Genomic DNA, 113,163 nt, shown 5'->3' on the forward strand with positions numbered 1-113,163 from the left:
TGCTTTTGAAGAATTTTTTCTTTCTTCTCAACACCTTGCAGCGCCCGACCAGATCATCTTCTCTCCAGCGGGAGGCGCATTCTACAGCGTTACAAACCGCTGTCAACACCCTCTTTTACCGCCTTCGATCAAACCCGACCGAACCATCAACAGAACCACTCAAACCACTCTGTCGATGCCGGCGCATTCTACTCGAATTCGCCGTCCGTGCAACCTTTATTTTCGTCTAACTCATTGATCTACAAGGAGTTTTCAGATCAGGCTGCGCCGGAAGTGGTGCGCATTATAGGCCGCCATAATTTCTGGTCAACCGTTTATTTCACTTTGGCTGAACTTTCTGCCCTGCCCCGCCTATCCGCGGGATTCGGCGCATGAGCGCGGGGATACGCAGCACCAGCAGCACGGCTCCAAGCGCTGCATAGATAGCCCATTCCTGCAGATCCGCCCTGACGATCCACAACATATGCAGCAACCCCAGCGGCAGGATCAGGTAGATGAGGCGATGCAGCTTCTTCCAGGACTTGCCCAGGCGGCGCTGACTGTATCGATTGGAGGTCACGGCCAGCAGCAGCAAGCCGAACAGCGCGACCGCACCGACGATAATGTACGGGCGCTTGCGCAGCTCGACGGCCAGTTGCGACCAGTCCAGCCCCAGAATGAAAACCGCGTAAGCGGCCAGGTGCAGAACCCCATAGGCGAAACACCACAAGCCGAGCTGGCGGCGCACGGCCATCCAGCCCGACCAACCGCTGAGCTTCTGCAATGGGGTCATGCTCAGGGTGATCAGCAGGAGGATCAGCGCGCCCAGCCCCAGCCGCTCGACCAGTACCTTGCCAGGATCAGGCCCCAGCGCGAACGACCAGGCCTGATACAGCCAGTACAACGGCCACACGGCGACCAGCACGAAAACGAGAAGACGCCAGTACGGGTGCCGCATCAATAGTTCTTCCGCAGATCGAGGTTGCTATAAAGGCTGGCGACCTCATCGGCATAGCCATTGAACATCTGGGTCTCGCGTACGTTGGGGCTGAACAGCCCGCTGGGCAGACGACGCTCGCGCGCCTGGCTCCAGCGAGGATGGTCGACGGTCGGGTTCACGTTGGCATAGAAGCCGTACTCCTGGGCCGCGATGCTTTGCCAGGTGGTTTGCGGCTGCTCGCTCACCAGGCTGATGCGCACGATCGACTTGATACTCTTGAAGCCGTACTTCCAGGGCACCACCAGGCGCAGCGGCGCGCCGTTCTGGTTAGGCAGCTCGCGGCCATACATGCCTACCGCCAATATGGCCAAGGGGTTCATCGCCTCATCCAGGCGCAGCCCCTCTACATACGGCCAGTCGATCAACCCAAACCGCGAGCGTTGCCCCGGCATGCTGTCCGGATCGTTGAGGGTTTCAAAGCGAATGTACTTGGCTGCCGAGGTTGGCTCTACCTTGTTGAGCAGCGCCGAAATGGGAAAACCGATCCACGGGATCACCATGGACCAGGCTTCCACGCAGCGTAATCGGTATATACGCTCTTCCAGCTGATACGGCTTGAGGAAGTCTTCCAGCGCATAGCGGCCAGGCCTGCCGACCTCGCCATCGATCACCACGGACCAGGGCTCGGTTTTCAGGCTGCCAGCATTGGCGGCGGGATCCGACTTGTCGGCACCGAACTCATAGAAGTTGTTGTAGTGGGTGGCGTCGTGGAACGGCGTGATCGCTTCGTCCTTGACGGTGACCGCATTCCATTTGGTTGCGGCGATACGATCCGCCAACCAGGCTGGCGCCTTGCCGGGTTCGACATCGGCATAGCGTTCGCCCAGCGCCGACTGTGCCCAGGCAGGCACGCTGCTTAGCGCGGCCCCGGCTGCGGCAGCTGACATGAAGGTGCGACGGGAGAGATAGATTGACTCGGGGGTAACATCCGATTCATTGCACTCGGATGACTGACGCAGCTTGATCAGCATGATGACTCCGCAGTATCGGGACAGACCAGCCCAATAGACTACGGAGTCTGCAGGAAATTACATCACTCCACTGACTTGCGACGACGCAAACGCAGCAGATATTGAATCGGGCCGGATGCCGCGTAGGCCAGGAAGATCAGCAGCAGGATACGCGGCGGATCGCTGAACACCACGGCGAACACCAGCACCACGGCAAGAATCGCCACGAACGGCACGCGACCTTTCAGGTCGAGGTTCTTGAAGCTGTTGTACTTGATGTTGCTGACCATCAGCATGCCGGCAGCAGCCACCAGGACGGCGACCACGAACGACATGTTGGAGCCCTGGATACCGAAGTCGCTGAACGCCCACACGGTACCGGCGACCACGCCAGCAGCAGCCGGGCTGGCCAGACCGATGAAGTAGCGCTTGTCGACGCTGCCGATCTGCGTATTGAAACGCGCCAGGCGCAATGCGGCACCGGCCACATAGATGAAGGCGACCATCCAGCCGACCTTGCCCATGCTGCCCAAGGCCCACTCGAACGCCAGCAGTGCCGGCGCGACGCCAAAGGCGACCATGTCGGACAGCGAGTCGTATTCGGCGCCAAATGCGCTCTGGGTGTTGGTCAGGCGTGCGACGCGACCGTCCAGGCCGTCCAGCACCATGGCCACGAACACCGTGGCAGCCGCCACGTAGAAGTTGCCGTTCATGGCATTGATGATGGAATAGAAGCCGGCGAACAGGTTCGCGGTGGTGAACAGATTGGGCAGCAGGTAGATGCCGCGATGACGCACCTTGCGCCCCTCGTCGTCATGCCCTTCCTCAATATGCTCGTCGATGGGCAGTAAGCTGTCATCGTCCCGGGACGACTTGGGCTCTTGCGGACGCTCGCTCATGAACAACACCTTGCATCGGATTTGAATTTTCGACCGAGCCGCCGCAAAAGCGTTCGCCCTAACGGCGGCCTGGGTACAGGGCTTTATACCAGAAGCCCGGGCTCGGCTCTTTACCAAAAGCGCCTGGGCAGGCTGGTACTGCGTTAAAAATCGCTTCGGCCTGCGCATTAACAGCTCGTAAGCTCGGCGCCTTTTTTCTTTGCCCGAGCTTCGCCCGGGGACTGTTCGTACCGCGCCTGGAACGAAAAAACGCGGCCGGGGCCGCGTTCTTCGTTGATCGGTTCGACTCAGTTCTTGGCTTTGTCGACGATCTTGTTGGCCGCAATCCACGGCATCATCGAACGCAGTTGCTCACCGATCACTTCGATGCCGTGGGCAGCGTTGTTACGACGCTTGGCGGTCATCGACGGGTAGCCGGTGGCACCTTCGCTGATGAACATCTTCGCGTACTCGCCGTCCTGGATGCGCTTGAGTGCATTGCGCATGGCCTGGCGGGATTCGGCGTTGATGACTTCCGGGCCGGTCACGTACTCGCCGTACTCGGCGTTGTTGGAGATCGAGTAGTTCATGTTGGCGATACCGCCTTCGTACATGAGGTCAACGATCAGTTTCAGTTCGTGCAGGCACTCGAAGTAGGCCATTTCCGGCGCGTAGCCCGCTTCGACCAGGGTTTCGAAACCGGCCTTGACCAGCTCGACGGTGCCGCCACAGAGAACGGCTTGCTCGCCGAACAGGTCGGTTTCGGTCTCGTCCTTGAAGGTGGTTTCGATGATGCCGGTACGGCCGCCGCCAACGCCCGAGGCGTAGGACAGGGCAACGTTCTTGGCATTGCCGGAAGCGTCCTGGTAAACAGCGATCAGGTCAGGGATGCCGCCGCCTTTGACGAACTCGGTACGCACGGTGTGGCCTGGAGCCTTCGGCGCGATCATGATCACGTCGAGGTCGGCACGCGGAACGACCTGGTTGTAGTGAATCGCGAAGCCGTGGGAGAAGGCCAGAGTGGCGCCTTTCTTGATGTTCGGCTCGATCTCGTTCTTGTACAGCGCGCCCTGGAACTCGTCCGGGGTGAGGATCATCACCAGGTCAGCGGCAGCGACGGCAGACGCCACGTCGGCAACTTTCAGGCCATGGGCTTCAGCCTTGGCAACGGTAGCAGAGCCTTTACGCAGGCCGACGGTAACGTCGACGCCGGAATCCTTCAGGTTGCACGCCTGAGCGTGGCCCTGGGAGCCGTAACCGATGATGGCAACTTTCTTGCCCTGGATGATCGAGAGGTCACAGTCTTTGTCGTAATAAACTTTCATGTTCTTGGCTCTTGTATCGCGAAAGGGATGGGGTGCCGAGCACCGCTACGGGAGTTACCTTAAGTGATCCGCACCATTGCGTAAAATGATATATTCGCAACACAGCATGCCGATATATGAAACGTAAATGGACAGCCACGCCCTCAGTCTCTTTCTTTCCCTGGCCGACAACCTGCACTTCGGCAAGACCAGCCGCGAGCAGCATGTGAGCCCCTCCGCGCTCAGCCGCAGCATCAAGCAGCTCGAGGATGAAGTCGGCGCGGCGTTGTTCGTGCGCGACAACCGCTCGGTGCGCCTGACTCGCGAAGGCCAGCAGTTTCGCCAGTACGCCAGCGAGGTCATGAACGGCTGGCAGGCCATCCGCCAGACATTCAGGCAGGACCAGCTGGTGCTGCATGGCGAGCTGTCGTTGTATTGCTCGGTGACGGCGAGCTACAGCTTCCTGTACGAGATTCTCAGCAGCTTTCGCCAGGACTACCCGCGCATCGAAATGAAGCTGCACACCGGCGATCCGGCCAAGGCCGTCGAGCGCGTGCAGCAGGGCATCGAGGATCTGGCCATCGGCGCGCGCCCGGACAACCTGCCGGCCGGCGTCGAGTTCCAGTCGATCACCCGTTCGGCGCTGCGCTTCATCGGCCCGCAAGCACCGCAGCTGTTGAGCGACGAGCAACTGAAGAATCCCGGCGCCGACACCTGGCAGGACGTACCGCTGATCCTCTCCGAGGAAGGCCTGGCGCGCACCCGCACCGACCGCTGGCTCAAGCACCACAACATCAAGCCACGCATCTACGCCCAGGTCAGTGGCAACGAGGCCATCGTCAGCATGGTCAGCCTGGGTTTCGGGATCGGCGTGGTGCCGCAGATCGTGCTGGACAACAGCCCCCTGGCCGCGCGCATCCGCATTTACGATATCCAGCCGCCGTTGACGGCCTATGACATCGGCCTGTTCGCCCTGCACAAGCGCCTCAAGGATCCGCTGATCGCGGCCTTCTGGAATCGCCAGCGCTAATGCTCAAGCCATAAAAAACCCCGCACCAGGCGGGGTTCTTTATTTCAGCGCTGTGCTCAGATGCTCAGCACCTTGTCGCCACGGGCGATACCGGTGACACCGCTGCGCACGGTCTCCAGAATCAACGCCGTGCCGATGGCTTGGATGAAGCTGTCCAGCTTGTCGCTGGTACCGGCCAGCTGGATGGTATAGACGCTCGGCGTCACGTCGACGATCTGCCCACGGAAGATGTCGGTGGTGCGCTTGACCTCGGCGCGCTGGGCGCCGGTGGCCTTGACCTTGACCAGCATCAGCTCGCGCTCGATGTGGGCGTTTTCCGACAGATCCACCAGCTTGACCACTTCGATCAGCTTGTTGAGGTTCTTGGTGATCTGCTCGATCACGTCATCATGGCCGATGGTGGTCAACGTCAGGCGCGACAGGGTCGGGTCTTCGGTTGGCGCCACGGTCAGGCTTTCGATGTTGTAGTTGCGCTGGGAGAACAGGCCGACCACACGCGACAAGGCTCCCGGTTCGTTTTCCAGCAGCAGGGAAATGATATGACGCATGTCAGGTACGCTCCGTCTTGCTCAACCACATGTCACGCATCGCGCCACCCCGAATCTGCATCGGGTAGACGTGCTCGCTGGTATCCACGGCAATATCGAGGAACACCAGACGGTCCTTGATCGCGAACGCCTCTTCCATCTTCGACTTGAGATCCTTGAGATCCGTGATGCGCATGCCCACGTGCCCATAGGACTCGGCCAGCTTGACGAAATCAGGCAGCGATTCCATGTAGGAGTGCGAGTAACGGCTGCTGTACTGCATGTCCTGCCACTGGCGAACCATGCCCAGGGCGCCGTTGTTGAGGTTGATGATCTTCACCGGCAGGTCGTACTGCAGGCAGGTCGACAGTTCCTGAATGTTCATCTGGATGCTGCCTTCACCGGTCACGCAGGCGACATCGGCATCCGGGAAGTTGAGCTTGACGCCCATCGCGGCCGGAAAGCCAAAGCCCATGGTGCCCAGGCCACCGGAGTTGATCCAGCGGTTCGGCTTGTTGAAGCGGTAGTACTGGGCCGCGAACATCTGGTGCTGACCCACGTCGGAGCTGACATAGGCCTCGCCCTTGGTGACTTCGCACAGCGTCTCGATCACGGTCTGCGGCTTGATGATCGAACCGTCGCCCTCGTTGTAAGGGAACAGGCGGCCACCGCCACGCCACTCGTCGATCTGCTTCCACCAGGTGGTTTGCGCGTCTTTGTCCGGGGTCTGCTCGATCTCCCTGAGGGCGGCGACCATTTCGCTCAGCACGCTGTCCACCGGGCCCACGATCGGGATGTCGGCCTTGACGGTCTTGGAGATCGACGCCGGGTCGATGTCGATATGGATGATCTTGGCGTTCGGGCAGAACTTGGCAGCGGTCTCGCCATTGATGACGCGGTCATCGAAGCGTGCGCCAACGGCCAGGATCACGTCGGCGTGGTGCATCGCCAGGTTGGCGGTGTAGCTGCCGTGCATGCCGAGCATGCCGACGAACTGGCGGTCATCGCCCGGGTAGGCGCCGAGGCCCATCAGGGTATTGGTGACCGGTACGTTCAGGGCGCGGGCCAGCTCGGTGAGTTGCGCCGAAGCGCCACCCAGGATAACGCCACCGCCGGAGTAGATGATCGGGCGCTTGGCCGCGAGGAGCATTTCCGCCGCCTTGCGGATCTGCCCCGAGTGCCCACGGGCAGCCGGGCTGTAGGAGCGCAGCTTGACCTTCTTCGGGTAGCTGTATTCGAACTTCTGGGTCGGATCACCCATGTCCTTGGGGATATCGACGACCACCGGGCCCGGACGCCCCGATTCAGCCAGGTAGAAGGCCTTCTTGATCACTTCGGGAATTTCCGAAGGATGCTTGATGATGAAGCTGTGCTTCACGATCGGCCGGGAGATGCCGACCATGTCGACTTCCTGAAAGGCATCGGTGCCGACCACGGTGCTGGCCACCTGACCGGAGATGATCACCATCGGGATCGAATCCATGTAGGCGGTGGCGATACCGGTCACGGCGTTGGTCGCGCCCGGCCCGGAAGTCACCAGCACCACGCCGGCCTTGCCGGTGGCACGGGCGTAGCCGTCGGCCATATGGGTCGCCGCCTGCTCGTGGCGAACCAGGATGTGGGTCACTTCCGGTTCTTTGAACAAGGCATCATAGATGTGCAGGAGGGCACCACCCGGATACCCATAGATGTACTTAACGCCTTCGTCACGCAACGAGCGGACGACCATTTCAGCGCCGGATAAAAGCTCCACGTTGTTCACCTCTATTACGCCAGAAAACCGCCCTTTTGCAGGGTCGGCCCGAGTAGGTTTACTGCCAGCAGAGCATGAGCGACTGTGGTCGCCGACTACGTCAGCTACAACTGAGCAAGTATTGGGACCGCCCCTGATGTGTTGCGGGGCTTTCCCACCCAGCGCGAGGTAACGCGTTGCGGGTGTAACGAAAGGTCGGCGCGGGTAGCGCCTCATGTCTACTGAGCTGAAGCCAGCTTGCGGCTGACCCCACTACAGCGAGCAACCGATTGTTGATATTCACCACCGGCAAGTCAAGCGATGCGTGACGGAATACGCGATATCCGGCAACCATGCCTTAGCCACCGCCGAGTCGCCGGATCGCCGGATCGCCGGATCGCCGGATAGCGCCGATGTGAAACAGACCCGCCTGCGCCGAACGCCGATTGGTTATAGTGGCGACCTGCGTTGCAACTTCGCGTTGCCAGTACGTCAATCAGCCGATGCACCCTGCATAAGGACACTCCATGCGCCGCATGATTCTCACCAGCAGCCTGCTGCTCGCCCTGAGTGCGAGCGCCATGGCCGGACAGATCTACAAATGGGTCGACGCCCAGGGCGTCACCCATTTTGGCGAGCAACCGCCCCAGGGCCAGCAATCCACCACGGTCAATCCGTCGGCAGCGCCACCGCCCACCACGACGACCGAAGCGAAGCCGGCGCCGACCTTCGACAGCATCGCCGATCCCGAGCAAGCCGCTGCCGATGCCAAGGTGAAGAAGGAGGTTGCCGCCCAGGAAGCCGAGCGCAAGAAGTACTGCGAAACGCAGCGCAACAACCTGGCGCAGCTGGAGAACAACCCGCGGGTACGCGTGGAGGAGGAAGGTGGGGAAATGCGCCGCCTCGGCGAGGACGAGCGCCAGAAGCGCATCGCCGACGCCAAGCAGGCGATCAAGGAAAACTGCCAGTAACGCTGGATGCTGCGGGCCTTAGCGGCCCGCGCTGATCAGCCGGTCGAAATCGCCCAATGCCTTGAGCAGCGCCGCAGCCTCGTGACTGTCGGCACCATACACCTGCTCGGCCATGGGCAGGATGCCGGACACTGCCGGCAGGTCGGCACCCGCCTCGATGATCGCCTTCATGCGCGGCAGGAAGATCCACTGCAGCCACTGGGAAAAATCCAGGGTATCCACACAGAACGGCTGTTCGCTGGACAGCGCCTCCATGCTGGGCGCGCTGGCCTCCCACAAGCCCTGCACCCGCAGTGCCCGTTCGATCAGCAAGAGCTGATCGGCGATCAGGGCGACCGATGTGACACTCACAGGTTGACCCGGGCCCGCTCACGGGCCTGGGCTGCGCCAGCGGCGTCGCCCTGCTGCTGGCGGGCCTTGGCGATCAGATCCCACAGGCTGGCCTGCAGGGCCGGACGGCCATTGGCGTAGCTCAGGCCACGGCGAGCAAACTGCTCGGCCTGGGCGGCATCGCCCTGGGCCAGGCGTACTTCAGCCAGGCGGTAGAGCACCTGCGGCTCACGCGGAGCGATCCGCTGGGCACGTTCCAGACTGGACGCCGCACCATTGAGATCACCACCGGTCTGCTGCTGCTGGGCGCTGGTCAGCAACGCCAGCACCGGCCCGTCGAGCTGCTCGTCGGCAGCCAGGCCACCACCGGTATTACCGCTGGGGATGCCACTGGGCGTCGACGGCTGCGACGGGGCCGAGTTGCCGTAGCTCGGCGAACCCAACGGCTCGCTGCTCAGCGGCGGCTCGTCGAAGGTCAGCCCGCCACCGCTGGCAGGCGCGCCAGCCGGCGCCGCATAGGTGTCGATCGGCGCGGACGGCGCACCGCCACCCGGCACCATCACCACCACTCCGGAATCCTCGGGCATGGTTTGGGGCTGCTGCGCTTGCGCGGGGGCATTGTTGTAGCCACCGCCAGGCCGGTCGTCCTGCTCGTAGGCGGAACTACCGGAATCCACAACCGGGATGGAACCACGCGGAACGCTGGCACAACCACCCAGAACCACCGAGGCGGTCAAAACGGGAATCAACCACTTGCTCACGGCAAACCTCTCTTATTCCAACCAGCCTTTCACCCAGTCCATCACCGAGTCCACGGGGGCCTGAATACCACAACCTGCACCCGGAGCCGGCTCGCTGCCGCGAATATACGGCATCTGCACGGCCCCCGGACAATTCTGCGCCGAGCCCTGCCCGGTCGCTGCGTCCACCCAGGCCACCACCACGTTGTCGGGTACCGGCATGTCCAGCGGCAGCGGGTCGGCACGGCGCATGAAGCCCGTCCAGGCCTGCAGCGCACCGGTCGCGCCGGTGAACGGTGTCGGGCCGTTATCGTCACGGCCCATCCACACCACGGTCAGCAGATCCTGACTGAAGCCTGCAAACCAGCTATCGCGCGAATCGTTACTGGTACCGGTCTTGCCTGCCAGGGTCAGCGAGCTTGGCAGCTGGCTGTAAACAGAACGGCCGGTGCCTTCACGCATGGTGCGTTGCATGGCGTTCTGCAGCAGGTAGATGGCGCCCGCGTCGAAACGCTGTTGAATCTGATACGGATAACGCCTGAGCGGCTCGCCCTCGGCGGTCAGCACGCTGCGAATACCCCGCAGCGGGGTGTTGAAGCCGCCATTGGCGATGGTCTGGTACATGCCGGTGACTTCCATCGGCGTCAGCGCGCCAGCGCCCAGCAACATCGACGGATAAGCCGGCCACTGGCGCGACACGCCCAGGCGCTCGAGGGTTTTGAGCACATTCGGCACGCCCAGTTCCAGGCCAAGCTTGGCGGTGGACAGGTTGTAGGAGTGCGCCAGGCCCTGGTACAGGTAAATGCTACCGTGGGCCTTGCGATCGTAGTTCTGCGGCCTCCACACCTGGCCATCCTGGCCCTTCACCGAGAAGGGTTCGTCCTGGATCCGGGTGGTCAGCGTGTACTGGCTGGGGCGCTCGAGTGCGGTCAGGTAGATGGCCGGCTTGATCAGCGAGCCGATCGGGCGCACGGCGTCCAGCGCACGGTTGAAGCCGGCGAAGCGTGGCTGACGGCTGCCGATCAGCGCCTGGATCTCGCCGGTTTCCGGGTTGGTCACCACCATGCCGGCTTCGACCTCGTCGGAGCCCTTGCGGCCGGCCTGGCGCTTGAAGGTTTCCGCCAGCGCTTCCTCGGCCTTGAGCTGCAGGATAGGGTCGAAGCTGGTGAAGATGCGCAGGCCTTCTTCGGTCAAGTCCTCGTCACGGTAGTCCTGACGCAACTGGCGCTTGACCAGATCCAGGAAGGCCGGGAACGAGCCATTGGCCATGCTGCCACGCTGGGTCACGCCCAGCGGACGAGCCTTGGCGGCGGCGGCCTCTTCAGGCGACACCACGCCCTGCTCGGCGAGCAGGTCGAGAATCATGTTGCGGCGGTTCAGCGCCCGCTCCGGATTGCGGCGCGGGTTGTAGAACGTCGGGCCCTTGACCATGCCGACCAGCAAGGCCACCTGCTCGAGCTTGAGTTCGGACAGCGGCTGGCTGAAGAAGTACTGACTGGCCAGACCGAAGCCATGCACCGCGCGCTGGCCGTCCTGACCGAGGAATACCTCGTTGAGGTAGGCCTCGAGGATTTCACGCTTGTCGTAATGCAGCTCCAGCAGCACCGCCATCATCGCTTCGGTGATCTTGCGGGTCAGGCTGCGTTCGTTGGTCAGGTAGAAGTTCTTCACCAACTGCTGGGTCAGGGTACTGCCGCCCTGGCGCAACTGGCCGGCCGAGGCGTTGACCCACACGGCGCGGGCGATGCCCTTGGGCGATACACCGAAGTGCTCGAAGAAGTCGCGATCCTCGACCGCCACCAGGGTTTCCACCAGGTAGGCCGGCACCTGATCGAGCTTGATCAGCACGCGGTCTTCCTGGTGCGCCGGGTACAAACCGCCAATCAGCATCGGCTCGAGCCGCGCCACGGCCAGGTCCTTGCCGTCGGCCTTGGTCAGCGAGGCGACGTAGTCACCGGAGAACCGCACATTGACCTGCTGAGCCTGCTCGGCGCTCTCGTAGAACTGGAAGCCGCGCGAATGCAGGGACACATTGTTGCCGGAAACGGCCACGGCGCCCGGGCCATTGGCCACGCTCTCGCGGCGGTAGCCGAGGGCGTCCATTTCCTTGAGCAGGTCGTCCTTGGCCAGCTTCTGGCCGACGAACAGCTCAAGCGGCCTGGCATACACCTTGGCCGGAACGGTCCAGCGCTTGCCGGAGAATTTCTCCTGGACGATGGCATCGAGGTAAACCGCAAAGCCGGCGAACAGCACCAAGCCTACCAAGCCGAGCTTTACAGCCCAGCCCAGCAAGGGGCGCATGCCACGGGGGCGGCGTTTGGAACGGGAGCGGGAAGATCGGGTACGAGTCATGGCGCGGCATTATACGCACTTTACGAAGCGCCGGCAGCGACTGCCAGCGGTTTGCAGTGCGCCAGCGAGGGGCCATAATGCGCGCCTGTTCCCACTTTTAAATGCCAAGGATCGTCCGTGAGCCAAGCCCTGATTACCGCCTTGCAGAACCCGGCCCTTTATCCGCACCCGGTAGACGGTTTCAGGGTCATCGAGACCCATATTTCCTGGGTCGTGCTGACCGGCCCCTATGCTTACAAGATCAAGAAACCGGTCGACTTCGGCTTTCTCGACTTCACCTCGCTGCAGGCGCGCAAGCACTTCTGCGAGGAGGAGCTGCGGCTCAACCAGCGCCTGACCGAGGATTTGTATCTGCAGGTGTTGCCGATCGGTGGCAGCCCCGAGGCACCGCAAATCGGCAGCGACACCACGGTGTTCGAATACGCGCTGAAGATGCGCCAGTTCCCGCAAGAGCAGTTGCTGGCCCAGGTGCAGGCCCGCGGCGAGCTCAATGAAACCCATATCGACGCGCTGGCCAAGCAGATCGCCGAGTTCCACCGCGACACCCCCGTGGTGCCCGCCGACCACCCGCTGTGCAACGCCACCGCCATCGTCGCCCCGCTGCGGCAGAACTTCGAGCAGATTCGCCCGATGCTCAGCGACAAGGCCGACCTGCAGCAGCTCGACGCCCTGGAAGCCTGGACCGAGACCAGCCTGGAGCGTCTGTGGCCCGACCTCGAAGCGCGGGCGCGGGATGGTTTCATCCGCGAGTGCCATGGCGATATCCACCTGGGCAACGCGACTTTGCTGGACGGACGCGCCACGCTGTTCGACTGCATCGAATTCAACGAGCCCTTCCGCTTCACCGATATCGCCCTGGATACCGCCTTCCTGGTCATGGACCTGGAAGACCGCGGCCTCAAATGCCTGGCGCGCCGCCTGCTCAACGGCTGGCTGGAGCACACCGGTGATTACGCCTCGCTCAAGGTATTCAACCTCTACAAGACGCACCGCGCCCTGGTGCGCGCCAAGGTCGCGCTGTTCCGCCTCGGCCAGGAGCAGGATGCCGTGCAACGTGCGGTGATCCTGCGCCAATACCGCGCCTACGCCAGCCTCGCCGAAAGCTACAGCGCCATTCCCGCGCGCCTGCTGGCGATCACCCGCGGCGTGTCGGCGGTCGGCAAGAGCCAGGTCGCGCTGCGCCTGGTGGAGGCGCTGGGCGCGATTCGCATCCGCTCCGACGTCGAGCGCAAGCGCCTGCTGGGCCAGCAGAACACTGCCGAGGTGAATGCCGGGATCTATAGCCAGGACGCCAGCGATACCGTCTACCAGCACCTCAACACGTTGGCCGATCTGGCCTTGCACGCGGGTTACCCGGTGGTGCTGGACGCCACCTTCCTCAAGCGTCCGCAGCGCCAGGCCGCCCAGCAGGTTGCCGACGACACCGGTGTGCCCTTCCTGATCCTCGACTGCCACGCGCCGGACGCGGTGCTCGCCAGCTGGCTGCAGCAGCGCCAGTTGGAAGGCAGCGACCCGTCCGACGCGACCCTGGCGGTAATCGAGGCGCAGCGCGCCGGCCAGGATCCGCTGGAGGAAACCGAACTGCCCTACTGCAAGCGCGTGGACACCCCGGACAGCGCCAGCCTGGCCGAACTGGTCAGCGCGGTTCGCCAGCGTTTCCCCAGCCTCTGACGGCTGGCCAGCGGCGCGACAAAGCTCTTCTATACTGGCAGTAAGCCTCCCCCGGACGACTGCCACCATGAGCCAACCGCGCCAGCTGGACACCCCGCTCTACCGACTGCTGCACAATGACGACGTCGCTGCCTTCAACCAGCAGCGACCCAAGGGCGAACCCATCGACCTGAGCGGTGGGGACTTCCGCGGGCTCGACCTGCGCAGCCTCGATGCCGAGGGCATCGACTTTACCGATGCCTATTTCCGCGGCGCCGATCTGCGCGGCGTGGACTTTCGCAACGCACAGCTCGAAGGTGCCAGCATCGCCCATGCGCAGATATCGGGCGCCTACTTCCCGGTCGAACTCAGCGCCGACGAAATCCTCATGTCGATGAATTTCGGCACCCGCCTGCGCTATCGCACCCATCCCAACCACCTGTAGCAGCCTGTAACGCGAGATCGCAGCAGTGCCGCCATGCCGCGCCTACACTTTTGCGGTGGCGGCACGGGGCATCGCGGCGCAAACGCGGCAGGAGGAGATGGCGTGAACGACGAATTGCAGACCCTCAAGAACCTCGGCAAGACCTCGTCGCAGTGGCTGCACGCGGTGGGCATTCACAGCGCCAGCGACTTGCGCAGGCACGGGGCCGTCGAGGCCTATCGGGCGGTTCGCGCCCGCGGCTTCCGCGCCTCCAAGGTACTGCTCTACTCCATCGAAGGTGCACTGCTGGACATTCACTGGAGCGAGCTCTCGCCGACGCGCAAGGAGAGCCTGAACCTGCAACTGGAGGCCGCCGCCACCGGTGACTGAACCCAGGAGGCCGGACGAGCCCTGGAACAGGCGCTGGTTCACAAGCCCCAGCGAGACCGATTTACCTGGAGCGCGGCGAGTATTATCGTTTCAGGGATTTTCGTGCGCATCCAGCACGAGCAGCCCAAGGAATCACCATGTATCTACTCGGGGAACAACCGGCCTACGCCGACCAACTGATCAGCCGCTTGCAGAGCATCCCCGGAAAACTACTCGACGGGCTCAGCCCCTGCGGTGAGCCGCTGCAGGTCGAGCGCAGCGAAAACCTGGCGAGCGACCTGCCCAGCAACCAGCTGTTCATCATCGATAACGGCCTGCTGCATGCGCTGGTCGACGAGCGTCCGCTGTTCTACCTGCAGGAAGGCGACCTGGTCGGGCTGCGCCAGGGTATCGACCTGCCGAGCTGCCGCTACACCAGCGACGAGCCGCTGACACTGATCCCCTACTCGCGCAGCGAGGTGTTCAAGCACATCTATGCCGACGAACCGCGCCAGGAGCTGTTCATTCAATATCTGGTCGGGCATACCGCACTGCTCTCCGATGCCCTGGCACGCCTCAAGCAACCCGAGATTCGCCCAGCCACCGGCTTCAAGCATTTCGCCAAGGGCGATGCACTGATCAACCAGGGCGACGAAGCCGACCATGTGTTCATCATCATCGACGGCCACGCCGAGGCATTCGTCGATGGCATGAAGGTCGGCGACGTGCAGAAGGACGAAATCTTCGGCGCCATGGCCGTGTTCACCAACGAGAAGCGCAGTGCCACGGTGATTGCCAGCCAGGCCTGCACGGTGATGGTGATCCCCAAGGATCAGTTCCTCAGCCTGATGGAAAGCAACCCGCGCATCGCCCACAGCCTGGTCGAAAGCATGGCCAGGCGCATCGACCTGCTCAACAAGGAAATCACCGGCCTGCGCCAGCCAGGCTGAGAAAATCCGCCCCGCTCCCGAGAACCCGGCCACGTGCCGGGTTCTGCGTTCAGGCAGACCGCAAATCGCGATGAGGACGATCGATAAAAATAATTTCCATAGTGCAGTTGACTATGTAATGAGAATTGCTATTATTTGCATCAGCTGATCGCGAGATCGGTCGATAAGCTCAAGAGCCCCAGGTCGGACTCTTCAGGTTATCTCCTCATCAGGCTAATCACGGTTATTGACCCGGCACTTTGCCGGGTCTTTTTTTGCCTGGGCAAAAGTGCGTGCGCAACGATCTTTCATTGAGCGGCGTCATGTCATTTACATGAACACCGGCTAGACTGTTTCCACCCTCACCGGGAGACAGGTCGATGGACATCCAGATCCGTGCGTCGCAAGGCCTACGCGGCACCTGCTGGCAGGTGTGCCTGGGCCAACACCAGGTCAATTTCCGCAGCGAAGAAGAAGCGCGTCAGTTCGTGGCGACGCTGCAGGCTCGGGTACAGGCCCCGCACCCGTTGCCCGCCGAGCAGCGCCTGGCCAGCTGAGCCTCAGCCCACCGGGTGCCCAGCGCGCCGCTCCGCCCAGCGGGTGAGGCGTGAAGCGCCCACCGCCAGCACGCCGCAGCTGAAGATGACCAGCGCCATGGGTACCGCGCTGCCGTCATGCAGCACGCCGACCATGGAGGCCGCGCTCGCTGCGATGGTGAACTGCAGGCTGCCCATCAGCGCCGAGGCGCTGCCGGCGTGGCGGCCCTGCCCGGCCATCGCGCAGGCCGAGGTATTGGGCAGCAGAATGCCCAGTGAGGCGATGCAGCCGAACAACGGCAGCATCAACGGCCACAGTGCCTGTGGCCCTATCCACGCCAGCACCAGCAAAGCGATACCGCAGGCCAGGTAAAACCAGACGATGCGCCTGGCCCAGTAGGCCGGCCCGTGCCGTGACACCAGCCAGGCATTGACCTGGGCGGCAAGAATGAAGCCGGCGGCATTGGTGCCGAACAGCCAGCCATAATGCTCGGCCGGTACACCATAGAGCTCGATGAACACGAAGGGCGAGCCGGCGATGTAGGCGAACATGCCGGCGATGGCCAGGCCGCCGGTCAGCGCATGGCCGATAAAGGGCAGATCGCTGAACAGGCGCCGGTACTCCCTCAGGGCGCCACTCAACGGAGGCGGTTGCACGTGCGGGTTCAGCGTCTCCGGCAGCCACAGGCTGAGGGCCACCAGGCACGCTGCGCTGAACAGCGTCAGGCAGACGAAGATCGCTGGCCAGCCGAACAGGTTGAGCAACAAGCCACCGGCCACTGGCGCGAGGATCGGCGCCAGGCCCATAACCAGCATCAGTTGCGAAAACACCTTGGCGGAACTGATCGGGTCGCACAGGTCGCGCACCACGGCGCGGGATATCACCATACCGGCACAGCCACCCAGGGCCTGGACGAACCGGGCGGCGATCAGCCATTCCAGGCTGGGCGCCAAGGCGCATGCCAGGGAAGCCAGAGTAAACAGCGAGACCCCGACCAGCAGCGGCCCGCGCCTGCCGAAGCGATCGGCCAGGGGCCCGTAGACCAGCTGCCCGATGGCCAGCCCGGCGAAATAGGAGGCCAGCGAAAGCTGTACGTGCTCGGTATCGGTATCGAACGCCAGCGCCAGCGCCGGAAAGCTGGGCAGGTAGAAATCGATGGCCAGCGGGCCGAAAGCGCTGAGCGAACCCAGAATCAGTAACAGACGAAGCGGCATTGGCATGGTTCCCGGCGGCTGTCCCACCCTGGGCTGAAGACAAGATAAAGCGCTGTGCGCGCTTAACGAGAATGGACGCCGACAATTACATACAAGTTCGTCTGTAAAACAAACATCCGCTGCAAAAAATAATTACACTCGCAGCTTCCTGAACTGATCTGATCCTGTCGTATGCGTCGAACCAAAGAGCAAGCCGAGCAGACCCGCGCCACCATTCTGGCCTCCGCCGAGATACTGTTTCTGGAGAAGGGCGTCGCGCACACCAGCCTGGAGCACATCGCCAAGCACGCCGGCGTGACCCGCGGCGCGGTGTACTGGCACTTCCAGAACAAGGCCCACCTGTTCCACGACATGCTCAGCCAGGTGCGTCTGCCGCCAGAGCAACTGGCCAGCCGCCTGCTCGAAGACGCCCAGGGAAATGGCCTGCAGTCATTGCGCACGCTGTGCGTGGAGGGCATCGCCGGGATCGCCGAAGACCAGCAGAAACGGCGGATCTTCACCATCCTGCTGCACCGCTGCGAATTCACCGAGGAACTGCGCGAGGCCGAAGAGCGTCACGAGGCATTCATCAATCAGTTCATCGACCTGTGCGAGACGATTTTCGCCCAGCCAACCACCCGGCAACGCCTGCGCCCGGGCATGACGCCGCGCGTGGCCGCACGCACCCTGCACGCGCTGATCGTCGGCATGCTCAGCGACTGGCTGCGCGACAACAGCCTGTTCGACCCGCAGCACGACGGGCCGATCATGATCGACGGGCTGTTTCGCGGCCTGCTCAGTGACTGGTCTTAGCCGCCGGCACCGCCTCGGCCTTGTAACCCGCATTGATGATCGCCTCGAGCACCTGATCCACCGGGTGGGTGGTATGCACCCTCACCTCACCCGCGGCAAGATCAACCTGTACCTGCGCCGCCGCATCGATCGCCTGTACGGCCCCGGTGATCGCCCGTTGGCAATGCGCACACGTCATGCCATCCACCTTGAATACCTGCATCGTCATCTCCTCTGCCCATGGGCATCGATTGGGGTGCGGGTGAGTATCGGGCTTGCCAGCGGGGCAAGGTCAACATGGCGCTTGTTGAACCCGCCAACCTCAGCCAAGCTCAGATCACTCAACCTTCCTATGGTCTGACCATGACGCGCCTGCTGTTCTCACTGTTTCTCGCCCTGCCCTTGCCGGCACTCGCCCAGGTGCTGCCGTCGCACACCACCATGGGCGATGGCTACGCCGTGCTGATCATTTCCCGCGAACGCCTGGAAGTCGCCTCACCGTGCGAGTTCGGCGTGTACCTGCAGGACCAGCTCGCCGCCCGGCTTTTCCAGGGCCAGTCGGTGTCCTTCAACCTGCCGCCCGGCGACGTGTCGGTGCGCCTGGGCATGCTCGGCACCGAAAGCTGCCAGGCCGGCATCACGCCCCTCGACAGCCAGCGCCTGAGCCTGACTGCCGGCGAGATCCGCCGCTACCGCATCGGCCTGAGCCCTTCCGGGCCGTACCTGACCCCCGCGCCCTCCAGCCAGTGATCCCGAGCGGTTGCCCGGGGGCTTGACCTTGCCCATGTGGCAAGGTTGATCCTGTAGGCATCTGCCTGAATCACGGAGAGCACCATGCCCACTTTCGATCTGCCGATCAGCGGCATGACCTGCGCCAGCTGCGCCGGCCGGGTCGAGCGTGCCCTGCGCGACGTGGCGCAGGTCAGCGACGCCCGCGTCAACCTGGCCAGCGAGCGGGCGCGGGTGCAGGCGCCTGCCGAACAACTGCCGGCGCTGATAGCCGCCGTCGAGAAGGCCGGTTATGAAGTAGCCGGGCAAACCCTGGACCTGGCCATTGCCGGCATGACCTGCGCCAGCTGCGTGGGCCGCGTCGAGCGCGCCTTGGCCAAGCAGCCCGGCGTGCTCGCGGTCAGTGTCAACCTGGCGACGGAACGCGCCCGGCTGCAGGTACTGCCCGCTGCCGATACCCAGGCCCTGCTGAAGGCCGTCGAGGCGGCGGGCTACTCGGCCAGCCCGGTGGCAGCAGCTGCCGCGCAGGATGGGCGCCCTGCAAACACCGAGCGCTGGCACCTGGCGCTGGCCTTGCTGCTGGCCGCTCCGCTGGTGCTGCCCATGCTGCTGACGCCCTTTGGCGTGCACCTGATGCTGCCGGCCTGGGCACAGTTCCTGCTGGCCACACCGGTGCAGTTCGTGCTCGGCGCGCGCTTCTATCGCGCCGCCTGGCATGCGCTGCGCAGCGGTGCCGGCAACATGGACCAGCTGGTCGCCCTGGGTACCAGCGCCGGTTATGGCCTGAGCCTCTATCAATGGGCGATCACCCCGGCCGGGCAGATGCCGCACCTGTACTTCGAAGCCTCGGCGGTGATCATCGCCCTGATCCTGCTCGGCAAATACCTGGAGAGCCGTGCCAAGCGCCAGACCACCGGCGCCATACGTGCCTTGCAGGCGCTGCGCCCCGATCAGGCCACGCGCCTGCATGAGGGCGTCGAACAGCAGGTGGCGGTCAGCGCGCTGAGTATCGGCGACTCAATCGTTGTCAGGCCGGGCGAGCGCTTTGCGGTCGATGGCAAGGTGCTGGAGGGCAGCAGCCACGCCGACGAAGCGCTGATCAGCGGCGAGAGCCTGCCCCAGGCCAAGGTGCCGGGCGATCGGGTGACTGCCGGGGCGATCAATGGCGAAGGCCGCCTGCTGATCGAGACCACGGCCCTGGGCGCGGAAACCGTGCTGTCACGGATCATCCGCCTGGTCGAGGACGCCCAGGCGGCAAAGGCGCCGATCCAGAAGCTGGTGGACCGGGTCAGCCAGGTGTTCGTGCCGGTGGTATTGCTGGTCGCCCTGCTGACCCTGATCACCTGGCTAAGCCTCGGTGCCGGTATCGAGCAGGCGCTGCTCAACGCCGTGGCCGTGCTGGTGATCGCCTGCCCCTGCGCCCTCGGCCTGGCCACGCCCACGGCGATCATGGCCGGTACCGGCGTGGCCGCCCGCCACGGCATCCTGATCAAGGACGCCGAGGCCCTGGAAGTTGCCCATGGCGTCAGCGTGGTGGCCTTCGACAAGACCGGCACCCTGACCTCCGGCACCCCGCGGATCGCCCATCTGCACAGCGTCGAGATCGATGATCGCCAAGCGCTGCGCCTGGCCGGTGCCTTGCAGCAAGGCAGCGAACATCCCCTGGCCAAGGCGGTGCTACAGGGCTGCCAGGAAGCGCGGCTGGCCCTCGCGCCGCTCAGCGCCAGCCAGGCCCTGGCCGGTCGCGGCATCGCCGGGCAGGTCGAAGGGCGCGCCCTGCAGCTCGGCAATCGACGCCTGCTGCAGGAAAGCGGCGCCGCCGAGCCGGCCGAACTGGCCGCGGCCGCCCATGACTGGGAGGCCGAGGGGCGTACCCTGTCCTGGTTGATCGAACCGGGCGACACACCGCGGGTGCTCGCCCTGTTCGCCTTTGGCGACACCCTGAAGGACGGCGCCCATGCGGCGATTGGCGAGCTTGCCAGGCGACATATCACCAGCCACCTGATCAGCGGCGACAACCTGGGCAGTGCGCAGGCCGTCGCCCGCCAGTTGGGCATCGACTCGGTGCACGCCCAGGTGCTGCCGGCAGACAAGGCGCGTATCGTCAGCGAGCTGAAGGAAACCGGCGTGGTGGCCATGGTTGGCGACGGCATCAACGATGCCCCGGCCCTGGCCGCAGCGGATGTCGGCATTGCCATGGGCGGCGGCACCGACGTGGCCATGCAGGCGGCCGGTATCACCCTGATGCGCGGCGATCCGCGGCTGGTGCCCGCCGCCCTGGATATCGCCCGGCGCACCTATGCGAAGATCCGCCAGAATCTGTTCTGGGCGTTCATCTACAACCTGGTGGGCATTCCCCTGGCGGCCTTCGGGCTGCTCGACCCGATACTCGCCGGTGCGGCCATGGCACTGTCGAGCGTCAGCGTGGTGAGCAATGCCCTGTTGTTGAAAACCTGGCGCCCGCGCCCTATCGAGGAATAATGCGATGAATATCGGTCAGGCCGCCAAGCACACCGGGCTCAGCGCCAAGATGATCCGCTACTACGAAGCCATCGGCCTGCTGCCCAGCGCCGGGCGTAGCGAGAGCGGCTATCGCCAGTACGGCGAGGATGACCTGCAGCGCCTGCGCTTCATTCGCCGCGCCCGCGACCTGGGCTTCTCACTCGCCGAGTCGGGCCGGCTGTTGGCGCTGTGGCACGACCGCGAGCGCGCCAGCGCCGATGTAAAGGCCCTGGCGGTGGAGCATATCGACGCGCTCAACGGCAAGATCGCCGAGCTTGAGGCGCTGCGCGACACCTTGCAGACCCTGGTCGACCACTGCCAGGGCGACCACCGCCCCGACTGCCCGATCCTCGAGGACCTGCAGGCCGGCAGCGGCTGCTGTCAGCCCGCAGCGGCCCCCAGGGCAAGCCGCTGAAGGGCCGCACAATCGGCGACGAAATGATCGCTCAGCTCCGGCCAGGGGTTGCTGGGCAGGTTGACCAGCACCGTGGCGGTACCGGCCGAACGGCCACAGGCCAGGTCGTGGCGATGATCACCGACCATCACCATGTCCTGGGGCGCGACCTGCCAGCGGTCGGCCAGGTGCAATAGGCCACCGGGATCCGGCTTGGGTGGCGCCTCGTCGCGGCCGAGGATGTCGGCCGGCGCGAAGCAGTCATCCACGCCGATGGCTTGCAGGGTCAGCAGCGCCAGCTCGCGGGCATTGCGGGTGAGGATGCCGAGACGCAGGCCGCGGGCATGCAGGCCCCGCACCAGGGCCACGGCGCCAGCGGCCGGGCGTGAGGCGATGGCCAGCTCGCGCTCGTGCTCGAGCAACCAGGCATGCTTGGCCTTCGACACCTCGGGCGGCAGGGCGGCCAGATGATGGAGGATGTCGTCTTCGGGCGGGATCTCCAGCGCCACACGGATGGCGGCGAAATCGTGCACGGCAATGGTCAGGGTGCCGTCCATGTCGAAAACCCAATGGCTGTAGCGCTGCAGGCTCATCGCCCCTCCGGCAAGCGTGGAATCGAGGCCGCAGCATACCTGCTCAATACTGGATGATCACCGTCACGTTGTCCGTATAGGTACCGGCCGGCACATTGGCCTGTGCGGGGTTGATGACGCCCTGGAAGGGAATGCTCTGCAACAGGCCGGTGCCGACCATCGGCAGCGTCTGGCTGCTGGTCCACACCGTGCTGGTGTTGGGGAAGTACAGGTTGTAACCGAGAAAGCTGCTGGCGCTCATCATCCGCCGCCACGGCGCCTGGTAGTTCTGGCCGTTGTCGAAGCCCACCGTATAGCCCTCGGTGTTGGTGCAGGTGACGCCGACACTGCGGGTGACCGGCGCGAACTGGCTGACCAGTGCCTGGCTGCCGAAGTCCATCACCAGTTCGCTGCCGCTGATCACGCAGGCTTTGCTGACCACCAGGCTGACGGTTACCACGACGGCGCTGCCGGCGCCCCAGGTGCTTGGTTGCGAACAGTTCAGCAGCGTGCAGGTGGGCAACGAGGTGCCGGGGCTGCGACTCCACCCGGTGCAGATGCCGACCGCACTGACGCCAGTGCATACCGCGTATTGCCAGGTCAGGCTGAGGGTCGCGGTGTAGGTGCCGGCCGGCACGTTGGCGCCCGTGGCGGTACGAAAGTACAGCGGCACGCTGGCGCCGCTGCCGCCCAGGTTGAGCAGCGTGGCGTTATTGAGAATCACCGGCTGGCCGGGCTGCAAGGCATTGGTGTAGCCGGCATTGGTGAACACCTGCAGCGGGATCTGCCGGCCGTCGCGAGTCAGCACCGGCGTGCTGTTCAGGGTGACGCGGGTAAAGTTGTTGGCCAGCAGCGTCAGGCTGCCGGTGCAGGAGATGCCACCGCTGCCGGCGGCCTGTTGCGCCGTGGTGAGCAGGCTCAGGGAATTGGTGCTGCCCAGGGACACCGCGGCACCGGGCGCGGTGCAGTTCGCCACGGCCAGCCCGGGGACTAGCAGCAGCGCCAGCAGTAGCATCGTCACCCTGGCCTCGTTCAGCGACATGTCAGCGGTCCCACCAAGGCGATCTCCTCGTCAAGATTGTCCAGTTCGAAGCTGGCACGGCACTGTTCGCCATCCGGCAACGCCACCTGCAAGCCGTTGCTTTTTTCCAGGCCCTCGAAATACACCAGGCCGTCCCAGCCGACGACGGCCTGCCGCTCGCTGCCTTGCAGCCGGGCCTGGCTGCCGCGTGGCAGCACCTCGCCGCGGCTGTCGATCAGCACGATGCTGGCCGCCACCACCTGGCGCAACTGGAAATCGAGTATCGCCCCGCTGCCCTCGTGCACCGCAATGCTGCGCTCGACCTCCGGGGTGCGGATATTGGCCGGCAGGTTCAGCGTATCGATGGCGTACTGGCCCGGGTAATAGGAAGGCACCCAGGGCACCAGCAGGTGGCCACGGGCGTTGGTCTCGCCGAGGCGCTGATGTTCGAAGCTCACCGGAACTCCGGCATGGCCGTCGGTACTGACCAGCACGAAGGCATCGTCGATCCGGTTGCTGGCATACAGTCCACCGCCCATGGCCACCACCGAACCGCTGACGTCGCCCCAGTAGGTGCGCCGGCCGGCATCGTCGTAGACACCAGCCTGGTACTGGGCATGCCGGGCGCGCCAGGTCATGTCCGCCTGGGCGTAGGGGTCGCCATTGCCTGCGGCGTAAGCCAGGTTGTAGCCCACGCCGCCGTCGCTCGGTGCGCTGCGCCCGAAGTTGCTGCGCTGCCGATAGCCACCGCTGCGGTCGCGCTCCAGCGCCACGCTGAGTGTCGAGCGCAGGTCGAAAGGAATCACCCACTGCAGCAAGGCGGAGTAGCCGGGCTGGCCGATTTGCCGGTTGAGCGACACGAACAGGTTGCTGCTGCCCGGCAGGCTGCGCGACCACGACAGGTTGACCAGCCGACTGCGGGTGCCGTCCTGCATCTGGGTGGAGAAATAGCCGATACCCAGGTTGCCGATACGCCGTGGGTTGAGCGACAGGGTGACCTGGTCGGTGGTCCTGGCCAGGCTGCTGATGCCCCGGCTGCTCTGCAGGGCGCTGATCACACTGAGGTCGGCGTAGCCGTCGTCACGCTGCACGCGCTGCATGGCCAGGCCGAACAGCGAGGAGTAATAGCTGTAACCCAGACTCAGCTGCCGACCGCGCTGGCCGCCGTGCTGGCTGTAGGACACCGAGCTGCCGAGGGTTCCCCAGGTGCCCAGGGCGAAGGTGCCACCCAGGCCGCCGAGGCGCAGGTCGTCGCCGCTCTCGCCATGGCTTTCCAGGGTGAAACCGTCGCTGACGCCATAGCGAAAGGTGCCGCTGGCCGCCTGGCTGCCGTAGGAAAAACTCTCCAGGCCGTAGTCGCGGCGCAGCTTGCCGGCACTCAGCGAGTAGTCGTACAGGCCTTTCTGCAGCAGGGTGTTGGTCACGTAGAACGGCACTTCGGTGGCCACCTGGCGGCCCAGCGCGTCGGTGGTCACCACCGTGGCGTTGCCGGCCCCGCTGATGAAGGGCACGCTGCTGATGGTGAACGGCCCGGGGTTGAGCCTCTCGCTGCTGACCCGGCTGTTGTTGATCAACAGGTCCACCGAGGTGGGTACTGCCGCATCGCCGCTGAAGCTGGGCAGCGGATAGGTGATCAGATCCGGGCGCAGGCTGAAATTGCGCGACACCTGCACGCCACCGATGCGCACCGCGCGGTTCCAGGTCAGCGCGCCGGTGACCAGGTCGCCGGCGGCATAGCTGAGCATGCGCGGCTGATCGTTGTAGCGCCAGAAGGTGTCGTAGCGCAGGTAGCCATCGCCCTGGGCGGGGTTGCCCGAGAACGCGTGCCGGTAGACCCCGCTGTTGCTCAGGCGCCCCATACCGCCGAACAGCCGCTGCTCCAGCCAGCCATTGAGCAGGCGCGAGCCCTGATCGCTGTCGCTGTAATAGAAATCGTAATTGAGCAGCGCACCGAACGAGCTCTGCGCCTCCACGCCCTCGTATACCTGGGTCTGGCCCAGGGTCTGGGTGGGCAGCCACGCGCTGGGCAGGGTCAGCTTGAGCTGCTGCAGCTCCTGCTGGTATTCACTCTGCAGGCCTTCGATGCCCGCCAGGTCCTGCGGGCCGCTCAGCTCCCCGAGCGGAACGCCGACGGCACGCAGTTCATCGCTGTCGATGAAATAGTGGCCCGCCCGGTAGGTCACCGGCACGATGCGCTCGGTCGACATTTCATTGACCACCAGCTCCAGGTAGAGAACGTATTCATCCGGCATTTGCGCCCACGCCATCGGCCCTGCCAGCCACAGCAGCAGACCCAGCCAGCACGGCCGCCCCATCATTCAGCAACCACCGCCGCCCACGGTTCAGCGCCCCGTAATCGTTACCGGCTCGCTGCGCTCGTTGACCATTGCCTGCAGCGTTGCACCCTCGGCGTTCACCCCGGCCGGCAGCGGCCAGCGCATCTCGGCGCCTGGCAACACGTAGCCCAGCAGCCCTTCGGCGACCACCTGCTGCTGGCCGCCGCGGCTGAAGCGCACCGCCGACAGCCGGGCATGGGCGGCGCCGTCGTTGCGCACCAGCAGGTAACGCACAGCGCCCTGCTGCTGCACTCGATAGCTGAGCTGCGGCGCCAGGGTTTTCAGGCCATCGCCGGCCGGGCCGCGATCACCTTCGGGGGCAGCGCCAGTGCCGAACACGAACAACGGAATCGAATAGCGCATCTGGAATTTCACCCCCAGTTGCGGGTCGGCCGCGGCATCGTTGTCGAGCATTTCATCGATCAGCACCCGATAGGCCTGCTGTACACCAGGCGGCGGCGCCTGCATGGCCATCAAGCGGATCATCTGCCGCTTGCCCGGCGCGATGGTGACCACCGGCGGGCTGCCGATCACCTCGCGCTGGGCGTCGAGGCGATCCTCGAAACCCGCCTGCTGCCAGTTCATCACCCGCACCTGCAGGTTCACCGGCGCCTGGCCGCGGTTCTCCAGCCACAGCGCCACCGCCTTCTGGTCGGCCTCGATCAGCGGGTTGATCGGCCAGATCAGCACCGAACTGGCGGCACCTGCGCGACTCGCGAACAGCGCCAGCAGCATCAACATGACGAGACGGGTCCATGGGGAATCGAGGTGCTGCCTTGCTGCTCGGTGCATATGCATCTCCTTGTTCAATAACTGACGGTCACGGTGACCACATCGCTGTAGATACCCGCGCCGGGCATCGGCGTAACGTTGAACAGCCGCGCGTAGACCGGGTAGCTCTGGGTGCCGCCGGCGGCTGGAAAAGTGGTGCTGAGCGGCGCCGCGCCGTTGCTGCCGTCGCCCCAGACGGTGCTGAAGGTGGCGTCCTGGTAGAGCTGGTAACGCAGGCGTTCGCTGCCTCTGGCCAGAAAGCGGCCGCCGCTGACGCTGCCGGCATTGGCGCCGGAACCGATGCCGATGGTCAGCTGGGTGCCGGGCGTGCATTGCAGCACGATGGAGCCGCTGCCCGGTGTGCTGGTGCGGTTCACCGGGCTGCTCAGGTTGCTGACCTGCCCGAAGTTGATGTTGCCGTAGCTGCTCAGGTCGCTGGCGCCACCGCCCAGCAGGCAGCCCTGGGTGATCACGGCGCGCACCTGGAACAGGCGGTCGACGCGCAGTTCGTTGCTGCCGGTATCGGCCAGCGCCGGGGCGAGAGCCGCCATCGTCAGCAGGCAGATGCCGGGCAGGCGCCTCACCACTTCACCGTGACGGTGACCGTGTCGCGGTAGATGCCGGCCGCTGGCGAGCGCTGCGCGGGTACCCGCCCGTACACCGGCAGCCACTGATCCTGGCCGGTGCCGGTACGGCTGATACCGACGCTGTTGTCCCATACCGTCTGGTAGTTCGACGAGGTGTAGAGGTTGTAGCTGATCTGCGCGGTGGGGCCGGTCAGCCGGCGTGCATTGACGTTGCCGCTGCCACCGCCGCTGATCAGCACCTGGTAGGGCGTGTTGCTCAGGCAGTTCACCCGCAGCGCGCCGTTGCCTGGCTGGCCGCTGACGTCCAGGGCCGTGGTCAGCAGCGAACGGCTGCCGAAATCGAAGGTGCCGAACTGGCCCAGATCGTTGGCCGCGGTGCTGCCTGCACTGCACGCCGGCAACACCTCGGCGAACAGGCCGATGGTCGCGGTCTTGGTGGCAGCGGCGAGCAACCCGGGGACGAACGCCAGGAGTGCCACGAATCGAACGGGCCGAAAAACAGACATGGGAGCTTCCGAACAGAAGGCAGGTTAGCGCCGGGCAGGCGGGCAGCCCGGCAACGTTCACCAGGCGACGGTTACCTGCACGGTATCGGTGTAGGTGCCCACCGACGGCACCTGGGCGCGTGGTGGAACCTGGCCATAGACCACCAGCTCCTGGGCCGCGCCAGTACCGGTGGTGGTCAGGGTGTCGCCGCCATTGCTGCCGTCGCCCCAGGGCGTGGTGCGCCCGGCATCCTGGAACAGGTTGTAGGCGATGGAATCGGAGCCATTGGTCATGTTGCGCTGGGTGCCGGCCGCATTGGCCCCGCTGTCGAGGGTCACGCTGAAGTCGGTGCCGGTGTTGCAGGTCACGCTGAACGAGCCGCCGCCACCAGAGCCGACGGACTGCGCCTCCAGGGTCGTGCTGATGGCCGCCACGCTGCCGAAGTCGATGGTGCCGAAGGTACCGCCGGCGTTGCCGTTACCTACGGTGCAGCCGTCGGTGATGACCAGCTGGATGCCCAACTGCCCGGTCACGGTGCCGGCAGCCTGGGCGGCTGGCGTGATGGCCAGGGCCAGAAGGGATGAAACCAGTAGCGTTGAGCGACGCATATCCGTCTCCTGCAGACTCGAGGACACTCCCCTGTGTGAACCCGCGCAGCAGCGACAACCGGGCATTAAAGGGGAGACAGAACAAGCGTCGACCACGTTCAGGTAAATGCACACGCCGGAAAAACCGGCCCAGCTGCATCACCCTGCCGCACTTAAAACACAAGCAACTGATTTACAAAGATAAATTTCATCTACGTAGGAAATGACCTGAGGACGCCTGGGGCGATCTCCTACATCACGAAGCGCAAACCGACCACAAAGAACCTGCCGGAAGCTGTCCGTTCGTACAACTTCCGGCGGCGCGCCTCAGCGCCAGTCCTCGCGCAGGCGGATCAACCCTTCCTGGGCCACCGAGGCGACCAGCTGGCCCTGGCGGTTGAACACGCTGCCGCGCGAAAAGCCGCGGGCGTTGCCGGCCCAGGGGCTGTCCATGGCATACAGCAGCCAGTCGTCCATGCGCAGATTGCCGTGGAACCAGATGGAGTGATCGAGGCTGGCGACCTGCATGAACTTCTGCCACACCGACACACCGTGGGGCAGCATCGAGGTGGTCAGCAGGTTGAAATCCGAGGCGTAGCCCAGCAGGTACTTGTGGATCGCCGGGGTGTCCGGCAGCTCGCCGTCGGCGCGGAACCACACATACTTGGCCGGCTCGCTGACCTGGGGCGCGAAGGGGTTGTCGACGGTGACCGGGCGGATCTCGATGGGCTTGTCGAACAGCACCCGCTCGCGCACCCGCGGCGGCAGCGAGTCGGCCACCAGGCTGGCCAGTTCGGTTTCCGAGCGCAGGCCCTCGGGCCCCGGCACATCGGGCATCTGCACCTGATGGTGGAAGCCCTCTTCCTGATTCTGGAACGAGGCGCTGCAGGTGAAGATCGCCTTGCCCTTCTGCACGGCGGTTACCCGCCGCGTGCTGAAGCTGCCACCGTCGCGCACGCGGTCGACTTGATAGACCACCGGCAAGGCGGCGTCGCCCGGGCGCAGGAAGTAGCCGTGCAACGAATGCACATGGCGGTCGGCCTCGACCGTCTGGGTGGCCGCCGACACGCACTGGCCAAGCACCTGACCACCGAAGAGCTGACGAAAGCCCAGATCCTGGCTGACGCCGCGGAACAGGTTTTCCTCGATGGCTTCCAGGCTCAGCAATGCCACCAACTCTTGCAGGACTTGACTCATAAGGGTTCTCCACGGCCCTGACTGGGCGATGCTACGACTCGCGCGGGCTGCGCGGACGGTGAATGGTAATGCCTTTGCCGGCGCTCAGGAATCGCGCAATGGCGCGGCATGCGACAGGCTCACCCCTGCTTCGGCCATTTAGCGCGGGCGATTTCGTACAGCACGTGCCGACACAGCGGATGCTCAGGTGCCAGCGCCGGGTGCTCGAACTCGCTGCTCGGCTGCATGCCGATAGCCTGCATCACCCGCTGCGACGGGGTGTTGGCCAGGGTGGTGAACGCCACCACGCGCTCCAGCGCCAGCTGCGTGAAGGCGAACGCCAGCGAGGCCCGCGCCGCTTCCTGGGCAAGGCCCAGCCCCCAGAATGCCGGCGACAGGCGCCAGCCGATCTCCACTGCTGGCGTGAAGCTCGCCTGGAAGCCGACATGGGCCAGCCCGGTCATGCCGACGAAGCGCCCATCCTCGCGGTGCCACAGCGACCAGAAGGTAAAGCCGTGCTGGGCGAAATGCTGCTGCAGTCGGGAGAGCAGTGCTCCGCTCTGCTCACGATTCAAGGGCGCCGGAAAATAGCGCATCACCAACGGATCCGCGCACAGCGTGGCCAGCTCGTCCAGATCCTCGTCAGCCCAGGCGCGCAGGTACAGGCGCGGCGTCTGCAGCTCGATCCCATCCATTTCGCTTCTCATGCATACTGCTCAGGGTTCACCGGATACCGCCATTGTATGCCCCTGCCGCTGATCTACCACGACGACTACAGCCCGCCGTTTCCCGACGGCCATCGCTTCCCGATGGAGAAATTCCGCCTGCTGCGCGACCACCTGGTGGCCAGCGGGCTGGTTCGGGATGAGGACTTGCTGCGCCCGGCCATCTGCCCAGCCGAGATTCTCGCCCTCTGCCATTGCCCCGCCTATATCGAGCGCTACCTGAGCGGCGAGCTGAGCCACGAAGACGGGCGCCGCCTCGGCTTGCCGTGGAGCCCGCAGCTGGCACAGCGCACCGTGCGCGCGGTGGGTGGCTCGCTACTGGCTACCGAACAGGCGTTGCAGCACGGCCTGGCCTGCCACCTGGCCGGTGGCACCCATCACGCCCATTACGACTACCCGGCAGGCTTCTGCATCTTCAACGACCTGGCGGTGATCGCCCGCTACCTGCTGGAGAGCGGCCAGGCGCGCTGCGTGTTGATCTTCGATTGCGACGTGCACCAGGGCGATGGCACCGCGCGGCTGCTCGAGCGGGTCGATAACGCCGTCACCGTCTCCCTGCACTGCGAACAGAACTACCCGGCGCGCAAGGCCAGCAGCGACTGGGACATCCCCCTGCCCCGTGGCATGGGCGATGCCGAGTACCTCAAGGTGGTCGACGACACGCTCAATTACCTGCTGCCCCTCTATCAACCCGATATCGTGCTCTACGACGCCGGCGTCGACGTGCACCAGGACGACGCCCTGGGCTACCTGAAACTCAGCGACGCGGGCGTGGCGGCCCGCGACGAGGCCGTGCTCCACCACTGCCTGGGCCGCGATATTCCAGTGGTCGGGGTGATCGGTGGCGGCTACAGCAAGGACCGCCACGCCCTGGCCCGCCGCCACGGCATTCTCCACCACAGCGCGGCGCGGGTATGGCAGGGGCGAGGGCTCGGGTAAACTTCGCCCTTTGCTCAGCCGATGCCGCCATGACCGACTCCTCAACACCCACCGCTCACTCGGTCGCCATCATCGGCGCCGGCCCCACCGGTCTGATGGCCGCCGAAACCCTGGCGCTTGCCGGCGTGCGGGTCGACCTGTTTGATGCCATGCCCTCGGTGGGCCGCAAGTTTCTCCTGGCCGGCGTCGGCGGCATGAACATCACCCACTCCGAGCCCTACCCGGCCTTCGTCGCCCGCTACAACGAACGCCAAGGGCAGATCGACGCGCTGCTGCAAGGCTTCGACGCCGACGCGCTGCGTGAGTGGATTCATGGCCTGGGCATCGACACCTTCGTCGGCACCTCGGGCCGCGTATTTCCCACCGACATGAAGGCCGCGCCGCTGCTGCGCGCCTGGCTCAAACGCCTGCGCGAAGCCGGCGTGCAGCTGCACACCCGGCACCGCTGGCTGGGCTGGGACAACGACGGCAGCCTGCGCATCGACACGCCCGATGGCGAACGCCTGGTGCAGGCCGATGCCGTGCTGCTGGCCCTGGGCGGCGGCAGCTGGCCGCGCCTCGGTTCCGATGGCAGCTGGGTGGCGCATCTGCAGCAGGCCGGCGTGCCCGTGGCGCCGCTCCAGCCAAGCAACTGCGGTTTCGATGTCGAGGCCTGGAGCCCACTGCTGCGCGAAAAATTCGCCGGTGCACCGCTGAAGAACGTGGCGTTGGGTTTGCCAGATGAAACACCAAGATCGGGCGAGTTCGTGCTCACCGCCAGCGGCGTCGAAGGCAGCCTGGTGTATGCCTTGTCCGCCGGGATTCGCCAGCGCATCAATAGTGACGGCAGCTGCACGGTGCACCTCGACCTGCTGCCGCAGCGCAGCGAAGACGCCTTGATCAAGGCCCTGAGCAAACCCCGTGGCTCGCACTCCATGGCCAAGCACCTGCATCGCCAGGCCGGGCTGGACGGTGTGAAGGCGGCGCTGCTGCGCGAGCTGACGCCTGCCGAGCAGTTCGCCGAGCCGCAGCGCCTGGCCGCCGCCATCAAGGCGCTGCCGATCACGCTGCACCGACCCCGCCCGCTGGAAGAGGCGATCAGCAGCGCCGGTGGCGTGCCCTTCGAAGTTCTCGACGACAACCTGATGCTCAGCGCCCTGCCCGGCACCTTTTGCGCCGGCGAAATGCTCGACTGGGAGGCGCCCACCGGCGGCTACCTGCTCACCGCCTGCTTCGCCAGCGGCCGCGTGGCCGGCCAGGGCATCGTACGCTGGCTAGAAAACCCATCTCGATAATCCACGGAACAGGAAATCTCATGCTCACCAGCTTGCAACTCAAGACCTTTATCCCGGCCCGGGACTACCCACTCAGCCAGGCCTTCTACACCGCGCTGGGTTTCACCCCGGCCTGGCAAACGGATGAAATGAGCTATTTCAGCCACGGCGAGCATTGCGCCTTTCTGCTGCAGAATTTCTACGTCAAGGAGCAGGCCGAGAATTTCGTCATGCACCTGATGGTCGATGACGTAGAAGCCTGGTGGGCCCATGTGCAGGCGGAAAATATCGGCGAGCGCTTCGGCGTGCGCACCATAGCCCCGGAAGACCAGCCCTGGGGCATTCGCGAGTTCATCGTCTTCGACCCCAGCGGCGTGCTGTGGAAGATCGGCCAGGACATCTGAGCGCAGCGACACCCAGGCCATTTGCTTCTGGCGATATCGCGCTAGACCGTCTTGCGAAAGAACACCCGGGCGTAACCCTCTTCAACCGCCCGGCGCGTTTCCCGATAGCCCAGGCGTGGGTAGATAAGGATGTTCTCGGTCATCAGCTCGTTGGTGTAGAGCTCGATGGCCCGACAGCCCAGTTCCCGCGCCTGGCCTTCGGCGAAGTTCATCAGTTGCCTGCCAACCCCCTGGCCACGGGCCTGATCGCTGACAGCGACGTTCTGCACATGCAGCACATCGCCCTTCTGCTCCAGCACCAAGACGCCCCTTGCTGCACCCTCGACATCCACCACGAAGACCATGGCCTGCGCGATGACCCGGCGGTAATCATCGAGCATCGGCGCCGGCTGTTTGCCGATTCGCACAATGTAGGGCGCGTAGGCCTCGTGGACTATCGAGGTGATCGCCCCCGCATCGGATTCCCGGGCGCGGCGTATCGGCACTAACGCCCGCCCTTCGGCTTGCCACCGAAACTCGGCACCTTGCGGATGGCCTTGACCGGCAGCGCGGCAGGTTCGTCGCTTTCCATCCAGCGGCCCAGGCTGCCGGACTTGCCGCCACCCACCACCTTGGGCTTTTTCGGTTTCTTCGGTTTCTTCACCACCAGGCCGCCAGCCACCGTTTGCGGCACGCGGTGGTCGGGGATGAAGTCCGGCTCGTCGACGCGCTGCAGGACCTGCTGGATCAGCGCTTCGATGGCCGAGAGCAGTTGCACTTCGTCGGCGCAGACCAGCGACACCGCCTGGCCCGTGGCGCCGGCCCGGCCGGTACGACCGATGCGGTGTACGTAGTCCTCGGCGACGATGGGCAGGTCGAAGTTGACCACCAGCGGCAGGTCGTCGATATCCAGGCCACGGGCGGCCACGTCGGTTGCCACCAGCACGTCGACTTCGCCGGCCTTGAAGCGCTGCAGGGCGCGCAGGCGGGTCGGCTGTGGTTTATCGCCATGGATCGCGTCGGCCTTGATACCGGCGGCCAGCAGCTCCTGCTCCAGCTCGTCGACACCCTTGCGGGTTTTCACGAATACCAGTACCTGCGACCACTTCTTGCTGCGGTACAGGTGCAGAAACAGCTCGGCCTTGCGCTTCTTGTCGACCGGAATCAGCCACTGCTTGACCGACTTGGCGGCGGCGTTGCGCGGGCTGACTTCGATGCTCAGCGGGTCGCGCAGCATCTCGCCGGCCAGGGTGCGGATGGCCTCGGAGAAGGTCGCGGAAAACAGCAGGGTCTGGCGCTTCTTCGGCAGCGCCGCAAACAGGTCATCCAGCTCGCGGGCAAAGCCCAGGTCGAGCATGCGGTCGGCTTCGTCGAGCACCAGCACCTGCAACTGGGAAAACTTCACCGCGTTCTGGCGGTACAGGTCGAGCAAGCGGCCGGGGGTGGCGACCAGCACGTCGAGGCCCTTGCGCAGCTTCATCATCTGCGGGTTGATGCTCACCCCGCCGTACACCGCGTAACTGCGCAGGGGCAGGAATTGCGAGTAGGTCTGCACGCTCTGCTGCACCTGCTCGGCCAGCTCGCGGGTCGGCACCAGTACCAGGGCGCGCACCGAATTGCTGGCCACCACCGGGCCTTCCATCATCAGGCGCTGCAGGATCGGCAACGTGAAGGCGGCGGTCTTGCCGGTGCCGGTCTGCGCGGCGGCCATGATGTCGCGGCCCTTGATGATCGGGCCGATGGCCTGGGCCTGCACGGGCGTCGGGGTCTTGTAGTCGAGGCCGTCGAGGCAGCGCAGCAGGGGTTCGATCAGGCCGAGGGAAGCGAAGGTCATGGCGGGCAACGTGGTGGGCAATGGAGATGGCGCGCAGTTTAGCGCGTCCGGGTATCAATCGCTCAGCCGTTGCAGCACGACGGATTACGCGGCGAGCAGCGCGCGCACCTTGGCAGCCGACATGCCTTGCAGTTGGCGCAGAAAGTCGTGGTCGACAGCGCTGCGGCCGTGCTGCTCGCGCAGCACCCTGCACAGGTGCAGGGTCAGGTTGGCGGCCATTTCCGCATCGGCCAGCGCCCGGTGGGCCTTGCCGGTATCGGGCAATCGCGCCCAGCGGTTGAGGTTGCCGAGCTTGTGGCTCGGCGCACCCGGCAGCAGGCGGCGCGACAGCAGCAGCGAGCAGGCGAACTGCTGCACCCGGGTGCGGCCGATCAGGCCCAGTTCGGCGTCCCAGAACTTCTGGTCGAAGGCGGCGTTGTGCGCCAGCATCGGAATGTCGCCGACGAACTCGGCGACCTCGTGCATCACCTCGGCAGCCGGCGGCGCGCTGCGCACCATGGCATTGCTGATGCCGGTCAGTTGCTCGATGAAGGGCGGCACCCAGGCACCGCTGTTCATCAGGCTCTGGTAGCGGGCGGTGATCTGCCCGCCCTCGATGATCACCACACCGATTTCGGTGGCGCGCGCCTGCTGGGCCGGCGACATGCCGGTGGTTTCGAAGTCGATGACAGCGATGGGTTTCACGTAAAGCCTCAGTGTTTCAACAACAGATGGCCCTCGATGGGCACATAACGGCTGGCCGCGCGCACCAGTGACTGCGCGGTAAGCCCGGGAACGCCGTAGGCCACCGCCTCGACGCCATGGCGCTGGCGAATGCGTTCGAGCAACTGGTCGAAATCACCATCCCCCGAGGCCAGCACCACGCTGTCGACGTCTGCCGCAGCGTCCATCACGTCGATGGTGATGCCCACGTCCCAGTCGCCCTTGGCCGAGCCGTCGCTGCGCTGGATGTAGGGCTTGAGCTTCACGGTGAAGCCCAGGTTGCGCAGGATCTGCTGGAACTGCTGCTGCTTGGGGTCGCCGCGGTCGATGGCGTAGGCGTAGGCCGCAACGATCTCGCCGCTCGCGGCCAGCTCGTTCCACAACGCCGTGTAGTTGAAGTGGCAACCATAGGCCTGGCGCACGGTGTAGTAGAGATTCTGTACGTCGGCGAACACGGCAATTTTCTTCACCGGACATCCTCACAAGGGCTCGCGCGGGTTGCACGGCGGCCAGTATGCCAGCCCTGCCCCCTCCAGGTCGAAGGCAGCGCCGCAGCGGCGACGAATGTCATCGCTGGTGGCAGGCCGGCCACGCTCGTATCATGGCGACCTGTTTTTTCTGGCTGCGACCGTTCATGAATCCACTCAACGCCCTGGGTGACGCCTGGTTCTTCTTCCGGCAAAACCTGCTGCAGATCCTCCTGCTGTGCCTGCCCTTCCTGCTGCTCGAAGCCTTCCTGAGCCAGCAGCTCGAAAACCTGGTGGCGGCCGCCAAGGTGCCACTCTATGACGCACTGCTCGGCCTGTTCTTCTACCCGCTGTACAGCGCGGCGCTGATCCTGTTCATCGACGCCCGCAGCCGCGGCGAGCAGCCCGGCAAGGGCGCCCTGGTGGCCATGAGCCTGAGCCTGTGGCCGCGTTTCGTGCTGCTGGCGGGCATCGGCACCCTGGCGATCATGCTCGGTATCTCGCTGTTCATCCTGCCGGGGCTGTGGCTGATGGTACGGCTGGTGTTCGCCGACTACCTGCTGGTGCTGCGCGGCCTCACGCCCCTGCAAGCACTGCAGGAAAGCCTGCAGCTGACCCATGGGCATTTCTGGCCGATCTTCACCTGCGTGATGCTGGTGATGGTGCCGCCCTGGCTGGCCGGCTTCTGGGCGGCCGATATCGCCAGCGAGCCGGCCGGGCGCCTGCTGCTGGACGTGCTGTTCGGCCTCTGCCAGCTGTTCACCACCGTGGTGGTGTTCCGCCTGTATATGCTGCGCGCCGGCGACAACGCCGCGCGGCTGCCGTAACCTTCGGCTCTTTACTGCATTCCACATCGAGACCAGCCCGTGGCAAGAAAATCGCGCAGAGAGCTGGCCAAAGACCGCGGTGACCTCGGCGATCTGCCGGTTACGGTCAAGGACGTGGCGCTCAAGGCCGGGGTGTCGCCGATCACCGTGTCGCGGGCCATCCAGCGCCCCGAGCTGGTCAGCGACGCCACCCGCGAGCACGTGCTGGCCGTGGTGCGCGCCATGGGCTACGTGCCCAACCTGATGGCCGGCGCCCTGGCCACCAGCAAGAGTCGCCTGGTGGCCATCGTGTTGCCGACCATCGCCAACTCGATCTATGCCAGCGTGGTGCAGGCGATCATGGATCGTCTCGCTACGGCCGGCTACCACACCCTGGTCGGGCCCAGCGGCTACACCCCCGAACATGAAGAAGCCTTGCTGGCCGCCATTCTCGGCAGGCGCCCGGATGGCATCGTGCTGACCGGCACCTTCCATACCCAGGCCAGCCGCGAGCGGTTGGCCTCTGCCGGCATCCCGGTGGTCGAGGCCTGGGACCTGAGCGATGACGGCCTGGACATGCAGGTGGGTTTTTCCCACGAACAGGTCGGCGCCGCCGTGGCCGAGCACTTCTTTGCGCGCGGCTACAAACGCTGGGCGGTGATCGGCGTCGACGACCCCCGTGCGCTGCGCCGCTGCAATGCGCTGATCCAGCGTCTCGATACGCTCGGTGTGGATGCCGTGGCGGTGCAGACGCTGCCGCTGCCGGCCACCTGGGAGGTCGGTCGCAAGGGCCTGGCCAACCTGCTCGATGCCGGCGAGCAACCCGACCTCATCTTCTGCAGCTCGGACACCGTCGCCCTCGGCGTGCTGGCCGAAGCAGCCACCCGTGGCCTGAACGTGCCAGGCGAGCTCGCCGTGCTCGGTTTTGGCGACACCCTCAATGGCCAGTTCGCCAACCCGGCGCTGTCCACGGTCAGCGTCAATGCCACCGAGATGGGCCTGCAGGTCGCCGAAGCCCTGCTGCGCCGCTTCAACGGCCAGCCCGCCGAGCCCCGCGTGGACACCCGCTTCGCGATCATCGAACGGGCCAGCACCGTCTAAGGCAAAACCGCCTCTCGTAGCCTGCGGTTGAGCGCAGCGATCCCCAGGAGTGCAATGTCCGGGCCGCCATGCCCCGGGTGTCGCTGCGCTCGACCCGGGCTACGAACTGGGTTTACACACCGAGTCCATGCCCGCGAAGGCTTTTCAAACCGTCGGATGGGTCGGGCCGCGCAGGTGGAACCCATCACCACCCTTTGATGGGTTCCACCCATCCTACGGCTGTGGATCGTGGGAGCGGGCCATGCCCGCGAAGCCGTCGCGCGCATGGCGCGCTCCCACATGAGGTTTCAAGACTGCTGAATGCGTTGGGCCGCACCCGCAATCATCACACCTCAAATTTCCGCTTGAATGATAACGTTATCTGAATATGATGTTAACGTTATCTTTCAGCGCTGCCCGATGCGGCAGCCAGACCCACCGCAACGCCGGCAACGGCACAGGAACCACGCGATGAACAATAACAACACCCATGCAGGTACCCCGCTCATCACCGCCCTCGAGGTCATCCCGGTTGCCGGTCACGACAGCCTGTTGCTCAACCTCAGCGGCGGCCATGCGCCCTTCTTCACCCGCAACCTGCTGATCCTGCGTGACAACGCCGGGCACGTCGGCGTCGGTGAAGTACCGGGCGGCGAAGCCATCCGCCAGACCCTGGAAGACGCCCGCCAGCTGCTCGTCGGCCAGCCCATCGGCCAGTACCAGAAACTCCTCGGCCAGGTACGCCAGGCCTTCGCCGACCGCGACGCCGGCGGCCGTGGCCTGCAGACCTTCGACCTGCGCATCACCATCCACGCTGTTACCGCCGTCGAGGCCGCCCTGCTCGACCTGCTCGGCCAATACCTGGACGTGCCGGTCGCTGCCCTGCTTGGCGAAGGCCAGCAGCGTGATGCCGTGGAGATGCTCGGCTACCTGTTCTACATCGGCGACCGCAAGAAAACCGACCTGCCCTATCGCCAGGAAGCCGATGCCGACAACGCCTGGTTCCAGGTGCGTAACGAAGAAGCGCTGGACGCCCAGGGCGTGGTGCGCCTCGCCGAAGCCGCCTACGAGCGTTATGGCTTCAAGGACTTCAAACTCAAGGGCGGCGTGCTGCGCGGCGACGAGGAAATCGAAGCGGTTACCGCCCTGGCCGAACGCTTCCCGGAGGCACGCATCACCCTGGATCCCAACGGCGCCTGGTCGCTGCAGGAAGCCATCCGCCTGTGCCGCGACCAGCACCACGTGCTCGCCTACGCCGAAGACCCCTGTGGCGCCGAGAACGGCTATTCCGGCCGTGAGGTGATGGCCGAATTCCGCCGTGCCACCGGCCTGCCGACTGCGACCAATATGATCGCCACCGACTGGCGGCAGATGGGCCATGCGATCCAGCTGCAATCGGTCGACATTCCCCTGGCCGATCCGCACTTCTGGACCATGCAGGGTTCGGTACGGGTGGCGCAGATGTGCAACGACTGGGGCCTGACCTGGGGCTCGCATTCGAACAACCACTTCGACGTGTCCCTGGCCATGTTCACCCACGTGGCAGCCGCCGCACCGGGCAAGATCACCGCCATCGACACCCACTGGATCTGGCAGGACGGCCAACACCTGACCAAGGAGCCGCTGCGTATCGAAGGCGGCCTGGTACAGGTGCCGAAAAAGCCGGGCCTTGGTGTGGAGCTGGACATGGACGCCGTGGCCAAGGCCCACGAGTGCTACAAGGGCATGGGCCTGGGCGCGCGCAACGATGCCGTGGCCATGCAGTACCTGATCAGCGGCTGGACCTTCGATAACAAGAAGCCTTGTTTGGTGCGCTGAGCAGGATCGGCATGGGCCACTTGGTGGGCTAACGCGGATCGCCGCCTGGCCCACCCTACGACTGGATCCCCACCCTTGTGGGAGGGCGCCATGCGCCCGAATCGCGGGCATGGACTAGGCGCCCCCGCCCGCTCCCACAGGAATTGCGCCGGGGCCGCATGTGGCTTTGCCTTCTAATAACCGAAAGCGCCTGCCTGCTCGCCTTCCCGACTTCGAATCCATACCCTGTGGGAGGGCGCCATGCGCCCGATTCGCGGGCATGGCCCGCTCCCACAGGAGTTGGCCGGTGGCCGCATACGGCTGTGCCCCTCGCAACCGAAAGCGCCTGCAGATCCATACCACTACCCTTCCCACGACGTCGAATCCACACCCTGTGGGAGGGCGCCATGCGCCCGAATCGCGGGCATGGCCCGCTCCCACAGGAGTTGGCCGGTGGCCGCATACGGCTGTGCCCCCTCGCGCCCGAAAGCGCCTGCACGCCCGTCTTCCCGACGTCGAATCCGTACCCTGTGGGAGGGCGCCATGCGCCCGAGTCGCGGGCATGGACTAGGCGTCCCCGCCCGCTCCCACAGATATGGCGCAAGTGCTTGCTATCGGCCTTCGCCCTGGTGGCCTAACCGTGACTCAACTGCGCCTTGAGGCGGTCGCGAAAGCTCTGGATCAGCGGTTCGCGTGAGCGGCCACGGCGCAGCGCCAGGGTGAAGGGCGCCTGGTAGCCGAAGGTGGTGGGCAGCAGCACTTTCAGGCGTTTCTGATCGGCCCATTGCTGGGCGTAATGCTCGGGCAGGTAGCCGATATAGGCGCCGGACAACACCAGAATCAGTTGCGCCTCCATCGATTCCACCGTCGCCGCGCTGTGCTTGAAGCCATGGCGCGCCAGCTCGGCCTGGCTCCAGTAGCCGCGGCCGACCATGCGCTGCTGGGTGATCACCTCTGCCGGAATCTGCCGCTGGGTATACAGCGGGTGGCGGTCGCTGCAGTACAGCCAGTGCTGCTCACGGTACAGCGCCTGGTAGATCAGACCATTGGTGCGCACCGAGAAGGCGCCGATGGCCAGGTCCAGGCGGTTTTCCAGCACGCCGAGTTGCAACTCGGCCGGGCTGAGCACCGCCAGGTGCAGGTGCACGGCGGGGTGTTCCTGGCTGTAGGCACCGATCACCTCGGCCAGCGGCAGGGAGGGATCACTGACCGTCGAATCCAGCACGCCTAGGTTGAGGGTACCGCGCAACTCGCCCTTGAGCGCCGCCGAATAACGCTCGAAGCCTTCCAGCTCGGCCAGCAGCCGCAGGGCCTCCTGGTGGAACAGCTCGCCCTTGCTGGTCAGGCTGAAACCGCCGCGCCCGCGGTGGCAGAGCACGAAGCCAAGCTGCGCCTCCAGCTGGCTCATATAGGTGCTGATCGCCGAAGTGGACAGGTTCAACTCCTGCTGCGCCGCAGCAAAGCCCTGGTGGCGCACCACGCAGGCAAACAGGCGCAGCAGCTTGAGATCAGGCATCGGAAAACCGCCACAGTGAAGAAACCAGGCACATGCTAAAGCCTGCGCATTTAGTTTAGGAATTTCTGAACTGATTATTTGCCGTGCCGGATTCTTCCCGCCGCCAACCCTCACCAGAATCGGGCCACGACAACCACAAGAACTGCGAGGCCCCGTGGACAACTCTCTCCATCAGCCCCTGGGCGGCAACGAAATGCCGCGTTTCGGCGGAATCGCCACCATGCTACGCCTGCCCCATGTGCAAGCGCCCGAGGAGCTGGCCAAGCTCGACGCCGCGTTTATCGGCATCCCTCTGGACATCGGCACCTCCCTGCGCTCCGGCACCCGCTTCGGGCCACGGCAGATCCGCGCCGAATCGGTGATGATCCGCCCCTACAACATGGCCACCGGTGCGGCGCCCTTCGACTCCCTGAACGTGGCCGACATCGGTGACGTGGCGATCAACACCTTCAACCTGCTCGACGCCGTGCGCCTCATCGAGGCGCATTACGACCGCGTGCTGGAGCACGGCATCATCCCGCTGACCCTCGGCGGCGACCACACCCTGACCCTGCCGATCCTGCGCGCCATGCACAAGAAGTACGGCAAGGTCGGCCTGGTGCACATCGATGCCCACGCCGACGTCAACGACCACATGTTCGGCGAGAAGATCGCCCACGGCACCACCTTCCGCCGCGCCCAGGAGGAGGGCCTGCTCGATAGCCAGCGCGTAGTGCAGATCGGCCTGCGCGCCCAGGGTTACACCGCCGACGATTTCAACTGGAGCCGCCGCCAGGGCTTTCGCGTGGTGCAGGCCGAAGAGTGCTGGCACAAATCCCTCGCCCCGCTGATGGAAGAGGTACGCGCCAAGGTCGACGGCGGCCCGGTGTACCTGTCCTTCGACATCGACGGCATCGACCCGGCATGGGCGCCCGGCACCGGCACCCCGGAAGTCGGCGGCCTGACCACCATCCAGGCATTGGAAATCATCCGCGGCTGCCAGGGCCTGAACCTGATCGGCGGCGACCTGGTCGAGGTCTCGCCGCCCTACGACACCACCGGCAACACCTCGCTGCTCGGCGCCAACCTGCTCTACGAAATGCTCTGCGTACTGCCGGGCGTGGTACGCAAGTGAGCCCTGCGCTCGCCCGCTAGCACCACGGCGTTACCTCAGTGAACAACCCGAGCGGGCCAGCAGAAGCCCGCCGTGGCGCACTACCCGTTCGCGGGTCATGGAGCGCGCTTCGCTCCACGCGGCCCTGCCGCACTGCCCAAGCACCACTACCCGACGGCTGCCGGGGGTGAATAACAAGGTCGGCGCCATGGCGCCAGCCTGACAAGAATCGTGACAGGCGCTGGAGAAACACATGATCCTGGATATATCCGTAGTGCTGATTTACGCCGCCGGCATGCTGCTGCTCGGCTGGTATGGCATGCGCCGCGCGCGCAGCCAGGAAGATTACCTGGTGGCCGGTCGCAACCTCGGCCCGGCCTTCTACATGGGCACCATGGCCGCCACCGTGCTCGGCGGTGCCGCCACCGTCGGCACCGTGCGCCTGGGTTACGTGCATGGCATTTCCGGGTTGTGGCTGTGCGCCGCGCTGGGCGCCGGCATCATCGTGCTCAACCTGTTTCTGGCCAAGCCGCTGCTCAAGCTGCGCATCTTTACCGTCACCCAGATCCTCGAGCGGCGCTACACACCGGCAGCACGCCAGGCCAGCGCAGTGGTGATGTTCGCCTACGCGCTGATGATTTCCGTGGTGTCGGTGCTGGCCAGCGGCACCGTGCTGCAGGTGCTGTTCGACCTGCCGTTCTGGCTCGCCATCCTGCTGGCCGGCGGCGTGGTGGTGGTGTATTCGAGCATCGGCGGCATGTGGTCGCTGAGCCTCACCGACATCGTGCAGTTCGCGATCAAGACGGTCGGCCTGATGTTCGTGCTGCTGCCCATCTGCCTGTACCGCGTCGGCGGCTGGGACGCCCTGGCGGCCAAACTGCCGGATACCGCCTTCAGCCTGACCACCATCGGCTACGACACCATCCTCACCTACTTCCTGATCTACTTCTTCGGCATCCTCATCGGCCAGGACATCTGGCAACGGGTGTTCACCGCGCGCAGCGAGCGCGTGGCCCGGGTGGCCGGCAGCCTGGCTGGGGTGTACTGCGTGCTCTACGGGCTGGTCGGTGCGCTGATCGGCATGTGCGCCAAGGTGCTGCTGCCTGACCTGGCCAACGCCAACAACGCCTTCGCCTCGATCGTGCAGAGCGCCCTGCCCGATGGCATTCGCGGCCTGGTGATCGCCGCCGCCCTGGCCGCGATGATGTCCACCGCCAGCGCCGGCCTGCTCGCCGCTTCGACCACGGTGACCGAAGACCTGCTGCCCAAGCTGCGCGGCGGTCGCCCGTCGAGCCTCGGCACGGCACGCCTGTTCACCCTGCTCACCGGCCTGCTGGTGCTGGCGATCTCCCTGGTGGTCAACGACGTGATCGGCGCGCTGACCCTGGCCTACAACCTGCTGGTGGGCGGCATCCTGATCCCCATCCTGGGCGCCATCTACTGGAAGCGCGCCACCACCACCGGCGCCATTGCCAGCATGGCGCTGGGCTGCGCCACGGCCCTGGCATTCATGTTCAAGGATGGCCTGGAAGCCAATACGCCGATCTACTACAGCCTGATGGTCGGCCTGCTGGCCTTCGTCATCGGCAGCCTGCTGACCCGCCCCCAGGCGCGGGCCGCCAGCCTCGCCTGAGCCACCACCGTAAAGGTGCCGGCGCTGCTGCCGGCACCGCCAGATCCATCACCAGGGAGCCAGCATGACCACCTGCGGTGAATTTCTCGTCAAACAGTTGCAGGCCTGGGGCGTCGACACCGTGTTCGGCATTCCCGGCGTGCACACCATCGAGCTGTACCGCGGCCTGCCGGGCAGCGGCATCCGCCATGTCACCCCGCGCCACGAGCAGGGCGCCGGCTTCATGGCCGACGGCTATGCACGTGTCTCCGGCAAGCCCGGCGTGTGTTTCATCATCACCGGGCCGGGCATGACCAATATCGCCACGGCCATGGGCCAGGCCTACGCCGATTCGATTCCGATGCTGGTGATCTCCAGCGTCAACGAGCGCGAACGCCTGGGCCGCGGTAACGGCTACCTGCACGAGTTGCCGGACCAGCGCGCCCTGGTGGCCGGGGTGGCGGCCTTCAGCCATACGCTGATGAGCGTCGACGAATTGCCCGAGGTGCTGGCCCGCGCCTTCGCGGTGTTCGATGGCCAGCGGCCACGGCCGGTGCATATCGAACTGCCGCTGGACGTGATCACCGCCCCCGCCGACCACCTGCGCGTGCAACCCCGACTGATCGCCCCGCGCCCTGCCCCACAGGCCGCATTGATCCAGCAGGCGGCGCAGCGCCTGCGCCAGGCCCAGCGCCCACTGCTGCTGATCGGCGGTGGCTGCGTGGCGCAGCCCGAGGCGGTGCGCCGCCTGGCCGAGGCGCTGGATGCGCCAACCGCACTGACCATCAACGCCAAGGGCCTGCTGCCGGCCGTCCACCCGCTGCTGATTGGCAGCAACCAGTCGCTGCCGCCGGTACGCAGGCTGGCACTGGAAGCCGACCTGGTGCTGGCGATCGGCACCGAGCTGGGCGAGACCGATTACGACGTGGTGTTCGACGGCAACTTCAAGATCGGCGGCGCGCTGATCCGCATCGATATCGACGCCGAGCAGTTGCAACGCAATCACCCACCGACCTTGGCCATCCACAGCGATGCCGGCCTGGCCATCGAGGCGGTGCTGGGTGAATTGCCACGACGCGCCTGCATTGGGCAAAGCCCGGGGGCTGAACGGGCCGATGCGGTTCGCCAGCAACTGACCGAGGAGTTCGAAGGCTGGGCTCACTATCGCCGGCTGTTCGACTGCATCCTCGAAGTGCTGCCCGAGGCGCGCTTCGTCGGCGACTCGACGCAGACCGTGTACAGCGGCAACCACCTGGTCGAGCTGGACGGCCCGCGCCGCTGGTTCAATGCCTCCACCGGCTACGGCACTTTGGGCTATGGCCTGCCGGCGGCGATTGGCGCCCGGCTGGCGGAGCCGACGCGCCCGGTGATCAGCCTGATGGGCGACGGCGGCATCCAGTTCACCCTGCCGGAGCTGGCCAGCGCCGTGGAAGCGCGGGCCGGCATCATCGTGCTGCTGTGGAACAACCAGGGCTACGGCGAGATCAAGCGCTACATGCAGCGCCGCGATATCACCCCGCTGGGCGTGGACATCTATACCCCGGATTTTTTGACCATCGCCCGCGGCTTCGGCTGCCTGGCCGAACGCGCCCGTGACCACGCGCACCTGCAAACCCTGCTGCGTGAGGCACCGGGGGACCGACCGCTGCTGATCGAACTGGCCGAAGCGCCGCCGTTCGCACCGTAAAAGCACGGCGCGGGCCGCTACTTGCGCGGTTTGGCCCGCGCCGTGGGCTCGGCGATTAATGGATCGTCGGGCCAGTAGTGCTTGGGGTAACGGCCCTTCAAATCCTTCTTCACCTCGGCGTAGGTGGTGCGCCAGAAGTTGGCCAGGTCCTGGGTCACCTGCACCGGGCGCCGCGCCGGCGACAACAAGTGCAGCAGCACCTGTTGCCGGCCATTGGCGATGCGCGGCGTTTCGGCCAGGCCGAACAGTTCCTGCAGGCGCACCGCCAATACCGGCGGGTGCTCGCTGTAATCCAGGCCGATGCGCGAGCCGGACGGCACCGCGATGCTGCGCGGCGCCCATTCCTCCAGGCGCTGGGGCAGCGGCCAGGGCAACAGGGTCTGCAACATCGCGTGCAGGTCGAGATTGGCGAAGTGGCTCAGCCGGGTGACCTTGCCCAGGTAGGGCGCCAGCCAGGTTTCCAGGCTGGCCAGCAGCGCGGCATCGCAGACATCCGGCCACTCGCTGCTCGCCTGGTTGTGGAGATCCAGCCCGCGCAGCAACATCACCCGCGCCTGCCACTGGCGCAACTCCGGCGTCCACGGCAGCAGCGCCAGGCCCCTGCGCCGCACCAGCCCGAGCAGCGCGGTAGTGCGCGCCTCGGCATCCAGCCCCGGCAATGCCTCGCTGCTGAGCACCAGGTCACCGACCTTGCGCTGCCGCTCGGCGCGCAGCACGCCTTCGCGCTCATCCCATTCGAGCAGATCCAGGCTGCTTACCTGTTCGGCCAGCACCGAGTCGAACAACGCCGGCTCCAGCTCGGCGGCGAGGTAGATGCGTTCCTCACGCTGGCCCTGGCGGCTGCCCAGGTCGGCGACCACCAGCCAGGGGTACTTCATCAGCGCATCGGCTTCGCTGAACTGCGCGGCACGGCCATTGGCCAGGCGATATTCGGCGCCGCCTTCGCGGCGCTGGCGGGCGATGCGATCCGGGTAGGCGAAGGCCAGCAGTGCGCCCAGCCAGCGGCCGTGCTCGGGATCACTCACCGGCTCGCTGACCGGCACCCGGCGCAGATAACCCTGGAACTGCTTGGCCAGTTGCCGTGCGCGCTGCACGCCGCCATTGGCGCCGCGTGTCGCCCGGCTCTCGCCCGCCAGCAACGCCAGGCGACTGTGCAGATCGGCACCGCCGCCTCGTTGTATGTCGCGCTCCCCCAGCAGAGCCGCCAGGTCACAGGCCAACTCACCGAGGCCCAGGGCCTGCCCGCGCAGCAGCAGATGGGCGATACGCGGATGGGCCGGCAGCTCGGCCATGGCCTGGCCGTGAGCCGTCAGTACACCGCGCTCGTCGAGCGCGCCAAGGCGCTGCAGCAGGTCGCGGGCCTGGGCATAGGCTGCGGCAGGCGGCGGGTCGAGCCAGACCAGCTCGTCCACCTCGACGCCCCAGCGCGCCAATTGCAGTGCCAGGCCCGCCAGGTCGGCCTGGAGAATTTCCGCTGAGGAATAGGCAGGCAACTGTTCATGTTGCGCCTGGGACCATAGCCGGTAGCACGCACCCGGCTGCAGGCGCCCGGCGCGGCCGGCGCGCTGGGTGGCCGAGGCGCGGGAGATGCGCGCGGTATCCAGGCGCGTCATGCCGCTGCCTGGGTCGAAACGCGGCACCCGCGCCAGGCCGGCGTCGACCACCACGCGCACGCCGTCGATGGTCAGGCTGGTCTCGGCGATGTTGGTGGCCAGCACCACCTTGCGCAGCCCGGCCGGCGCCGGCTCGATGGCCGCGCGCTGGGCCGACAGCTCCAGCTCGCCATGCAGCGGGCAGATGCGCACGTCGCTGCGCCCGCCCAGGGCTTGCTCCAGCTGCTCGGCCACCCGGCGAATCTCCGCCTGGCCAGGCAGGAACACCAGCAGGCTGCCGGGCTCGTCGTCCAGTGCCTGCAGTACCGTCTGCAGCACCCGCGGCTCCAGCCACTCGCCGGCCTGCCAGGGGGCACCCCAACGAATATCCACCGGGAACATGCGCCCCTCGCTGCGCAGCACCGGCGCGTCGTCGAGCAGCCCGGCCAGGCGTTCGCCTTCCAGGGTTGCGGACATCAGCAACACCTTGAGCGGCGCCTCGCCACTGCCTTCACCACGAAACATCGCCCGGCCATTGAGGGTCAGCGCCAGGGCCAGGTCGGCATCCAGGCTGCGCTCGTGGAATTCGTCGAAGATCACCAACCCGACGCCGTCCAGCGCCGGGTCGTCCTGCAGGCGCCGGGCGAGAATGCCCTCGGTGACCACCTCGATGCGCGTGTTCGGCCCCACCTTGCTGTCCAGGCGGATGCGGTAGCCCACCGTCTCGCCGACCTTCTCCCCCAGCTCGCTGGCCAGCCGCTCGGCAGCGGCGCGGGCCGCCAGGCGCCGCGGTTCGAGCATGATGACGCGCTGCCCGGCCAGCCACGGCGCGTCGAGCACGGCCAACGGCACACGGGTGGTCTTGCCGGCGCCGGGCGGCGCTTCGAGCACCACTTCATCACGCTCGGCCAGGGCGCGGCGGAGGTCGGGCAGCAGGGAATCGATCGGCAGGCTGTTCATCGGGGCTCCAGTTCAGGCCGGCGATTATACGGCGAACCGCGCCCGCCTTCGCCCGGTCATATGCCGTCGAAAGCTGCCTGTTGCTGCGCCGTAGCAGCTTTGCCATGCTCGCCTTGCTATAGTGGCGTCCACTTTTCCTGGAGGTGCTCGATGCGCACGAAATCCCGCGTTATCGGCGGCGTTCTCGCCGTTACATTGGTCACTCAACTGTCCGCCTGCGGCACCATCTTCTTTCCCGATCGCCGCGGCCAGATCGAAGGCCGTATCGACCCCCTCGTCGCCGGCCTGAACGCCATCGGCATTCTCTTCTACGTGATCCCCGGCCTGATCGCCTTTGGCGTCGACTTCGCCACCGGCGCGATCTACCTGCCAGGCGGCCTCAACGCCCAGGTCGACCCGCAATCGCTCAAGGACGTGGTGGATGCCGACGGCAAGGTCGACACTGCCAAGCTCAAGGCGCTGATCGAAACCCAGACCGGCCACAGCCTGCCACTCGACGACCCGCGCCTGATCCAGCACAGCGGCAGCACCGAGCAACTGGCAGCCTATGGCCTGCGTCCTGCCGCCTGATTGACCCGCGCAGCCCGTCAGCGATGATGGGCTCACCCCTGCCGCACGCCATGGATCGCCCATGACCCTCGACCGCCAGCACGCCCGCCTGATGCGCCAGGCCACCGCCGCCGCACTCTGCGTGGCGCTGACCCTGGTGCTGTGCAAGGCCGTGGCCTGGTGGGCCAGCGGCTCGGTCAGTTTGCTGGCCGGCCTCACCGATTCACTGCTCGACAGCGCCGCCTCGCTGCTCAACCTGATCGCCGTGAACATCGCCCTGCGCCCCGCCGACGACGATCACCGTTACGGCCACGGCAAGGCCGAAGCACTGGCCGGCATGGGCCAGGCGCTGTTCATTGGCGCCAGTGCGATACTCGTCGCGGTGCAGGGCTTCGAGCGCCTGCGCCAGCCGGAACCACTGACCGCCCAGGCCCTGGGTATCGCGGTAATGCTGCTGTCCATGCTGCTGACCGTCGCCCTGCTGCTGTTCCAGCATCACGTGGTGCGCCAGACCGGCTCCACGGCGATCCGTGCCGACTCGCTGCACTACCGCTCCGACCTGCTGCTCAACGGCGGCATCCTCCTCGCCCTGCTACTCGCCTACCTGGGCTGGCAACGGGGCGACGCACTGTTCGCCATCGGCATCGCCGCCTACATCCTGTGGAGCGCAGTGAGCATCGGCCGCCAGTCGGTCAGCGTATTGATGGACCAGGAACTGGCCCCTGACGTGAGCACGCGCATGAGCGAGCTGGCTTGCGCGGTGCCCGGGGTCATCGGCATCCACGACCTGCGCACGCGCCTCTCCGGCACCCGCTGGTTCGTGCAGTTGCACGTCGATCTGCCAGGTAGCCTCAGCCTCAACCAGGCCCACGCCCTGTGCGAGCAGGTGGAGGCTGCCATCCGCGGCGAATTCGCCCAGGCCGAGGTGCTGGTGCATGCCGACCCGGTCGACGCCGCACCGTTTTGAGGCAGGCGATACGCCACCAGAAAAACACTGAACCGCCATCGCGAAAGGCCAGTCAGCTTCAGTAAGCCCAAATGATTTGGGTTGCTCGCTCCCGGCTCTCCTCACCCTCAACCAGGGCGGCACCGGGGCTCAATTCGTGATGAGAGGATTACCACATGAAGCGCGTATCCATGTTCGTCATTGCCGCCGTTCTGGCTGCACCCGCCTTCGCAGCCGATGACCTGTGCACCGTCAACCTGCAGAAACTCGACAATGCCGTGGCGACCAAGGCCACCCTGCCCGAGCCGCTCAAGCAGCAGGTTACGGAAGCCAAGAAGAAAGCCACCGACGCCCAGGCTGCCGGCGACCTGGAATCCTGCGGCACCTACGCCCAGGAAGCCCTGCAGATGCTCGACGCCCCGGGTGACGACGGCAGCGGCGCGACCCGCTAATTGCCCGTCAGGCCGGCCCCGCTGCCGGCCTGATTGCAGCCTGCAGCGTACGTCCGGGTCGACGCCACCGACCCTTTTGGCGTATACTGCAGGTCTTGCAGTTTCGGGGCCGATTAGGATTCGACGCCGGTAGCGAAGCTCGAGGTGCATGCCGACTTGGTAACAGAAGTCGTAAATCCACTGTTGCAACTTTCTATAGTTGCCAATGACGAAAACTACGAGGGCTACGCTCTCGCTGCGTAAGCGGCGCGACTAGTCCTTCTGGTAGCTTCGGCTCCAGCGATCACTAGAGGATGCCTGTAAACTCGAAGTGATTGTCATGCAGAACAGGATCGCCGCGTAGTACGTTGTGGACGAAGTGGCTAAAACTTACACAACTCGCCCAAAGCACCCTGCCCGTCGGGCGGCTGAGGGTTAACTCAATAGACACGGCTAAGCATGTAGTACCGACAGTGGAGAACTGGCGGACGGGGGTTCAAATCCCCCCGGCTCCACCAAACCAGAACCCCTGATTTCCTAGCGGAAGTCAGGGGTTTTTCTTTGCGTGTAGGAAAGTCGACAGGCTGAACATTGGATGCTACATCTGGTAATTTGCAGGGTTCCTACCGCTGGCCGTTAACACTCGAAAAAGGATTTTCCATGAGAGCGTTTCTGATAGCAGGCCTGGCTTTGGCCGTCAGTGCCTGCGGCAACATTGCCAATATCCGTGCTTACTCAACCGCCTACGTGGAACCAGCCTCAGGTGATACCGCACGGTTGCGCGTTATCACCAACGGTATGGCCCGTGGCGTACCGGGCAGTGATTGCATCGACTGGCGTGTGCCCGGCGCCGGGATAATGGCCGTGGCCCAATCCGGCTTTGCCGACCAGAACAACGGCCGCAGCCTGGGCATGCCCGCGAGTGGCCGCGAGGTGGGCGGGCAAGGGCTGGCGCGCAGCGAGCTGAAAGTGCCGGCAGGCAAGCCTTTCGCCATGAACTTCCAGAGCACTGGCTACATCTCGGGTGGCTATTCCTATAGCTGCCAGCAAAGCTTTCGCTTCACCCCGAAGGCGGGCCAGGACTATGAGCTGATCCTGTTGGATAGCGGAATGTGCGTGATCGGCCTGCAGCGCTTAGGCTCTGCTGGGAAAGCTGAGAACGAGCCTGTTGAGAAGGCAGGTCTCTGTAGCGCACTGGATGCCTTTTAGTCTGGTAAGGCGCGTTCATCATCGCGAATGACTACTTTGGCCGATTTCTGCGCTGCCCAGCCTGGTCATCGGTTTTCAGCAACCTACAAGCCGAGCTAACAGGTAGCGCTATAAAAACAAATCTTTTCCCTTTTCATCCTCGTCCCCTTTTCATGGCTAATGATCCTGGCCTCAAGCTCAGCAGAGACAGGAACTGATCACACCCTGCCGCTTTTGGTGCCACTGAGGCTAATCACCCGGTTACGCACCGAATGCGGCTTGAGCTTTTCCGCCTCAGACCATCGAGCAGCAGTGGCCAAACAGATCAACACGATAATTTCGACGTGTGGGTTGTCGCAGCCCGACCGGAGCCTGTCGCCGCTCTGCTATCGGTCATTGGTCAGTCAGGACAATTCACATTTCTGTCGAGGTTCTTTGGTCTTCCCAGTTGGCGGTGCTCACGCCGCTGATCTGGCGCTACTTGTCCCAGCGACTTGGCTCATAGGAGAAAACCGGAAGGGATAGCGACCAACGAATGGCTGCCAGGCGCAAGCTTAGGCCGGCCGTGAAAGAGACCAGAAGGTTGAGGTCTTCGGGTATACCAAGGTGACGTAGCCCCAGGTAGAGCAAGGCGACCATCAGTGAGACGCTGGCGTAGAGCTCTTCGCAGAGCACCAGAGGGGTTCGGTTGCAGAGAATGTCGCGCAGAATGCCGCCGAATATGCCCGTGGTGATCCCGGCTATGACGATCACAGGCAGGGAGTATCCGAGCTCTAGAGCGACGTTGCAGCCGATTACCGTGAAGGCGATCAGGCCCATGGCGTCGAGCAAGAGAAAAAGCCGGTGTAGCCGATGTACCAGGCGGGCGATGTAGATAGTGAGCAGGCCTGCACAGATGGTCAGGTAGATGTAGGGCGGGTGCTGCGTCCAGGTAACGGGGTAATTACCCAGCAGCAGATCCCTGACGGTTCCGCCACCAAGAGCGGTAATAAAGGCGATCAGGCTAACCCCGAACATATCCAGTTTACGACGGCCTGCGGCGAGCGCCCCGGACATGGCTTCGGCGGTGATTGCGATCAAATAGACGTAGAGAAGCACACAGAACTCCTGCGTTCGGATGCCTCTCCCTCTGTCCTGCGTACCTGAGAGTTTGAGCAGCGCCTGGCTGCTTGCCCCTTCGGTGGGCTGCGCGTGGCAGCCTCTCTCCAGTTGGCGTTTATGGATTCCGCAGTGCTGGGCCTGAGCGATTATGGGAGTTTGCGCCTTCGGCGGATGGCCATGTGACCACCTCTCTCCTGCGGAGCGGCGAGTCTAAGCGATATCACAGGCGCCTACCAACGCCTCGCGGGAGCTCAGGTGCTCGCAAGCATCTTCACTGGATATCAGAGCCGAACGGCCGCGATCGGGCTCAGGACCAGACACCATTTTGATGGCCGTGTCAGGCGTTACAGGTCTCTCAGCCTGATAACGCCTGTTGGCACAACGCAGTTCGATCACATCGTCAGGCGGTGGCCTTCTTCTGTAACGGCGCGGTCGCGCGGTTGACCCGCGTTTTGGCGCCGAAAAAGGCCACGCTGAGAAAGTGCAGCGCGCTGATCCGCTCCAGCACCAGCTTGAATGCCACCGGCATGAACAGCCCCAGCAGCATGCTGACGGTGAAGACCAGCCAGGCCTCGTGCACCTGCAGCTTGTTCAGCATGATGCGCGCACCTGCCGTGCCGAAGACGTGGAACAGGTAGATCTCGAAGGCGAAGTAGCCCAGCCAGGCCAGCGGTTTGAAGTAGAAGCGGCGAGCGACCAACAGGCTGATAGCCGCCAGGCCCAGGGCGGTGCCGACCACGGCCAGGTCGGTCTCGTCGAGATGGACCAGCGCGAATAGATAGGCCTGGTCGATGCACGTCAGGATCGCCAGCGCCACGGCCATGGTGATCACGCTGCTACGGGTGATCAGTCGCTCGCTGAAGCGGTAGAGCCCCAGACCCAGCAGGAAAAACGGGAACAGCTCTACTGCCCTGTCGAGGCTGAACAGGTTCGGAAAACTCTCCGACGCGAAGGACGCCGCCAATGCCACCGCGAACACCAGGCCATAGTTGCGCAGGCTCAGCAACAGGCCGGCTTTCTCCAGCAGGGAGATCACCACGAAGATGCAGAAGATCGACTGCAGGAACCAGAAGTGCGCGTAGCTGAACAAGTAGATGCTGAAAATATCGGTGAGCTGCGGCTTGTCGTTGGTGTTGGGTACGACCATCTGCAAGACGAAGAACAGCGTCGAGACCGTCAATAGCGGTATGCCGATGCGTTTGAACTTGCCTCTGTAGAAGCGCGAGAGATCACTGCCGGTGTGCAACGGACGCAGTGCATAGACGTAGCCGGAGATGGCGGTGAACAGCGGCATGCGGATGTAAACGAGGGAGTCGTAGAGGTAGCGCAGCACGGAGTCGTCGGGCACCTTCATGCCCAGGTCGGACGAACTGCCGATGACATGGCCCGCTACCATCAGGAACAGTGCCAGTCCGCGAATCGTCTCTATTCGCAGATCTTTTACGGGCGTGGTGTTGGTCATGCTGAGTCCTCTGTACTAGCTAAGCGAGACAGCGTTTCCACGGATATGGGGAACGGATGCTGGCGGATCAGGCCATCTGAGCCCGGTGAGCTTCGACTAGTTCATTGGCCGCCTTGCGATAGCGCCGCCAAGGGACAGCCACGGAAGAGAACAGATTTATTTTTTTAATCGCCACCTTCGTCCGTTTCAGTAAAGGTTTGCTGTGGGTGCCATTCGCGTAGCCTCCTGTTGTAACGCCAGTGCCCGGCGAGCCACTCCAGAACACTTCCACTTTCCCGAAAGTCAGCTTCAGAAACCCGGAATTTACAGCCCTCCAGCGCGCGCCCAATACTCAGCCGGCCTGCGCTGGCATGGGCTTAGCCCGCGGCGCCAAGGCCTCCAGATAAGCGCATAACAACAAGAGGCGCCCTATGAACACGCCGAGCAATGCCGGACGCGAGCTGCCCCGGCTCGAAGTTCGCTCGATCGATTACGTGCCGTGAAGAACGCCATGGAAAGATCTGGCACCAGGGGCCGTTCTGGTTCACTGGCAACTTCGTTTTCCTGACCATGATGGTCGGCTTCACCGGCCCGAGCATGGGGCTCGGCATGCTGTGGAGCATGCTCGCGGTGGCGCTCGGTGCCTGTTTCGGCACCATCTTCATGGCGCTGCATGCCAACCAGGGGCCGAAGATGGGCCTGCCGCAGATGATCCAGTCGCGGGCGCAGTTCGGCAGCCGCGGCGCCATCGTGCCGTTCGCGGCGACGGTGTTCGTGTATATCGGTTTTATCGTGTTCGGGGTGATTCTGGTCACCCAGGCCCTGCAGCTGGTGCTGCCCGGCAGCAAGGCGTTCTGGTACCCGGCGCTGGTGGTGCTGTCGATCATCGTCGCGGTGGTGGGTTATGACCTGCTGCATTTCGTGCAGCGCTGGCTCACCTATGTGCTGATCGCCACCTTCGCGGTGGTCACGGTGATGGCCGTTACCGCCCTGCCCGAGGCTTCGGCCGTGACGGTGGCCGCCACGCCGCATTGGGACACCACCGCGTTTCTGGTGCAGCTGTCCCTCGCCGCCGGCTACAACATCAGCTATTCGGTGTACGTGTCCGACTACTCGCGCTACCTGCCCGAGGATGCACCGAGCGGCAGGTTGATCTTCTGGACCTACCTGGGCGCGGCCGGCTCGGCGGTGTGGCTGATGTCGCTGGGGGCGGTGCTCGCCACCTACCTGCCGGGCGCCGATGGCATCGTCGCCCTGGTGACCACCGGCAACCATTTCTTCCCGGGTTTTGGCGTGTTCGTGGTGCTGGTCGGCGCCGCTGCGCAACTGTCGGTGACGGGCGTGAACTGCTACGGCGCGATGCTCACCGGCATCAGCGCGGTGGATGGTTTCCGCCCGGTACGCCCGACCCTTGGCCTGCGCGTGGCCGGGCTGACGCTGGTGGGCGTGACCTCGATCATCGTCTCGCTGTCGCTGCCCGAGGCGTACATGAGCAGCTTCAACGGCTTCGTGCTGCTGATGCTGTACTTCCTGATCCCGTGGACGGCGGTGAACCTGGTCGACTTCTATGGGGTGCGCAAGGGCCAGTATTCGATAGGCGAGATCTTCAACCCGCAGGGTATCTATGGCCGCTGGGCGTGGCAGGGCATCCTCTCCTACGCCGCCGCCTTCATCTGCATGATCCCGTTCTTCTCGCTGCCCTTCTATGTCGGCCCGGTCGCCGAGGCACTGGGCGGTGCGGACGTGGCGTTCATTCCCGGCCTGCTGATGGGCGGCGGCCTCTACTACCTGCTGGCCTTGACCGGCAGCAAGCGACCTTGCGCCGCGCCGAATCACCTCTAGCCCACTGCAGTCTTCCGCAAACCTACCCCTGAGGGCGGCCGGGCCGTCCTCGCTCACCCGCGTTTCAGGTGCATGCCCATGAACAACAAGACCGTCGCCCTTATCCAACAGCCCCCGGCCGTGCTCGACACCGCGCAATCGCTGGAACGCGCCGTGGCGCATATCGCCGAGGCCGCCGCCCGCGGTGCGCAGCTGGTGGTGTTTCCGGAAACCTGGCTGAGCGGTTACCCGGCCTGGGTGTTCGGCATGGCCGGCTGGGACGACGCCCACGCCAAGCACTGGTACCAGCGGCTGCTCGCCGACAGCCCGGTGCTCGGCGCCCACGACGATATGAACGACGGCCTGGCGCCGATGCGTGCCGCCGCCCGCGAGCACAAAGTGTGCATGGTGGTGGGCATCAACGAGCGGGCGCGCCCGCAGAGTGGTTCGCTGTTCAACTCGCTGGTGACCATCGGCGATGACGGTTGCCTGCTCAACGTGCACCGCAAACTCACGCCGACCCACACCGAGCGCAACGTCTGGGCCAATGGCGATGCCGCCGGCCTGCGCGTGGTCGATACCTCGGTCGGCCGCGTCGGCGGGCTGATCTGCTGGGAGCACTGGCACCCGCTGGCCCGCCAGGCGCTGCATGCCCAGGATGAGCAGATCCACGTCGCCGTATGGCCGGACATGCCGGAGATGCACCACATCGCCGCCCGCTCCTATGCCTTCGAGGGGCGCTGTTTCGTGCTCTGTGCCGGCCAGTACCTGACCACTGCCGACCTGCCCGCCGACCTGCTGGATGCCTATCGCCAGGGCGCCGGCGCCGAGCAATCGGTCGATGGCGTGCTGTTCGCCGGCGGCTCGGGCGTGGTCGGCCCGGACGGCCAATGGGTTGCGCCGCCGCTGGTGGGCGAAGCCGGCATCGTGCTGGCGACCCTCGACCTGGACTGCGTGGATGCCCAGCGCCATGACCTGGATGTGGCCGGCCACTACCTGCGCCCGGACGTGTTCGAGCTGCACGTCGACCGTCGCCCACGCAGCGGCATCGCACTGCGCGACAAGTGACCCATCAACGGCGCTGACGAGCCCGCCAGCGCCGCCCCATTGCATTTTTCGAAGACTCATCATGAACGACGTACTGCTCGCCACTGCCCTGTTGTCTCTCGCCCTTGGCGCCCTCTCCGGCTTCGCCGTGCTCACCTGCGTCGACTACCCGGAAAAGGCCCGGGCGCTGGGCGTGATCAACCCGATGCGCATTCGCCAGGCCCATATCGACTGGATCGTGATGGGTACGGTGATGGTCTCCACCGCCCTCGCCGTACCGGACATGCCGGGCTGGATTTACGCACTGGTACTGTTCGGCGGCGTGATCAACCCGCTGACCTTCGTGCCCATGGCCTTCTCGAAGACCGTGGACACGACCCAGGCGTTTCGCCTGGTGTCGCTGGCCTCCTTCACCTCCCTAAGTCTGGGCTTGGTGCTGGCGGCAGGGCACTTCATCAGCACCCATTTCTAACCTGCCGCACCGGGCCATCGGCAGCTGCCATAATCGGCAGGCGTTGAACACAGACTCAATGGGCGGACGACACCATGCTGGCCAACCTCTCGGATATCGATCTGAAAATGCTGCGCATCTTTTGCTCGATCGTCGAGGCGGGCGGCTTTACCGCTGCCCAGGTGCCGCTCAATACCAGCCTGCCGCGCCTGAGCGTGACGGTACGGGATCTGGAAACCCGCCTGGGATACACCCTGTGCCGGCGCGGCAAGGGCGGCTTCCAGCTGACCGAGCAAGGCGCCCAGGTGTACGCCGCCGCCCAGGAGCTGTACGCCGACATGGAGCGCTTCCGCCAGCGCCTGGTGCTGCTCAATACCCACCACCCCGAGACCCTGCGGGTCGGCAGCCTCGACAACCTGATCACCCTGCAACCGGCGCCCCTGCCCTATGCCCTCGGCAAGCTGCGCGAGGCGATCCCGGACACCCGCCTGGTACTGCAGGTGCTCACCGCCGAAGGGCTGGAACAGGCGGTGATCAATGGCGACCTGGACCTGGCCATCGGCGTGTTCGACCACCAGCTCTCGGGGCTGCATTACCTGGCGCTGTTCGACGAAGAGCAGAACCTCTATTGCGGTCAGGGCCACCCGATGTTCGGGCGCGCCGACAGCACGCTCAGCGATGCCGATATCTTCACCGCCCAGTATGTCGACCGCGGCCTGGTAGTGGAAAACCGCAAGCCGTTCACCTTTCCGTTCAACAGCGTGTCCAGCGCCTCGTCGACCGAGGCCGTCGCCTCGCTGGTCGCCTCCGGCCACTTCATCGGTTACCTGCCGACCCACTATGCCGAGGTGCTGGTGGCGCGTGGCGTGCTGCGGCCGATCTGGCCGGCGCGCTTCGGCTATCAGGCGACCTGCCACTGCATCACCCGCCAGGGCGCCACGAACAGCCGGTCGATGGAGGTCTTCATCAGCGCCCTGCGCGCGGCTGCCGCCCTCGCCTCGCACGCCTAGCTTCACCCGCTGCGGCGCAGTGCTATTCACTCTCCGCTAGACGATACAACATAACATTACTATATTAGCCGCCCCCCATTTTTCTCATTGGGCAGCGCGGCGACGCCCTGCCCTCGTCGAAACTCGCCAAGGACCTGCCCATGCATTCCAGGAACCGCCCTCGCCTCTCGCTGCTCGCCGGCGCCTTCGCCGCCTGGCTGACCCTGACATCCGCCCATGTCGCCGCCGAAGACCGCGTGTTCGACGTGGTCGCGCCGTCCGAGATCGGCGGGCTGGATCCGGCGATTTCCGGGTTTATCTTCCAGCGCATGCAGATCACCGAAACCCTGCTCGAAGCCGATGCCAAGGGCCAGCCACTGCCCGCCCTGGCCGAGCGCTGGAGCGTGGCGGGCGACGGCAAGCAGTGGACCCTGGCGATCCGCCAGGGCGTGAAGTTTCACGACGGCAGTGACCTCACCGCCGCCGTCGCCGCCCATGCCCTGGAGGCGGCGCGCAAGAAGCCCGGCATGCTGCGTGATGCGCCAATCACCGCAATCAGCGCGAATGGCAATGACGTGGTGATCACCCTCAGCAAACCCTTCAAGCCGCTGGCGGCGCTGCTGGCTCACTCGTCCACCAACATCCTCGCCAGCGCAGCTTACGATGCCGATGACAACGTCAAACAGATCATCGCCACCGGCCCCTACCGGCTGACCCTGCTGGAGCCGCCGCAGCGCCTTGCCGCCGAGCGCTTCGACGATTATTGGGGCGAAAAACCGAGCATCGGCAAGGCCACCTACCTGGGTGCCGGCCGCGGCGAAACCCGCTCGCTGATGGCCGAGAGCGGCGGCGCCGAACTGGTGTTCCAGCTCGACCCACCGAGCATCGCCCGCCTGCAGCGCAACCCCAAGGTGCAGGTGCTGATGGGCCCGGTGCCGCGCGTGCTGGTGCTGGCGGCGAATGCCGGTAGCGGTGCCACCGCGCCGGTGGAGGTGCGCCAGGCGCTGAGCCTGGCGATCAACCGCGAAGGCATTACCGCCGCCGTGCTGCGCGCTCCGGGCACCGGCGCGACGCAGATGTTCGCAAGCAGCGTGCCGGCCTGGCACGACGCCAGCCTGCCGCCACTGAAGTACGACCCGCAGGCGGCCCGCGAGCTGCTCGAGGCTCAGGGCTGGACGCCAGGCGCCGACGGCATTCTGGAAAAGGACGGGCAGCGCCTGCAGCTCAAGCTGCTGACCTACTCCGATCGCCCGGAACTGCCACTGATCGCCACCGCCCTGCAGGCGCAGCTGCGTGAGGTGGGCGTGGACGTGGAGGTGGCGGTGACCAACGCCAGCGCGATCCCCGCGGCCCACAACGACGGCACCCTGCAACTGGCCCTGTACGGGCGCAACTACGCCCTGGTGCCCGACCCGCTGCTGACCCTGATGGCCGACTTCGGCAACGGCGGCGCCGAGTGGGGCCCGCTGGGCTGGAACAACCCGCAGTTCGAGCAGACCCTGACCGCTCTGCTGGCCAGCGATGACCCGGCCGCGCAACAGCAACTGCGCAATAAGCTGATGGCCCTGGTGCAGAACGACCTGCCGCTGATTCCGGTCGCCTGGTACCGCCAGTCCATCGCCGTGTCCAGCCAGGTGGAAGGCGCCGCCATCGACCCGTTCGAGCGCACCTTCGGCCTGAGCAGCATGCGGTGGCGCCCATGATGCGCTTGCTTGGCTTTCGCCTGCTGCAGGCGGTGATGGTCGCGGTGCTGATCGGCGCCCTGACCTTTCTGCTGATGAGCCTGCTGCCCGGTGATGCGGCCTATCGCATCGCCGCTGGGCGCTACGGCTACGACATGGTCAACAGCGCCGCCGCCGAAGCGGTGCGTGCCGAGCTGGGCCTGGACCAGCCGGTGCTGTGGCGCTTCACCGCGTGGATCGGCGACCTGCTGAGCCTCGACCTGGGCAACTCGCTGGTCACCGGTCGGCCGGTGCTGGACATGGTCGCCCACGAGCTGGGCAGCTCCGTGCGCCTGGCGGTCGGCGCCGTGCTGCTGTCCTTGCTGATCGGCCCGCCGATCGGCATCTTCGCCGGGCTGCGCCCGGGCGGCGTGCTGGATCGCGGCCTGCTGCTGCTCAGCACGGTCACCCGGGCCATCCCGCACTTCGTGCTCGGGGTGATTCTGGTGCTGATCTTCTCGGTGTGGCTGATGGTGCTGCCGTCCGCCGGCCATGGCAGCTTCATCCATACCATTCTGCCGACGCTGACCCTGGCGCTGGGTCTGGCGGCGGTTTCTTCCCGGGTGGCACGGGACGCCACCGTGGCGGTGGCGTCATCCGCCTATTTCGCCTTCGGCCGCCTCAAGGGGCTGAGCGGCACCCAGGTATTCATGCGCCATGGCCTGCGCAATATCGGCGTGCCGGTGGTGACGTACTTGGGGGTACAGCTGGTGTACCTGATCGAGGGCGTGGTGGTGGTCGAGACGCTGTTCGCCTGGCCGGGCATCGGCCACGGCCTGGTGCACGCCATCGTCCAGCGCGACGTCCCCATGGTGCAGGGCACCGCCCTGGCCATGGGCCTGATGTTCGTGCTGCTGAACACCGCCGTGGACCTGCTCAACCACCTGATCGACCCGCGCCGGAGAACCGCATGAGCCTGGAAACCGCTATCGCCGAGGCGGCGCCCAGCGCGCGCACGCCCGTTCGTTTCATCGGCCTCGCCCTGCTCGCCGCGCTGGTCGCCTTCGCCGTCGGCGTGCCGCTGCTGTGGGGCGTGGACATCGCCAAGCAGGACTACAGCGCGATTCTCACCGGCATGAGTAGCGCCCACCCGCTGGGCACCGATCACCTGGGCCGCGACATGCTCGCCCGCCTGGCCGCCGCGGTGCGTTTGTCACTGGGCCTGGCGCTGATCAGCGTGGCCACTGCGGCCATTCCCGGCGTGCTGCTGGGCATCCTGGCGGCCTGGAAAGGCGGCTGGGTCGACAAGGCCCTTGGGCTGTTGGCCGAGATGTTCCTGGCCCTGCCCGGCCTGCTGCTGGTGCTGCTGATCGTGGCCATCTACCCCGGCTCGTTCCTTGCCCTGTATGGCGCGGTGGCGCTGGTGCTGTGGATCGAGTACTTCCGCATGACCCGCGCCCTGGCGCGCACCGTGCTGGCCTCGCCGGCGGTGGCCGCCTCGCAGCTGCTCGGCTTCGGCCCGGCGTACATCATCCGCCGCCACCTGCTGCCGGAACTGGCGCCCATGCTGATGACCATCGCCGCCTTCGGCGCCGCCGCAGCGATCATGGCCATCGCCGCCCTGGGCTTCGTCAGCGTCGGCGTCAAGCCGCCCACCGCCGAGCTGGGGCTGATGATCACCGAGCTGCTGCCGTACTTCGCCGAGGCACCCTCGGTGATCGCCCTGCCGATCACCGTGATCTTTCTCATCGTTCTGTCACTGCTGCTGATTGCCGGGGGGCGCAAGCCATGAAACCACTGCTGAGCACCCGCGCCCTGGCCATCCGCACCGCCACGGCGCAACTGGTCGAGCCGCTGTCCATCGAGCTGTGGCCCGGCAAGGTGCTGACCATCATCGGCGAAACCGGCTCGGGCAAGAGCCTGTTCGCCCAGGGCATAGTCGGTAACCTGCCAGCGGGCCTCTCGGCCCACGGCGAGATCGAGCTGGCCAGCGGCCTGCGCGAGCCGGGCCAGGCCAGCGGCCGGCGTGCCGCCTGGGGCCGCGAACTCGCCGTGTTGCCCCAGGAGCCCTGGCTGAGCCTGGACCCGACCATGCGCGCCCTCGACCAAGTGAGCGAAACCTACCGCTACGTGGTCGGCAAGAGTGCCCAGGCCTCGCGCCAGCAAAGCCGCCAGGACCTGGCAGGGCTGGGTATCGAGCAGGCCGAGGCGAAGTTTCCGTTCCAGCTCTCCGGCGGCATGGCCCAGCGCCTGGCGTTCGCCGCGACTCACGCCGGCGGCGCCAAGGTGATGATCGCCGACGAGCCCACCAAGGGCCTCGATGCCGCGCGCATCGGCGAAGTGATCAGCCTGCTGCAGGCGGGCATCGCCGATGGCGGCGCGCTGCTGATCATCACCCACGATATCGAGGTGGCGCGCCAGCTCGGTGGCGAGGTGATGATCATGCTCAAAGGCCGGATCATCGAGAGCGGCAGCGCCGCGCAGGTGCTCGATGCACCGACCCACGAGTACACCCGCCGCCTGCTGGATGCCGACCCGGCGCGCTGGCCGCGTCATGAACCGCTGGCGCTGCGCGGCGAGCCGGTGGTGCAGGTGCGCGACCTGGCGGTGGAGCGCGGTGAGCGCGTGCTGTTCGAGGGTTTGTCGTTCGACGCGCGCCCCGGCGAAGTGGTTGGCGTGACCGGCCCCTCCGGGTGCGGCAAGTCGACCCTGGGCGACGTCATCCTCGGCCTGATGCAGGCGCGCAGCGGCACGGTGAGCAAGCGCCGCGAGGCACCGCGCGTGGCCTTCCAGAAGCTCTACCAGGATCCGGTGGCGGCCTTCCCGCCGACCGTCACCCTGGGCCGCTGCCTGGCCGACCTGGTGAGCCTGCATCGCCTCGATGCCAGCCGTATCGACGGTCTGCTCGCCCGCCTGCGCCTCGACCGCGGCCTGCTCGACCGGCTGCCCGGCAACGTCTCCGGCGGCGAGCTGCAACGCTTCTCGCTGCTGCGCGTGCTGCTGCTCGACCCGGTGTTCATCTTCGCCGACGAACCCAGCTCGCGCCTCGACCTGATCACCCAGCAGGAGATGATCGAGTTGCTGGTGGAGACGGCCCGGGAACGCAGCACCGCGGTGCTGCTGGTCAGCCACGACGAGGCGCTGATCGAAGCGGTGGCCGACCAGCGCATTCGCCTGGGGCACTGAGCGGAGCGCTTGTGCCCGGCTTCAGGCCGGTGCACGACCGCCCGTGGCGAGCATCTCGCCGATCCAGCGCACCTGCTGCTCCAGCGCGTCATCCGCCAGGGTCCGCTGCGCGCGGGCCAGGCCAGCCAAGGTCTGTTGCTTGAGGCGCAGCAGGCGCTGCCATTTGGCGACGAACACCGGGCCGCGCGCCTGCAGCAGCAGCGGGCCGAAATACAGTTCCCGTTCGCTGTAGCGCGTCGGCTCACCCGGCTCGGCGACGATGATCTCGTAGAAGAAGCGGTTCTCCTGCAGCAGCTCCTCGTGGCAGATGCGGTAGCCGTTGTCCATCAGCCACCTGCGCAGCGGCTGCTCGCCGCCGTTGGGTTGCAGGATCAACCGTTGGTTGCCGCCAAGCCGCGCCTTGTCGCGCACGAGGATGTCGCGAATGGTCTCGCCGCCCATGCCGCAAAAGCTGATGGCGGTGATGCGGTCGCCGGGCTCGATGGCCGCCAAGCCGTCGGCCAGGCGCACGGCGATCCGCTCGCCCAGCCCATTCTCGCGCACGCTGCGTTCGACCGCGCGCAATGGCGTAAGCGCGACCTCGCCAGCCACCGCGGCGCTGATCAGGCCACGCTTCATCAGCGCGACGAGCAGGTAACCGTGGTCGGTGCCGATATCGGCAAGCCGCGCACCGGCCGGCACCTGGGCGGCGACGCGCTCAAGGCGTGCGGATAACTTGTGTGGGGTCAACGGCGGCCTCGTGATCAGCTCGCCCGCCAGGGCTTGGCAGAACGGCGGGCGATTCTGTCCGGCAATGGCCGCTCAGGCAACTGCCAATGGCGCCGAGTGCGGCGTGCTCAGCAGACGCGTTGGCCGCCGATCAAGACGCCCACGCTGAGCGTGCCCACCTGCACGCCTTCACAGGCGCGCGCCTCTTCCAGGCATTGCAGGCAGTACTGCGCATTGACGCCATGGGCACACAACAGGTTCGCCGCGCCCGCATCGAGCAGGATGGCGCCGGCCTTGCGCGAGCGCATTTCCGGCAGCAGCTCGCCGACCAGCGCGGCCAGGTTCAGGCTCAGCTCGCTGGCCTCGGCGGCGTGATCCGCCGCATTGCTGGAATCCAGGCCGTAATACATGGCGTCGATCGGCCCGACGCTGCTGCGGATCGAGCGGATCATCGCCCTGGCCTGCTCCGGCCGCGTCAGCTCGCCGGTAAAGGTGCGGGTGGCGATGCCTTCGCTTTCCAGCACGCAGGTCAACGCCTCGACGCAGTGCGCATGGTCGGCCACCAGCACCACGTCATAGCCCTGGTTGCCGTACTGGCGGGCGGCCAGCGCGCCGACGCTGTGCTGCGCCCCGAAGACCACCAAAGTTCGCTTCATGCCTCAACCCGCCCGTAAGTTGCGTGCACAGGCCCGGCGCTCCAGCTACGCCTCGTGGGCGGCAGCCGCCTTGCCTCAGCGGCCTGGTTGGCCGTTGCTATCGATGGTCACCCGGCAACATTGCCTGAACATTGCGCCGTGGTTTTGCCGGCTCCGCTACTATGTGCCGCTCCGATAACCCGCGCGGTAATGCACCTTGCGAATCCTCCTCGTCGAAGATGACCTGCCCATGGCCCAGGCCCTGCAAGAGGCACTGGGCCGGCACGGTTTGCTGGTGGACAGCGTGCACTCGCTGGCTGCGGCGGGGGCCACCTTACGGCTGAACGTGCACGATCTGCTGATTCTCGACCGCGGCCTGCCCGATGGCGATGGCGTGGGCTTCATCGCCACCGCCAGGCGGCTGTGCCCGGCGCTGCCCATCGTGCTGCTCACCGCCCGTGGCGAGATCGCCGAGCGGGTCGACGGCCTCGATCGCGGTGCCGACGATTACCTGGTCAAGCCGGTGGCCGTCGACGAACTGCTGGCCCGGGTGCGGGCGATTGCCCGGCGCCCGGCCATGATGATTCTGCCCACCGCGACGCTGGGCGCGCTGTCATTCGACTTCAGCGCCCGCGAGGCCATCGTCGACGGCCAGGCGCTGCCGCTGCCGCGCCGCCAGTTGCTGATCCTCGAGGCGCTGATCTACCGCCAGGGCCGCACGGTGCTGCGCGAGAACCTGCACGAGGCGGTGTACGGCCTGGCTGACGAGATCCAGTCCAATGCCCTGGATGCCCACGTATCGAGGCTGCGCCGGGCACTCAAGGATGCCGAGGCCGGTGTGGAGATCGCGGTGATTCGCGGCGTCGGCTACCTGATCAAGGAACACCGATGAGAAAAACCCACAACCCGTCGCTGATCAGCCGCCTGCTGTGGTCGCTGTGCATCATGCAGGTGGTGGTGCTGATGGCGGCGATTGCCGGCACCCTGTATCACATCATCGACGACCAGTTCACCTTCATGGACGATGCGGTGATCGAAGCCCTGGAGGACTCCATTGCCGTGCAGCCCCAGGGGCTGGTGTTCGAGTCCAGCGAGCCGTTGCGCCAGCTGCAGGCGGCCAACCCCGGCCTGTGGGTGGTGATCGCCGACGGCAACGGGCGCCGTAACGAACTGGGCAGCGTGCCGGGCGAGTACCGCGAGCTGGCCAATTACCTGGCGGTGCTCGGCATCTCGCAGATACGCGCGCTGCCGGAACACCGCCAGCTGACCATGCGCATCGAGGTCAGGGAAATCCAGGGCCAGCGCGTGCATATCATGGTCGGCGGCGTGGCCGACCTGAGCTTCACCAGCCTGATCGTCCAGGCCACCGGGCTGCTGAGCCCCTACTTCCTGACGCCGCTGCTGCTGTTCACCCTGCTGGCCACGCCCATCGTGGTGCTGCGCGCCATGCGCGGGGTGCGCCGGCTGGCCAGCCGCGCCGCGGCGCTGGACATCTCGCAGCCCGACGCGCACCTGCCCGAGGACTCGGTGCCGCGGGAGATCCGCCCGCTGGTCAGCGCCTTCAACGCGGCCATGGAGCGCTCCAGCAAGGCCTACCACGCCCGCGACCGCTTCCTGCGTGACGCCGCCCATGAGCTGCGCATGCCGATCGCCGTGCTGATGGCGCGCCTCGACGGTATGCCGGCGCACCCGCTCAAACCCATGCTGCAGATCGACCTGGCGCGCCTGGCCACCGTGGCCGAGCAGTTGCTCGACCTGCAACGGCTGCAGGCACCGAAGATGGAGTTCGCGCTGGTGGACCTGGTGGCCCTGGGCCGCGAGGTGATTTCCGACATCGCGCCCCTGGCCCTGGCCCGTTGCGACGACCTGGTACTGGAGGCGCCCGAGCAGCCGGTGTGGGTGCTGGGCCAGGCCAGTGCCCTGAGCCGGGTGGTCACCAACCTGCTGCAGAACGCCCTGGTGCATGGTGCCGGGGTCGGCACCGTCAGCCTGCGCATCGGCGCCGACGGCAGCGTGGCCGTGGCCGACCAGGGCCCTGGCGTGGCGCGGGAAGATCGCGAGCAGATCTTCCAGCCCTTCTACCGCGGCAAGACCGAGCAGCCCGGCCATGGCCTCGGCCTGCACCTGGTGCAGGAAATCGTCCGGGCCCACGGCGGGCGTATCACCGTCGAGGATGCCGCCGGTGGCGGCGCGGTGTTCCGGGTGCAGCTGCCCTTGTCGGCCTAGCGAGCACGGCGATCAGCTGCAGGGGCTGGCGGCCATGCGACGGCTGGCCAGCGGGCGCAGTACGCTGAGCAGGCCGAGCAGCGCGATAGCGGCGCCGACCCACAGCGGCGCACGCAGGCCATAGCCCGCTTCGATGGCCGCGCCGCCAGCCCAGCTGCCGAAGGCCAGCCCGGCGGTGATCACCGAGGTGTGCAGGGTGTTGACCAGCGCGCCGGGCTCGGCGGCCTTCATCACCCGCGCGACCATCGCCGGGTTGAGCGCCACGCCGGTCAGGCCGATGGCGATGAAGCAGCCCAGGTTGAGCCACAGCTGATCGCCCGCCAGGGCGAAGCCGCTCATCAGCAGCACCATCATGGCCAGGCCCAGGCCCAATGCGCCAAAGGTGTGGCTGTCGGCAAAACGCCCCACCAGCATGTTGCCGATCAGGTTGGCGATACCGTAGAGCGCCAGCATCGGTGCGACCTGGCCGGGCGCCAGGCCGACCTCTTCGATGAGGATTGGCGTGCAATAGCTGAAGGCCGCGAAGGTGGCGCCGATGATCAGCCCGCTGGTCAGGTAGGCGCCCCACAGGCGGCGGGTGCGCAGGGTTTTCAGCTGGTGGCCGAGCGTGGCTTCCCCGCCGGCTTCGGCGGCTGGCAGGCGCATGGCGGCCAGCAAGGTGCATACCAGCGCCAGGCCGACCACGGCCCAGGAGCTGGCGCGCCAGCCGTGGTGCTGTTCGATCCAGGCGGTCATCGGCACCCCGGCCACCGGTGACAGCATCAGCCCGGCGAGCACCACGGATACCGCCCGGCCGCGCTCTTCGCGAGCGACCATCGCCGCGCACAGGGTCATGCACAGGCCGATGCACGCGGCACTGGAGACGCCCATGATGATCCGCGCCACCGCCAGCACCGCGTAGCTCGGTGCCGCCGCCGCCAGCGCACCGGCCAGCACGTACACCGCCAGCAGGCCGACCAGCGCGTGCTTGCTGCTGATGCCGCGCGCCAGCAGCAGCAGGGTCACGGGCGGGCCGCCCAGGGCCATGCCGAGGGCGTAGAAGGCGATCAGGTTGCCGACCTCGCCCAGGCTTACCGAAAAGGCGGCGGCCAGGGCCGGCATCATGCCGGCGACCATGAATTCGGCAGTGACCAGGGAGAAGATCGTCGCACCCAGCAGGTAGATGGTGAACGGCAGTTTGGCACGAGCGGACATGGGCGACCTTGAGTCTGGAAAAACGGGTCGCCACCCTATGCACTCAGGCCGCAGGGGTCAAATGATCGCGATGCATACCACTCATGCCCAGCGACAATGGTGCGAGCTAGACGCCTGGCTGCCGCCTCGTCGAGCCAGCGACGCAGCGGCGCGGCTATCCCATTTCGGCACAAGTTAACTTTATTAATGATTAATTGGCTTTACGGAACGGAAATTGCCTTATTGTGGGGACAACGCATCGAAGCGCAGTAGAGGTTTCGAAAATGCACAGTTCTCCCGTTACCACGCCCGACTCGTCCCCATCGGCCCCGCCCTCGGCGATCAGCTACCGGCGCTCCCACGATGTGGAGGAACATGCCCAGTTGTCCGGCTGGCAGTTGCGCTACGACCAGCTCAGCGCCGGGCGTTTCAGCGGTGAGGTTATGGAGATGCAGCTCGACGGCATGCAGCTGATCCGCGAACGCGCCAACCAGGCCATGCTCAAGCAGGCGGCCACCTGGCCGGGAGCGATTGTCTTCGCTCTGCCGATGCGCTGCGTCAACCCGCACCTGCACTGCGGCGGCCACTCGATTCACGCGCCAAGCCTGCTGATCGGCCGCGGCGCCCAGTTGCCGGAGCTGCGCGTGCATGGCGACCTGGATGCGGTGTGCATCGCCATCGACGAGCAGTCGCTGCAGCGCACCTTGCACCAGCAGCAGCGCGAACTCGACCTGACGCGCCTGTCCCGCTGTTACCAACTGCTCGGCCACGCCGACCAGCAGCAGCTGATCAGCCTGTTCGGCAGCGTGCTCGACCAACAGGCGCCCGGCACCACACTGCTCGATCACGGCACGATCCGCGGCGCCATCCGCGATGCGGTGATAATGCACCTGCTGGAGCTGATCGACAGCGAAGACGACCACTCGCTGTCGCCCAGCGCGCGCCGGCGCATGGTCGACCGCGCCCGGGACTACGCCCTCGCCCACCCGGATCGCCCCATCAACATTCTCGAGCTGTGCAACCAGATCGGCGCCAGCCGTCGCAAGCTGCAGTACTGCTTCCAGGAAGCGCTGGGCATCAACCCGATTGCCTACCTGCGCACCATCCGCCTGAACGCGGTACACCGTCAGTTGCGCCACGCCACGGACGGCGACTCGGTGCAGGCCATCGCCGCCAACTGGGGTTTCTGGCACCTGAGCCGCTTCGCCAGCGACTACCGTCAGCTGTTCGGCTGCAAGCCATCGGAGACCTTGCGTCAGGCTCGCCAACACTGTGCTGAAAACGGATAACGGCCCGCGCTGAAGCCGCCCTAGGCTGACCTCCCACACAATAATAAAAGGGGTCTTCCATGCCAGGTCACCGCGCGTCATTCATTCCTCTATCCGCCCTCCTCGGCGCCGCCCTGCTGCTCGGCAGCCAGGCCCAGGCCACGGAAAACGGGGCACCCACCACACCCGCCGGGCTCAACGACTTCGGTGCCGGCATGACGCCGCCGCCCACGCCCTACGGCACCCTGGGCATGCGCGCGGCCTACTACTCCACCAACGTGCAGAAGGATCGCAACGGCGACAAGGTCGCCAACGCCTTCTCGCTGGACGTGCTGTCGCTTGGCGTGGCCTACATCCGCATGACCGACCAGCAGCTGTTCGGCGCCCGCTACGGCTTCGCCATCGTCCAGCCGTTCTTCCAGATGGACGCCCGCCTGAAGGTGGATACCCCCTTTGGCCCACTGCGCCTCGAGAAGGAAGTATTCCGCCAGGCCGATACGCAGATCACGCCGCTGATCCTGCAGTGGGACGTTTCCCGCAACCTGTCCGTCAACACCAGCTTGCAGATCCAGGCACCAACCGGCGACTACGACAAGAACCGGCTGATCTCCCCTGGCCTCAACCACTGGACCGTTTCGCCGATGCTCAATGCCACCTGGATCAGCGATGGCGGCTTCGAGGTGTCGTCGAGCCAGCAGCTGGACTTCAACAGTCGCAACCACGCCACCGACTACCGCAGCGGCACCGAGTACCGCCATGAGTTCGCCGTGGGCCAGCACGTCGGCCCATGGACCGTGGGCCTGGGCGGCTACTACTACCAGCAGATCAGCGATGACGACGCGCCCAACCTCGATCACGGCAACCGCGCCCGGGTCATGGCCGTCGGCCCGGCGCTGAGTTTCTTCAAGCCTGGCCTGCCGCCGGTGTGGCTGCATGCCTACAAGGAATTCGGCGCCGAGAACCGCACCGAGGGTTACAACGTCGCCCTGCGCGTCGCGTACAGTTTCTGAGGGGGCCGCCATGACGATCGAATCTTCCATGTCATCACAAGGCAGCGCACGCCAGGCCGTGACCCGCCGCGAGGGCCTGGTGCTGGTACTGGGCAGCAGCCTGACCATCATGGGCTCGGTGATGGTCGCGCCCATCCTGCCCAAGCTCGGCGCCGAATTCGGCCCCTTAGAGCCCCGCGCCGACCTGCTGGTGCCGCTGGCGATCACCGGGCCGGCCCTGGCCATCGCGCTGTTCGCGCCATTGGCCGGCTGGCTCGCCGACCGCATCGGCCGCAAGGTGCTGCTGGTCATCGCCACGCTGCTGTACGCCCTGCTCGGCGTGCTGCCGGCACTGCTCGATGACCTGACCCATATCGTCGGCGCGCGACTGCTGTTCGGCTGCACCGAAGCGGCGATCATGACCTGCTGCGCGGCGCTGATCGCCGACTACTGGCAAGGCGAGGACCGCATGCGCCTGGTCAACCTGCAGGTGGTCGGCATCGGCCTGGTCGGCGCCCTGTGCTTCGTGGCTGGCGGCGCGCTGGGCGAGCAGTCCTGGCGGCTGCCGTTCTACCTGTATCTGCTGCCGCTGCTGCTGATCCCGGCGATGCTGCGCGTGCTCTGGGAGCCGCCGCGGCGTGTGGCGAGCAGCCTGCAGGCGGACGACGAGCAGGTGTCCATCCCGCGCCTGGTGGTCGGTTACCTGCTGATTCTCGCCGGCATGGTGCTGGCCGTGGTGGTGCCGGTGCAATCGCCGCTGCTGCTGGCCGGCATGGGCGTCACCTCCAGCACGCTGATCGGCGCCTGCGCCGGGCTGGGCCTGCTGGCCAGCCTCGGCGGCTCGCTGACCTGGGCACTGCTGCGCCGCAGCCTGGGCATCCCGGCTTGCAACGCCCTGCTGCTGGGGCTGATGGCCGCCGGCCTGTGGCTGCTGATCCATGCCCAGAGCTACCAGGGCATGCTGGTGGCGGTGGTCGTCCACGGCCTCGGTGTCGGCCTGCTGGTGCCCAACGTCATGGCCCCGGTGATGAACGCCCTGAGCGCCAGCACCCGTGGCCGCGGCCTGGGCGGGTTCACCGCCTGCCTGTACATCGGCCAGTTCGCCAGCCCATTGGCGGTCGCCACCCTGATGGCGCTCGGCTACGACCTGCGCGGCGCCATCGGCTGGCTGGCCACCGCCAGCCTGGCCGGCGCGGCCATCTGGCTGGTAGCCGCCCTGGCGCGACCGCGCGACACGGCGCTCGCTCCGCACCCTTGACTGTCCATTTGCCCCGCTGGCAACCCAGCGGGTGTTAACCCATGACCGAGGTATTGCCATGCATGACATCCATAGCCTGATGGATCAACACGACGCCACCGGCCTGGCCGGGCTGGTCGACAAGGGCGAGATCAGCCCCGGTGAGCTGCTCGAAGCCAGCATCGCACGCCTGGAGCAGGTCGAGCCGCAGCTCAATGCGGTGGCCGAGAAACTCTACGACAGCGCCCGCCAGGCGAAACTCGGCCACGGTCCGTTGCGCGGCGTGCCGACGCTGATCAAGGATCTGTTCGCGCCGCTCGACGGTGCGCGCATGAGCAACGGCTCGCTGGCCCTGGGCGAAGCGCGCATGGGGCTGGACGACGCCGTGGTCAGCCGCCTGCGTGAGGCCGGCTGCCAGTTCATCGGCACCACCACGGCGCCGGAATTCGGCACCTCCTACACCACCGAGTCGACCCGCTTCGGCGCCACCCGCAACCCCTGGGACACCGCGCGTAGCGTTGGCGGCTCCAGCGGTGGCGCCGCGGCGCTGGTCGCCGCCCGCGTGGTGCCCTTCGCCCACGGTAACGACGGCGGTGGCTCGCTGCGCGTGCCGGCGTCCTGCTGCGGGGTGTTCGGCCTCAAGCCCAGCCGCGGGCGCATGCCCAGTGGGCCGCTGACCGGTGAAGGCTGGGCCGGCATGAGCACCGCCCACGCGATCACCGTATCGGTGCGTGACAGCGCCGCACTGCTGGACATCACCGCCGGTGCCGACCTTGGCGCGCCCTATGCGGCGCCCTGGCAGGCCGAGCCCTTCGTCGACAGCCTGCGCCGCCCACCACGGCCGCTGCGCATCGCCCTGGTCGAGCACCTGGCGCCCTGGACCACTGGCCCCGAGGCGCTGGCCGCGGTGCGCCACACCGCCAAGCTGTGCGAGTCCCTCGGCCACCATGTGCAGCCCGCCACGCTGCCGGTCGACGCCCTGGCCTTTCTCGACCAGGTATTCGACATCATCGGTGCCAGCACCAGCAGCTACGTCGCGCTGCTCGGCGAGATGCGCGGCGCACCGGTAAGCCTCGAGGAGCTGGAGCCGCGTACACGGATCATCCTGCGCGAGAAAGGTGACACCAGCGGCGTGCGTTACGCCGATGCGGTCACCAGCATTCATATGCTGGGCCGGCGCCTGGCCGCCTTCCTCACCGACTTCGACCTGATCCTCAGCCCGACGCTGACCCGCGAACCGCCGCTGATCGGTACGCTGGACCCATTCGACGACAGCCTCGACCTGGCGACGATGATCGACCGCTTCCACAGCTATTCGCCGTTCACCGCGCTGTTCAACGCCAGCGGCCAGCCGGCCATGTCGGTGCCGCTGTACTGGACCGCCGGCGGCCTGCCACTGGGCTCGCACTTCGCCGCGCGCTTCGGCGAGGAAGGCACCCTGCTGGCCCTCGCCGCGCAACTGGAACAGGCGCAGCCCTGGGCCGGGCGCGTGCCGCCGCTCAGCGCCAGCGGGCGCTGAACCAGGGTTGGGGTATCGGCGCCTGCCGTTACCCCAACCCCGCCCGACCAGGCAACCTGCCGAAACCGCCCCTCCCTGCCACCAAAACGCCCAATGATTGGGCGCTTGATGCCTGCCGTGCTTCATTCGGTGACACACCTGTTACGCGCGCAGCCTGGGCAAAATCCCGGCTTTTTCTGCTAACTCTCTGTTATCTCTCCCGATTCCCACCTCTGGCGAAAACTGGCCCGGCTATTGCTATATTGGCTAAACGGATAATTGGATACATTTATTCAGGATTGCCAGCATGCTTACCGCTCCGCTCTACGCCCAGCGCCAACCCGTGACCGCCGAAGAAGAGGCCTACAACTTCCTGCTCGCGGCAATCTGTGCCGGCCGTTACCGCAAGGGCGACCGCCTGGTGGCCGAGGACATCGCCGCCGAGATCGGCACCAGCCGCATGCCGGTGCGCGAAGCCTTCCGCCGCCTCGATGCCCAGGGCCTGGTCACCCTGCGCCCCAATCGCGGTGCGGTGGTCAGCGGCCTGGACATCGAGGAGATGCGCGAGGTGTTCGAGATGCGCAGCGCCCTCGAGGGCCTGGCGATCCGCGTGGCGGTGGGCAAGATCACCGAGCGCCACCTGACCCTGCTGGAGCGGCTGCTCGACGACATGGACGAATGCCGCAACGACACCGCCCAGTGGGTGGTGCGCCACCGCATCTTCCACGAATACCTGTGCAGCATCAGCGAGCGCCCGCGGCTGATGAAGCAGATCGTCGCACTCTACTCGCTGATCGAGGCGCCGATGCGCCTGTGGCTCGAACATGGCGAGAAGCCGCTCAGTGGCCGCGAGGAGCACGCGCAGATTCTCGCAGCCCTGCGCACCCGTGACGCCGACCTGGCCGAGCGGGTGCTCCGCGAACATATCGAGGGCACCCTGCCGGCCCTGACGCTGTTCCTGCAAAGCGAACAATAACAAGCGGACGACCGCCGACGGTCGCCTCCCTTCCCACTTCACTGCTGCCCTTTCGATCACAGCAAACGGAGTACCACCATGCGCCTTTCATGCTCTCTCGCCGCCGTCGTATCCCTGGGCCTGGCCGCCTCGCTGGCCTCGGCCGCACCCGCCGTGCCGGATCGCCTCAAGGACGTCAGCAAGCTGACCTATTGCTCGGGCATGGACTCGCCGCCGCTGGTGTCCTTCGACGCGGCGCAAAAGCCCACCGGCCTGGCCATCGACCTGGGCATGGAGATCGCCAAGCGCCTGGGCGACAAGCAGGTGTCCTGGCGCGTCACGCCGTTCTCCGGGCTGGTGCCGGCGCTGCTGGCCAGCCAGTGCGACCTGATCGTCGACCAACTGTTCGACAAGCCGGAGCGCCGCGAGGTGATCGACATTGTCAACTACATGTACTCCAGCCAGTCGGTGGTGGTGCCCAAGGGCAACCCGAAGAACATCCAGGCGCTCGATGACCTGTCCGGGCACAAGATCGCCGTGCTCAACGGCTCGACCATCAAGACCCTGCTCGACGCCGAGAACGACAAGCTGGCCAAGGCCGGCAAGGCGCCGATGAAGCTGGTGGTCTACAACACCGACACCGACGCCTTCCAGGCGCTGCGCATCAGCCAGGTCGACGCCTACGGCACCACCGTGGAAACCGCCGGCTACTACGCAGCGATGGCACCCGATCTGTTCCAGGAAGGCGTGCCGGCGTTCGGCCGCATCCTCACCGGCATCGGCGTGCGCAAGGATGACCAGCAGCTGTCCGCCGCCGTACAGCAGGTGATCGACGACATGCGCGCCGACGGCAGCTACGCCGCGTTGCTCGCCAAATGGCACGTCGCCAGTGACAAGCTGGACTGAGGGCCACCTAGATGAATTTCAATTGGGACATCTTCTGGCAGTACCTGCTGCAGCCCAGCGACGTGTACCTGCGTGCGCTGTGGCTGACCTGCGTGATCGCCGTGCTGTCCATGGCCCTGGGTTGCGTGCTGGGCCTGGTGGCGGCGCTGATGCGCCTGTCGAGCAACCCGCTGGTGCAGGCGCCGGTACGCTTCTACGTGTGGCTGATGCGCGGCACGCCGCTGCTGGTGCAGATCGTATTCCTGTACACCGCGCTGGCCGCCGGCGGCATCTTCCGCTTCGAGGACCTGGACCTGGGCTGGGTGGTGATACCGGGCAACCTGCAGGCGGCGATCATCGCCCTGGGCCTCAATGAAGGCGCCTACATGGCGGAGATCATGCGCGCCGGCATCGCCGCGGTGGACAAGGGCCAGTACGAGGCCGGCCGCTCCCTGGGCATGACCTTCGGCAAGCTGATGCGCCGTATCGTGCTGCCCCAGGCGTTCCGGATCATCGTGCCGCCGCTGGGCAACGAGTTCAACGTGATGCTCAAGAACACCACCCTGGTCAGCGTGATCGGTGTGCAGGAGCTGCTGCTCAGCACCCAGATGATCACCTCGGCGACCTTCCGGGTGTTCGAGCTGTACCTGGTGGTGGCCATCTACTTCCTGCTGCTGACCACTCTCTGGGGCTTCTTCCAGAGCTGGCTGGAGCGCCGCTTCGGGCAGTCCGACCGGCGCCCCGCCACGGCGTCCAGGCGCTTGTTCGGCAGCTACACGGCAAAACTGTTGAGGGGGCGTTGAGATGCACAGTACAGATCAGGATCTGGTGATCGAAGCCCTGGATATCCACAAGGCCTACGGCGAGGTGCAGATCCTCAAGGGCGTGTCGCTGCAGGTCAAACGTGGCGAGGTGGTGGTGCTGATCGGCGCCTCGGGCTCCGGCAAGACCACCTTCATCCGCTGCATCAACCTGCTCGAGGAGATCCAGGGCGGGCGCATCCGCGTCAACGGCCAGCCCATGGGCTACCGCGAGCGCCCGGATGGCTCGCTGGTGCGCGACAGCGAGCGCAACATCGCCCGCCAGCGCCGCGACATCGGCATGGTGTTCCAGCGTTTCAACCTGTTCCCGCACATGACCGCCCTGCAGAACATCATCGAGGCGCCGATCCAGGTGCTCGGCGTCAGCAAGGCGCAGGCCCTCGAGCACGCCCGCCAGTTGCTCAAGCAGGTGGGCCTGGCCGACAAGGCCGACCACTACCCGTCGATGCTTTCCGGTGGCCAGCAGCAGCGCGTGGCCATCGCCCGCGCCCTGGCGATGAAGCCGCAAGCCATGCTGTTCGACGAGCCGACCAGCGCCCTGGATCCGGAAACCGTCGGCGAAGTGCTGCAGGTGATGAAACAATTGGCCGAACAGGGCATGACCATGGTGGTGGTCACCCACGAAATGGGCTTCGCCCGGGAAGTGGCCGACCGCGTGGTAGTGCTCGACCAGGGCGAACTGATCGAACAAGGCCCGCCCGAACAGATTTTCAGCGCTCCCAGCCACCCGCGCACGCGGGCGTTCCTGAGCCGCGTTTTGCCGGAGGTAACCGCATGCTGAGTTTTTCCGCACACCGCCATCCCTATGCCTCGCAGCGCCAGAGCGTGTTCGCCCGGCGCGGCATGGTGGCTGCCTCGCAGCCGCTGGCAGCCGAAGCCGGCATCGACATCATGCGCCGCGGCGGCAACGCCATTGACGCAGCCATCGCCACCGCCGCCGCCCTGACGGTGGTCGAGCCCACCGGCTGCGGCATCGGCGGTGACGCCTTCGCCCTGGTCTGGGTCAAGGGCCAGCTGCACGGCCTGGACGCCAGCGGCCACGCCCCCGCGGCGCTGAACATCAATGCCGTGAAAGCCGCCGGGCATACCAGGATGCCGACCTACGGCTGGACACCGGTTACCGTGCCGGGCTGCCCGTCGGCCTGGGCCGAACTGTCGCGGCGCTTCGGCCGCCTGCCGTTCGCCGACCTGCTGGCGCCTGCGATCAGCCTGGCCGCCGACGGCTTTCCGCTGTCGCCGGTGGTCGCCCACCAGTGGCAGGTGGCCCTGGATGAATTTTCCGCGCACCGCGAGCCGGCCATGCAGGCCTGGTTCGACACCTTCCTGATCGACGGCCGCGCGCCGCAAGCCGGCGAGCTGTTCCGCAACCCGGCCCAGGCGCGCACCCTGCAGGCGCTGGCCGACAGCGAGTGCGAGAGTTTCTACCGCGGCGCCATCGCCGAGCGTATCGACCAGGCCTCGCGTGACGCCGGCGGCTACCTGCGCAAGACAGACCTGCAAGGCTACAAGCCGCGTTGGGTCGAGCCGATCAGCATCAACTACCGCGGTTATGACGTGTGGGAAATCCCGCCCAGCGGCCAGGGCCTGGTCGCCCTGATGACCCTGCAGATCCTCCAGGGCTTCGAGTTCGATCACCGCGACAGCCTGCAGACCTGGCACCGCCAGATCGAGGCGCTGAAGCTGGCCTACGCCGACGGCCTGCACCACATCACCGACGCCGAGCACATGCGCGTCGCCGTGGCCGACCTGCTCAGCCCCGGCTACACCGAGCGACGCCGCAAGCTGATTGGCGAACGCGCCCTCACGCCTGCAGCCGGCGACCCGCACGCCAGCGGCACGGTGTACCTGGCCACCGCCGATGCCGAAGGCAACATGGTGTCGTTCATCCAGAGCAACTACCACGGCTTCGGCTCCGGCGTGGTGGTGCCCGACAGCGGCATCGCCTTGCAGAACCGCGGCCAGGAATTCAGCCTGGAAGCCAACCACGCCAACACCCTGGTCGCCGGCAAGAAGACCTTCCACACCATCATCCCCGGCTTCCTGACCAAGGACGGCGAGGCCGTCGCGCCGTTCGGCGTGATGGGCGGCTACATGCAGCCCCAGGGCCACGTGCAGATGGTGATGAACCTGGTCGACTTCGGCCTCAACCCCCAGGCCGCCCTCGACGCACCGCGCTGGCAGTGGCTGGGCGACAAGAAGGTCGGCATCGAACAGGCCGCCTCGCGGGATCTGGCCGCGGCCCTGGCGCGCCTGGGCCACGAGGTCAGCGTGACCTGCGACTCCACCGACTACGGCCGTGGGCAGATCATCGTGCGTGACCCGCACAGCGGCGTGCTGTGTGGCGGCACCGAGCCACGCGCCGACTCGCATATCGCCGTGTGGTGAGGCCTTTTTGGCAGCCAAGTGGCGGGAGCGGTCGTAGGGTGGATGACGCTTTTTTCATCCACCATTGCGGTTGCGGAGCGGTGGACGGGTCGGGCCGCGTAGGTCGGGCCGCCTAGGTGGAGCGTCGTCTACCCTACGAACTATCCCGTGGGAACGGGCCATGCCCGTGATTTTTCGCGGGCATGGCCCGCTCCCACAGGTACTGCAACGATGGCCGCTTTTGCCTTGCAGCAGCCTCTTACGATGGCTCCCACGGTAGGGTGGATGACGTTTTTTCATCCACCATTGCGGTTGCGGAGCGGTGGACCGGTCGGGCCGCGTAGGTGAAGCGTCGTCCGCCCTACGAACTATCCGTGGGAGCGGGCCATGCCCGTGATTTCGCGGGCATGGCCCGCTCCCACAGGTACTGCATCGATGGCCGCTTTACGATGGCTCCCACGCTCCAGCGTGGTAGCTCAGGCCAAGGCGTTCTGCGCCTGCTCCGGCTGCGCGCGGCCTGCAACAGCGCACGCAGAGCGTCCTCGGCGGCATTCCCACGCGGACGGTTCGACGACTCGACGTGAGGAACGATCAATGAGGGCCGTGCGTGAAACGTCGACAGCCCCTAGTGGGCGCTTTGCCCGCGATACCCCTTGAACAACCTGAACACCACCAGCGCCAGCACGCCGATCACCACCGCCGAGGTGCTGAGCAGCACCGAGTGGGTGCTGGAGAATGCCGCCTTGGCTGCCTCGATCAGGGCACCGGCCTGTTCGGCCGGCAACTCGGCAGCCACCAGGTAACTGTCGCCGATCGAGCGCGCCGCGCGCTCGGCCAGCGGCGTCGCCAACACGCCAGGCAAGGCGATGGTGTGGCCGTACACGCTGGACATGAACACGCCAAAGAAGGTGATCCCCAACCCGGTGCCCAGCTCGTAGGCAGTGGCCTCCAGGGCGCCCGCCGCGCCGCCCTTGCTGGCCTCCACCGCGCCCATGATGGCGATCGACGAAGCCGTCAGGCCGATGCTCAGCGCCAGCCCCAGTACGGCGAGCACGGCCGGCACGCTCAGGCCCGGCGCATGCAGGTCGGCGAAGGCCACGAACCCCAGGGCGCCAGCAGAAACCAGCAGCGACAGGCTAGCCACCCAGCGCAGGCCGAAGCGGTTGGACAGGTAGCCGGCCAGGGGCCCGCCGACCGCCGCCGCGGCCATGATCGGAATCATGAAGATGCCGGCCTGCAGTGGCGACTTGTCGAGTACGTACTGCAGCTCCATCGCCAGGGTCAGCTCCACCCCGGCCAGGGCGCCGATGGCGACCACCGCCATGATCAACCCGGCCAGCAACACCGGGCGGCCGAACAGCGACAGGTCGAGCATCGGCGCGGTCGAGCGCAACTGCAGGCGGGCGAACAGGGTCAGCAAGGCCAGGCCCGCGAGCAGCACCAGCAGGGCGACCGGTAGCGACTGGGTGCCGCCGACACCGGCCTTGATGGCGTAGACCACGCTGATGATGCCGGCGATCAGGATCAGCGCTTGGCCGATGGCCCACTTGCCCGGCGTGGTGACTTCGACGCGTGGCAAGAGCAGGAAGGCGACCGGGATCACCACCGCCATCACCGGCACGTTGATCAGAAACACCGAGCCCCACCAGAAATGCTCGAGCAGCGCCCCGCCGATCAGCGGCCCCACCGCCGCGCCGGCGGCGCCCACGGTGCCCCACAGGCCGAGCGCCATGGCCCGCTCGCGCTCATCCTCGAAGGTGCGGCGGATGATACCCAGCACGCACGGCATGATCATCGCCCCCCCCAGGGCCAGTAGCACCCGGGCGCCGATCAGCAGCGCTGGCGTCGGCGCGAACGCAGCCAGCAGCGAGGCCAGCCCGAACACGCCGAGGCCACAGAGCAGGATGCGCCGGTTGCCCACCCGGTCCGCCAGGGTGCCCATGGGCACCAGCAAGCCGGCCATCAGCAGCGGGTAGATATCGATGATCCAGAGGATTTCGGTGCTGGTGGCGCCGAGCGCCTGGGTCAGCGTCGGCACCGCGATATGCAGGATGGTCATGTCGATGACGATGGGCAGGAAGGCCAGCATCACCGCGACGAGGATCAACCAGCGGGTAGGTACGGCACGCAGCATGACTAGGGTTCTCGATGATCTGGGTCGGCAGCGCTGCTGCGCGCCGCGGTGATGATAGTGCGTTCGCGCAGGCCACCGCCGAGCGCCTTGTAAAGTGCCACGCTGTTGACGACCGCTTCGCGGCGCAGTTCCAGCAATGTCTGCTGCGCTGCGTACAGCTGGCGCTGAGCATCCAGCAGTTCCAGGCGACCGTCGAGCCCGGCCCCATAGCGCAGCCCGGACAGCGCCACGCGCCGCTGGGCACTGGCCACCACGCGGATTTGCGCCTCGAGCTGGCTGTCCAGGGTGGCCATGCCGGCCAGGGCATCGGCCACTTCGCGGAAAGCGACCTGGATGGCGCGCTCGTACTGAGCCACCGCCTCGGACTTGCGCACCCTGGCCAGGCGCAGTTCGGCACGCAGTCGCCCGGCCTGGAACAACGGCTGCGAGATCTGCGGTGCGAAGCGCCACACCTGGCGGCTGGGGTCGAACAGGCTGCCCAGCGAGGTGCTGGCATACCCGAACGAGGCGGTCAGTGATACTTGCGGGAAGAACGCCGCCCGCGCTGCGCCGATATCGGCATTGGCCGCACTGAGGGCCTGTTCGGCCTGGCGAATGTCCGGGCGCAGCAGCAGCATGTCCGACTGCAGGCCGGCCGGCACAGGCGCCACCAGCGGTTGCAGCGCGAGCACCCGCGGCGCCGGCAGGTCAGCCGGCAATTGCTCACCGACCAGCAACTGCAGCGCGTTGCCAGCCTGGGCGAACGCCCGCTGACGGGCCTGCAGGTCGGCTTCGGCGCTGGCCACCTGGCCCTCGGCCTGGGCGACATCCAGGCCGCCGTTCTGCTTGGCGTCCTGCAGCAGGCGCGCGAGCTTCAGCGACTGCTGCCAGTCCTTGAGGGTGCGCTGGGCCAGCTGGCGTTGTTCGTCGGCCAGCTGGCGGGCGAAGTAGGCGTCGGCCACCGCCGCGATCAGGCTGATCTGCGCTGCATCGCGGCCCTGCTCGCTGGCCAGGTAGCGGGCCAAGGCGGCATCGGACAGCGAGCGCACACGGCCGAACAAATCCAGCTCGAAGGCGCTGGTGCCGACGTTCACCGCCACCTGGTTGCTCACCTCACGGCGCGATTCACCACCATTGCCCTGGGCCAGGGCGCGCTCGCGGGTGTGGCTGGCATCCAGCGACACCGACGGCAGGCGCGTGGACTGCTGGATATTGAACATCGAGCGCGCCGCCTCGACGTTCAACGCGGCCAGGCGCAGGTCGCGGTTGTGCGCCAGGGCCAACTCGATCAGGCGCTGCAACTGGGGGTCGGCGAACATCGTGCGCCAGCCCATTTCGCTGGCCGGCACGGCGTCGCCCTGCGCGGCAGCGGCCTCGGGGAAGCTGGCCGGCACCGGTGGCGCCGGGCGCTCCAGCCTGGGCGCCATTGAACAGGCCGACAGCAGGCCGACCAGGGCGATTACCACGAACGAGCGCATGATCATTTCTCCTCACCAAGCGGCGCCGAGCCAGGGCTGCGCCGTGCGCGCCAACCCTGGAAGCGCTCCTGCAGCCCCATCACCAACACGAAGAACGACGGCACGAAGAACACCGCCAACAGGGTGCCGCTGAGCATGCCGCCAAATACGCCGGTGCCGATGGCGTGCTGGGTTTCGGCGCTGGCACCGGAGGCGAGCATCAACGGCACCACGCCCAGGGTGAAGGCCAGGGAAGTCATCAGGATCGGCCGCAGGCGCAGGCGTGCGGCGGTCACCGCAGCGTCCACCAGTGAGCGACCTTCGGCGTGCAGCTGGCGGGCGAACTCGACGATCAGGATGGCGTTCTTCGCCGACAGGCCGATGATGGTGATCATCCCCACCTTGAAGAACACATCGTTGGGCAAGCCGCGCAGCATCACCGCAGCCACCGCACCGAGCAGGCCGAGCGGCACCACCAGCATCACCGACAGCGGGATCGACCAGCTCTCGTACAGCGCCGCCAGCACCAGGAACACCACCAGTGCCGACAGCGCCATCAGCATCGGCGCCTGGGCAGCCGACTGACGCTCCTGCAGCGATTGCCCGGTCCAGGCGACGGCGTAGCCCTGGGGCAATTCGGTGACCAGACGCTCCATCTCGGCCATCGCCGCGCCGCTGGAAACGCCAGCCGCCGCGCCACCGGAAATGCGCACCGCCGGGAAGCCCTGGAAGCGCATCATCTGCTGCGGCGACTCGCTCCACAGCGGGGTCACCACTTCGCCCAGTGGCACCATGCCGCCGCTGGCATTGCGCACCCGCAGGTTGAGTACGTCGTCGAGCTGCATGCGCGCCGGCGCATCGGCCTGCAGAATCACCTGCTGCATGCGCCCGGCATTCGGGAAGTCGTTGACGTACAGCGACCCCATGGCCGCCGACAGCGTGCTGCTCACCGCCGTGAACGACAGGCCCATGGCCTCGGCCTTGGGCCGGTTGATGTTGAGGCGAATGCTCTCACCCGGCGGCAGGCCGTCGGGATAAACGTCGCTGACGACCTTGCTCTGCCCGGCCAGTTCCAGCAGCTGCGCCTGGGCCTTGAGCAGTTCGGCTTCGCCGCGGTTGCCGCGATCCTGCAGGAACAGGGTGAAGCCCGACGAGGTACCCAGCTCGTCGATGGCCGGCGGCATCAGGCTCATCACCGTGCCTTCGACGTTGTCGGCCATGGCCGCCTGGGCCAGCGCCGCTTCCTCGGCAGCGGTGGCGCCGTTGCGCTGTTTCCAGTCCTTGAGCATGGTGAAGGCCATCGCCGCGTTGGTGCCGGAGCCCGAGAAGCTGAAGCCCTGCACCACCAGGTTGGCATCCAGCGCCGGGCGCGAGGCCACGTGGGCCTCGAAGCGCTTGACCACATCCAGGGTGCGCTCGCTGGTGGCGCCGGTCGGCAACTGAATGGAGGTCATGAAATAGCCCTGATCCTCCTCCGGCAGGAACGATGACGGCAGCTGCTGCCCGGCGATGACCAGCACGCCGCAGAGCAGCACGAATACCGCCATCATCCGCCCACTGCGCCCGACCAAGCGGGTGATGCGCCCGGTGTAGCGCTCGGTCAGGCGCTCGAAGCCGCGGTTGAAGGCGCCGAAGAATCCGCGCTTCTGATGGTGCTCAGCACTCACCGGGCGCAGCAGCGTGGCGCACAGCGCGGGCGTCAGGGTCAGCGCCAGAAAGGCCGAGAACAGGATCGACACCGCCATCGACAGGGTGAACTGCTGGTAGATCACCCCCACCGAACCGCTGGCGAAGGCCATGGGAATGAACACCGCGGTGAGCACCAGGGTGATGCCGATCACCGCACCGGTGATCTCCTTCATCGCCTGCAGGGTCGCCTCGCGCGGCGACAGGCCACGGGTGGCCATCAGCCGCTCGACGTTCTCGACCACCACGATGGCATCGTCGACGATGATGCCGATGGCCAGCACCATGCCGAACATGGTCAGCGAGTTGATCGAGAAGCCGGCCAGCAGCATCACCGCAAAGGTGCCGAGCAGCGCGATGGGCGCGACGATGGCCGGGATCAGTGTGTAGCGCATGTTCTGCAGGAACAGGAACATCACCAGGAACACCAGCACCATGGCCTCGAGCAGGGTGTAGATCACCTTCTCGATGGACACCTTGACGAACGGCGCGGTATCGAAGGGCACCGAATAATTCATGCCCGCGGGCATGCTCGACGCCAACTCGGACAGCCGGTCACGTATCGCCTGGGCCGTGCGCACGGCGTTGGCACCCGGTGACAGCTGGATCGCCGCGCTGGTCGCCGACACGCCGTTCTCGCGGTTGGAAAACCCATAGGACTGCGCGCCCAGCTCGACCCGGGCGACGTCACCGATGGTCACCCGCGAGCCATCGGCGGTCGCGCGCAACACCACGGCGGCGAACTGCTCGGGGGTTTCCAGCTGGCCTTCGACGGTCAGCGGCACGGTCAGCCGTTGCCCCGGCAATGCCGGCTCGTCACCGACCCGACCGGGGGCGATCTGCGCGTTCTGCCCCTCGATGGCCTGGGCCAGGTCGGTCATGGTCAGGCCAAAGGCGGTCAGCTTGTTGGGGTCGACCCAGATGCGCAGCGCCTGCTCGGCGCCGAACAGTTGCACGCGTCCGACCCCCTCGATGCGGCGCAGCTCCGGGACGATATTGCGCGCCAGGTAGTCGCCCAGCAGCACCTCGTCGAACTGGCCATCCGGGGAGGTCATGCCGATCATCAGCAGAAAACCCGAGGCCGCGGATTCCACCTGCAGGCCGCTCTGGCGTACCACCTGGGGCAGGCGCGGCTCGACCGCCTTGATGCGGTTCTGCACGTCCACCTGGGCCAGCTCGGGATCGGTGCCCGGTTTGAAGGTGGCGGTGATCTGCGCGGTACCGGAGGTGTCCACCGAGGACTCGAAGTACAACAGGTTCTTGACCCCGGACAGCTCGCGCTCGACCAGGCTGACCACCGAATCGTTGAGGGTCTTCGGCGTAGCGCCCGGATAGCTGGCGTACAACGTCACCGAGGGCGGCGCCACCGAGGGGTAGCGGGCAATCGGCAATTGCGGAATGGCGATGACGCCGGACAGCACGATGAACAGGGCGATGACCCAGGCGAACACCGGGCGGTTGATGAAGAACTGCGGCATTGGGGGCTCTCCTGATCAGCGCACTGGCGAGCCGGCTAGCTCGCCAGCGGGGCCGGATTTCCATGGTCGTGCGTTGACCGCAACGCCCTCTTCCAGGCGCTCGAGGCCTTCGATCACCACCCGTTGGCCAGCGCTGAGGCCGGAGGCGATGCGGTAGTGACGCGCCACCAGCTCACCCAGCGTGACCGGCACGCGATGCACCTGCTCACCTTCGCCGAGCACCCACACGCTGGCCTGGCCGCCACGGCGCAGCACCGCCTGTTGCGGCACGCTCAGGGCATCGGCGTAATGCGCCCGTGGCACCCGCGCCTGCACGTACATGCCCGGCAGTAACTGGTGGTCGGGGTTGTCGACCTGCACGCGCAGCAGCACGTTGCCGGTGCCGGCGTCGACGCTGATCCCCGAGAACAGGATCTTGCCGCTCAGCCCATAGGCCTTGCCGCTGCTGTCGAGCACCTCTACCTGCACGCCATCGGCGCCAGGGGCCAGCCTGCTGCCCAGGGCATGGCGCCAGCGCTCCAGGCTGGTGGCCGACTCGCGCACATCGATATACACCTGGTCGATCTGCTGCACGGTGGCCATCGGTGTGCTGTCGGTGGTCGCCACCAGGGCGCCTTCGGAGACCTGCGCCTGGTCGACGCGACCGGAAATCGGTGCGCTGACGGTGGCGAATTTCAGGTCCAGGCGCTTGCGCGCCAATACTGCCTCGGCCTGGGCGACGTCGGCGGCAGCCTGTTCGCGCTGCGAGGCGGCGTCGTCGTACACCTGCTGGCTGATCGCTTCGGCGCTGACCAGCGGCTGCAGGCGCTCGGTCTGGATGCGCGCACGGGCCAGCACGGCCTGGGCACGCTTGAGGGCGGCCGCCGCGGTTTGCACCTCGGCCTTGAACGGCGCGGCATCGATCTCGAACAGCGCGGTGCCAACCTTGATGTCGGCACCCTGCTCGAACAGCCGGCGCTGCACGATACCGCTGACCTGCGGGCGAATCTCGGCGGTTCTGAAGGCGGCAACACGCCCGGGCAGTTCCTCGTTGACGGCCACCGTCCGTGACGTCAGCGTCAATACCGACACCTGCACGGGCGCCTGCTGCGCCTCCTGTTGCGCCGAATCGCAACCACCCAGCAGCAGGGCGCACAGGCACAGGCCGATGACATACCGCCCTTTTCGACTTCCCATAACCTCACCAACCTCGCAGATGATTCGTTGCCCTGCGCACCGGGCGCAGCATCAGGAAGCGAGTGTCGGTGCAAACAATCGGGATTGATTCGAGCTTTTGTGGAGATAATGTGGAGGCCAGCCGAAAAGGTGAAATACATGACGTTGCCGCCCACCGCCACACCCCGCCAGGACGCCCTGATCCTGATTGCCGAGGACGAAAGCGAGATCGCCGAGATCCTCGCCGCCTACCTGCAACGTGGCGGCCTGCGCAGCGTGCACGCCCGTGATGGCCAGGAGGCACTGGCTCACCACCAGGCGCTCAAGCCCGACCTGGTGCTGCTCGACGTGCAGATGCCGCGCCTGGACGGCTGGCAGGTGCTCGCCGAAATCCGTCACCGCGGCGACACGCCGGTGATCATGCTCACCGCCCTGGATCAGGACATCGACAAGCTGATGGGCCTGCGCATCGGCGCCGACGACTATGTGGTCAAGCCCTTCAACCCGGCCGAGGTGGTGGCCCGGGTCAGCGCCGTGTTGCGCCGCGCCAAGACCGCGGGTGCGGCCGGCAGCCGCCTGCTGCGCGTCGGCCAGTTCCAAGTCGACCTGGATAACCACGAGGCCATGGTCATCTGCGATGACAGGCAACACGCCCTCGACCTGACCCTTACCGAATTCAAGATCCTGGTCACCCTGATGCGCACCCCCAAGCGGGTGTTCAGCCGCGCCGAACTGCTGGTCGGCTGCCTGCCCGAAGGCGACACCCAGGAGCGCACCGTGGACAGCCACATCAGCAAGCTGCGCCGCAAGCTGGAAAGCATCGGCATCCACGGCACACCGGTGAGCGTGCGCGGCGTTGGCTATCGCTTCGGCAGCGGCACGTGAGCGGCGCGGTGAGCCTGCGCCGGCAGATTCTGCTGTCGCTGAGCATCATGGCGGCGGGCGTTATCCTGCTGTCGATCGTCGGCAGTTACGCCTTCTACGCCGTGGCCTCGACCCTCGCGCCCGGCAGCATCTCGGAAACCTGGGTGCCTTCCGGCCTCGAGCTGCTGTGGATGGTGGTGACCCTACTGGCGGCGCTGTGCATCGCTGGCTACGTGGGCATCCGCCTGTCGCGGCGGATTCTCACCCCACTCAATTCGGTGGCCCACAGCCTGCGGGAGATCGCCCAGGGCAACCTGCAGGCCCGCGCCGCGCCGGATGACCGGGCGCTGGGCGAAACCGGCCAGCTGGTACGCGACTTCAACGCCATGGCCGAGCGCCTGCAGAGCGTGACCCGCGAACAGCAATTCTGGAACGCCGCGGTGGCCCACGAGCTGCGCACCCCGGTGACCATCCTGCGCGGGCGCCTGCAAGGCCTGGCCGAAGGCGTGTTCACCCCCAGCACGGAGACCTTCGAGGGGCTGCTGCGCCAGGTCGAAGGGCTTGGCCGGCTGATCGAGGATCTGCGCGTGCTGAGCCTCAACGACAGCGACCACCTGCAGCTGGATCTCGCCAGCAGTTGCCCCGCCGAGGGCATTGCGGCCACCGTGCAGGCCTTCGCCGGCCGCTTGCAGGCCCGCGGCTTCGAGGTGCAGTTGCAGCTGGATGAGCAAACCTGCGTGGTCTGCGACGAATTTCGCCTCCGCCAGGCGCTGGCCGCGCTGCTGGAAAACGCCCTGGCCCATGCCGACCCCGGCCTGCTGCGCGTCGACGCTGGCGTAGTGGGTGACAGCTACCAACTGAGCGTCACCGACAACGGCCCGGGCATCGACGCCGAACTGGCTGCCCAGGTGTTCGAGGCGTTCCGCCGTGGCGAGCCTTCGCGCTCACGCCACAGCGGCGGCAGCGGCCTGGGCCTGGCGGTGGTCAAGGCCATCGCCCTCGCCCATGGCGGGCAGGCACGCTGCGAGCGGGCGGCAAACGGTACGCGGTTTATCGTGCAGCTGCCGTTGACCAACTAAGCCTGTACGAAACGTCTCCGAGCGAAGGTCAGGCGAGGCAAAAATCGGTGAGGACGCGGAGTTTACGAGCTGTAAATGAGCAGTACTCGCTTCGCTCGCCCTACGGGCCGCGCTAAAGCGCGTTAGCCGCAAGCGGCTTGCCGAACCGGTTTTTAACGAAGCATCACCGAGCGCAGGTGCTTTTCGTACAGGCTTAGCGCCAGAAGTCGTCGAGATTGCTAAACCCCCACTCGGCCGGGTCCTCGCGGCTGAGGATGCGGTCATTGCTGCCCGGCCGGGAAAGATCCACCTCCTGCTGCACGATGGCCGCCCGGTTCTTCGCCGAGAAGAACACCCGCACAACGGGTGTGGTCAGCTTGCCCGGCAGCAGGTCGACCACCACGCCCAGCCGCCCGGACTCCAGGCGCACCAACGAACCCAGCGGGTAGATACCCACCGTGCGTACCAGCGCGTGGAACACCCGGGTGTCGAAATGGCCGGTCCACTGCGCCATGCGCGCCAGCGACTCGGCGGGGTTCCAGGCCTGCTTGTAGGGGCGGTTGGAGGTGATGGCGTCATACACGTCGCACACCGCGCCCATGCGCGCCAGCAGGCTGATGGCCTCGCCGGCGAGGTGGCCGGGATAACCGCTGCCGTCGTACTTTTCATGATGATGCAGGCAGACGTCCAGTGCCGACTCGGGCAGCGAGCCGGTCGCCAGCAGCATGGCGTGGCCGCGCTCGGGATGGCTGCGCATGATGGCGAACTCGGCATCGGTCAGGCTGCCGGGCTTGTTCAGCACCTCCAGCGGCATGGCCATCTTGCCGACATCGTGAAGCAGCCCGGCGAGGCCGGCTTCCCGGGCACGCTCCTCGTCCAGGCCCAGCTGCCGAGCCAACGAGAGCATCAGCGCGCACACCGCCACCGAGTGCAGGTAGGTGTATTCATCCTTGTGCTTGAGCCGCGCCAGGCCGAGCAGCGCCGAGCTGTTGCGCGCCAGCGACTCGCTGATATCGGCGACCAGCGGCATGCAGCCCTCGATGTTGATGGCGTTGCCCAGGCGCGCCTCCTGGAACAGCTCGGTGACCGCCTTCTTCGAGCGGTTGATCAGCTTGGCGGCGCGCTGCAGCTCATCACGCACGCTGCAGCCAAGCACCGGCACTGCGGCCACGACCACGGCCGGCGGTTCGCAGGCGACGGCGGGCACGGGCAGCGGCGCTGCACCTGGCGGGCCGGGCACGTCCAGCCCCTTGCTGGTATCGATCCACACACCGCTGACCCCGCTCTGCCGCACGCGGGCCAGATCCTCGGCATCGTCGATGACGAAGCGGCTTTTCCAGAACGGGTGCGACAGCCAGTTGCCATCGAAGCCCTGGATGAACATGCCGATGCGCACGGATTGGGTGGAGATTTTCTTCAGCATGGGCGCCTCGCTACGACGCAGCGGCAGGCGGATGCCTGCTTACTCTAATCTAGCCCATCCGCGGGCGCTTCATGGTGGCGCGGCGACAAATTCCGGGTTAGTTTGGCCGCCACGCTCTCCATGACGATTGTTGCCATGCTGCCACGCAAGCTTCACCGCCTGACCATTCTCGGTCTGGTGTTCTTCATTCTCGGCCTGATCGGCGTGCTCTACGCCCTGTACCAGATCTACAACGGCCCACGCCCGGCCGACCCGGACCTGACCCGCAGCCTGGTGATCGCCGCGGGCATGCAGCTGACCGGCTACGTGCTGCTCAACCGCAACCGCTGGAAGATGATGGTCGGCAAAAACCGCAAGTAAAGCACCGCGCCGGATCGCCCGGCGCGGCGTGGTCTTAGAGCCGGTTCACGATCTTTGTGTGCATGAAGCGGCAACTGCAAGGCAGAAGCGGACGTTCCCAACGTAGGGTGGACAACGCTCTTTTTGTCCACCATTGCGCTCGCAGAGCGGTGGACGGATGAAGCGTCGTCCACCCTACGAAAGGCCGCCTCCGCCACTTAGCTGCCAAAATCGACGAAGCTGGGCCTCAGCGGAACGGCGGCTCGTCGAAGCTGCGCAGTTTGCGCGAGTGCAGCGAATTGAGCTGGCCGCGCAGCAGATCCAGGGCGGTGATGCCGATGTGCAGGTGCTGGGTCACCGCCCGCTCGTAGAACGCCCCCGCCGCGCCCGGCAGCTTGATCTCGCTGTGCAGCGGTTTGTCCGACACGCACAGCAAGGTGCCGTACGGCACGCGCAGGCGATAGCCTTGTGCGGCGATAGTGCCGCTCTCCATGTCCACCGCCACCGCCCGTGACAGGTTGATCAGCGGTCGCTCCTGGGCCCAGCGCAGCTCCCAGTTGCGGTCGTCATAGGTCAGTACGGTGCCGGTGCGCAGGCGCCGCTTGAGGTCATCCCCACGCTCGCCGGTCACCTGGGCGGCGGCATCCTGCAGCGCCTGCTGCACTTCGGCCAGGGCCGGCAGCGGGATGTGCGGCGGCAGCACGCGGTCGAGAATGCCGTCGCGGCGCATGTAGGCGTGGGCCAGCACGTAGTCGCCGATGGTCTGCGACTGCCGCAGGCCGCCGCAGTGGCCGATCATCAGCCAGCAATGCGGGCGCAGCACGGCCAGGTGGTCGGTGATGTTCTTGGCGTTGGACGGGCCTACGCCGATGTTGACCAGGGTGATGCCATCGCCATCGGCGGCCTGCAGGTGATAGGCCGGCATCTGGTAACGGTGCCAGACCACGGTCTCGATGATCGCCTGCATCTCGCCTTCCGGCATGCCGCGGGCAATGACGATGTTGCCCGGCAGCACCATACGCTCGAAACGCGACTCGGCATTGAGCATGTCCAGACCGTGGCGGATGAACTGGTCGACATAGCGGTGGTAGTTGGTGAGCAGAATCCACGGCTGCACATGGCGCCAGTCGCTGCCGGTGTAATGCACCAGGCGGCGCAGGGAGAAATCCACCCGCGCGGCATCGAACAGCGCCAGGGGCAGCGGGTCGGTGTTTTCCCAGTCATACAGACCATCGGCAGTGCCATCGGTGGCCGCCGACAGGTCGGTGCTGGGGAATACCCGCGCCAGCTCGGCCGCGGTCACCCCGGAACCGGCCAGTTCGTCGCCCTGCTCCACCACGTACGGGTAAGGAATGTACTGCTGGCTGACGCCGACTTCGACGGTCAGGGTGAAGTCGGCCATCAGCGGCTGCAGCTGCTCGAGCAGGTACTTACGAAACGCCGCCGGGTGGGTGATGGTGATGCTGTAGGTGCCGGGCACCTGCACCTTGGCGTAGGCGCGCACGGTGGTCGGCACTTCGCCCTGGCAATCGTAGGTCAGGCGCAGTTCGGGGTAGCGAAACAGCTCCTGCTCCTCGGCACTGGGGCGCACGCGGTCTTTGAGGTAGCGCTTGAGCGCCTGGCTCAGGCCCTCGGTGGCACGCTTGTGCAGCGCAGCCAGACGGTCAACGGCTTCTTCGGCAGTGTTGACGACGATAAAAGCGCCGTCTGTAGAAAGGGACATGCACGGTTCCTTATCGTGAATTTCACGGATCATAGCTGACACTTATTACTGTCGGGGTGCAAGGGGCGCGCTCATAACGGCCAGGCCTCGGCGATGCGCCCCAGCGCCTGCTTGAGTTCGGCGCGGCTGCGTGCGGCAGCCAGGCTGATACGAATGGCACTGGCCTGGGCCGGGCCGACGGCGAACACCTCGGCCGGCACCACCTCTACGCCCGCCGCCCGGCAGGCCATCACCAGCGCGGCGCTGTCCGGCGGTTGCAACCACAGGTGTGGCGCCACTTCGCGGCCCGGCGGCATGCGCGGGCCCAGCACGCGGCTGGCCAGGCGCCAGCGCTGCTGCAGCTCATCACGCTGCCAGGCCAGCTTGCGCGCGGCGGTGCCGTCCTCGATCCACTCGCAGGCCAGTGCCAGGCACAGTGGCGACACCGCCCAACTGGTGGCATGCCCTTGCGGGTCGATGCGCTCGAGCAGCGCCTGGGGCCCCTGCATGAACCCCAGGCGCAGGCCCGGCGCCACGGTTTTCGACAGGCTGCTGACCAACAGGCTGCGCGCGGGCACCGCAGCAGACAGCGGCGCCTGCTCGCCCAGGGCGCCGTATACGTCGTCCTCGATCAGCCACAGCCCATGGCGCTCGATCAGTTCGGCGATACGTTGGCGGCGCTCGCCATCCATGCTGCTGCCGGTGGGGTTCTGCAGGCAGGGGGTGAGCACCAGCACCCGGGCGCCGGTGGCGCGTACCTGGCGGTCGAGATCCTGGGGAACGATGCCGCGCTCATCCATGGCCACGCCATGCAGCTGCAGCCTTAGCTGGCGCGCGGCGGCCTTGATGCCGGGCGCGGTGAAGGCTTCGGCAAGTACCGGATCACCCGCCTCGCAGAGCGCCAGCAGCGCCGCCGCTACGCCCTGCTGCGCGCCGGCGCAGAGTGCTACCTGGGACGGCGGCGTATGCACGCCACGCTGCTGCAGCCACTGGCTGACGGCCGCCCGGCCACGTTGCTCGAGCTCGGCCGGCGCATAGGCCTGCAGGGCATCGAGGCGACCATCTGCAATCAGGCGCTGCAGGGTGCGCGACAGGTCATCGCTGCCGCCATCGTGCACCGGCACGTTGGTCGACAGGTCGATGCCATCGGCCGGCAACCTTGGCTGCTTGAGGTGGAACAGGCTGGCCTCGTGGCTATCGGCCAACACGTAGGTGCCGCGCCCGACCTCGCCGGACACCAGGTGCCGGCGCGCCGCTTCGCGATACGCCTGCATCACCGTGCTCGGGTTGATGCCCAGGGTCCAGGCCAGGCGCCGCTGCGGCGGCAGCCGTTCACCAGGCTTGAGCTCGCCCTTGCCAATGGCCAGGGCAATCGCTTCGACCAACGCCAGGTAGGTGGGCAGCGTACTGCCCTGAAGGTCAGGTAACCACATTGCTTGCCATGCAATATAAAGATTTACCCATACAATGCCCGAGCCGTAGCATCGGGTCAAAGCCCCTCTGGAGCACCACCCGATGTTCGACCTCGCCGCCCTGCGCCAAGCCGTTACCCTGATTCGCCCGAGCGTTCCGGCAACGCCGCAGTTCGCCTGGCCGTTGCTGGCCGAACGCCTCGGCTGCGAGGTGTGGGTCAAACACGAGAACCACACGCCGACCGGCGCCTTCAAGGTGCGTGGCGGCCTGGTCTACGTGGATGCTCTGCTGCGCCGCGACCCGACCGTCAGTGGGCTGATCTCGGCCACCCGCGGCAACCATGGGCAGAGCATGGCGCTGGCGGCGCGCCAGGCCGGGCTGCCCATGGTCATCGTGGTGCCCCGGGGCAATGCCCGCGAGAAGAATGCCGCCATGGCCGCCCTGGGCGCCGAGCTGATCGAGCATGGCCGCGACTTCGACGAAGCCCGCGCCAGGGCCGCCGAGCTGGCCACCGAGCGCGGCCTGCATTTCGTGCCGTCGCTGCACCCGGAGCTGATCCGCGGCGTGGCCACCTACGCCCTGGAGCTGTTCGAGGCCGCGCCACCGCTCAAGCGCGTCTACGTGCCGATCGGCCTGGGCTCGGGTATCTGCGGGGTGATTCGCACCCGCGACCTGCTGGGCCTGGATACCGAGGTGATCGGTGTGGTGAGCGCCGCTGCCGATGGTTACGCACAGAGCTTCGCTGCCGGGCGGATCATCTGCACCGACAGCGCCGACACCCTCGCCGATGGCATGGCCTGCCGCATCCCGCAGCCCGAAGCGCTGGAGATCATCCGCGCAGGCGCCACGCGGATCGTGCGGGTCGACGACGAAGAAATCCGCCAAGCCATGCGCATCTACCACGAGGACACCCACAACCTGGCCGAAGGCGCTGGCGCGGCAGCCCTGGCGGCGTTGATTCAGGAGCGCGAGATCAATCGCGGCGAACGCGCCGCCGTGGTGCTCAGCGGTGCCAACGTCGACCGCGCGGCGCTGGCGGCGATCCTCGCCTGAGCCGCTGTCGGCCCAGATCGCCTAGACGCTGATCGACAGCGACGCGCCGACTGCGACCGAAATGGAAACGCCGCCACTGCTCATTCCAGTGGCGGCCTTTTCGACCTCGGCCAACTGCTTGTCGATGCCCTCGATCAGCTTCCTGCTCTCTTCATCCGGCTTGCCGCTGATCTGCGAGCGGACCATGGCCAGCAGCTGCTTGAGTTGGCCGGCGACCTTTTTCAATTCCTCGGCATCGGCGCGGCGCTGGCGCTCATTGCCCTGGTTACCGGCCTGGCTGGTGGTCGCTTGCGCCTGCTCACCGGCCTCATCCTCGCTGACAACGGGGTCGTCACCCTCCTCGGCCTCCTCGCCGGCCGCAAGCTCGGTGGTCTCGGCATTCACCTCAGGCGTTTCGGCTTCTGCCTCAGGCTCGACCGCAACCTCTTCAGTCGGCGCGGCCTCGCTCACGGCCTCGGCCATGACGGTCTCCTGCGCTGTTGCACCTTCGCGCGCGCCAGCCTTTGCGTCCGTCCCCAGTGAGGAAGCGGCACCATCGGAGGGCTCCTTGAGCACCGCGGCGACCTGCCCCAGCTCCTGGGCCAGTTGCTTGAGCTGGCGCAGCGCCCCTTTCGCCGCCGCCGGCCCAAGGGCCATGACCAGTTGCTTGAGCATCTCGATGCGTTTCTTGATGTCTTCCAGGCGCTGGCGTGCGGCGTCCTTGCGCGTCTCGGCCTGCCTGGCCTGCATGTCGCGCAACTTGCCAAAGGCATCACGCATGCTTTTCGCACGCTTCTGGGCGTATTCGCTGAGGGTGACGGTCACCGAGGGCTGCTGTTCGGGCTCGGCGGCCGCCTTCGCCGTCGAAGCACTGGCGTCGTCTGCCCGGCGCGCGGCGGGCACCTTCACCGATGCCGCGGTGCTGGTGCCGGAGGGGGTGATGGTCGACATGCTACGTCCTGTGCCTGGCGAGGTTGTTTCAGGGTATCGGCGCGGGCGCCGTGAACTTGAAATGCCGTCGCGGTACCAGAAGTCGCCCCTCTGAACGCACAAAGCCCCGGCATGGGCCGGGGCTTCGGGTAATACGTCTGGCGCTTTCACGCCAGCGGCGAGTCAGTACTTGCTGCGAAAATCGCGCAGTTCATCCTCGGCTTTTTCCTTGGTCCAGCCATAACGCTCCTGCAGTTTACCCGCCAGGTATTCGCTATGGCCTTCGGCGACATCCACGTCGTCGTTGGTCAGCTTGCCCCAGCGCGCCTTGATGTCGCCACTGAGTTGCTTCCACTTACCTTTGATGATGTCGGAATTCATGATGCGCTCTCCAAGGAAGGTAGCAGGCTACAAGAACCTGCCCTGAACCATGATCAGTCGGCAGCTTTCAGGCCGTCAGCGGAAACCGCCTGAACGCCTTTGATTTCCTTGGCCTTGGCAACAGCCAGGTCACGTTCGGCTTCGGTTTTCACGACGCCGGACAGGGCAACCACACCCTTGTTGGTCTCGACCTTGATGTCCAGAGCGCTGAGGCCGTCGTCAGCCAGGAAGGCGGATTTGACCTTGCTGGTGATCCAGGTGTCGGAAACGGCTTCTTCAGCCTTGTCCATGGTGTTGGCAGCCAGCATGGTCGGCTGGGTGCTGTTGTAGGTGTCGGCGAAAGCGGTACCCGCCACGGACAAGCTCAGGGCGGTCGCAGTGATAGCGGCAAAAGCGAACTTATTGATTGGCTGTTTCATGGGCAACACTCCTGGTTCATTCAAGTTCGCCACATCCAACTTCAGGGCTGTGGCTTCCCCTTGAATATCGCAAGCGCTGTGCCAGCTTTTTTCAAACTAAAAAACCATTCAAAATCAATAAGTTATATAAATTCAAAAAGTCATCGCGCCGTGCAAACTGCAAGTTCAAGCGTAACGGCTCAGGCAGATTGCACGAAGTGACTTAATGCCATCATCGAAACGGTGTTGCCTGCCGCCCGCAACGAAAAATGCCGGTCACGAGACCGGCATTTCGGGTGCGGCCAACGCCTACTTGACGACTTTCAGGCTGGGGCGCCCGCTTGGCCGTGGCGGCTCGTCGTCGGGCGGAGTCTGCTGCTCTTCGACTTCCTCGACCTCGTTGTGCACCGGCGGCGCCTCCTGATCGAAGACCATGCCCTGGCCGTTTTCCCGGGCGTAGATCGCCAGCACGGCGGGCGACGGCACGAACAGGCTATGGGCGACACCGCCGAAGCGCCCTTCGAAGCTGACTGCATCGTTATCGAGGGACAATTCACGCACGGCAGTGGGCGACACGTTGAGCACGATCTGCCCATCGCTGACGAACTTGCTCGGCACCTGAACGCCTGGATAGTCGGCGTTGACCAGCAGATGCGGGGTGCAATCGTTGTCGACGATCCACTGGTACAGCGCGCGGATCAGATAAGGACGACTGGAGTTCATCAAACCTCCTGAAACATGGCGCGCCGGTTGCGGTGCGCCAAAAGAAGTGAGTCAGCGCATGGCTCGTTCGGCGGACGACAGGCTCCGGCGAAAACTCTCGCGCGCGAACTGCCGGTCCATGTAATCGAGCAGCGGTTTGGCCGGCCTTGGCAATTCGATCCCCAATACTGGCAGGCGCCAGAGGATCGGTAACAGGCAACAGTCTACCAAGCTCAGTTCGTCGCTGAGAAAAAATGGTTTTTCAACAAACAACGGCGAAACCCCGGTGAGGCTCTCGCGCAATTCCTTGCGCGCCTGCACGCGAGCCGCCTCCTTGCTGCGCGTATCGAGAATCAGGTCGACCAGCGAGCACCAGTCACGCTGGATGCGGTGCATCAACAGCCGCGTGTTGCCGCGCGCCACCGGGTACACCGGCATCAGCGGCGGGTGGGGATAGCGCTCCTCCAGGTACTCCATGATCACCGTCGGCTCGTACAGCGACAGGTCACGGTCGACCAGGGTCGGCAGGGTCGCGTAGGGGTTGGCTTCCAGCAATTTGTCGGGAAAGCGGCCCTGCTCCACGTCGATGATTTCCACAACGACGCTCTTCTCGGCAAGCACGATGCGGACGCGGTGTGAGTAGTGGTCGGCAGCGTCGGAAAAACAGGCCAACCGGTTGGTCGCAGCCAAGGCGATCCTCCAGAGTCGTGAAACGTGAACGCGCCGGGAACGCTGTCGCGGACGACGGCTCCGGCAGCCCCTGAGATGATTTTTCAGGGCATAAAAAAGCCCGCGCAGTGCGCGGGCTGAGCATGATACCGGAACCGGCCCTCGCTAGCCGTTGAAAACGTAGGCGAGGCTGCCGGCGCAGGTAGTTTTTAATGGATGTCTTTCCAGTATTCGCGCTTGAGCAGGTAGGCGAAGACGAAGAAGAACGCCAGGTAGATCAGCACGTAGGTACCGATGCGCCGCATGTGCAGCTTGTTGGGGTCCGCCGAGTAGGCCAGGAAGGTCACCAGGTTGCGCACCTTGTCATCGAAGGCCTCTGGGCCGAGCTGGCCGCTGTTCGGCTCGAGCACCAGCTGGTCGCAGGCCTCATGGGTCAGGGGCGTGCCGGTCAGTGGGTCGTACTGCTTCTTGCCACCGTCGACCACCTGCACCTGCTTGCAGCCGATGTACTGGCGCCCTTGCAGCTTGCCCAGCACGTTGGGCATGCCGACGTTGGGGAACACCAGGTTGTTGGCGCCCAGGGGCCGCGCCGGGTCGTCGTAGAAGGTGCGCAGGTAGGTGTACAGCCAGTCGTTGCCGCGCACCCGGGCGACCAGGGTCAGGTCGGGCGGCGCGGCACCGAACCAGCGCTTGGCATCCTCGGGCCGCATGCCGATGGTCATGTGCTCGCCGATCTTGGCGCCGGTGAACACCAGGTTGTCGATCATCTGCTGTTCGGACACGCCGATATCGGCGGCCACTCGCTCGTAGCGTTGGAACTTGGCGCTGTGGCAGCCCATGCAGTAGTTGGCGAAGGTACGCGCGCCATCCTGTAGCGCGGCCTTGTCGGTCAGGTCGATATCGGCCTTGTCCAGGGCCACGCCGTGGCCACCGGCGGCCACGGCGAATGCAGGCAGCAAGGCGACCACACATGCAGCGAATAGCTTTCTCATCAGCCTGTCACCCTTTCAGGAACGGGTTTGGTCTTTTCCATCCTGGTGTAGAAGGGCATCAGGATGAAGTACGCGAAATACAGCGCCGTGCACAGTTGCGACAGCAGCGTACGGCCCGGTGTGGGCGGCAGGACGCCGAGCACGCCGAGGATCACGAAGGACACGCAGAACACCAGCAACCACAGCTTGCTCAGCCAGCCCTTGTAGCGCATCGAGCGCACCGGGCTGCGGTCCAGCCAGGGCAGCACGAACAGCACGGCGATGGCGGCGCCCATGGCGATCACCCCCATCAGCTTGTCGGGGATGGCGCGCAAGATCGCGTAGAACGGTGTGAAGTACCACACCGGGGCGATGTGCTCGGGGGTCTTGAACGGGTTGGCCTGCTCGAAGTTGGGCTTCTCGAGGAAGTAGCCGCCCATCTCCGGGAAGAAGAACACCACGAAGCAGAACACGAACAGGAACACCACCACGCCGACGATATCCTTCACCGTGTAGTAGGGGTGGAAGGGAATGCCGTCGAGGGGGATGCCGTTCTCGTCCTTGTACTTCTTGATGTCGATGCCGTCCGGGTTGTTCGAGCCCACCTCGTGCAACGCCAGGATATGCAGCACCACCAGGCCGAGAATGACGATCGGCAGGGCCACCACGTGCAGGGCGAAGAAGCGGTTGAGGGTGATGCCGGAAATCAGGTAATCGCCGCGGATCCATTCGGTCAGCGCATCGCCGATGTAGGGGATGGCGCCGAACAGCGAGATGATCACCTGGGCGCCCCAGTAGGACATCTGCCCCCACGGCAGCAGATAGCCCATGAAGGCCTCGGCCATCAGCATCAGGTAGATCAGCATGCCGAAGATCCACACCAGCTCGCGGGGCTTCTGGTACGAGCCGTAGAGCAGGCCGCGGAACATGTGCAGGTAGACGACTATGAAGAACGCCGAGGCACCGGTGGAGTGCATGTAGCGCAGGATCGCGCCGTGCGGTGTATCGCCGGTGCGCACGTCGCGCATCAGCCCTTCGACCGAGGCGAAGGCACCCTCGGCAGTCGGGTTGTAGCTCATGGTCAGCCACACGCCGGTGAGCAGCTGGTTGACCAGCACCAGCAGGGCCAGGGAGCCGAAGAAGTACAGGAAGTTGAAGTTTTTCGGCGCGTAGTACTTGGCGAGGTGGTCGTTCCACATCTTGGTGGCGGGGAAGCGCGCGTCCACCCAGTCCATGAATTTGCTCATCCTGCTTGCTCCTGGTCCACGCCGATGATGATCACGTCAGCCGACTCGTAGGTGTGCGGCGGTACCGGCAGGTTCAACGGCGCCGGCTGCGACTTGTAGACGCGCCCGGCGAGGTCGTAGCGCGAGCCGTGGCAGGGGCAGAAGTAGCCGCCGACCCAGTTCTCGCCGAGATCGGCCGGCGCCACTTCCGGGCGAAACGAAGGCGCGCAGCCCAGGTGCGTGCACAACCCGACCAGCAGCAGGATCTCCGGCTTGATCGAACGCGTCTTCGGGTCCACGTAACCCGGCTGTACCGAATGCTGGGAGTCGGCATCGGCCAGCTGCCCTTCGATCTTGGTGAGGTTTGCCAGGATCGCCTCGGTGCGCCGCATGATGAACACCGGCTGGCCCCGCCACTCGGCGACCATCTGCTGGCCCGGCTCGATCTTGCCGACGTTCACCTTGACCGGCGCGCCGGCAGCCTTGGCCTTGGCGCTCGGGTACCACGACCCCACAAACGGAATTGCAGCCCCCACCGCCCCGGCAGCGCCAACCACCGAAGTGGCTGCCACCAGAAAGCGACGCCGGCCCGCATTCACGCCGTCATTGCTCATTCAGTCGTCTCCCATCGGCTTTCCGGCCTGTCATGCAGGCCTCTAATAAGTAAGTGTTGGTTGCGCGCAGCAGCGGCCGGAGGGTCATCGACGCCGGCGTTCGACCACCCTTGCAGAACACGGCCCGAGGCGCACCCATTCGACGCTCATCGAGCACTTTAATCCACGACCTCAGCCGGACGGCCCGTACAGGCCAGCCTGCGGCCACGAGCATGAAGACGCTGAAAAGTCGTGCTGGTCGGGCGCTACTGCAATCCGGCGCGAGATTCGCACAGGCCCATGGGGCGACTCATGACGCGCATCAACGAAGCGGTGAGTAGGCCGAAAACGCCAGGGCTCAAGCAGAGCTGACGGGCCTGGAGGAGAAAAGAAAAAATGGCCGGGGGCCATTTTCAATGTCGCTTGCGGCGGCCCACAGGGTTACCCAGGGAATAGCCGGCCATAAAAAAACGCCCAGTTCCGTGAGGAAACTGGGCGTTTTTCGAGTACCGCAGCGAATTAACGCTTGGAGTACTGAGGACGCTTACGCGCTTTACGCAGACCGACTTTCTTACGCTCGACTTCACGAGCATCGCGGGTCACGTAGCCTGCTTTACGCAGGGCCGGACGCAGGGTCTCGTCGTAGTCCATCAGAGCGCGGGTGATACCGTGACGGATCGCCCCAGCCTGACCGCTCACACCGCCACCGATAACGGTAACGTAGATGTCGAATTTCTCGACCATCTCGGTCAGCTCCAGCGGCTGGCGAACTACCATGCGGGCAGTTTCACGACCGAAGAAGGTGTCCAGGGTGCGGTTGTTGATGGAGATCTTGCCAGTGCCCGGACGCAGGAAAACGCGTGCGGTTGCAGTCTTGCGACGGCCAGTGCCGTAATTTTGAGTCGCCGACATAATGAACTATTCCGTTAAATCTTCAGTTCTTGAGGCTGCTGAGCAGTGTGAGGGTGAGCAGCGCCCGCATACACTTTCAGCTTACGGTACATGTCGCGGCCCAGCGGGTTTTTCGGCAGCATGCCTTTAACCGCGGTCTCGATCACGCGCTCAGGGGCCTTGGCGATCAGCTTCTCGAAGTTGATCGACTTGATGCCGCCCGGGAAACCGGAGTGGGAGTAGTACATTTTGTCGCTGGTTTTAGCGCCAGTTACACGTACCTGCTCGGCATTGATGACGACGATGTAGTCGCCGGTGTCAACGTGAGGGGTGTACTCAGGCTTGTGCTTGCCACGCAGACGGCTCGCGATTTCTGTAGCCAGACGACCCAGGGTCTGACCAGCAGCGTCAACGACGAACCAGTCGCGTTTTACTGTTTCCGGTTTAGCGGTAAAAGTTTTCATTCTTTATAGCCTCAGGGGCCGCCCAGCAAAAATAGACGGCGGATCTTACTGAATAGTGCGTACTTTGACAAGTCAAAGGCAGCCGGATGCGGGCGCTATCGGGGGCTCGGGTCAGCGCGTCCGCGTACGGCAAGATTCTTCGGCAGGCGGCGCATCACTTCCACCGCAGAGAGAGGACGCGGATTATCCTGATTGCGAAAAAAATTTCAACCTGCTTGTATGCCCCTTTTGTCAGAGGAGGCTCCAATGGAATACCGCAAGCTCGGCCGAACCGATCTCAATGTCAGCGCCCTGTGCCTGGGTACCATGACCTGGGGCGAGCAGAACGATGCCGCCGAAGCCTTCGCGCAGATCGAGCGTGCCAAGGCCCATGGCATCAATTTCATCGACACCGCCGAGATGTACCCGGTGCCGCCGCGCGCCGAGACCTACAGCAAGACCGAGCAGATCATCGGCGACTACTTCAAGCAGCGCGGCGACCGTGCCGACTGGATCCTCGCCAGCAAGATCGCCGGCCCCGGCAACGGCATCACCCACATCCGCGATGGCCAGCTCAAGCACAACCGCCAGCACATCGTCGCGGCCCTGGACGCCAGCCTCAAGCGCCTGCAGACCGACTGGATCGACCTCTACCAACTGCACTGGCCGGAGCGCCCGACCAACTTCTTCGGCCAGCTCGGCTACCAGCATCAGGACAGCGACTGCACGCCGATCGAGGAAATCCTCGAGGCGCTGGAAGAGCAGGTCAAGGCCGGCAAGATCCGCCACATCGGCCTGTCCAACGAAACGCCGTGGGGCACCATGAAATTCCTGCAGCTGGCCGAAGCCCGCGGCATGTCCCGTGTGGTGTCGGTGCAGAACCCCTACAACCTGCTCAACCGCAGCTACGAAGTGGGCATGGCCGAAGTCTCGATTCGCGAGCAATGCGGTTTGCTGGCCTACTCGCCGCTGGCCTTTGGCATGCTCTCGGGCAAATACGAGAACGGCGCCCGCCCGGCCAATGCGCGCCTGAGCCTGTTCAGCCGCTTCGCCCGCTACAACGCCCCGGAAACCGTTGCCGCCTGCTCGCGCTACGTGGCCCTGGCCCGCGAACACGGCCTGGATCCGGCACAGATGGCCCTGGCATTCGTGACCAGCCGTCCGTTCGTGACCAGCAACATCATCGGCGCCACCTCGCTGCAGCAACTGGACGCCAACCTGGCGAGCAGCGAGCTGAAACTCAGTGATGCGGTGCTCGAAGGCATCGAGGCGATCCACAAGTCGCAGCCCAACCCGGCGCCGTGATCGTCCAGAGGTCGTGGGGTGGGTTATCACCCACCCCACGACGTGTTGAGCCATCAAGGCCGGGGGACCTGCTTTTGTGGAAGCGGGCCATGCCCGCGATTCGCGCGCATGGCGCGCTCCCACAGACCGTAGGATGGGTGACAACCCATCCCCCCGCACATTCGCGCAATGCTCAAGCCTGCCTACAGCAACTTCGGCCCCTTGCTATCGCGCCGCGACGCCAGCCGATCCGCCAGGCGTGTCGGTTCCGGCAGCCGATAGCCGCGATCCCAGCTCAGCACCAACTCAGCAGCCTTGTGCATGCTCACCCGGTTGCCCGGCGAGACGATCAGCGGTCGCACCTTGCGCTTGCTGCGCAGTACCCAGCCGATCTGCCGGTTCTGGCGGTCGAGCAGTTCTACCTTGTCGCCTCGTTCATCGCCCAGCTCGCAGTGATGCCCGGTGAGGATCTTCTTCGCCACGCCGATGGTCGGCCGGCCGGTCACCACGCCCAGGTGCGCGGCGATCCCCAGGCCGCGCGGATGGGCAATGCCATGGCCGTCGACGACGATCAGGTCCGGCTCCTGGGGCAGCCCCGCCAGGGCCGACAACAGCGCCGGCAGCTCGCGAAACGACAGCAGCCCCGGCACGTAGGGCATGCTGGTGGGAACGCGCGCTACGCATTCGGCGATCGGCTGCAGGGTTTCGGCATCCAGCAGGATGGCCGCGGCGCGGGTGATCTCGCCGCCCTCCTCGAAGCCGACATCCACGCCGGCCAGCAGGCGCAGCGGCGGGAAGTCATCCTCCAGGCGTACCTGTTCGGCCAGTTCTTTTTGCAGGATTCTGGCGGCGGCGGGTGTACCGTCCCATTCGGCGAACGGCGAAGCGGCCAACTCGGCAAAACTCAGCATGACAACCTTTCTCCCAGCACAGCGTTGTGAGACCGGGCTGGACTCAGCCCGGATAAAAGAAGACGATTCAGCCGGAACCTGACGGCTTTACCACCAATCACTCGAACAAGAACAACAGCCATGCCCAGCCCGTCCCCGCTCACCCGCGTGAGCATCCTTGCCACGCCCGGCGTATTCGCTTCGACCCTCATGCAGGCCAGAGATTTCTTTCATATGGCTGGCTTGCGCCACGGCAAGCAGCAAGGCCTGGGCCTGGTGCCGACCTTCGAGGTGCGCCTGGTCAGCCCGGACGGGCTGCCGGTCAACAGCTTCAGCGGCGTGCAGTTGCCGGTCGACGGCCCGCTCGACAGCGAAGCCCAGCTGATCATCCTGCCGGCCTTCTGGGACGACTACGACGCCCTGAGCAGCCGCTACCCGCAGGTGTTCGACTGGCTGCGCGCACGCCATGCCACCGGCGCCAGCCTGTGCGGCGAAGCCAACGGGGTTTACTGGATGGCCGCAGCCGGCCTGCTCGATGGCAAGGAGGCGACCACCTGCTGGCGCTTCTTCAGCGAGTTCGCCACGCGCTTCCCTGCCGTGGCGCTGAACCAGGACAAGCACCTGACCGACGCCGACAACCTCTACTGCGTGGCCGGCCCGACCTCGGCCTGCGACCTGTACATCTACCTGATCGAGCGCTTCTGCGGCACCAGCGTGGCGCAGAGCGTGGCCCGCGACATCCTCTACGAGGTGCGCCGCAGCTACACCCCGGGGCGCATCGGCTTCGGCGGCCAGAAGCAGCACCAGGACACCAAGATCCTGCAGATCCAGCAGTGGCTCGAGGAGCATTTCGCCGAGCGCTTCCGCTTCGAGGACGTGGCCCGTGACCACGGCATGAGCATCCGCAACTTCATGCGCCGCTTCCACGCGGCCACCGGCGACAAGCCGCTGTATTACCTGCAGCGCCTGCGCATCGAAACCGCCAAGGGGCTGCTGTCGTCATCACCGAAAAGCATCAAGGCGGTCAGCTACGAGATCGGCTACGACGACGCCAGCTTCTTCGCCCGCCTGTTCCGCCAGCACACCGGGCTGTCGCCCAACCACTACCGCCAGCAGTTCCAGCAGCAGGTGCAGCCAGCGGGCAGTTGAAACGAAAAAGCCGCACGCCGTGCCTCCGGTCAGGAAGCGAGCGTGCGGCCTTGGCCACTGCAATCAGCCGATCAGGGCTTGTGCGGGCGCGACAGGAACTCGTGGGACTGCATTTCCAGCAGGCGGCTGAGGGTACGCTGGAACTCGAAGCTCAGGCGCCCGCCGGTGTACAGATCCTTGAGCTCCACTTCGGCGGAGATGATCAGCTTGACGTTGCGGTCGTAGAACTCGTCGACCAGATTGATGAAGCGCCGCGCCATGTCTTCCTTGGCCACGCTCATCTGCTCGACGTTGGAGAGGATCACCGAGTGGAAGATCTTGCCCAGTTCGATGTAGTCGTTCTGGCTGCGCGGGCCATCGCACAGCTCGCGGAAATCGAACCAGCCCACGTCACCGCCGACCCGGCGCGCGACGATGGCGCGGTTCTCGATCATCAGTGACTCGTTTTCCTGCACGGTGGTTTGCTCGTGCAGCAGGCTCTTGAAGCTCTTTTCCAGGCTCTGCTCGGCCGCGTCACCAAGGGGGAAGTGGAACAGCTCGGCCTGCTCCAGGGCACGCAGGCGATAGTCGATGCCGCTGTCGACGTTGACGATCTCGGTGTGCACCTTGAGCAGCTCGATCGCCGGCAGGAAGCGCGCGCGCTGCAGGCCGTCCTTGTAGAGACCGTCGGGCACGATGTTGGAGGTGGCCACCAGGGTCACGCCGTTCTTGAACAGCTCTTCGAGCAGGGTCGCCAGGATCATCGCGTCGGTGATGTCGGAAACGAAGAACTCGTCGAAGCAGATCACCCGGAACTGCTCGGAGAAGCGCTTGCCGATCACCGTCAGCGGGTTCTTGACGTCCTTGAGGGTGCGCATTTCTTCGTGCACGCGCTTCATGAAGCGGTGGAAGTGGGTGCGCTCCTTCTCCTTGAACGGCAGGGCATCGAAGAAGGTGTCGACCAGGTAGGTCTTGCCACGGCCGACGCCGCCCCAGAAATACAGGCCCTTGACCGGGGTGACGGTCTTCTTGCCGAACAGTTTGCCGAACACCCCGGGCTTGTTGCGCTCGTCGGCGATCAGCTCGTCGTACAGGCGCTGCAGGTGGCGCACGGCCTTTTCCTGGGCGGCATCGTGAAAGAAGTCCGGACGTTTGAGGTCGGCCTGGTAGCGTTCGAGCGGCGTCATAGTGCGAAAACCGGGCAAGTAAAGCGGGGGCGACACTTTAACGACGCCCCCGGGGATTGGCAAATTGGCCCTACGGGCAGCGGGGCTAAGAACCTGTTCACGATCTCGCGAGCTAGAGCCATACAAGGCAAAAACAGTCGAGGAAGCGGAGTTTACGAGCTGTAAATGAGCATCCCGAGTCTGTTTTTAACGCAGTAGGGCCGACGCGCAGCAGATCGTGAACAGGTTCTAAGGCTTCAGACCGTAGCGCCGCCCATAGGTGTCAGGCCTGTTCCGGCGCCAGGGCGGCACGCAGACGGGCAACCGCCGCCTCGAGGGCCCCGGCATCGGCGAAGGCCGGGCTTTCGCCGACCAATTGATCGTCCAGCCATACACCGAACGCATTGCCCTGCACGCGGATGTCCAGCGGCTCGCCGCTCTGCAGGCCCTTGCTCGCCTGCCCGGCTGCCTTGCCATCGGCGAAGGATGGCGACAGCAGCAGTTGCTCGCCATCGGCATCCAGCAGGCGGAAACGGAAGCTGCCGTCCTCGTCGCGGAAGCTGACCAGGCGCGCGCGCTTGGCGGCCTTCTTCTTGCTGTCCGTGGCAACCTGCACCTGCTCGCGGAACGAGCGCAGGCCCACTGCTTCGCGCAGCTCGCCCAGGAACGGGGTGGCGATCTTGCGCGCCTTGGCGGCGCCGGCCAGCAGAATGTCTTCCAGATCCGCCGGGCGGGCGATCAGCGCGTGGTACCGCTCGCGCGCCTCGCCCAGCTCGGCCTCCAGCAGCTCGAACAGCGCCTGTTTGGCTTCGCCCCAGGCCAGCCCGCCGAGCAGCGCGGCGCGGAAATCCGCCTGCTGGGTCGGGGCAGCAAAGGCCTGGTAGATGGTGAACAGGTGCGAGTTGTCCGGGTCCTTCGCCTCGCCGGGCTGGCGGGAGTCGGTAACGATGCGCGCCACGGCGTCCTTGAGCTGCCTGGAGCTGCCGAACAGCGGGATGGTGTTGTCGTAGCTCTTCGACATCTTGCGGCCGTCGAGGCCCGGCAAGGTGGCGACGTCTTCCTCGATCACCACCTCGGGCAGCTTGAAAATGTCCTTGCCCTGGCCGAACAGGTGGTTGAAGCGCTGGCCGATATCACGGGCCATTTCCACATGCTGGATCTGGTCGCGACCGACCGGCACCTTCTGGGCGTTGAACATCAGGATGTCCGCGGCCATCAGCACCGGATAGCTGAACAGGCCCATCGACACGCCGGTATCCGGGTCTTCACCGGCTTCGACGTTCTTGTCCACCGAGGCCTTGTAGGCATGGGCACGGTTGAGCAGGCCCTTGCCGGCCACGCAGGTCAGCAGCCAGCACAGCTCGGGGATTTCCGGGATATCGGACTGGCGATAGAAGGTCGCCTTGTCGGTGTCCAGGCCCAGGGCCAGCCAGGTCGCGGCGATCTCCAGGCGCGAGCGCTGGATGCGCGCCGGGTCATCGCACTTGATCAGCGCGTGGTAGTCGGCGAGGAAATAGAAGGAATCCATGTCGGCGCGGCGGCTGGCGACGATGGCCGGACGAATCGCCCCGGCATAGTTGCCCAGGTGCGGCGTGCCGGTAGTAGTGATGCCGGTAAGGATACGCGTGGTCATGTTCAGGTTCGCTTTACGTGGACCAACTTGGGGATCCGGCGTGCCAGGCTGGCACGCGGCAGATCACAGGCGAGGCAGCAGCAGATCCTTGAGATCGGTCAGCTTGCCGTGGAAAAAGTGGCTGCATTCTGCCACTTTCAATAGTTCGTGAGCACGCCCGAGGTTGGCCGACCAATCGTACACAAGCTGCGGCTCGACCACTTCGTCGGCATCCGGCTGGATCACCACCAGTGGGCAGCGCTCGGCCGGCGGATTTTCGCCGTTCAGGCGCATCACGGCCGGCGCGATCATGAACAGCTGTGTGGGCTCGATACCCTGCTGCTCCAGGCGACCGCCCAGGGCGGCAGCCACGAAACCGCCAAAGGAAAAGCCCATCAGGGTCAGCGGCAGGTCCGGGTAGCGCTCGCGCAGCCAGTGGGCAACGGCCTCGGCATCATCGACTTCACCGCTGCCCATGTCGTGGCTGCCGGCACTGGCGCCGACGCCCCGGTAGTTGAAGCGCAGGGTGTGATAGCCGGCATCACGGGCGGTGCGTTGCAGGGTCGACACCACCTTGTTGAGCATGGTGCCGCCCTGCACCGGATTCGGGTGACAGATCAGCGCCACGCCGCGCGCCTCGGCGACCTCTAGGCAAAGGGCTTCCAACTGGCCGCTCGGGCCATCGATCATCATGGGGGTTTCGCGGATCAGCAACAGTGAACTCCGTGACCTTGATTCGGGTCGACTCGTCGAACGATGTACCCTGGCCGCACTAGGCGTTGCCGGGTAGACACCTTAAAACACCTTCGCCTACACGCACTTAGCGGTGTACAGCGCAGGTTCCAGCCGTTAACGTAAAGCAAAGCCGTTTAGAGAGGAAGGACTCGTGGAACAGACGCTCACCGCCTGGTTGCTACCGGCACTTACCCTGGTCGCTGGCATCGCCATCGGTTTCCTGATCGCCCGTCTCGCGCCCAATGCCGCCCCCAGCCGCACCCAGCGCCAGCTGGACGAGATGCAGGAACGTTTCGAGGCCTACCAGAACGAAGTGGTCACCCACTTCAACACCACTGCCAATCTGGTCAAGAAACTGACCCAGAGCTATCACGACGTTCAGGAGCACCTGTCCCACGGTGCCGATCGCCTGGCACTCGACGAAGTGACCCGCCAGCGCCTGCTCGCCACCCTGCACGCCGAGCCGAGCGCCGACAAGCGCGAACGCCTGACGCCGCCGCGCGACATGGAAATCCCCAAGGATTACGCGCCAAAGGCCGACGACGTACCGGGCATGCTCGACGAGGGCTACGGCCTGAAGAACCGTTACTAAGAGCCTTTTCAAAGTCTAGCGAGCTAGAGCAATGCAAGGCGAAAACAGGCGAGGACGCGGAGTTTACGAACTGTAAATGAGCAGTCCGAGTCTGTTTTTAACGCTGCAGTGCCGACGCGCAGCAGACTTTGAGCAGGTTCTAATACGGCTCTCGTAACACCTCGAACCCCGCCCTATGGCGGGGTTTTGTTTTACGATGCTTGCACCGAGCCCGACAAGGAAGTGATTCCATGCCAGCACGCCAATCCCCCCACCCCACCCGCCAGGCGCTGATGGATGCAGCCCGCCAGCTGCTGGACAGTGGCCGGGCCTTCGGCAGCCTGAGCCTGCGCGAAGTGGCACGCGCCGCCGGCATAGTGCCCACCGGTTTCTACCGCCACTTCAAGGACATGGACGCCCTCGGCCTGGCCCTGGTGGCCGAAGTCGGCGAGACCTTCCGCACCACCCTGCGCCAGGTTCGCCGCAACGAGTTCGAGCTGGGCGGCATCATCGATGCCTCGGTGCAGATCTTCCTGCGCGCCGTGGAGCAGCATCGCGGCCAGTTCCTGTTTCTCGCCCGTGAGCAATATGGCGGCTCGCTGCCGGTGCGCCAGGCCCTGGCGGCCTTTCGCGATGACATCGCCGCCGACCTGACCAGCGACCTGAGCCTGATGCCCAAGCTGCAGCACCTCGACGAAGCGGCGCGCAGCGTGCTGGCCGATCTGGTGGTGAAGACCGTGTTCGCCACCCTGCCCGAGCTGATCGACCCACAGACCGCCGCCCTGCCCGCCCATCGGCGGCCGGAAGCCAAGATGATCGAACAGCTGCGCTTCATCCTGATCGGCGCCAAGCGCTGGCGTGGCCTCAGCGCCGGCGACAAGGACTGAAACCGGGCGCACCGCCCTGAGCAAAAAACCACCAGCTTGCGCCAGCGCCTGCAGCTCCTGGCCTGGCCGGCGCTGCACGCACCTTATCCACAGCGTACTCCACACCTTGCGTGGACAACCTTTCCGCTCGCGCCCTTCAAGGCACTGAAATCGTTGAAGTAATGATTGACGCGGCGGTAATTTTTGGCACTCAGACGAGCTGATCAAATAACGACCAGCCCTCTCTACCCCACGTGTCCAAAGGCCTGCAGCCGTGCATGCTCACCTTATCCACAGCACTGCGCACAGCAACCGGGGAAAACTCCACAACTGCCCGCCTGCGTTGCCTAAAGCCTTGTTTGCAAAGCGCTATTGGCGCTGGTCAAAAATACCGCGATATCCCGCAGACCACGCCACCACAGCGCTACGCGGTCTTTTGCACATGATCGATACAGGCTTATCAACAGGGTCTGTGGGTAAATATGGCAAGCCGCTGATTTTCCTGCACAAAAGAAAAGGCCGCTGACAAGCAGCGGCCTTGAGACGACAGCAGGAATCAGTCGACCAGGGTCAGCGCACCCTTCATCAGCGCGGCATGGCCGGGGAAGGAGCAGAAGAACTCATAGCTGCCGGCAGCATCCAGCTTGCTGACATCGAAGGTCACCGAGTCGGACTCGCCGCCACCGATCAGCTTGGTGTGGGCGATCACCCGGGCGTCGTCGGGCTTCAGGTAATCCTTGTCGACGCCAGCTGCGATGCCGTCGGTGCTGATGCCCTGAACGTCTGCGCTCTTGGCCACCACCAGGTTGTGGCCCATCACGTGCTTGGGCAGGTTGCCGACGTGCTTGAGGTCGATGGTGAAGGTCTTGCAGCTCTTGCTGACCTTGATCTCCTTGGTATCGAAGGTCATCTGGTCGGTGGAATGCACCTCCACCGAACATTCGGCGGCCAACAGCGGCGCACTGACCAGGGCCAGCACGGAGGCGACGACAAACTTGCGAATCATGGGAGTCTCCTTGGCAGTAAATACGTTCACAGCCTGCAGGGTGCCCTATCACGCCCGCATTTCCCATGACCTGAGGCAACAGACCGCAGGCAGCCAATAGGCCATCCACAAAGACTATCGAGGTCATCCACACAAACAAGCGGCCAAACGGGCGCCCAGGCCCTACGCTGTGCCCAGGTTCAAAAAGGAGAAGACCATGACCCTCATCGATAGCCTGCAGCACTGGTTCGCCGCTTATGCACAGGGCGCGAGCGGCAGCGCCAGTTAGGTCGCGCCAGACAAGCAGCGGCCGCCGCGTTATACCCTAGTGCCCGCCCAGATAGGCGTTGCGCACTTCCTGGTTGCCGAGCAGCTCCTGACCGGTGCCGGTCATGCGGATCTCTCCGGTGACCATCACGTAGGCGCGATCGGAGAGGCGCAGCGCATGGTTGGCGTTCTGCTCGACCAGGAAGATGGTCATGCCGGTCTGCGCCAGCTCGCGCAGGGTGGCGAAGATCTGCTTGACCACGATGGGCGCCAGGCCCAGCGACGGCTCGTCGAGCAGCAGCAGCTTGGGCCGACTCATCAATGCCCGGGCGATGGCCAGCATCTGCTGCTCACCGCCGGACATGGTCATCGCCCGCTGGTTGCGCCGCTCCTTGAGGCGCGGGAACAGCTCGAACATGCGCTGCATGTCTTCATCGGCATGCCCGGTGCCGATCGGGATGGTGCCCATCAGCAGGTTCTCTTCGACGCTCATGTCCGGGAACACCCGGCGCCCTTCCGGCGACTGGGCGATGCCGTTGGACGCCACGAAGTGGGTGCTCTTGCGGGTGATGTCTTCGCCACGGTAGAGAATCTGCCCGCCGCTGGCCCGCGGCTGGCCGAAGATCGACATCAGCAGCGTGGATTTACCCGCGCCATTGGCACCGATCAGGCTCACCGTTTCGCCCGGGTCGATGTGCAGGTTGACCTTCTTCAGCGCCTGGATCTGCCCGTAATGCACGTCGACGTCCCTGAACGCCAGCAGCGGTGCCGCATTAACATCGCTCATGCCACTTCCTCCTCGTCCGCGCCGAGGTAGGCAGCGATCACTTTCGGGTCGTTCTTGATGGCGTCCGGGCCGCCCTGGGCGATCACCAGCCCATGGTCGAGGACGATGATGTGGTCGCTGATGCTCATCACCATGCCCATATCGTGCTCGATCAGCAGCACGGTCAGGCCGTGCTCGTCGCGCAGCAGGCGGATGATCTTGCTCAGCGCGTGGGTTTCCGAGGGGTTGAGGCCGGCCGCTGGTTCGTCCAGGCAGATCAGCTCCGGGCCGGTACACATGGCCCGGGCGATCTCCAGGCGGCGCTGCTGGCCATAGGAAAGCTCGCCGGCCAGGTGGTTGGCCTGCGCCACCAGATCGACCACTTCCAGCCAGTAGAAGGCGGTGTCCAACAGCTTGTTCTCGGCACGCCGGTAACCGGGCGTGTTGAGCACGCCCTTGATCAGGCTGCGCTCGGCGAGCATGTGCTGGGCCACCAGCAGGTTTTCCAGCACGGTCATTTCCTTGAACAGGCGAATGTTCTGGAAGGTGCGCGCCAGGCCCGCCCGGTTGACCAGGTGGGTGCCACCGAACATCTTGTACCAGAGCCGCGAGCCTAACTGCCGGGGCTTGATGAAATCGTCCGCGGCGAAGGGTTCGCCGAGAATCTGGATCACATCGGTCTGCCGGCCCTGGGCGTTGAGCATGATCTTGCCGCCAGTGGCCGAGTAGAAGCCGGTCAGGCAGTTGAACACCGTGGTCTTGCCGGCGCCGTTGGGGCCGATCAGCGCCGAGATGGAATTGCGCTGGATCGAGAAGTTGACGTCGCTGAGCGCCTTGATGCCGCCGAAGTGCATCATCAGGCCGTCGACCGAGAGGATCTTGTCGCTCATGGCGCGACTCCTTTACGCGGGGCGATGCCGATGCGGTTGATGCGAATCAGCCCGCGCGGTCGCCAGATCATCATCACCACCATCAGCACGCCGAACAGCAGCACGCGGTAGTCGGCGAAGCTGCGCAGCAGCTCCGGGGCGATGGTCAGCACGAAGGCGGCGATCACCACGCCCACCGTCGAGCCCATGCCGCCGAGCACCACGATGGCGAGAATCAGCGCCGACTCGAAGAAGGTGAACGAGGTCGGGTTGACGAAGCCCTGGTAGGTGGCGAAGAACACCCCGGCGATGCCCGCCGTGGAGGCGCCGAGCATGAACGCCGAGAGCTTGACCAGCACGTGGTTAAGGCCCATGGAGCGGCAGGCGATTTCGTCCTCGCGCAGCGCTTCCCAGGCGCGGCCGACCGGCATGCGGGTCAGCCGATGCTTGACGTAGAGCACCAGCAAGACCACCAGCACCAGCACCGCGTAGATGAACAGGAACTTCATGTTGGGGTTGTAGGCCACGCCAAAGTACTCGTGGTACGGCACGCCACCGTCCTTGGCGCGGCGGGCGAACTCCAGGCCGAAGAAGGTCGGCGCCGGCGCGCTCATGCCGTTGGGGCCGCCGGTGACCTCCAGCCAGTTGGTCAGCACCAGGCGGATGATCTCGCCGAAGCCCAGGGTGACGATGGCCAGGTAATCGCCGTGCATCCTCAGCACCGGGAAGCCCAATATCATCCCCGCGAAGGCCGCCATCAGCGCCGCCAGCGGCAGCAGGCTCCAGAAGCCCAGGCCCAGGTATTCGTAGCCCATGGTCAGGCCGTAGGCACCGATGGCGTAGAAGCCCACGAAGCCCAGGTCGAGCAAGCCGGCCAGGCCCACCACGATGTTCAGGCCGAGGCCGAGCAGCACGTAGATCAGGCCGAGGATGATCACCGTCAGCAGGTACTTGTTGGCGAAGAATGGAAAGATGATCGCCAGCAGGATCAGCCCCGGAATGATCCAGCGCATGCGCGACACATAGCCCGGCGGCTGCACGCCGACGCCACCACCGGAGCGCTCGAAGCCCTCCAGCACCACGCGCCCGCGGGAAGTCTGCAGGAACAGGCTGAGCAGCAGGCGGCCGACCATCACCGCACCGACCATCCAGGCCACGCGGTCGAATTGCGGGGTGAAGTCGTAGCCCTTGAGCACCACGCCCACCACCGGGCCGAACACGATCAGGGCGATCAACCCGGCCATCAGCGCATCGACCAGGCTCTTTTTCACATCGATAGAAGTCGTACTCACGGCATCACACCTTGGTTACCTGAGGACGGCCCAGCAGGCCCTGGGGACGGAAGATCAGGATCAGCACCAGCAGCGAGAAACTGAACACGTCCTTGTAGTCGGAATTCACCATCCCGGAGAACTGCGCCTCGGCCACGCCGAGAATCAGCCCGCCGAGCATCGCCCCGGGCAGCGAGCCGATGCCACCAAGCACCGCCGCGGTGAAGGCCTTGATGCCGATGATGAAGCCGGCATAGAAATCGAAGGTGCCGTAGTTGAGGGTGATCAGCACCCCGGCCAGCGCGCCCATGGAGGCGCCGATGACGAACACGTAGGAGATCACCCGGTCGGTGTTGATGCCGAGGATCTGCGCCATCTTGCGGTCCTGCTGGGTGGCGCGGCACATGCGCCCCAGGCGGGTCTTCTGGATGATGAACGTCAGCGCCAGCATGCCGATGATGGCCGCGGCGATGATGAACAGCTTGGTGTAGGTGATCATCACGTAACCGTCGCCCACATGCAGGCGCAGCGCGCCTTCGAGCATGGTCGGGATGCCCTGCTGCCGTGCGCCCTGGCTGAGCTGCACGTAGTTCTGCAGGATCAGCGACATGCCGATGGCGCTGATCAGCGGCGCCAGCCGCGTGGAGTTGCGCAGCGGTTTGTAGGCGATGCGCTCGATGGCAAAGCCGTACACACCGGTGACCACGATGGTGAACACCAGCGTGCCGAGAATCACCAGCGGGAAGGAATGCACACCGAAGAACGCCAGTACGGCGATGGCGATGGCGGCGAGGTAGGCGGAGACCATGTACACCTCGCCGTGGGCGAAGTTGATCATGCCGATGATGCCGTAAACCATGGTGTAGCCGATGGCGATCAGGCCGTAGACCGAGCCGAGGGTCAGGCCGTTGACCAGTTGCTGCAGGAAGATACCGTCCATTGAAAAATCTCTGAGTCCGTGACGG

General features: G+C 65.6%; 108 protein-coding genes, 1 other RNA gene, 1 pseudogene and 1 riboswitch. Of the genes and pseudogenes, 53 read left to right on the forward strand and 57 right to left on the reverse strand.

Annotated elements, in window-relative coordinates; genetic code table 11:
- On the forward strand, positions 1-238 hold a 238-nt coding region (locus tag QYS36_RS16745), incomplete at its 5' end, for a hypothetical protein (RefSeq protein ID WP_308840560.1).
- A gap of 81 nt (positions 239-319) precedes the next feature.
- Here the strand turns inward: QYS36_RS16745 and msrQ are convergent.
- The 4 genes from msrQ to ilvC form a co-directional block, all read right to left on the reverse strand.
- A complete protein-coding gene (msrQ, locus tag QYS36_RS16750) occupies positions 320-937 on the reverse strand; it encodes a protein-methionine-sulfoxide reductase heme-binding subunit MsrQ (RefSeq protein WP_308840561.1) in 618 nt (205 codons plus the stop codon).
- Positions 937-1,950 (reverse strand): protein-methionine-sulfoxide reductase catalytic subunit MsrP, encoded by a 1,014-nt coding sequence (msrP, locus tag QYS36_RS16755; RefSeq protein ID WP_308840562.1) that lies wholly within the window; start codon positions 1,948-1,950, stop codon positions 937-939. The genes msrQ and msrP overlap by 1 nt, the downstream gene beginning before the upstream one ends.
- Positions 1,951-2,012: 62 nt before the next feature.
- Positions 2,013-2,828, reverse strand: coding sequence for a CDP-diacylglycerol--serine O-phosphatidyltransferase (gene pssA / locus QYS36_RS16760; protein WP_308840563.1), 816 nt, complete (start codon positions 2,826-2,828; stop codon positions 2,013-2,015).
- 287 nt (positions 2,829-3,115) lie between these two features.
- Positions 3,116-4,132 (reverse strand): ketol-acid reductoisomerase, encoded by a 1,017-nt coding sequence (gene ilvC, locus QYS36_RS16765; RefSeq protein WP_073268715.1) that lies wholly within the window; start codon positions 4,130-4,132, stop codon positions 3,116-3,118.
- Positions 4,133-4,259: 127 nt separating this feature from the next.
- Here ilvC and ilvY point away from each other — a divergent pair, with 127 nt between their 5' ends.
- Positions 4,260-5,141 (forward strand): HTH-type transcriptional activator IlvY, encoded by an 882-nt coding sequence (gene ilvY / locus QYS36_RS16770; RefSeq protein ID WP_308840564.1) that lies wholly within the window; start codon positions 4,260-4,262, stop codon positions 5,139-5,141.
- 56 nt (positions 5,142-5,197) lie between these two features.
- Here ilvY and ilvN read toward each other — a convergent pair whose 3' ends face one another.
- Both ilvN and QYS36_RS16780 read right to left on the reverse strand, forming a co-directional pair.
- On the reverse strand, positions 5,198-5,689 hold the full coding sequence (gene ilvN / locus QYS36_RS16775) for an acetolactate synthase small subunit (protein WP_042553031.1): 492 nt from the start codon (positions 5,687-5,689) through the stop codon (positions 5,198-5,200).
- 1 nt (position 5,690) lies between these two features.
- Entirely contained in the window at positions 5,691-7,421 is a 1,731-nt protein-coding gene (locus QYS36_RS16780; protein ID WP_308840565.1) for an acetolactate synthase 3 large subunit, read from the reverse strand.
- A 506-nt stretch (positions 7,422-7,927) separates the two neighbouring features.
- Between QYS36_RS16780 and QYS36_RS16785 the strand changes: the two genes are divergently transcribed.
- Entirely contained in the window at positions 7,928-8,371 is a 444-nt protein-coding gene (locus QYS36_RS16785; RefSeq protein WP_308840566.1) for a DUF4124 domain-containing protein, read from the forward strand.
- Positions 8,372-8,389: 18 nt separating this feature from the next.
- Here the strand turns inward: QYS36_RS16785 and QYS36_RS16790 are convergent, their stop codons facing one another.
- Genes QYS36_RS16790 through mrcB form a run of 3 tightly spaced genes read right to left on the reverse strand, consistent with a single transcriptional unit; the run spans position 8,390 to position 11,793 of the window.
- A complete protein-coding gene (locus tag QYS36_RS16790) occupies positions 8,390-8,722 on the reverse strand; it encodes a YqcC family protein (RefSeq protein ID WP_308840567.1) in 333 nt (110 codons plus the stop codon).
- Positions 8,719-9,462, reverse strand: a complete 744-nt coding sequence (locus tag QYS36_RS16795) for a tetratricopeptide repeat protein (RefSeq protein WP_308840568.1) — start codon at positions 9,460-9,462, stop codon at positions 8,719-8,721. Before QYS36_RS16795 ends, QYS36_RS16790 begins: the two co-directional genes overlap by 4 nt.
- Before the next feature lie 12 nt (positions 9,463-9,474).
- On the reverse strand, positions 9,475-11,793 hold the full coding sequence (gene mrcB / locus QYS36_RS16800) for a penicillin-binding protein 1B (protein WP_308840569.1): 2,319 nt from the start codon (positions 11,791-11,793) through the stop codon (positions 9,475-9,477).
- 117 nt (positions 11,794-11,910) lie between these two features.
- On the opposite strand from mrcB, the gene QYS36_RS16805 reads away from it, so the two are divergent.
- The 5 genes from QYS36_RS16805 to QYS36_RS16825 all read left to right on the forward strand — a co-directional run bounded on the left by QYS36_RS16805 (position 11,911) and on the right by QYS36_RS16825 (position 15,722).
- Positions 11,911-13,464 (forward strand): AAA family ATPase, encoded by a 1,554-nt coding sequence (locus tag QYS36_RS16805; protein ID WP_308840570.1) that lies wholly within the window; start codon positions 11,911-11,913, stop codon positions 13,462-13,464.
- Positions 13,465-13,531: 67 nt separating this feature from the next.
- Positions 13,532-13,888 (forward strand): pentapeptide repeat-containing protein, encoded by a 357-nt coding sequence (locus tag QYS36_RS16810; RefSeq protein ID WP_308840571.1) that lies wholly within the window; start codon positions 13,532-13,534, stop codon positions 13,886-13,888.
- Between the two features lie 102 nt (positions 13,889-13,990).
- Positions 13,991-14,257 (forward strand): TfoX/Sxy family protein, encoded by a 267-nt coding sequence (locus QYS36_RS16815; protein ID WP_308840572.1) that lies wholly within the window; start codon positions 13,991-13,993, stop codon positions 14,255-14,257.
- 137 nt (positions 14,258-14,394) lie between these two features.
- Entirely contained in the window at positions 14,395-15,186 is a 792-nt protein-coding gene (locus tag QYS36_RS16820) for a cyclic nucleotide-binding domain-containing protein (protein ID WP_308840573.1), read from the forward strand.
- Positions 15,187-15,545: 359 nt separating this feature from the next.
- Positions 15,546-15,722, forward strand: coding sequence for a hypothetical protein (locus QYS36_RS16825; RefSeq protein WP_308840574.1), 177 nt, complete (start codon positions 15,546-15,548; stop codon positions 15,720-15,722).
- A gap of 3 nt (positions 15,723-15,725) precedes the next feature.
- Here the strand turns inward: QYS36_RS16825 and QYS36_RS16830 are convergent, their stop codons facing one another.
- Complete coding sequence (locus QYS36_RS16830; protein WP_308840575.1) at positions 15,726-16,916, reverse strand: multidrug effflux MFS transporter; 1,191 nt, start codon at positions 16,914-16,916, stop codon at positions 15,726-15,728.
- Between the two features lie 171 nt (positions 16,917-17,087).
- Between QYS36_RS16830 and QYS36_RS16835 the strand changes: the two genes are divergently transcribed.
- Positions 17,088-17,708 carry a TetR family transcriptional regulator gene (locus tag QYS36_RS16835; protein WP_308840576.1) on the forward strand — a complete coding sequence of 207 codons (621 nt, stop codon included), beginning with the start codon at positions 17,088-17,090 and terminating at the stop codon, positions 17,706-17,708.
- On the opposite strand, the gene QYS36_RS16840 is transcribed toward QYS36_RS16835, so the two are convergent.
- Complete coding sequence (locus QYS36_RS16840; RefSeq protein ID WP_308840577.1) at positions 17,692-17,910, reverse strand: cation transporter; 219 nt, start codon at positions 17,908-17,910, stop codon at positions 17,692-17,694. The two genes, QYS36_RS16835 and QYS36_RS16840, sit on opposite strands and share 17 nt — an antisense overlap.
- A 140-nt stretch (positions 17,911-18,050) precedes the next feature.
- On the opposite strand from QYS36_RS16840, the gene QYS36_RS16845 reads away from it, so the two are divergent.
- The 3 genes from QYS36_RS16845 (at position 18,051) to cueR (ending at position 21,333) form a co-directional block, all read left to right on the forward strand.
- Positions 18,051-18,437, forward strand: coding sequence for a hypothetical protein (locus tag QYS36_RS16845; protein WP_308840578.1), 387 nt, complete (start codon positions 18,051-18,053; stop codon positions 18,435-18,437).
- Between the two features lie 84 nt (positions 18,438-18,521).
- Complete coding sequence (locus QYS36_RS16850; RefSeq protein WP_308840579.1) at positions 18,522-20,897, forward strand: heavy metal translocating P-type ATPase; 2,376 nt, start codon at positions 18,522-18,524, stop codon at positions 20,895-20,897.
- A 4-nt stretch (positions 20,898-20,901) separates the two neighbouring features.
- Positions 20,902-21,333, forward strand: coding sequence for a Cu(I)-responsive transcriptional regulator (gene cueR / locus QYS36_RS16855; RefSeq protein WP_308840580.1), 432 nt, complete (start codon positions 20,902-20,904; stop codon positions 21,331-21,333).
- Here the strand turns inward: cueR and QYS36_RS16860 are convergent.
- The 9 genes from QYS36_RS16860 to QYS36_RS16900 all read right to left on the reverse strand — a co-directional run bounded on the left by QYS36_RS16860 (position 21,300) and on the right by QYS36_RS16900 (position 29,543).
- Positions 21,300-21,905 (reverse strand): HAD family hydrolase, encoded by a 606-nt coding sequence (locus QYS36_RS16860; RefSeq protein ID WP_308840581.1) that lies wholly within the window; start codon positions 21,903-21,905, stop codon positions 21,300-21,302. The genes cueR and QYS36_RS16860 overlap by 34 nt on opposite strands.
- 43 nt (positions 21,906-21,948) lie before the next feature.
- Positions 21,949-22,926, reverse strand: coding sequence for a spore coat U domain-containing protein (locus QYS36_RS16865; RefSeq protein WP_308840582.1), 978 nt, complete (start codon positions 22,924-22,926; stop codon positions 21,949-21,951).
- Positions 22,917-25,157, reverse strand: coding sequence for a fimbria/pilus outer membrane usher protein (locus tag QYS36_RS16870; RefSeq protein WP_308840583.1), 2,241 nt, complete (start codon positions 25,155-25,157; stop codon positions 22,917-22,919). The genes QYS36_RS16865 and QYS36_RS16870 overlap by 10 nt, the downstream gene beginning before the upstream one ends.
- A 90-nt stretch (positions 25,158-25,247) precedes the next feature.
- On the reverse strand, positions 25,248-25,982 hold the full coding sequence (locus tag QYS36_RS16875; RefSeq protein ID WP_308840584.1) for a molecular chaperone: 735 nt from the start codon (positions 25,980-25,982) through the stop codon (positions 25,248-25,250).
- A gap of 65 nt (positions 25,983-26,047) precedes the next feature.
- On the reverse strand, positions 26,048-26,596 hold the full coding sequence (locus QYS36_RS16880) for a spore coat U domain-containing protein (protein ID WP_308840585.1): 549 nt from the start codon (positions 26,594-26,596) through the stop codon (positions 26,048-26,050).
- Positions 26,593-27,078 (reverse strand): spore coat U domain-containing protein, encoded by a 486-nt coding sequence (locus QYS36_RS16885; RefSeq protein WP_308840586.1) that lies wholly within the window; start codon positions 27,076-27,078, stop codon positions 26,593-26,595. Before QYS36_RS16885 ends, QYS36_RS16880 begins: the two co-directional genes overlap by 4 nt.
- Positions 27,079-27,162: 84 nt before the next feature.
- Positions 27,163-27,693: a spore coat protein U domain-containing protein gene (locus QYS36_RS16890; RefSeq protein ID WP_308840587.1), complete on the reverse strand. Its 531-nt coding sequence runs from the start codon at positions 27,691-27,693 to the stop codon at positions 27,163-27,165.
- A gap of 306 nt (positions 27,694-27,999) precedes the next feature.
- Positions 28,000-28,869 (reverse strand): acyl-CoA thioesterase II, encoded by an 870-nt coding sequence (gene tesB, locus QYS36_RS16895; RefSeq protein WP_308840588.1) that lies wholly within the window; start codon positions 28,867-28,869, stop codon positions 28,000-28,002.
- 119 nt (positions 28,870-28,988) lie between these two features.
- A complete protein-coding gene (locus QYS36_RS16900) occupies positions 28,989-29,543 on the reverse strand; it encodes a GNAT family N-acetyltransferase (protein WP_308840589.1) in 555 nt (184 codons plus the stop codon).
- 48 nt (positions 29,544-29,591) lie between these two features.
- On the opposite strand from QYS36_RS16900, the gene QYS36_RS16905 reads away from it, so the two are divergent.
- From QYS36_RS16905 to QYS36_RS16915, 3 genes are read left to right on the forward strand one after another with little or no spacing between them, the layout of a single operon-like run.
- Positions 29,592-30,512, forward strand: coding sequence for a histone deacetylase (locus QYS36_RS16905; RefSeq protein ID WP_308840590.1), 921 nt, complete (start codon positions 29,592-29,594; stop codon positions 30,510-30,512).
- Positions 30,513-30,541: 29 nt separating this feature from the next.
- The gene (locus QYS36_RS16910; protein ID WP_308840591.1) at positions 30,542-31,786 is read left to right on the forward strand and encodes a TIGR03862 family flavoprotein; all 1,245 of its coding nucleotides are present in this window, start codon (positions 30,542-30,544) and stop codon (positions 31,784-31,786) included.
- Positions 31,787-31,806: 20 nt separating this feature from the next.
- Positions 31,807-32,169, forward strand: a complete 363-nt coding sequence (locus QYS36_RS16915; protein WP_308840592.1) for a VOC family protein — start codon at positions 31,807-31,809, stop codon at positions 32,167-32,169.
- 41 nt (positions 32,170-32,210) lie between these two features.
- Here QYS36_RS16915 and QYS36_RS16920 read toward each other — a convergent pair whose 3' ends face one another.
- The 4 genes from QYS36_RS16920 to QYS36_RS16935 form a co-directional block, all read right to left on the reverse strand.
- A complete protein-coding gene (locus tag QYS36_RS16920; RefSeq protein ID WP_308840593.1) occupies positions 32,211-32,654 on the reverse strand; it encodes a GNAT family N-acetyltransferase in 444 nt (147 codons plus the stop codon).
- Positions 32,654-33,982 carry a DEAD/DEAH box helicase gene (locus QYS36_RS16925; RefSeq protein WP_308840594.1) on the reverse strand — a complete coding sequence of 443 codons (1,329 nt, stop codon included), beginning with the start codon at positions 33,980-33,982 and terminating at the stop codon, positions 32,654-32,656. The genes QYS36_RS16920 and QYS36_RS16925 overlap by 1 nt, the downstream gene beginning before the upstream one ends.
- 84 nt (positions 33,983-34,066) lie before the next feature.
- Positions 34,067-34,666, reverse strand: a complete 600-nt coding sequence (locus QYS36_RS16930) for a 3'-5' exonuclease (RefSeq protein ID WP_308840595.1) — start codon at positions 34,664-34,666, stop codon at positions 34,067-34,069.
- Positions 34,667-34,674: 8 nt separating this feature from the next.
- Complete coding sequence (locus QYS36_RS16935; RefSeq protein ID WP_308840596.1) at positions 34,675-35,154, reverse strand: NYN domain-containing protein; 480 nt, start codon at positions 35,152-35,154, stop codon at positions 34,675-34,677.
- Between the two features lie 164 nt (positions 35,155-35,318).
- On the opposite strand from QYS36_RS16935, the gene QYS36_RS16940 reads away from it, so the two are divergent.
- The 3 genes from QYS36_RS16940 to gudD all read left to right on the forward strand — a co-directional run bounded on the left by QYS36_RS16940 (position 35,319) and on the right by gudD (position 38,855).
- Positions 35,319-35,978: a YciC family protein gene (locus tag QYS36_RS16940; protein WP_308840597.1), complete on the forward strand. Its 660-nt coding sequence runs from the start codon at positions 35,319-35,321 to the stop codon at positions 35,976-35,978.
- Positions 35,979-36,017: 39 nt separating this feature from the next.
- A complete protein-coding gene (locus tag QYS36_RS16945) occupies positions 36,018-37,058 on the forward strand; it encodes a LacI family DNA-binding transcriptional regulator (protein WP_308840598.1) in 1,041 nt (346 codons plus the stop codon).
- A gap of 450 nt (positions 37,059-37,508) precedes the next feature.
- Complete coding sequence (gene gudD / locus QYS36_RS16950; RefSeq protein WP_308840599.1) at positions 37,509-38,855, forward strand: glucarate dehydratase; 1,347 nt, start codon at positions 37,509-37,511, stop codon at positions 38,853-38,855.
- A gap of 613 nt (positions 38,856-39,468) precedes the next feature.
- Here gudD and QYS36_RS16955 read toward each other — a convergent pair.
- A complete protein-coding gene (locus QYS36_RS16955; RefSeq protein ID WP_308840600.1) occupies positions 39,469-40,350 on the reverse strand; it encodes a LysR family transcriptional regulator in 882 nt (293 codons plus the stop codon).
- 154 nt (positions 40,351-40,504) lie between these two features.
- On the opposite strand from QYS36_RS16955, the gene speB reads away from it, so the two are divergent.
- The 3 genes from speB to QYS36_RS16970 all read left to right on the forward strand — a co-directional run bounded on the left by speB (position 40,505) and on the right by QYS36_RS16970 (position 44,742).
- Positions 40,505-41,464, forward strand: coding sequence for an agmatinase (speB, locus tag QYS36_RS16960; protein ID WP_308840601.1), 960 nt, complete (start codon positions 40,505-40,507; stop codon positions 41,462-41,464).
- A gap of 232 nt (positions 41,465-41,696) precedes the next feature.
- Positions 41,697-43,076, forward strand: coding sequence for a sodium:solute symporter (locus QYS36_RS16965; protein WP_308840602.1), 1,380 nt, complete (start codon positions 41,697-41,699; stop codon positions 43,074-43,076).
- A 64-nt stretch (positions 43,077-43,140) separates the two neighbouring features.
- Positions 43,141-44,742 (forward strand): 5-guanidino-2-oxopentanoate decarboxylase, encoded by a 1,602-nt coding sequence (locus QYS36_RS16970; protein ID WP_308840603.1) that lies wholly within the window; start codon positions 43,141-43,143, stop codon positions 44,740-44,742.
- A 17-nt stretch (positions 44,743-44,759) separates the two neighbouring features.
- Here the strand turns inward: QYS36_RS16970 and hrpB are convergent, their stop codons facing one another.
- Entirely contained in the window at positions 44,760-47,294 is a 2,535-nt protein-coding gene (gene hrpB, locus QYS36_RS16975; RefSeq protein ID WP_308840604.1) for an ATP-dependent helicase HrpB, read from the reverse strand.
- A 150-nt stretch (positions 47,295-47,444) separates the two neighbouring features.
- Here hrpB and QYS36_RS16980 point away from each other — a divergent pair, with 150 nt between their 5' ends.
- The 5 genes from QYS36_RS16980 (at position 47,445) to QYS36_RS17000 (ending at position 50,429) form a co-directional block, all read left to right on the forward strand.
- Positions 47,445-47,864: a polyribonucleotide nucleotidyltransferase gene (locus QYS36_RS16980; RefSeq protein ID WP_308840605.1), complete on the forward strand. Its 420-nt coding sequence runs from the start codon at positions 47,445-47,447 to the stop codon at positions 47,862-47,864.
- Between the two features lie 61 nt (positions 47,865-47,925).
- Positions 47,926-48,810 carry a cation diffusion facilitator family transporter gene (locus QYS36_RS16985; RefSeq protein WP_308840606.1) on the forward strand — a complete coding sequence of 295 codons (885 nt, stop codon included), beginning with the start codon at positions 47,926-47,928 and terminating at the stop codon, positions 48,808-48,810.
- Positions 48,811-48,965: 155 nt separating this feature from the next.
- Complete coding sequence (locus QYS36_RS16990) at positions 48,966-49,241, forward strand: hypothetical protein (protein ID WP_308840607.1); 276 nt, start codon at positions 48,966-48,968, stop codon at positions 49,239-49,241.
- A 105-nt stretch (positions 49,242-49,346) separates the two neighbouring features.
- Positions 49,347-49,738: a transfer-messenger RNA gene (gene ssrA, locus QYS36_RS16995) on the forward strand.
- A 142-nt stretch (positions 49,739-49,880) separates the two neighbouring features.
- Positions 49,881-50,429 (forward strand): hypothetical protein, encoded by a 549-nt coding sequence (locus QYS36_RS17000; protein ID WP_308840608.1) that lies wholly within the window; start codon positions 49,881-49,883, stop codon positions 50,427-50,429.
- 456 nt (positions 50,430-50,885) lie between these two features.
- Here the strand turns inward: QYS36_RS17000 and QYS36_RS17005 are convergent, their stop codons facing one another.
- Positions 50,886-51,506 (reverse strand): trimeric intracellular cation channel family protein, encoded by a 621-nt coding sequence (locus QYS36_RS17005; RefSeq protein ID WP_308840609.1) that lies wholly within the window; start codon positions 51,504-51,506, stop codon positions 50,886-50,888.
- Positions 51,507-51,626: 120 nt separating this feature from the next.
- Positions 51,627-51,716: riboswitch (glycine riboswitch) on the reverse strand.
- A gap of 193 nt (positions 51,717-51,909) precedes the next feature.
- Positions 51,910-52,971 (reverse strand): acyltransferase, encoded by a 1,062-nt coding sequence (locus QYS36_RS17010; RefSeq protein WP_308840610.1) that lies wholly within the window; start codon positions 52,969-52,971, stop codon positions 51,910-51,912.
- Between the two features lie 410 nt (positions 52,972-53,381).
- Between QYS36_RS17010 and QYS36_RS17015 the strand changes: the two are divergent.
- The 8 genes and pseudogenes from QYS36_RS17015 (at position 53,382) to QYS36_RS17050 (ending at position 62,105) form a co-directional block, all read left to right on the forward strand.
- Positions 53,382-54,792, forward strand: a pseudogene (locus QYS36_RS17015) (purine-cytosine permease family protein).
- Positions 54,793-54,870: 78 nt separating this feature from the next.
- A complete protein-coding gene (locus QYS36_RS17020) occupies positions 54,871-55,839 on the forward strand; it encodes a carbon-nitrogen hydrolase family protein (protein ID WP_308840612.1) in 969 nt (322 codons plus the stop codon).
- A 61-nt stretch (positions 55,840-55,900) separates the two neighbouring features.
- The gene (locus QYS36_RS17025; protein WP_308840613.1) at positions 55,901-56,290 is read left to right on the forward strand and encodes a hypothetical protein; all 390 of its coding nucleotides are present in this window, start codon (positions 55,901-55,903) and stop codon (positions 56,288-56,290) included.
- A 74-nt stretch (positions 56,291-56,364) separates the two neighbouring features.
- Complete coding sequence (locus QYS36_RS17030) at positions 56,365-57,279, forward strand: LysR family transcriptional regulator (protein ID WP_308840614.1); 915 nt, start codon at positions 56,365-56,367, stop codon at positions 57,277-57,279.
- Between the two features lie 140 nt (positions 57,280-57,419).
- The gene (locus QYS36_RS17035) at positions 57,420-58,961 is read left to right on the forward strand and encodes an ABC transporter substrate-binding protein (protein ID WP_308840615.1); all 1,542 of its coding nucleotides are present in this window, start codon (positions 57,420-57,422) and stop codon (positions 58,959-58,961) included.
- The gene (locus tag QYS36_RS17040; RefSeq protein WP_308840616.1) at positions 58,958-59,893 is read left to right on the forward strand and encodes an ABC transporter permease; all 936 of its coding nucleotides are present in this window, start codon (positions 58,958-58,960) and stop codon (positions 59,891-59,893) included. Before QYS36_RS17035 ends, QYS36_RS17040 begins: the two co-directional genes overlap by 4 nt.
- Positions 59,890-60,711 (forward strand): ABC transporter permease, encoded by an 822-nt coding sequence (locus QYS36_RS17045; RefSeq protein ID WP_308840617.1) that lies wholly within the window; start codon positions 59,890-59,892, stop codon positions 60,709-60,711. Before QYS36_RS17040 ends, QYS36_RS17045 begins: the two co-directional genes overlap by 4 nt.
- Complete coding sequence (locus QYS36_RS17050; protein ID WP_308840618.1) at positions 60,708-62,105, forward strand: ATP-binding cassette domain-containing protein; 1,398 nt, start codon at positions 60,708-60,710, stop codon at positions 62,103-62,105. Before QYS36_RS17045 ends, QYS36_RS17050 begins: the two co-directional genes overlap by 4 nt.
- A gap of 21 nt (positions 62,106-62,126) precedes the next feature.
- On the opposite strand, the gene QYS36_RS17055 is transcribed toward QYS36_RS17050, so the two are convergent.
- Positions 62,127-62,834, reverse strand: a complete 708-nt coding sequence (locus tag QYS36_RS17055) for a tRNA (adenine(22)-N(1))-methyltransferase TrmK (protein WP_308840619.1) — start codon at positions 62,832-62,834, stop codon at positions 62,127-62,129.
- Positions 62,835-62,941: 107 nt separating this feature from the next.
- A complete protein-coding gene (locus QYS36_RS17060; RefSeq protein ID WP_308840620.1) occupies positions 62,942-63,469 on the reverse strand; it encodes an SDR family NAD(P)-dependent oxidoreductase in 528 nt (175 codons plus the stop codon).
- Positions 63,470-63,665: 196 nt separating this feature from the next.
- Here QYS36_RS17060 and QYS36_RS17065 point away from each other — a divergent pair, with 196 nt between their 5' ends.
- A complete protein-coding gene (locus QYS36_RS17065; protein ID WP_308840621.1) occupies positions 63,666-64,340 on the forward strand; it encodes a response regulator transcription factor in 675 nt (224 codons plus the stop codon).
- Positions 64,337-65,674, forward strand: coding sequence for a HAMP domain-containing sensor histidine kinase (locus QYS36_RS17070; RefSeq protein WP_308840622.1), 1,338 nt, complete (start codon positions 64,337-64,339; stop codon positions 65,672-65,674). The genes QYS36_RS17065 and QYS36_RS17070 overlap by 4 nt, the downstream gene beginning before the upstream one ends.
- Before the next feature lie 12 nt (positions 65,675-65,686).
- Here QYS36_RS17070 and QYS36_RS17075 read toward each other — a convergent pair whose 3' ends face one another.
- The gene (locus QYS36_RS17075) at positions 65,687-66,868 is read right to left on the reverse strand and encodes an MFS transporter (RefSeq protein WP_308840623.1); all 1,182 of its coding nucleotides are present in this window, start codon (positions 66,866-66,868) and stop codon (positions 65,687-65,689) included.
- Between the two features lie 263 nt (positions 66,869-67,131).
- On the opposite strand from QYS36_RS17075, the gene QYS36_RS17080 reads away from it, so the two are divergent.
- From QYS36_RS17080 to QYS36_RS17120, 9 genes are all read left to right on the forward strand, one after another.
- The gene (locus QYS36_RS17080) at positions 67,132-68,136 is read left to right on the forward strand and encodes a helix-turn-helix domain-containing protein (protein WP_308840624.1); all 1,005 of its coding nucleotides are present in this window, start codon (positions 67,132-67,134) and stop codon (positions 68,134-68,136) included.
- Between the two features lie 59 nt (positions 68,137-68,195).
- Positions 68,196-69,125 carry a transporter gene (locus QYS36_RS17085; RefSeq protein ID WP_308840625.1) on the forward strand — a complete coding sequence of 310 codons (930 nt, stop codon included), beginning with the start codon at positions 68,196-68,198 and terminating at the stop codon, positions 69,123-69,125.
- Between the two features lie 10 nt (positions 69,126-69,135).
- The gene (locus tag QYS36_RS17090; protein ID WP_308840626.1) at positions 69,136-70,362 is read left to right on the forward strand and encodes an MFS transporter; all 1,227 of its coding nucleotides are present in this window, start codon (positions 69,136-69,138) and stop codon (positions 70,360-70,362) included.
- 58 nt (positions 70,363-70,420) lie between these two features.
- Positions 70,421-71,860, forward strand: a complete 1,440-nt coding sequence (locus QYS36_RS17095; RefSeq protein ID WP_308840627.1) for an amidase family protein — start codon at positions 70,421-70,423, stop codon at positions 71,858-71,860.
- Between the two features lie 286 nt (positions 71,861-72,146).
- Complete coding sequence (locus QYS36_RS17100) at positions 72,147-72,815, forward strand: GntR family transcriptional regulator (RefSeq protein WP_308840628.1); 669 nt, start codon at positions 72,147-72,149, stop codon at positions 72,813-72,815.
- Positions 72,816-72,893: 78 nt separating this feature from the next.
- Positions 72,894-73,700 carry an ABC transporter substrate-binding protein gene (locus tag QYS36_RS17105; protein ID WP_308840629.1) on the forward strand — a complete coding sequence of 269 codons (807 nt, stop codon included), beginning with the start codon at positions 72,894-72,896 and terminating at the stop codon, positions 73,698-73,700.
- Between the two features lie 11 nt (positions 73,701-73,711).
- Positions 73,712-74,482: an amino acid ABC transporter permease gene (locus tag QYS36_RS17110; RefSeq protein ID WP_308840630.1), complete on the forward strand. Its 771-nt coding sequence runs from the start codon at positions 73,712-73,714 to the stop codon at positions 74,480-74,482.
- Between the two features lies 1 nt (position 74,483).
- Complete coding sequence (locus QYS36_RS17115; RefSeq protein ID WP_308840631.1) at positions 74,484-75,281, forward strand: amino acid ABC transporter ATP-binding protein; 798 nt, start codon at positions 74,484-74,486, stop codon at positions 75,279-75,281.
- Positions 75,275-76,885 carry a gamma-glutamyltransferase family protein gene (locus QYS36_RS17120; protein ID WP_308840632.1) on the forward strand — a complete coding sequence of 537 codons (1,611 nt, stop codon included), beginning with the start codon at positions 75,275-75,277 and terminating at the stop codon, positions 76,883-76,885. The genes QYS36_RS17115 and QYS36_RS17120 overlap by 7 nt, the downstream gene beginning before the upstream one ends.
- A 604-nt stretch (positions 76,886-77,489) precedes the next feature.
- On the opposite strand, the gene QYS36_RS17125 is transcribed toward QYS36_RS17120, so the two are convergent.
- Genes QYS36_RS17125 through QYS36_RS17140 form a run of 4 tightly spaced genes read right to left on the reverse strand, consistent with a single transcriptional unit; the run spans position 77,490 to position 84,774 of the window.
- The gene (locus QYS36_RS17125) at positions 77,490-78,998 is read right to left on the reverse strand and encodes an MFS transporter (RefSeq protein ID WP_308840633.1); all 1,509 of its coding nucleotides are present in this window, start codon (positions 78,996-78,998) and stop codon (positions 77,490-77,492) included.
- 2 nt (positions 78,999-79,000) lie between these two features.
- Positions 79,001-80,455: an efflux transporter outer membrane subunit gene (locus QYS36_RS17130; RefSeq protein WP_308840634.1), complete on the reverse strand. Its 1,455-nt coding sequence runs from the start codon at positions 80,453-80,455 to the stop codon at positions 79,001-79,003.
- 2 nt (positions 80,456-80,457) lie between these two features.
- A complete protein-coding gene (locus QYS36_RS17135; protein ID WP_308840635.1) occupies positions 80,458-83,598 on the reverse strand; it encodes a multidrug efflux RND transporter permease subunit in 3,141 nt (1,046 codons plus the stop codon).
- 15 nt (positions 83,599-83,613) lie between these two features.
- A complete protein-coding gene (locus QYS36_RS17140) occupies positions 83,614-84,774 on the reverse strand; it encodes an efflux RND transporter periplasmic adaptor subunit (protein ID WP_308840636.1) in 1,161 nt (386 codons plus the stop codon).
- Positions 84,775-84,912: 138 nt separating this feature from the next.
- Here QYS36_RS17140 and QYS36_RS17145 point away from each other — a divergent pair, with 138 nt between their 5' ends.
- Both QYS36_RS17145 and QYS36_RS17150 read left to right on the forward strand, forming a co-directional pair.
- Positions 84,913-85,638, forward strand: coding sequence for a response regulator (locus QYS36_RS17145; protein ID WP_308840637.1), 726 nt, complete (start codon positions 84,913-84,915; stop codon positions 85,636-85,638).
- Positions 85,635-86,696 (forward strand): ATP-binding protein, encoded by a 1,062-nt coding sequence (locus tag QYS36_RS17150; protein ID WP_308840638.1) that lies wholly within the window; start codon positions 85,635-85,637, stop codon positions 86,694-86,696. The genes QYS36_RS17145 and QYS36_RS17150 overlap by 4 nt, the downstream gene beginning before the upstream one ends.
- 193 nt (positions 86,697-86,889) lie before the next feature.
- Here the strand turns inward: QYS36_RS17150 and QYS36_RS17155 are convergent, their stop codons facing one another.
- Entirely contained in the window at positions 86,890-88,098 is a 1,209-nt protein-coding gene (locus tag QYS36_RS17155; protein ID WP_308840639.1) for an HD-GYP domain-containing protein, read from the reverse strand.
- Positions 88,099-88,233: 135 nt separating this feature from the next.
- Here QYS36_RS17155 and QYS36_RS17160 point away from each other — a divergent pair, with 135 nt between their 5' ends.
- Positions 88,234-88,458, forward strand: a complete 225-nt coding sequence (locus tag QYS36_RS17160; protein WP_249906470.1) for a hypothetical protein — start codon at positions 88,234-88,236, stop codon at positions 88,456-88,458.
- 226 nt (positions 88,459-88,684) lie between these two features.
- Here QYS36_RS17160 and amn read toward each other — a convergent pair whose 3' ends face one another.
- Together amn and QYS36_RS17170 are read right to left on the reverse strand one after the other, a co-directional pair.
- Complete coding sequence (gene amn, locus QYS36_RS17165; RefSeq protein WP_308840640.1) at positions 88,685-90,193, reverse strand: AMP nucleosidase; 1,509 nt, start codon at positions 90,191-90,193, stop codon at positions 88,685-88,687.
- A 38-nt stretch (positions 90,194-90,231) separates the two neighbouring features.
- The gene (locus tag QYS36_RS17170; protein WP_308840641.1) at positions 90,232-91,572 is read right to left on the reverse strand and encodes a PLP-dependent aminotransferase family protein; all 1,341 of its coding nucleotides are present in this window, start codon (positions 91,570-91,572) and stop codon (positions 90,232-90,234) included.
- An 82-nt stretch (positions 91,573-91,654) separates the two neighbouring features.
- Between QYS36_RS17170 and QYS36_RS17175 the strand changes: the two genes are divergently transcribed.
- Entirely contained in the window at positions 91,655-92,605 is a 951-nt protein-coding gene (locus QYS36_RS17175; RefSeq protein ID WP_308840642.1) for a threonine dehydratase, read from the forward strand.
- Positions 92,606-92,626: 21 nt separating this feature from the next.
- Here QYS36_RS17175 and QYS36_RS17180 read toward each other — a convergent pair whose 3' ends face one another.
- The 10 genes from QYS36_RS17180 to rplM all read right to left on the reverse strand — a co-directional run bounded on the left by QYS36_RS17180 (position 92,627) and on the right by rplM (position 99,809).
- A complete protein-coding gene (locus QYS36_RS17180; protein ID WP_308840643.1) occupies positions 92,627-93,535 on the reverse strand; it encodes a hypothetical protein in 909 nt (302 codons plus the stop codon).
- Between the two features lie 162 nt (positions 93,536-93,697).
- Positions 93,698-93,895 (reverse strand): CsbD family protein, encoded by a 198-nt coding sequence (locus tag QYS36_RS17185; protein WP_308840644.1) that lies wholly within the window; start codon positions 93,893-93,895, stop codon positions 93,698-93,700.
- Between the two features lie 53 nt (positions 93,896-93,948).
- A complete protein-coding gene (locus QYS36_RS17190; protein ID WP_075960093.1) occupies positions 93,949-94,314 on the reverse strand; it encodes a BON domain-containing protein in 366 nt (121 codons plus the stop codon).
- Between the two features lie 288 nt (positions 94,315-94,602).
- Positions 94,603-95,016, reverse strand: a complete 414-nt coding sequence (locus QYS36_RS17195; RefSeq protein WP_308840645.1) for a ClpXP protease specificity-enhancing factor — start codon at positions 95,014-95,016, stop codon at positions 94,603-94,605.
- 51 nt (positions 95,017-95,067) lie between these two features.
- Entirely contained in the window at positions 95,068-95,685 is a 618-nt protein-coding gene (locus QYS36_RS17200) for a glutathione S-transferase N-terminal domain-containing protein (RefSeq protein ID WP_308840646.1), read from the reverse strand.
- A gap of 188 nt (positions 95,686-95,873) precedes the next feature.
- The gene (locus tag QYS36_RS17205; protein WP_308840647.1) at positions 95,874-96,656 is read right to left on the reverse strand and encodes a cytochrome c1; all 783 of its coding nucleotides are present in this window, start codon (positions 96,654-96,656) and stop codon (positions 95,874-95,876) included.
- On the reverse strand, positions 96,656-97,882 hold the full coding sequence (locus tag QYS36_RS17210; RefSeq protein ID WP_013789892.1) for a cytochrome bc complex cytochrome b subunit: 1,227 nt from the start codon (positions 97,880-97,882) through the stop codon (positions 96,656-96,658). Before QYS36_RS17210 ends, QYS36_RS17205 begins: the two co-directional genes overlap by 1 nt.
- Complete coding sequence (gene petA, locus QYS36_RS17215) at positions 97,879-98,475, reverse strand: ubiquinol-cytochrome c reductase iron-sulfur subunit (RefSeq protein ID WP_308840648.1); 597 nt, start codon at positions 98,473-98,475, stop codon at positions 97,879-97,881. Before petA ends, QYS36_RS17210 begins: the two co-directional genes overlap by 4 nt.
- A gap of 498 nt (positions 98,476-98,973) precedes the next feature.
- Entirely contained in the window at positions 98,974-99,366 is a 393-nt protein-coding gene (gene rpsI / locus QYS36_RS17220; RefSeq protein WP_111463853.1) for a 30S ribosomal protein S9, read from the reverse strand.
- A 14-nt stretch (positions 99,367-99,380) separates the two neighbouring features.
- A complete protein-coding gene (gene rplM, locus QYS36_RS17225) occupies positions 99,381-99,809 on the reverse strand; it encodes a 50S ribosomal protein L13 (RefSeq protein WP_013789889.1) in 429 nt (142 codons plus the stop codon).
- 246 nt (positions 99,810-100,055) lie between these two features.
- Between rplM and QYS36_RS17230 the strand changes: the two genes are divergently transcribed.
- Entirely contained in the window at positions 100,056-101,093 is a 1,038-nt protein-coding gene (locus QYS36_RS17230) for an NADP(H)-dependent aldo-keto reductase (protein ID WP_308840649.1), read from the forward strand.
- A 182-nt stretch (positions 101,094-101,275) separates the two neighbouring features.
- On the opposite strand, the gene nfi is transcribed toward QYS36_RS17230, so the two are convergent.
- On the reverse strand, positions 101,276-101,983 hold the full coding sequence (nfi, locus tag QYS36_RS17235) for a deoxyribonuclease V (RefSeq protein ID WP_308840650.1): 708 nt from the start codon (positions 101,981-101,983) through the stop codon (positions 101,276-101,278).
- 213 nt (positions 101,984-102,196) lie between these two features.
- Here nfi and QYS36_RS17240 point away from each other — a divergent pair, with 213 nt between their 5' ends.
- On the forward strand, positions 102,197-103,111 hold the full coding sequence (locus QYS36_RS17240; RefSeq protein ID WP_308840756.1) for a GlxA family transcriptional regulator: 915 nt from the start codon (positions 102,197-102,199) through the stop codon (positions 103,109-103,111).
- 71 nt (positions 103,112-103,182) lie between these two features.
- Here the strand turns inward: QYS36_RS17240 and zapE are convergent, their stop codons facing one another.
- The 3 genes from zapE to QYS36_RS17255 all read right to left on the reverse strand — a co-directional run bounded on the left by zapE (position 103,183) and on the right by QYS36_RS17255 (position 106,582).
- Entirely contained in the window at positions 103,183-104,277 is a 1,095-nt protein-coding gene (zapE, locus tag QYS36_RS17245) for a cell division protein ZapE (protein ID WP_308840651.1), read from the reverse strand.
- Positions 104,278-104,539: 262 nt separating this feature from the next.
- On the reverse strand, positions 104,540-105,889 hold the full coding sequence (locus QYS36_RS17250; RefSeq protein ID WP_308840652.1) for a tryptophan--tRNA ligase: 1,350 nt from the start codon (positions 105,887-105,889) through the stop codon (positions 104,540-104,542).
- Positions 105,890-105,952: 63 nt separating this feature from the next.
- Positions 105,953-106,582, reverse strand: coding sequence for an alpha/beta fold hydrolase (locus QYS36_RS17255; protein WP_308840653.1), 630 nt, complete (start codon positions 106,580-106,582; stop codon positions 105,953-105,955).
- 172 nt (positions 106,583-106,754) lie between these two features.
- On the opposite strand from QYS36_RS17255, the gene QYS36_RS17260 reads away from it, so the two are divergent.
- On the forward strand, positions 106,755-107,195 hold the full coding sequence (locus QYS36_RS17260; RefSeq protein ID WP_308840654.1) for a ZapG family protein: 441 nt from the start codon (positions 106,755-106,757) through the stop codon (positions 107,193-107,195).
- Positions 107,196-107,425: 230 nt separating this feature from the next.
- Positions 107,426-108,061 carry a TetR family transcriptional regulator gene (locus QYS36_RS17265; RefSeq protein ID WP_308840655.1) on the forward strand — a complete coding sequence of 212 codons (636 nt, stop codon included), beginning with the start codon at positions 107,426-107,428 and terminating at the stop codon, positions 108,059-108,061.
- A gap of 535 nt (positions 108,062-108,596) precedes the next feature.
- Here the strand turns inward: QYS36_RS17265 and azu are convergent.
- From azu to QYS36_RS17290, 5 genes are all read right to left on the reverse strand, one after another.
- Positions 108,597-109,046: an azurin gene (gene azu / locus QYS36_RS17270; RefSeq protein ID WP_308840656.1), complete on the reverse strand. Its 450-nt coding sequence runs from the start codon at positions 109,044-109,046 to the stop codon at positions 108,597-108,599.
- Between the two features lie 304 nt (positions 109,047-109,350).
- A complete protein-coding gene (locus QYS36_RS17275; protein ID WP_308840657.1) occupies positions 109,351-110,079 on the reverse strand; it encodes an ABC transporter ATP-binding protein in 729 nt (242 codons plus the stop codon).
- The gene (locus QYS36_RS17280; RefSeq protein ID WP_308840658.1) at positions 110,076-110,948 is read right to left on the reverse strand and encodes an ATP-binding cassette domain-containing protein; all 873 of its coding nucleotides are present in this window, start codon (positions 110,946-110,948) and stop codon (positions 110,076-110,078) included. Before QYS36_RS17280 ends, QYS36_RS17275 begins: the two co-directional genes overlap by 4 nt.
- Positions 110,945-112,219, reverse strand: a complete 1,275-nt coding sequence (gene livM / locus QYS36_RS17285) for a high-affinity branched-chain amino acid ABC transporter permease LivM (RefSeq protein WP_308840659.1) — start codon at positions 112,217-112,219, stop codon at positions 110,945-110,947. The genes QYS36_RS17280 and livM overlap by 4 nt, the downstream gene beginning before the upstream one ends.
- Before the next feature lie 4 nt (positions 112,220-112,223).
- Entirely contained in the window at positions 112,224-113,138 is a 915-nt protein-coding gene (locus QYS36_RS17290) for a branched-chain amino acid ABC transporter permease LivH (RefSeq protein WP_070887221.1), read from the reverse strand.
- Between the last annotated feature and the right edge of the window lie 25 nt (positions 113,139-113,163).

Origin of the sequence: Pseudomonas sp. G34 (assembly GCF_031119625.1) — a bacterium.
GTDB lineage: Bacteria > Pseudomonadota > Gammaproteobacteria > Pseudomonadales > Pseudomonadaceae > Aquipseudomonas.

Coding starts and splice junctions, on each gene's coding strand:
- QYS36_RS17010 (WP_308840610.1), bottom strand. CDS start 52,971: ATGACCAACACCACGCCCGTAAAAGATCTGCGAATAGAGACGATTCGC.
- QYS36_RS17170 (WP_308840641.1), bottom strand. CDS start 91,572: ATGTGGTTACCTGACCTTCAGGGCAGTACGCTGCCCACCTACCTGGCG.
- QYS36_RS17070 (WP_308840622.1), top strand. CDS start 64,337: ATGAGAAAAACCCACAACCCGTCGCTGATCAGCCGCCTGCTGTGGTCG.
- QYS36_RS16820 (WP_308840573.1), top strand. CDS start 14,395: ATGTATCTACTCGGGGAACAACCGGCCTACGCCGACCAACTGATCAGC.
- msrQ (WP_308840561.1), bottom strand. CDS start 937: ATGCGGCACCCGTACTGGCGTCTTCTCGTTTTCGTGCTGGTCGCCGTG.
- msrP (WP_308840562.1), bottom strand. CDS start 1,950: ATGCTGATCAAGCTGCGTCAGTCATCCGAGTGCAATGAATCGGATGTT.
- ilvC (WP_073268715.1), bottom strand. CDS start 4,132: ATGAAAGTTTATTACGACAAAGACTGTGACCTCTCGATCATCCAGGGC.
- QYS36_RS17095 (WP_308840627.1), top strand. CDS start 70,421: ATGCATGACATCCATAGCCTGATGGATCAACACGACGCCACCGGCCTG.
- QYS36_RS17105 (WP_308840629.1), top strand. CDS start 72,894: ATGCGCCTTTCATGCTCTCTCGCCGCCGTCGTATCCCTGGGCCTGGCC.
- QYS36_RS17000 (WP_308840608.1), top strand. CDS start 49,881: ATGAGAGCGTTTCTGATAGCAGGCCTGGCTTTGGCCGTCAGTGCCTGC.
- QYS36_RS17175 (WP_308840642.1), top strand. CDS start 91,655: ATGTTCGACCTCGCCGCCCTGCGCCAAGCCGTTACCCTGATTCGCCCG.
- QYS36_RS16860 (WP_308840581.1), bottom strand. CDS start 21,905: ATGAGCCTGCAGCGCTACAGCCATTGGGTTTTCGACATGGACGGCACC.
- QYS36_RS16925 (WP_308840594.1), bottom strand. CDS start 33,982: ATGACCTTCGCTTCCCTCGGCCTGATCGAACCCCTGCTGCGCTGCCTC.
- QYS36_RS17020 (WP_308840612.1), top strand. CDS start 54,871: ATGAACAACAAGACCGTCGCCCTTATCCAACAGCCCCCGGCCGTGCTC.
- QYS36_RS16785 (WP_308840566.1), top strand. CDS start 7,928: ATGCGCCGCATGATTCTCACCAGCAGCCTGCTGCTCGCCCTGAGTGCG.
- QYS36_RS17025 (WP_308840613.1), top strand. CDS start 55,901: ATGAACGACGTACTGCTCGCCACTGCCCTGTTGTCTCTCGCCCTTGGC.
- QYS36_RS16985 (WP_308840606.1), top strand. CDS start 47,926: ATGACCCTCGACCGCCAGCACGCCCGCCTGATGCGCCAGGCCACCGCC.
- gudD (WP_308840599.1), top strand. CDS start 37,509: ATGAACAATAACAACACCCATGCAGGTACCCCGCTCATCACCGCCCTC.
- ilvN (WP_042553031.1), bottom strand. CDS start 5,689: ATGCGTCATATCATTTCCCTGCTGCTGGAAAACGAACCGGGAGCCTTG.
- QYS36_RS17080 (WP_308840624.1), top strand. CDS start 67,132: ATGCACAGTTCTCCCGTTACCACGCCCGACTCGTCCCCATCGGCCCCG.
- QYS36_RS17035 (WP_308840615.1), top strand. CDS start 57,420: ATGCATTCCAGGAACCGCCCTCGCCTCTCGCTGCTCGCCGGCGCCTTC.
- QYS36_RS17100 (WP_308840628.1), top strand. CDS start 72,147: ATGCTTACCGCTCCGCTCTACGCCCAGCGCCAACCCGTGACCGCCGAA.
- QYS36_RS16980 (WP_308840605.1), top strand. CDS start 47,445: ATGCGCACGAAATCCCGCGTTATCGGCGGCGTTCTCGCCGTTACATTG.
- QYS36_RS17085 (WP_308840625.1), top strand. CDS start 68,196: ATGCCAGGTCACCGCGCGTCATTCATTCCTCTATCCGCCCTCCTCGGC.
- QYS36_RS16890 (WP_308840587.1), bottom strand. CDS start 27,693: ATGCGTCGCTCAACGCTACTGGTTTCATCCCTTCTGGCCCTGGCCATC.
- azu (WP_308840656.1), bottom strand. CDS start 109,046: ATGATTCGCAAGTTTGTCGTCGCCTCCGTGCTGGCCCTGGTCAGTGCG.
- QYS36_RS16865 (WP_308840582.1), bottom strand. CDS start 22,926: ATGTCGCTGAACGAGGCCAGGGTGACGATGCTACTGCTGGCGCTGCTG.
- zapE (WP_308840651.1), bottom strand. CDS start 104,277: ATGACGCCGCTCGAACGCTACCAGGCCGACCTCAAACGTCCGGACTTC.
- QYS36_RS17290 (WP_070887221.1), bottom strand. CDS start 113,138: ATGGACGGTATCTTCCTGCAGCAACTGGTCAACGGCCTGACCCTCGGC.
- QYS36_RS17185 (WP_308840644.1), bottom strand. CDS start 93,895: ATGAATTCCGACATCATCAAAGGTAAGTGGAAGCAACTCAGTGGCGAC.
- QYS36_RS16970 (WP_308840603.1), top strand. CDS start 43,141: ATGACCACCTGCGGTGAATTTCTCGTCAAACAGTTGCAGGCCTGGGGC.
- QYS36_RS17240 (WP_308840756.1), top strand. CDS start 102,197: ATGGCTGGCTTGCGCCACGGCAAGCAGCAAGGCCTGGGCCTGGTGCCG.
- QYS36_RS16955 (WP_308840600.1), bottom strand. CDS start 40,350: ATGCCTGATCTCAAGCTGCTGCGCCTGTTTGCCTGCGTGGTGCGCCAC.
- ilvY (WP_308840564.1), top strand. CDS start 4,260: ATGGACAGCCACGCCCTCAGTCTCTTTCTTTCCCTGGCCGACAACCTG.
- QYS36_RS17210 (WP_013789892.1), bottom strand. CDS start 97,882: ATGAGCAAATTCATGGACTGGGTGGACGCGCGCTTCCCCGCCACCAAG.
- QYS36_RS16810 (WP_308840571.1), top strand. CDS start 13,532: ATGAGCCAACCGCGCCAGCTGGACACCCCGCTCTACCGACTGCTGCAC.
- QYS36_RS17265 (WP_308840655.1), top strand. CDS start 107,426: ATGCCAGCACGCCAATCCCCCCACCCCACCCGCCAGGCGCTGATGGAT.
- QYS36_RS17195 (WP_308840645.1), bottom strand. CDS start 95,016: ATGAACTCCAGTCGTCCTTATCTGATCCGCGCGCTGTACCAGTGGATC.
- QYS36_RS16910 (WP_308840591.1), top strand. CDS start 30,542: ATGACCGACTCCTCAACACCCACCGCTCACTCGGTCGCCATCATCGGC.
- QYS36_RS17060 (WP_308840620.1), bottom strand. CDS start 63,469: ATGAAGCGAACTTTGGTGGTCTTCGGGGCGCAGCACAGCGTCGGCGCG.
- QYS36_RS17230 (WP_308840649.1), top strand. CDS start 100,056: ATGGAATACCGCAAGCTCGGCCGAACCGATCTCAATGTCAGCGCCCTG.
- QYS36_RS17130 (WP_308840634.1), bottom strand. CDS start 80,455: ATGCGCTCGTTCGTGGTAATCGCCCTGGTCGGCCTGCTGTCGGCCTGT.
- QYS36_RS16830 (WP_308840575.1), bottom strand. CDS start 16,916: ATGCCGCTTCGTCTGTTACTGATTCTGGGTTCGCTCAGCGCTTTCGGC.
- mrcB (WP_308840569.1), bottom strand. CDS start 11,793: ATGACTCGTACCCGATCTTCCCGCTCCCGTTCCAAACGCCGCCCCCGT.
- cueR (WP_308840580.1), top strand. CDS start 20,902: ATGAATATCGGTCAGGCCGCCAAGCACACCGGGCTCAGCGCCAAGATG.
- QYS36_RS16965 (WP_308840602.1), top strand. CDS start 41,697: ATGATCCTGGATATATCCGTAGTGCTGATTTACGCCGCCGGCATGCTG.
- QYS36_RS16905 (WP_308840590.1), top strand. CDS start 29,592: ATGCCCCTGCCGCTGATCTACCACGACGACTACAGCCCGCCGTTTCCC.
- nfi (WP_308840650.1), bottom strand. CDS start 101,983: ATGCTGAGTTTTGCCGAGTTGGCCGCTTCGCCGTTCGCCGAATGGGAC.
- QYS36_RS17280 (WP_308840658.1), bottom strand. CDS start 110,948: ATGAGCGACAAGATCCTCTCGGTCGACGGCCTGATGATGCACTTCGGC.
- hrpB (WP_308840604.1), bottom strand. CDS start 47,294: ATGAACAGCCTGCCGATCGATTCCCTGCTGCCCGACCTCCGCCGCGCC.
- amn (WP_308840640.1), bottom strand. CDS start 90,193: ATGATCCGTGAAATTCACGATAAGGAACCGTGCATGTCCCTTTCTACA.
- QYS36_RS17190 (WP_075960093.1), bottom strand. CDS start 94,314: ATGAAACAGCCAATCAATAAGTTCGCTTTTGCCGCTATCACTGCGACC.
- QYS36_RS16915 (WP_308840592.1), top strand. CDS start 31,807: ATGCTCACCAGCTTGCAACTCAAGACCTTTATCCCGGCCCGGGACTAC.
- QYS36_RS17030 (WP_308840614.1), top strand. CDS start 56,365: ATGCTGGCCAACCTCTCGGATATCGATCTGAAAATGCTGCGCATCTTT.
- pssA (WP_308840563.1), bottom strand. CDS start 2,828: ATGAGCGAGCGTCCGCAAGAGCCCAAGTCGTCCCGGGACGATGACAGC.
- QYS36_RS17045 (WP_308840617.1), top strand. CDS start 59,890: ATGAGCCTGGAAACCGCTATCGCCGAGGCGGCGCCCAGCGCGCGCACG.
- QYS36_RS17115 (WP_308840631.1), top strand. CDS start 74,484: ATGCACAGTACAGATCAGGATCTGGTGATCGAAGCCCTGGATATCCAC.
- QYS36_RS17135 (WP_308840635.1), bottom strand. CDS start 83,598: ATGCCGCAGTTCTTCATCAACCGCCCGGTGTTCGCCTGGGTCATCGCC.
- QYS36_RS16870 (WP_308840583.1), bottom strand. CDS start 25,157: ATGCCGGATGAATACGTTCTCTACCTGGAGCTGGTGGTCAATGAAATG.
- rplM (WP_013789889.1), bottom strand. CDS start 99,809: ATGAAAACTTTTACCGCTAAACCGGAAACAGTAAAACGCGACTGGTTC.
- QYS36_RS17180 (WP_308840643.1), bottom strand. CDS start 93,535: ATGTCGACCATCACCCCCTCCGGCACCAGCACCGCGGCATCGGTGAAG.
- QYS36_RS17155 (WP_308840639.1), bottom strand. CDS start 88,098: ATGCTGAAGAAAATCTCCACCCAATCCGTGCGCATCGGCATGTTCATC.
- QYS36_RS17275 (WP_308840657.1), bottom strand. CDS start 110,079: ATGAGCGATGTTAATGCGGCACCGCTGCTGGCGTTCAGGGACGTCGAC.
- QYS36_RS16990 (WP_308840607.1), top strand. CDS start 48,966: ATGAAGCGCGTATCCATGTTCGTCATTGCCGCCGTTCTGGCTGCACCC.
- QYS36_RS17205 (WP_308840647.1), bottom strand. CDS start 96,656: ATGAGAAAGCTATTCGCTGCATGTGTGGTCGCCTTGCTGCCTGCATTC.
- QYS36_RS17040 (WP_308840616.1), top strand. CDS start 58,958: ATGATGCGCTTGCTTGGCTTTCGCCTGCTGCAGGCGGTGATGGTCGCG.
- QYS36_RS16875 (WP_308840584.1), bottom strand. CDS start 25,982: ATGTTGATGCTGCTGGCGCTGTTCGCGAGTCGCGCAGGTGCCGCCAGT.
- QYS36_RS16825 (WP_308840574.1), top strand. CDS start 15,546: ATGGACATCCAGATCCGTGCGTCGCAAGGCCTACGCGGCACCTGCTGG.
- QYS36_RS17090 (WP_308840626.1), top strand. CDS start 69,136: ATGACGATCGAATCTTCCATGTCATCACAAGGCAGCGCACGCCAGGCC.
- QYS36_RS16850 (WP_308840579.1), top strand. CDS start 18,522: ATGCCCACTTTCGATCTGCCGATCAGCGGCATGACCTGCGCCAGCTGC.
- QYS36_RS17125 (WP_308840633.1), bottom strand. CDS start 78,998: ATGCTGCGTGCCGTACCTACCCGCTGGTTGATCCTCGTCGCGGTGATG.
- QYS36_RS17075 (WP_308840623.1), bottom strand. CDS start 66,868: ATGTCCGCTCGTGCCAAACTGCCGTTCACCATCTACCTGCTGGGTGCG.
- QYS36_RS16840 (WP_308840577.1), bottom strand. CDS start 17,910: ATGCAGGTATTCAAGGTGGATGGCATGACGTGTGCGCATTGCCAACGG.
- QYS36_RS16940 (WP_308840597.1), top strand. CDS start 35,319: ATGAATCCACTCAACGCCCTGGGTGACGCCTGGTTCTTCTTCCGGCAA.
- QYS36_RS17160 (WP_249906470.1), top strand. CDS start 88,234: ATGCTGCCACGCAAGCTTCACCGCCTGACCATTCTCGGTCTGGTGTTC.
- QYS36_RS16835 (WP_308840576.1), top strand. CDS start 17,088: ATGCGTCGAACCAAAGAGCAAGCCGAGCAGACCCGCGCCACCATTCTG.
- QYS36_RS16900 (WP_308840589.1), bottom strand. CDS start 29,543: ATGGATGGGATCGAGCTGCAGACGCCGCGCCTGTACCTGCGCGCCTGG.
- QYS36_RS17145 (WP_308840637.1), top strand. CDS start 84,913: ATGACGTTGCCGCCCACCGCCACACCCCGCCAGGACGCCCTGATCCTG.
- QYS36_RS16845 (WP_308840578.1), top strand. CDS start 18,051: ATGACGCGCCTGCTGTTCTCACTGTTTCTCGCCCTGCCCTTGCCGGCA.
- QYS36_RS17250 (WP_308840652.1), bottom strand. CDS start 105,889: ATGACCACGCGTATCCTTACCGGCATCACTACTACCGGCACGCCGCAC.
- petA (WP_308840648.1), bottom strand. CDS start 98,475: ATGAGCAATGACGGCGTGAATGCGGGCCGGCGTCGCTTTCTGGTGGCA.
- QYS36_RS17050 (WP_308840618.1), top strand. CDS start 60,708: ATGAAACCACTGCTGAGCACCCGCGCCCTGGCCATCCGCACCGCCACG.
- rpsI (WP_111463853.1), bottom strand. CDS start 99,366: ATGTCGGCGACTCAAAATTACGGCACTGGCCGTCGCAAGACTGCAACC.
- QYS36_RS17140 (WP_308840636.1), bottom strand. CDS start 84,774: ATGGGAAGTCGAAAAGGGCGGTATGTCATCGGCCTGTGCCTGTGCGCC.
- QYS36_RS17120 (WP_308840632.1), top strand. CDS start 75,275: ATGCTGAGTTTTTCCGCACACCGCCATCCCTATGCCTCGCAGCGCCAG.
- tesB (WP_308840588.1), bottom strand. CDS start 28,869: ATGAGTCAAGTCCTGCAAGAGTTGGTGGCATTGCTGAGCCTGGAAGCC.
- QYS36_RS17110 (WP_308840630.1), top strand. CDS start 73,712: ATGAATTTCAATTGGGACATCTTCTGGCAGTACCTGCTGCAGCCCAGC.